The sequence below is a fragment of the Scytonema hofmannii PCC 7110 genome (assembly GCF_000346485.2).
GTDB classification, from domain to species: Bacteria; Cyanobacteriota; Cyanobacteriia; order Cyanobacteriales; family Nostocaceae; genus Scytonema; species Scytonema hofmannii.
Map to the genome: position 1 here is coordinate 6,351,266 of NZ_KQ976354.1, position 91,606 is coordinate 6,442,871.

81 protein-coding genes, 4 pseudogenes and 2 CRISPR repeat arrays are annotated in these 91,606 nt (G+C 41.6%); of the genes and pseudogenes, 34 read left to right on the forward strand and 51 right to left on the reverse strand.

What is annotated here, in order from left to right:
* The 8 genes from WA1_RS60285 to WA1_RS26460 form a co-directional block, all read left to right on the forward strand.
* Positions 1-4,236 (forward strand): type I polyketide synthase (locus WA1_RS60285; RefSeq protein WP_272819234.1); only part of this gene is annotated, 4,236 nt, incomplete at its 5' end.
* 354 nt (positions 4,237-4,590) lie between these two features.
* The gene (locus tag WA1_RS26430) at positions 4,591-9,585 is read left to right on the forward strand and encodes a type I polyketide synthase (protein WP_017746870.1); all 4,995 of its coding nucleotides are present in this window, start codon (positions 4,591-4,593) and stop codon (positions 9,583-9,585) included.
* Between the two features lie 182 nt (positions 9,586-9,767).
* The gene (locus WA1_RS26435) at positions 9,768-14,609 is read left to right on the forward strand and encodes a type I polyketide synthase (protein WP_017746869.1); all 4,842 of its coding nucleotides are present in this window, start codon (positions 9,768-9,770) and stop codon (positions 14,607-14,609) included.
* A 283-nt stretch (positions 14,610-14,892) separates the two neighbouring features.
* On the forward strand, positions 14,893-17,835 hold the full coding sequence (locus tag WA1_RS26440; RefSeq protein ID WP_017746868.1) for an amino acid adenylation domain-containing protein: 2,943 nt from the start codon (positions 14,893-14,895) through the stop codon (positions 17,833-17,835).
* Between the two features lie 559 nt (positions 17,836-18,394).
* Positions 18,395-21,118, forward strand: a complete 2,724-nt coding sequence (locus WA1_RS53285; RefSeq protein WP_017746867.1) for an MFS transporter — start codon at positions 18,395-18,397, stop codon at positions 21,116-21,118.
* Positions 21,119-21,587: 469 nt separating this feature from the next.
* The gene (locus WA1_RS26450) at positions 21,588-22,331 is read left to right on the forward strand and encodes a PEP-CTERM sorting domain-containing protein (RefSeq protein ID WP_017746866.1); all 744 of its coding nucleotides are present in this window, start codon (positions 21,588-21,590) and stop codon (positions 22,329-22,331) included.
* A gap of 146 nt (positions 22,332-22,477) precedes the next feature.
* A complete protein-coding gene (locus tag WA1_RS26455; protein WP_017746865.1) occupies positions 22,478-23,440 on the forward strand; it encodes a PEP-CTERM sorting domain-containing protein in 963 nt (320 codons plus the stop codon).
* Between the two features lie 124 nt (positions 23,441-23,564).
* The gene (locus tag WA1_RS26460; protein ID WP_017746864.1) at positions 23,565-24,533 is read left to right on the forward strand and encodes a hypothetical protein; all 969 of its coding nucleotides are present in this window, start codon (positions 23,565-23,567) and stop codon (positions 24,531-24,533) included.
* A gap of 247 nt (positions 24,534-24,780) precedes the next feature.
* Here WA1_RS26460 and WA1_RS26465 read toward each other — a convergent pair whose 3' ends face one another.
* Both WA1_RS26465 and WA1_RS26470 read right to left on the reverse strand, forming a co-directional pair.
* Positions 24,781-25,572 (reverse strand): response regulator transcription factor, encoded by a 792-nt coding sequence (locus tag WA1_RS26465; protein WP_017746863.1) that lies wholly within the window; start codon positions 25,570-25,572, stop codon positions 24,781-24,783.
* Positions 25,573-25,619: 47 nt separating this feature from the next.
* Positions 25,620-27,770: a sensor histidine kinase gene (locus tag WA1_RS26470; RefSeq protein ID WP_017746862.1), complete on the reverse strand. Its 2,151-nt coding sequence runs from the start codon at positions 27,768-27,770 to the stop codon at positions 25,620-25,622.
* Positions 27,771-29,285: 1,515 nt separating this feature from the next.
* On the opposite strand from WA1_RS26470, the gene WA1_RS26475 reads away from it, so the two are divergent.
* Positions 29,286-30,662, forward strand: coding sequence for an efflux RND transporter periplasmic adaptor subunit (locus WA1_RS26475; protein ID WP_017746861.1), 1,377 nt, complete (start codon positions 29,286-29,288; stop codon positions 30,660-30,662).
* A 382-nt stretch (positions 30,663-31,044) separates the two neighbouring features.
* Positions 31,045-34,161, forward strand: coding sequence for an efflux RND transporter permease subunit (locus WA1_RS26480; RefSeq protein WP_017746858.1), 3,117 nt, complete (start codon positions 31,045-31,047; stop codon positions 34,159-34,161).
* A 410-nt stretch (positions 34,162-34,571) separates the two neighbouring features.
* Here the strand turns inward: WA1_RS26480 and WA1_RS26485 are convergent, their stop codons facing one another.
* Positions 34,572-35,414 carry a 3'(2'),5'-bisphosphate nucleotidase CysQ family protein gene (locus tag WA1_RS26485; protein WP_017746857.1) on the reverse strand — a complete coding sequence of 281 codons (843 nt, stop codon included), beginning with the start codon at positions 35,412-35,414 and terminating at the stop codon, positions 34,572-34,574.
* Positions 35,415-35,632: 218 nt separating this feature from the next.
* Here WA1_RS26485 and WA1_RS26490 point away from each other — a divergent pair, with 218 nt between their 5' ends.
* The 5 genes from WA1_RS26490 (at position 35,633) to cas2 (ending at position 40,319) form a co-directional block, all read left to right on the forward strand.
* The gene (locus WA1_RS26490) at positions 35,633-37,156 is read left to right on the forward strand and encodes a TIGR03985 family CRISPR-associated protein (RefSeq protein WP_017746856.1); all 1,524 of its coding nucleotides are present in this window, start codon (positions 35,633-35,635) and stop codon (positions 37,154-37,156) included.
* 16 nt (positions 37,157-37,172) lie between these two features.
* Complete coding sequence (locus tag WA1_RS26495; protein WP_017746855.1) at positions 37,173-37,763, forward strand: HD domain-containing protein; 591 nt, start codon at positions 37,173-37,175, stop codon at positions 37,761-37,763.
* A gap of 82 nt (positions 37,764-37,845) precedes the next feature.
* A complete protein-coding gene (locus tag WA1_RS26500) occupies positions 37,846-38,814 on the forward strand; it encodes a reverse transcriptase domain-containing protein (protein WP_017746854.1) in 969 nt (322 codons plus the stop codon).
* 110 nt (positions 38,815-38,924) lie between these two features.
* A complete protein-coding gene (gene cas1, locus WA1_RS26505; protein WP_017746853.1) occupies positions 38,925-40,043 on the forward strand; it encodes a CRISPR-associated endonuclease Cas1 in 1,119 nt (372 codons plus the stop codon).
* Positions 40,044-40,319 (forward strand): CRISPR-associated endonuclease Cas2, encoded by a 276-nt coding sequence (gene cas2, locus WA1_RS26510; RefSeq protein ID WP_017746852.1) that lies wholly within the window; start codon positions 40,044-40,046, stop codon positions 40,317-40,319.
* Between the two features lie 218 nt (positions 40,320-40,537).
* A CRISPR array of direct repeats spans positions 40,538-41,082; the repeat unit is 36 nt; unit sequence CCCCACCGATTGGGTCAATTCGGATTAGTTGGAAAC.
* 776 nt (positions 41,083-41,858) lie between these two features.
* Here the strand turns inward: cas2 and tumA are convergent.
* Positions 41,859-42,089: an antitoxin TumA gene (gene tumA, locus WA1_RS26515; protein ID WP_017746851.1), complete on the reverse strand. Its 231-nt coding sequence runs from the start codon at positions 42,087-42,089 to the stop codon at positions 41,859-41,861.
* A 467-nt stretch (positions 42,090-42,556) separates the two neighbouring features.
* Between tumA and WA1_RS26520 the strand changes: the two genes are divergently transcribed.
* Positions 42,557-43,033 (forward strand): hypothetical protein, encoded by a 477-nt coding sequence (locus tag WA1_RS26520; RefSeq protein ID WP_026135047.1) that lies wholly within the window; start codon positions 42,557-42,559, stop codon positions 43,031-43,033.
* Between the two features lie 35 nt (positions 43,034-43,068).
* On the opposite strand, the gene WA1_RS26525 is transcribed toward WA1_RS26520, so the two are convergent.
* From WA1_RS26525 to WA1_RS26570, 10 genes are all read right to left on the reverse strand, one after another.
* Positions 43,069-43,299 (reverse strand): hypothetical protein, encoded by a 231-nt coding sequence (locus tag WA1_RS26525; RefSeq protein ID WP_017746849.1) that lies wholly within the window; start codon positions 43,297-43,299, stop codon positions 43,069-43,071.
* A gap of 33 nt (positions 43,300-43,332) precedes the next feature.
* Entirely contained in the window at positions 43,333-43,830 is a 498-nt protein-coding gene (locus WA1_RS26530) for a PH domain-containing protein (RefSeq protein ID WP_017746848.1), read from the reverse strand.
* Positions 43,831-44,098: 268 nt separating this feature from the next.
* Positions 44,099-44,482, reverse strand: coding sequence for a hypothetical protein (locus WA1_RS26535; RefSeq protein WP_017746847.1), 384 nt, complete (start codon positions 44,480-44,482; stop codon positions 44,099-44,101).
* Positions 44,473-44,790, reverse strand: a complete 318-nt coding sequence (locus tag WA1_RS53290) for a hypothetical protein (protein ID WP_081402947.1) — start codon at positions 44,788-44,790, stop codon at positions 44,473-44,475. The genes WA1_RS26535 and WA1_RS53290 overlap by 10 nt, the downstream gene beginning before the upstream one ends.
* Before the next feature lie 64 nt (positions 44,791-44,854).
* On the reverse strand, positions 44,855-46,750 hold the full coding sequence (locus tag WA1_RS26545; protein ID WP_017746845.1) for a hypothetical protein: 1,896 nt from the start codon (positions 46,748-46,750) through the stop codon (positions 44,855-44,857).
* Positions 46,751-46,788: 38 nt separating this feature from the next.
* Positions 46,789-47,190 carry a hypothetical protein gene (locus WA1_RS26550; protein WP_017746844.1) on the reverse strand — a complete coding sequence of 134 codons (402 nt, stop codon included), beginning with the start codon at positions 47,188-47,190 and terminating at the stop codon, positions 46,789-46,791.
* Between the two features lie 6 nt (positions 47,191-47,196).
* A complete protein-coding gene (locus tag WA1_RS26555; RefSeq protein WP_017746843.1) occupies positions 47,197-48,048 on the reverse strand; it encodes an RAMP superfamily CRISPR-associated protein in 852 nt (283 codons plus the stop codon).
* 244 nt (positions 48,049-48,292) lie between these two features.
* Positions 48,293-49,450: a type III-B CRISPR module-associated Cmr3 family protein gene (locus WA1_RS26560; protein ID WP_017746842.1), complete on the reverse strand. Its 1,158-nt coding sequence runs from the start codon at positions 49,448-49,450 to the stop codon at positions 48,293-48,295.
* Complete coding sequence (locus WA1_RS26565) at positions 49,438-51,105, reverse strand: type III-B CRISPR-associated protein Cas10/Cmr2 (RefSeq protein ID WP_017746841.1); 1,668 nt, start codon at positions 51,103-51,105, stop codon at positions 49,438-49,440. Before WA1_RS26565 ends, WA1_RS26560 begins: the two co-directional genes overlap by 13 nt.
* Positions 51,106-51,323: 218 nt before the next feature.
* Positions 51,324-52,310, reverse strand: a complete 987-nt coding sequence (locus tag WA1_RS26570; RefSeq protein WP_017746840.1) for a P-loop NTPase family protein — start codon at positions 52,308-52,310, stop codon at positions 51,324-51,326.
* A gap of 231 nt (positions 52,311-52,541) precedes the next feature.
* On the opposite strand from WA1_RS26570, the gene WA1_RS26575 reads away from it, so the two are divergent.
* Positions 52,542-53,249, forward strand: a complete 708-nt coding sequence (locus WA1_RS26575; protein WP_017746839.1) for a hypothetical protein — start codon at positions 52,542-52,544, stop codon at positions 53,247-53,249.
* Here the strand turns inward: WA1_RS26575 and WA1_RS58790 are convergent.
* From WA1_RS58790 to WA1_RS26625, 13 genes and pseudogenes are all read right to left on the reverse strand, one after another.
* The gene (locus WA1_RS58790) at positions 53,242-53,406 is read right to left on the reverse strand and encodes a hypothetical protein (protein ID WP_017746838.1); all 165 of its coding nucleotides are present in this window, start codon (positions 53,404-53,406) and stop codon (positions 53,242-53,244) included. The genes WA1_RS26575 and WA1_RS58790 overlap by 8 nt on opposite strands.
* A pseudogene (locus WA1_RS55405) lies at positions 53,401-53,493 on the reverse strand (type III-B CRISPR module RAMP protein Cmr4); the annotation flags it as partial. The pseudogene WA1_RS55405 and the gene WA1_RS58790, both read right to left, overlap by 6 nt.
* The gene (locus WA1_RS26580) at positions 53,484-53,810 is read right to left on the reverse strand and encodes a hypothetical protein (protein ID WP_017746837.1); all 327 of its coding nucleotides are present in this window, start codon (positions 53,808-53,810) and stop codon (positions 53,484-53,486) included. The gene WA1_RS26580 and the pseudogene WA1_RS55405, both read right to left, overlap by 10 nt.
* 36 nt (positions 53,811-53,846) lie before the next feature.
* The gene (locus WA1_RS61825; RefSeq protein WP_148662992.1) at positions 53,847-53,990 is read right to left on the reverse strand and encodes a papain fold toxin domain-containing protein; all 144 of its coding nucleotides are present in this window, start codon (positions 53,988-53,990) and stop codon (positions 53,847-53,849) included.
* Positions 53,991-55,381: 1,391 nt separating this feature from the next.
* A complete protein-coding gene (locus WA1_RS26585; protein WP_017746835.1) occupies positions 55,382-56,107 on the reverse strand; it encodes a HEAT repeat domain-containing protein in 726 nt (241 codons plus the stop codon).
* A gap of 45 nt (positions 56,108-56,152) precedes the next feature.
* Positions 56,153-57,076 (reverse strand): MFS transporter, encoded by a 924-nt coding sequence (locus WA1_RS26590; RefSeq protein ID WP_017746834.1) that lies wholly within the window; start codon positions 57,074-57,076, stop codon positions 56,153-56,155.
* A gap of 36 nt (positions 57,077-57,112) precedes the next feature.
* Positions 57,113-58,453: a HesA/MoeB/ThiF family protein gene (locus WA1_RS26595; RefSeq protein ID WP_017746833.1), complete on the reverse strand. Its 1,341-nt coding sequence runs from the start codon at positions 58,451-58,453 to the stop codon at positions 57,113-57,115.
* Between the two features lie 223 nt (positions 58,454-58,676).
* Positions 58,677-59,162: an E2/UBC family protein gene (locus tag WA1_RS26600; RefSeq protein WP_017746832.1), complete on the reverse strand. Its 486-nt coding sequence runs from the start codon at positions 59,160-59,162 to the stop codon at positions 58,677-58,679.
* A gap of 37 nt (positions 59,163-59,199) precedes the next feature.
* Positions 59,200-59,397 carry a hypothetical protein gene (locus WA1_RS26605; protein WP_017746831.1) on the reverse strand — a complete coding sequence of 66 codons (198 nt, stop codon included), beginning with the start codon at positions 59,395-59,397 and terminating at the stop codon, positions 59,200-59,202.
* Between the two features lie 103 nt (positions 59,398-59,500).
* The gene (locus WA1_RS26610; RefSeq protein WP_017746830.1) at positions 59,501-59,893 is read right to left on the reverse strand and encodes a hypothetical protein; all 393 of its coding nucleotides are present in this window, start codon (positions 59,891-59,893) and stop codon (positions 59,501-59,503) included.
* 42 nt (positions 59,894-59,935) lie between these two features.
* Positions 59,936-60,511 carry a LabA-like NYN domain-containing protein gene (locus tag WA1_RS26615; protein ID WP_017746829.1) on the reverse strand — a complete coding sequence of 192 codons (576 nt, stop codon included), beginning with the start codon at positions 60,509-60,511 and terminating at the stop codon, positions 59,936-59,938.
* 168 nt (positions 60,512-60,679) lie between these two features.
* Positions 60,680-61,039: a four helix bundle protein gene (locus WA1_RS26620; RefSeq protein WP_017750197.1), complete on the reverse strand. Its 360-nt coding sequence runs from the start codon at positions 61,037-61,039 to the stop codon at positions 60,680-60,682.
* Between the two features lie 38 nt (positions 61,040-61,077).
* Positions 61,078-62,326 (reverse strand): annotated as a pseudogene (locus tag WA1_RS26625) (ISL3 family transposase).
* A 348-nt stretch (positions 62,327-62,674) separates the two neighbouring features.
* Here WA1_RS26625 and WA1_RS26630 point away from each other — a divergent pair.
* Positions 62,675-62,881, forward strand: coding sequence for a hypothetical protein (locus WA1_RS26630; protein ID WP_066613033.1), 207 nt, complete (start codon positions 62,675-62,677; stop codon positions 62,879-62,881).
* Positions 62,882-63,071: 190 nt separating this feature from the next.
* On the opposite strand, the gene WA1_RS26635 is transcribed toward WA1_RS26630, so the two are convergent.
* A complete protein-coding gene (locus WA1_RS26635) occupies positions 63,072-64,472 on the reverse strand; it encodes an IS4 family transposase (RefSeq protein ID WP_026135398.1) in 1,401 nt (466 codons plus the stop codon).
* A gap of 105 nt (positions 64,473-64,577) precedes the next feature.
* Here WA1_RS26635 and WA1_RS26640 point away from each other — a divergent pair, with 105 nt between their 5' ends.
* Positions 64,578-64,958 (forward strand): hypothetical protein, encoded by a 381-nt coding sequence (locus WA1_RS26640; RefSeq protein WP_017750188.1) that lies wholly within the window; start codon positions 64,578-64,580, stop codon positions 64,956-64,958.
* A 143-nt stretch (positions 64,959-65,101) separates the two neighbouring features.
* Positions 65,102-65,873: a CRISPR direct-repeat array (repeat unit 36 nt; unit sequence GTTTCCAACTAATCCGAATTGACCCAATCGGTGGGG).
* 238 nt (positions 65,874-66,111) lie between these two features.
* Here WA1_RS26640 and WA1_RS26645 read toward each other — a convergent pair.
* The 4 genes from WA1_RS26645 to WA1_RS26655 all read right to left on the reverse strand — a co-directional run bounded on the left by WA1_RS26645 (position 66,112) and on the right by WA1_RS26655 (position 68,333).
* Positions 66,112-66,669, reverse strand: a complete 558-nt coding sequence (locus WA1_RS26645; RefSeq protein WP_148662774.1) for a hypothetical protein — start codon at positions 66,667-66,669, stop codon at positions 66,112-66,114.
* Positions 66,653-66,838: a hypothetical protein gene (locus WA1_RS57290; protein ID WP_158516701.1), complete on the reverse strand. Its 186-nt coding sequence runs from the start codon at positions 66,836-66,838 to the stop codon at positions 66,653-66,655. Before WA1_RS57290 ends, WA1_RS26645 begins: the two co-directional genes overlap by 17 nt.
* A 148-nt stretch (positions 66,839-66,986) precedes the next feature.
* A complete protein-coding gene (locus tag WA1_RS26650; protein ID WP_017749529.1) occupies positions 66,987-67,424 on the reverse strand; it encodes a hypothetical protein in 438 nt (145 codons plus the stop codon).
* A 177-nt stretch (positions 67,425-67,601) separates the two neighbouring features.
* Positions 67,602-68,333 carry a hypothetical protein gene (locus WA1_RS26655; protein WP_017749530.1) on the reverse strand — a complete coding sequence of 244 codons (732 nt, stop codon included), beginning with the start codon at positions 68,331-68,333 and terminating at the stop codon, positions 67,602-67,604.
* Between the two features lie 280 nt (positions 68,334-68,613).
* Here WA1_RS26655 and WA1_RS26660 point away from each other — a divergent pair, with 280 nt between their 5' ends.
* On the forward strand, positions 68,614-69,768 hold the full coding sequence (locus WA1_RS26660) for a site-2 protease family protein (RefSeq protein WP_017749531.1): 1,155 nt from the start codon (positions 68,614-68,616) through the stop codon (positions 69,766-69,768).
* A gap of 207 nt (positions 69,769-69,975) precedes the next feature.
* Here WA1_RS26660 and WA1_RS26665 read toward each other — a convergent pair whose 3' ends face one another.
* Positions 69,976-70,203 (reverse strand): hypothetical protein, encoded by a 228-nt coding sequence (locus tag WA1_RS26665; RefSeq protein WP_051077147.1) that lies wholly within the window; start codon positions 70,201-70,203, stop codon positions 69,976-69,978.
* A 296-nt stretch (positions 70,204-70,499) separates the two neighbouring features.
* Here WA1_RS26665 and WA1_RS26675 point away from each other — a divergent pair, with 296 nt between their 5' ends.
* On the forward strand, positions 70,500-70,718 hold the full coding sequence (locus tag WA1_RS26675) for a hypothetical protein (RefSeq protein ID WP_017749534.1): 219 nt from the start codon (positions 70,500-70,502) through the stop codon (positions 70,716-70,718).
* 49 nt (positions 70,719-70,767) lie between these two features.
* Here the strand turns inward: WA1_RS26675 and WA1_RS26680 are convergent, their stop codons facing one another.
* Both WA1_RS26680 and WA1_RS26685 read right to left on the reverse strand, forming a co-directional pair.
* On the reverse strand, positions 70,768-71,187 hold the full coding sequence (locus WA1_RS26680; protein ID WP_017749535.1) for a type II toxin-antitoxin system VapC family toxin: 420 nt from the start codon (positions 71,185-71,187) through the stop codon (positions 70,768-70,770).
* Positions 71,184-71,438 carry a FitA-like ribbon-helix-helix domain-containing protein gene (locus WA1_RS26685; protein WP_017749536.1) on the reverse strand — a complete coding sequence of 85 codons (255 nt, stop codon included), beginning with the start codon at positions 71,436-71,438 and terminating at the stop codon, positions 71,184-71,186. Before WA1_RS26685 ends, WA1_RS26680 begins: the two co-directional genes overlap by 4 nt.
* A gap of 41 nt (positions 71,439-71,479) precedes the next feature.
* Between WA1_RS26685 and WA1_RS58240 the strand changes: the two genes are divergently transcribed.
* Together WA1_RS58240 and WA1_RS53300 are read left to right on the forward strand one after the other, a co-directional pair.
* Positions 71,480-71,776 (forward strand): hypothetical protein, encoded by a 297-nt coding sequence (locus tag WA1_RS58240; protein WP_017749537.1) that lies wholly within the window; start codon positions 71,480-71,482, stop codon positions 71,774-71,776.
* On the forward strand, positions 71,692-71,907 hold the full coding sequence (locus tag WA1_RS53300) for a papain fold toxin domain-containing protein (RefSeq protein ID WP_081402949.1): 216 nt from the start codon (positions 71,692-71,694) through the stop codon (positions 71,905-71,907). The genes WA1_RS58240 and WA1_RS53300 overlap by 85 nt, the downstream gene beginning before the upstream one ends.
* A 436-nt stretch (positions 71,908-72,343) precedes the next feature.
* Here WA1_RS53300 and WA1_RS26695 read toward each other — a convergent pair whose 3' ends face one another.
* Together WA1_RS26695 and WA1_RS26700 are read right to left on the reverse strand one after the other, a co-directional pair.
* Positions 72,344-72,556, reverse strand: a complete 213-nt coding sequence (locus WA1_RS26695) for a hypothetical protein (RefSeq protein ID WP_017749539.1) — start codon at positions 72,554-72,556, stop codon at positions 72,344-72,346.
* Between the two features lie 15 nt (positions 72,557-72,571).
* Positions 72,572-73,012, reverse strand: coding sequence for a PIN domain-containing protein (locus WA1_RS26700; protein ID WP_026135326.1), 441 nt, complete (start codon positions 73,010-73,012; stop codon positions 72,572-72,574).
* Between the two features lie 15 nt (positions 73,013-73,027).
* Between WA1_RS26700 and WA1_RS26705 the strand changes: the two are divergent.
* A pseudogene (locus WA1_RS26705) lies at positions 73,028-73,564 on the forward strand (CBS domain-containing protein); the annotation flags it as partial.
* A gap of 89 nt (positions 73,565-73,653) precedes the next feature.
* On the opposite strand, the gene WA1_RS26710 reads toward WA1_RS26705, so the two are convergent.
* From WA1_RS26710 to WA1_RS26745, 9 genes are all read right to left on the reverse strand, one after another.
* Positions 73,654-74,136, reverse strand: a complete 483-nt coding sequence (locus WA1_RS26710; protein ID WP_017749542.1) for a cupin domain-containing protein — start codon at positions 74,134-74,136, stop codon at positions 73,654-73,656.
* Between the two features lie 110 nt (positions 74,137-74,246).
* Positions 74,247-74,741, reverse strand: a complete 495-nt coding sequence (locus WA1_RS26715; protein ID WP_017749543.1) for a cupin domain-containing protein — start codon at positions 74,739-74,741, stop codon at positions 74,247-74,249.
* A 284-nt stretch (positions 74,742-75,025) separates the two neighbouring features.
* Positions 75,026-75,346: a thioredoxin gene (gene trxA / locus WA1_RS26720; RefSeq protein ID WP_017749544.1), complete on the reverse strand. Its 321-nt coding sequence runs from the start codon at positions 75,344-75,346 to the stop codon at positions 75,026-75,028.
* Positions 75,347-75,807: 461 nt separating this feature from the next.
* The gene (locus tag WA1_RS26725) at positions 75,808-76,074 is read right to left on the reverse strand and encodes a type II toxin-antitoxin system RelE family toxin (RefSeq protein WP_026135327.1); all 267 of its coding nucleotides are present in this window, start codon (positions 76,072-76,074) and stop codon (positions 75,808-75,810) included.
* 3 nt (positions 76,075-76,077) lie between these two features.
* A complete protein-coding gene (locus WA1_RS26730; RefSeq protein ID WP_017749546.1) occupies positions 76,078-76,317 on the reverse strand; it encodes a hypothetical protein in 240 nt (79 codons plus the stop codon).
* A gap of 61 nt (positions 76,318-76,378) precedes the next feature.
* Complete coding sequence (locus tag WA1_RS26735) at positions 76,379-76,846, reverse strand: VOC family protein (protein ID WP_017749547.1); 468 nt, start codon at positions 76,844-76,846, stop codon at positions 76,379-76,381.
* 248 nt (positions 76,847-77,094) lie between these two features.
* Positions 77,095-77,241, reverse strand: coding sequence for a PIN domain-containing protein (locus WA1_RS55420; RefSeq protein ID WP_017749548.1), 147 nt, complete (start codon positions 77,239-77,241; stop codon positions 77,095-77,097).
* Positions 77,222-77,347 (reverse strand): hypothetical protein, encoded by a 126-nt coding sequence (locus WA1_RS60290; protein WP_272819235.1) that lies wholly within the window; start codon positions 77,345-77,347, stop codon positions 77,222-77,224. The genes WA1_RS55420 and WA1_RS60290 overlap by 20 nt, the downstream gene beginning before the upstream one ends.
* 658 nt (positions 77,348-78,005) lie before the next feature.
* Positions 78,006-78,605 (reverse strand): hypothetical protein, encoded by a 600-nt coding sequence (locus WA1_RS26745; RefSeq protein ID WP_017749549.1) that lies wholly within the window; start codon positions 78,603-78,605, stop codon positions 78,006-78,008.
* A gap of 352 nt (positions 78,606-78,957) precedes the next feature.
* Here WA1_RS26745 and WA1_RS26750 point away from each other — a divergent pair, with 352 nt between their 5' ends.
* The 5 genes from WA1_RS26750 (at position 78,958) to WA1_RS26770 (ending at position 84,189) form a co-directional block, all read left to right on the forward strand.
* On the forward strand, positions 78,958-80,031 hold the full coding sequence (locus WA1_RS26750; RefSeq protein WP_017749550.1) for a gluconate 2-dehydrogenase subunit 3 family protein: 1,074 nt from the start codon (positions 78,958-78,960) through the stop codon (positions 80,029-80,031).
* Positions 80,032-80,046: 15 nt separating this feature from the next.
* Entirely contained in the window at positions 80,047-80,931 is an 885-nt protein-coding gene (locus WA1_RS26755) for a GMC oxidoreductase (RefSeq protein ID WP_017749551.1), read from the forward strand.
* Between the two features lie 4 nt (positions 80,932-80,935).
* Entirely contained in the window at positions 80,936-82,072 is a 1,137-nt protein-coding gene (locus WA1_RS26760) for a cupin domain-containing protein (protein ID WP_017749552.1), read from the forward strand.
* Between the two features lie 18 nt (positions 82,073-82,090).
* On the forward strand, positions 82,091-83,377 hold the full coding sequence (locus WA1_RS26765; RefSeq protein WP_017749553.1) for a cupin domain-containing protein: 1,287 nt from the start codon (positions 82,091-82,093) through the stop codon (positions 83,375-83,377).
* A gap of 206 nt (positions 83,378-83,583) precedes the next feature.
* Complete coding sequence (locus WA1_RS26770; protein WP_026135328.1) at positions 83,584-84,189, forward strand: vWA domain-containing protein; 606 nt, start codon at positions 83,584-83,586, stop codon at positions 84,187-84,189.
* 149 nt (positions 84,190-84,338) lie between these two features.
* On the opposite strand, the gene WA1_RS26775 is transcribed toward WA1_RS26770, so the two are convergent.
* Complete coding sequence (locus WA1_RS26775) at positions 84,339-84,860, reverse strand: Spy/CpxP family protein refolding chaperone (protein ID WP_033336742.1); 522 nt, start codon at positions 84,858-84,860, stop codon at positions 84,339-84,341.
* 959 nt (positions 84,861-85,819) lie between these two features.
* On the opposite strand from WA1_RS26775, the gene WA1_RS26780 reads away from it, so the two are divergent.
* The 3 genes from WA1_RS26780 to WA1_RS60295 all read left to right on the forward strand — a co-directional run bounded on the left by WA1_RS26780 (position 85,820) and on the right by WA1_RS60295 (position 87,244).
* The gene (locus WA1_RS26780) at positions 85,820-86,425 is read left to right on the forward strand and encodes a vWA domain-containing protein (protein WP_026135329.1); all 606 of its coding nucleotides are present in this window, start codon (positions 85,820-85,822) and stop codon (positions 86,423-86,425) included.
* 218 nt (positions 86,426-86,643) lie between these two features.
* Positions 86,644-87,024, forward strand: coding sequence for a salt stress protein, Slr1339 family (locus WA1_RS26785; RefSeq protein ID WP_017749557.1), 381 nt, complete (start codon positions 86,644-86,646; stop codon positions 87,022-87,024).
* A 97-nt stretch (positions 87,025-87,121) separates the two neighbouring features.
* On the forward strand, positions 87,122-87,244 hold the full coding sequence (locus WA1_RS60295) for a hypothetical protein (protein WP_272819236.1): 123 nt from the start codon (positions 87,122-87,124) through the stop codon (positions 87,242-87,244).
* A 2-nt stretch (positions 87,245-87,246) separates the two neighbouring features.
* Here WA1_RS60295 and WA1_RS26790 read toward each other — a convergent pair whose 3' ends face one another.
* Positions 87,247-87,594, reverse strand: coding sequence for a winged helix-turn-helix transcriptional regulator (locus WA1_RS26790; protein ID WP_017749559.1), 348 nt, complete (start codon positions 87,592-87,594; stop codon positions 87,247-87,249).
* A gap of 122 nt (positions 87,595-87,716) precedes the next feature.
* Here WA1_RS26790 and WA1_RS26795 point away from each other — a divergent pair, with 122 nt between their 5' ends.
* Positions 87,717-88,340: an FMN-dependent NADH-azoreductase gene (locus WA1_RS26795; protein ID WP_017749560.1), complete on the forward strand. Its 624-nt coding sequence runs from the start codon at positions 87,717-87,719 to the stop codon at positions 88,338-88,340.
* A 35-nt stretch (positions 88,341-88,375) separates the two neighbouring features.
* Here the strand turns inward: WA1_RS26795 and WA1_RS26800 are convergent, their stop codons facing one another.
* The 3 genes from WA1_RS26800 to WA1_RS26810 form a co-directional block, all read right to left on the reverse strand.
* Complete coding sequence (locus WA1_RS26800; protein WP_017749561.1) at positions 88,376-88,879, reverse strand: 2TM domain-containing protein; 504 nt, start codon at positions 88,877-88,879, stop codon at positions 88,376-88,378.
* 171 nt (positions 88,880-89,050) lie between these two features.
* On the reverse strand, positions 89,051-89,995 hold the full coding sequence (locus WA1_RS26805; protein WP_017749562.1) for a hypothetical protein: 945 nt from the start codon (positions 89,993-89,995) through the stop codon (positions 89,051-89,053).
* Between the two features lie 105 nt (positions 89,996-90,100).
* Positions 90,101-90,583, reverse strand: coding sequence for a hypothetical protein (locus tag WA1_RS26810; RefSeq protein WP_017749563.1), 483 nt, complete (start codon positions 90,581-90,583; stop codon positions 90,101-90,103).
* Between the two features lie 405 nt (positions 90,584-90,988).
* Here WA1_RS26810 and WA1_RS26815 point away from each other — a divergent pair.
* Positions 90,989-91,237: pseudogene (locus WA1_RS26815) on the forward strand (con-10 family general stress protein); the annotation flags it as partial.
* Positions 91,238-91,606 lie beyond the last annotated feature (369 nt).

The window sequence follows — 91,606 nt, forward strand, 5'->3', positions numbered from 1 at the left end:
CCCCTCCCCCTCTCTCCCACTCTCCCCCTCCTACTCCCCCTATCCGCCCATAGCCCGGAAGCTGTCAAATCTCTAGCGCAAGCCTATCAGAACTTTTTGGGTTCTCAAGAATTTGATGTTGCTGCATTGCAAGATATTTGTTACACAGCTAGTGTTCGGCGCACTCACCACGAACACCGTTTAGCGGTTGTTGTTAACTCTCCGGCACAAGTCAAGGAAAGTTTACAAAACTTTGTACAAGGCAATGCAGATGTTAACGTATCTTTTGGTCGCAAAAATCGCCGTCGTCGCCCAAAGGTAGCTTTCGTTTTTTCCGGTCAAGGTCCTCAGTGGTGGGCTATGGGACGGGAGTTACTAGAACAGGAACCCGTGTTTCGCTCGGCTATGGAGCAGTGCGATGAACTCATCAAATCTCATACGGGTTGGTCTGTGTTGGAAGAATTGACCAAGGACGATGCTTCCCAATCTCGCTTGCAAGAAACAGAGTTTGCTCAACCAGCTATTTTTGCACTACAAGTAGCACTTGCTCAAGTGTGGCGTTCTTGGGGTATTGACCCAGATGCGGTTGTGGGTCACAGTTTGGGAGAAGTAGCAGCAGCTCGCATCTCTGGTGCTCTGACTTTAGAAGAGGCGGTGTACTTGATTTGTCACCGGGGACGCTTGATGCAACAAGCAACTGGTCATGGTAAGATGGCTGCGATTGAACTGTCGGCAAAAGAGACAGAGCGTTTGTTGTCTGGATATGAAGACCGTCTCACGATCGCAGCGATAAACAGTCCCACTTCTACAGTAATCTCAGGAGAACCATTCGCTGTAGAATCAGTCCTCAAGTTACTCCAGCAAGAACAACCAGAAGTTTTCTGCAAACTGCTACCTGTAAATTATGCATTTCACAGCCCGCAGATGGCTCACTTTGCTGTAGAACTGGTACAACATCTGCACCAACTTCAGCCACACTCAGGAACGATTCCTTTCTTCTCTACTGTCACGGGTCAGATGAGTCACAGTGTAGATTTAGATGCGACTTACTGGGGTCGAAATTTAGAGCAATCCGTCCGTTTTGCAGACGCAATTGAGGAATTGGCAAACGCAGGTCAAACCATCTTTATAGAAGTTAGCCCGCACCCAGTGCTTTCAGGTTATATTTCCCAGTGCCTCAATCATCTTAATAAAGAAGGTACAGTTTTGCCCTCTCTGCGGCGCGGTCAGCCGGAACGCACTACATTACTCAGTTCTTTAGGAAACATTTACACTCAGGGATATCCAGTAAACTGGCAGTTGCTGTATCCATCTGCCAACTCAGTTGTTAGCTTACCTTCCTACCCTTGGCAACGTCAAAGATATTGGTTTGAACGGAAACATCAGAAGCCAGTTTTGCCAACTAGGGATACATCGTTACATCCCTTACTCGGTCAACGCCTGCGATCGCCACTCAAGGAAACTTTATTCGAGTCTGAGTTGAGCGTCGATTTGCAACCTTTCCTGGTCGGTCATCAAATTTATGGTATGGTAGTTCTTCCAGGAGCGGGCTATTTAGAAATAGCTTTAGCTGGAGCAGCTGCGGTTGGATTAGAACCGTGTTGCTTGCAAGCGGTATCCATTCAAGAACCACTCATCTTGCCAGAAAATAGCAGTCGCGTTGTACAGTTAATCCTAACACCCTTAGGTGATGGGCAAACTTCTTTCCGGATAGTGAGCGTTGAAGGCGATCGCGCAGATGATGCCAATAATTGGGTACAGCATACTGCGGGAAAAGTCAATGTTGGGCAATCAAATCCAGTGCAAACATCCGTTTCTTTAAAAGACCTCCAAGCACGTATTCAAGAACAGGTATCAATTATAACCTACTATCAACAGTTGCAAGAGCGAGGACTGGAGTATGGATCGAGCTTTCAGGGAATTGAACAACTCTGGCGGTATGATGGAGAGGTTCTGGGGCGAATTCGACTTCCTGAAGCACTAGTATCAGAAGCAACAGCCTATCATCTGCACCCAGTGTTAATGGATTCTGGTTTCCAGCTTTTGTTTGCAGCTTTGGCTAGTGAAAGCGAAGACGATACTTATCTACCTGTAGGTTTGGACAATTTGCGGCTCTATCGTCGCGCTGATACTCAATTGTGGATTCACGGTCAGATACGACGCAAAGATAACTTAAACCAAGAAGCTCTCACAGGCGATTTGCGGTTGTTTGATGATGCGGGAAAAATTGTAGCAGAGATTGAGGGTTTCCACGTCAAGCGTGCAAAACGCGAGATGCTTTTGCAATTTGCTCAAAAGAACCAAAACCTGAATCATTGGCTTTACGAAGTAGAATGGCGATCGCAAGCGCGTGAGACCAACTTGCAGCACCAAGTAAATTCAGGTAGCTGGTTGCTATTTGCTGACAGAGAAGGGATAGCAGCAGAGGTCGCAAAACTCCTGAAGAACCAAGGCGACAATTGTTTCATGGTCTTTCCCGGTGAAGCCTATGAGGTTTCAGAAGAAGGACATTACAAAATAAATCCAGAATCTACACAAGATTTTCAGAAACTGTTCAACGAGGTCTTGAAGATAAATAAAACCCCGTTACGTGGAGTAGCTCACTTATGGGGGTTGGATAGTTCTTCAGAAGAAGCGATGACAGTAGATTCTCTCAAAGTTGCTCAAACCTTAGGCTCTCAAAGCGTACTGCATCTAGTACAGGAGCTAGCCAAAGTTGATGAATCAGTGTCTCCTCGGCTTTGGTTAGTCACAAGAGGGACTCAACCAGTCGAATCGCAAACAACTTCAGAGGGAGTAGCTCACTCTACCCTGTGGGGACTTGGTCGCGTTATCTCCCTAGAACACCCTGAGATTTGGGGAGGAATGGTAGATTTGGAAACTGGTACCTCTGAAGGCGCAGCTTCGTTGCTGTTTGCAGAAATTTCACAGCCCAATAAAGAAGACCATATAGTTTTTCGAGGCGAGCAGCGTTATGTCGCCCGTCTCGTTCCAAGTAGCCATACCAAGAAAGCAGCAGAACCATTGTCTTTGCGTAAAGACGCTACTTACCTCATTACTGGTGGTTTAGGTAGTCTCGGACTTCAACTAGCTGGGTGGATGGTACAGCAAGGCGCACGGTACTTAGTACTGGTAGGACGCAGTGGTGCTTCAGAAACTACCCGCGAGGTTTTGAAAGAGTTAGAACGTTCGGGTGTCAAAGTTTTGGTTGCAAAGGGAGATGTCTCTCAACAGAAAGATGTTGCGAGAATCCTTGGAGAAATCAGTGAATCAATGCCAGTACTGCGAGGAGTTATTCACGCAGCTGGTATCCTTGATGATGGTGTGCTGCTCCAACAAGAGTGGGAACGCTTCAACAAGGTGATGGCTCCGAAGGTTGAAGGCGCTTGGAACCTACACCTTCTGACACAAAACTTGTCTTTAGACTACTTTGTGATGTTCTCGTCAGTCGCCTCATTGCTCGGCTCACCAGGACAAGGAAATTATGCAGCAGCCAATGCCTTTTTGGATGCACTTGCTCATTATCGCCGAGCGCAGGGGCTACCAGGGTTGAGTATTAATTGGAGCTTTTGGGCAAATATGGGGATGGCGGCTGGCTTAGATGGTATAAATCAAAACCGTTTAGCTGCAATGGGGATGGAGACGATTGCACCAACGCAAGGATTACAAGTGCTGGAGCAGTTACTCCAAGAATCTTCTACTCAAGTTGGGGTGATACCTGTTAACTGGATGCAGTTCATGCAACAATTTACACTTGATACTGCTCCACCACTTCTCACCGAGTTCACTCGCGGGCTAGTACAGGTAAATACCGAGCAACTTACAGTCCCAAAACTTGAGTTTTTGCTGAAATTAAAGCAAGTTCTCGCTCGCGATCGCCAAGAGCTTTTACTTGCTCACATTCAAGACCAAGTGACTAAGGTTTTAGGTTTGACTTCATCCCATCGCATAGAGGCTCATCAAGGTTTCTTTGACCTTGGTATGGATTCTCTGACTTCTATGGAGTTAAGGAATCGTCTTCAAGCTTCTTTGGGTCACGCTCTTTCTTCTACTTTAATTTTTGATTATCCGACTCTTAATGCTCTTGCTACGTATCTTGCTGGTGAGATGTTTTCTGAGGAATCTCATGAGGAGGATTTACAAGTTGTTTTGGAGAAGAATCATCAGCAAGCTATGAGTGTAGCGGAAATTGAACAGCTTTCAGAGGAAGATGCAGAGGCTTTACTGCTCAAGGAGCTGGAAAGTATTAAGTTTTAAGAGCTTTCTTTCCTGAAGACTACTTATTTAATTGAACCGCAAAGACGCAAGGAGAGCGAAGAAAGAGAAAGGTTAAGGAATCTTTGAAATTCTTCTCCTCTTCCTCTGCGCCCTCTGCGCCTCTGCGGTTTTTTTATTTATCGCAACACTACCTATCCCAATACTACAAGGGCTCTCGAATTTTTGTGGGTTGCGATCGCCCTGGAGAAACTTAACAAATGCTTGTAAATGTTGGGTTTCGTTCCTCAACCCAACCTACCTACCTTAACAAATGCTTGTAAATGTTGGGTTTCGTTCCTCAACCCAACCTACTTTATGCTTTCTTCGGTTAAATTGTAATATCAGGAATTAAATATGACTTTATCTCCTACGAAACGTGCGCTTTTAGCATTAAAAGAAATGCAAGCCAAGCTCGAAGCAAATGAGCAAGCTAAGACAGAGCCGATCGCTATTATTGGAATGAGCTGTCGATTCCCAGGAGCAAACGATCCAGAAGCATATTGGCAAATGCTGCGTAACGGGGTGGATGCAATGACAGAAGTTCCATCAGATAGATGGGACATTAATACCTACTATGACCCCAATCCGGATGCTCCTGAGAAAATGTATGTCCGGAAAGCTGGGTTTCTAGATCGTGTAGACCAGTTCGATCCTCAGTTTTTTGGAATTTCCCCTCGGGAAGCTGTCAATATGGACCCCCAGCAACGGTTGCTGTTAGAAGTTAGCTGGGAAGCCCTTGAAAATGCAGGTATCGCACCTGACAAGATACTGGGTAGCCAAACTGGTGTTTTTGTTGGAATTATGAATTTGGATTATTTTCAGTTGGCGAGCACTCCAAATCGCGTTGATGCTCATACTGCTACGGGTAATGCTTTTAGCGTGACTTCTGGTCGATTGTCTTATAACTTGGGTCTACAGGGACCAAGTATGGCGATCGATACAGCTTGCTCGTCTTCTTTAGTTTCTGTCCACACTGCTTGTCAAAGCTTACGCAGCAAAGAGTGCAATTTGGCTCTCGCTGCTGGTGTGAACCTGATTATAACACCAACGGTGATGATTAATGAGTGTCGGGCTAAGATGCTAGCCCCTGATGGTCACTGCAAAACCTTTGATGCTTCTGCTGATGGCTACGCACGGGGAGAGGGATGTGGTATCTTGGTTCTCAAGCGTCTTAGTGATGCAATTGCTGACGGTGACAACATTTTAGCTCTGATTCGGGGTTCGGCTGTCAATCAGGACGGTCGCAGTGGGGGTCTTACAGTTCCCAATGGTCCAGCCCAGCAAGCTGTTATCCGCTCGGCTCTTGCTAATGCAGGAGTAGAGCCAGGACAGGTGAGCTATGTGGAAGCCCACGGTACGGGGACATCTCTGGGAGACCCGATTGAATTACGAGCTTTAGGAGCAGTTCTGGGAAAGGGGCGATCGCAAGACCAACCCCTACAGGTTGGTTCGGTGAAGACCAACATGGGACATTTGGAAGCCGCAGCTGGGGTTGCGGGTTTAATTAAGCTGGTGCTAGCACTGCAACATAAAGAAATACCTCCCCATCTGCACTTGAAAAATCCGAATCCTCATATTCCTTGGGGAGAACTTCCTATCAAAATTACTACAGAACTTACCCCTTGGACTCCTATTAATGGTAAGCGGATTGCGGGACTTAGTTCCTTTGGCTTTAGTGGAACCAATGCTCACATAGTTGTTGAGGAAGCTCCCTCTAGGGAGATGGGGAGAAAAGATGACTCCATCTCGGAAGAGCGTTCCTTGCATCTACTCAGCCTTTCGGCGAAAAGTGAAGAAGCATTAAAGCAGCTTGCAAACCGTTTTTCCGCAGCATTTAAAGCTAATCCTAACCTTAACTTTGCTGATGTCTGCTTTACTTCTAACACTGGTCGCTCTGTCTTTGACCACAAACTGGCACTGGTAGCTGAAAATACAATTCAGGCATGCGAGCAACTTACAGACTTTAGCGCTGGGAAAGAAGCATCCGGGGTATTTGCAGGGTTACCTCAAGAAACTCGTAGACCAAAAGTAGCATTCTTGTTTACCGGACAAGGTTCTCAGTACGTAGGGATGGGACGCCAGCTTTACGAACAAGCGCCTACTTTCCGCCAAGCCCTCGATCGCTGCGATGCGATCCTGCGTCCTTATTTACAACAACCCTTATTGTCTGTACTCTATCCAAAGGACGGATCTAACTCCCCCATTGACCAGACTGCTTACACCCAACCTGCTCTGTTTGCCCTAGAATATGCTTTGTATGAATTATGGCGCTCTTGGGGTATTACTCCAAATGTCGTTATGGGTCACAGCGTTGGTGAATACGTAGCAGCTTGCGTTGCAGGGGTATTCAGTTTGGAAGACGGTCTAAAACTCATAGCAGAGCGATCGCGTCTGATGCAAGCTCTACCACCTGGTGGCGAAATGGCTGCAGTGCTTGCAGATGAAGCAACTGTGCGGACGGCAATTTCTCCCTACGGACAAAAAGTTGCCATCGCAGCCATCAATGGACCGCAAAACGTCGTTATTTCTGGTGAAGGAGAGAGCGTACAAGCTGCGATCGCTGAACTACAAGCGAAAGGAATTGAGTCCCGACGCTTGAGCGTATCCCACGCGTTTCACTCACCCTTGATGGAACCAATGTTAGATGCTTTTGAAAAGCAAGCAGTAACGGTTACCTATAGCGAACCCAAGATCGACTTGATTTCCAATCTCACAGGTCAACTAGTACGCGGAGTCGAAGTGAGTCAAGCCAGTTACTGGCGGCGTCACGTGAGGGAAGCGGTGCGATTTGCTGATGGAATGAAGACTTTGCAAGCACAGGCGATCGACATCTTTGTAGAAATCGGACCGCATACAGTTTTGAGCGGGATGGGGCGACAGTGTTTGCCAGAAGGATCTGAAGTATGGTTACCTTCCTTACGCCGAGGACAGAATGATTGGCAACAACTTCTCCAAAGTTTGGGAACCTTGTATGCAAACGGCTTGAATGTGGACTGGTCGGGCTTTGACCGGGATTACCAGCGTGCAAAAGTTTCCTTACCAACCTATCCCTTCCAAGGTCAGCGGTACTGGGTTAAAGTGGATTCACCTAAACAACAGTCTTCTATCATATCTCTCGAAAAACCAGAATCTCAATCCATTCACAATTTTTTACAATCTAACGATACAAAAGAACTGACTCGCACGTTAGAACTCGTTGAACAACTTCCTACAGAGCAAGTCGTATCATTACTGGAAAATCTGCGTTTAGCAAGCCTGTCCGAACGTATTACCAAACTATCGCCAGAAAGACACGAGCTACTGACACAGTTGCTCCAGCAAGATCGACAGCAACAGACTTTAGCGAAAGGTCGTAATTCATTATACCAAATTCAATGGCAACCCCAAAACCGTAAAGCTTTACCCCAGCAAATTCAAACAACGCAACGTGGTAAGTGGGTGATCTTTAGCGATCGCACAGGAGTAGGACAAGCATTAGCAGAACTTCTGCAAGAGCTTGGCGAGAAATGTTTGATGATTTACCCAGGCGAAGCTTACGAAACTTTAGAAGACGGACATCGAAAAATCAACCCTGAAAACCTGAGTGACTTTCAAAGGCTATTCCAAGAACTTACCGCAACCAATGGACTGCCATTTCGTGGAATCGTGCATCTGTGGAGTTTAGAAACACGTTCTCACCAAATCACACCATCCTCCCTAGAAGTTGCTCAAGTCTTAGGCAGTGGTAGCGTGCTGCATCTAGTTCAAGCGTTACTCAATTTTACCAATTCCATCTCACCCAAATTGTGGTTAGCAACCTGCGGAACCCAAGCAGTGGAAGCAAAACCCGTTCCCCTTGCAGTCGCTAATGCACCTTTGTGGGGTTTAGGTCGGGTCATTGCGTTAGAACACTCAGAAATTTGGGGAGGGCTAGTCGATTTAGACCCCAATACCTCAGGAAAAGAAGGAACCACATCACAAGCTAAGTCCTTACTTGCAGAAATTTGGCAACCAGATGACGAAGACCAAATAGCTATTCGTGGCAAACAACGCTATGTTCCTCGTTTAGTACGTAGCAGCAATCTTAAACCACAACCTCTGCATTTGCAAGCGAATGCAACTTACCTAATTACTGGTGGCTTAGGTAGTTTAGGGCTTCAAACTGCTCAGTGGATGGTAGAGCAAGGTGCGCGAAACCTGGTATTGCTAGGGCGCAAAGGACTTCCCGATCGCAACCAATGGTCTACCATACCACATGAGACTGACACTTGGGAACGGGTTAAGGCAATTCAATCCTTAGAAGACATGGGAGCCAAGATTATCGTAGCTCAAGCTGATGTCAGTAACTCAGAGCAGATGACAGCAGTCTTTGAGCAGTTGCGAGATCCTCAAATTCCCCTCAAAGGAATCGTCCATGCAGCCGGAGTTACAGATTACAAAGTGTTACAAGATATTGACTTTAGCACACTTCAATATACACTAAAATCTAAAGTAGTAGGTACATGGCTCCTGCATCATCTCAGCCAAGAGATGAACCTAGACTTTTTCGTTTGCTTCTCCTCAATTGCCTCAGTATGGGGGTCTAGAGGACAAGCCCACTACGCTGCAGGTAATCACTTCCTCGATGCGATCGCCCATCATCGCCTAGCTTTAGGACTACCAGCGTTAAGCATCAACTGGGGACCTTGGACTGGTGGCGGGATGGCGTCTGCTGAAACCCAGACATTATTAAAACGCATGGGAGTCGAAGCATGGCTACCAGAAGATGGAATTGCAGTACTAGCAGAAGTTTTGGGTACAAACATTGCTCAAATAACAGCAGCCCAAATTGAGTGGAGTGTCTTTAAACCGATTTACGAAGTTAAGGGACAGAAACCACTACTCGAACTCATTAACAAACAGCCTCAGGAGAAAATTGAATCTCCTCAAGCAAAACGCCCAGAAGTCATACAACAGTTAGAAGATCTTCCCGCAAACAAACGTTATAGTTTCCTAGTTTCACATCTTCAAACAACAGTCGCTAAGGTACTGGGATTAGAACAATCTCAACTACCACAAATAAGACAAGGATTTGTCGAACTAGGAATGGATTCGTTAATGGCTGTTGAATTGAAGACACGACTCGAAACTAGCTTGGGACAGACCTTAAGTTCGACATTGGCTTTTAACTATCCCAATATAGAGACTCTTGCTCAATACTTAGCTACTGAAGTTCTAGCTCTAGAACAAGCAGTAGAAACTGTTTCTAACTTGCCAAAAGATAGCCAGGAAGCAACTCGATTGTCAGCAGATCTAGAACAACTTTCTTCTTCCGAATTAGCATCATTGCTTGATGAAGAATTAAATAGTTGGTCAATGGTTAATGGCTAATTTTTCTTCTTCTCTTTCTTTGCGCTCTTTGCGTCTTTGCGGTTAATAAACTTAATTAAATGAACCGCAAAGACGCGAAGGACACGAAGAAAAGAGAAATTAAGAGGTCATTTATAAAATGAAATGTTGGGTTTCGTTCCTCAACCCAACCTACTAACTAACAATTTTTGAAAATTCCGAAAATGAACAATCCCTCAGACACTATCGACTATCAATCCCGCTTAAAAAATGCACTTGTTGCACTCCGAGAAATGCGAGCCAAGCTTGATGCAATGCAGTATTCTAAGACAGAACCGATCGCAATTATTGGGATGGGTTGTCGATTCCCAGGTGCAAAAAACCTACAAGCTTTCTGGTCTCTGCTGCGTGATGGAGTTGATGCTATTACAGAAGTTCCTCCCGACCGATGGGATATCAATGAATTTTATGACCCGAATCCTGATACACCAGGGAAAATGTATGTCCGAAGTGCTGGATTTATAGACCAGGTAGACCAGTTTGAACCGCAATTTTTTGGTATCACTCCACGGGAAGCTATTAGCATGGACCCCCAACAGCGACTCCTGTTAGAGGTCAGTTGGGAAGCGATCGAGCACTCTGGGACTGCTCCAGAAGGACTCAGAAACAGCCAGACTGGGGTTTTTGTTGGGATTACAACTAATGATTATTTGCAACTTCAGGTAGAATCTGGCGATCGCACCAACATTGACGCCTACAGTACCACAGGAAATTGTTTGAACGCTGTGGCTGGTCGTTTGTCATATACCCTGGGTCTTGTGGGTCCGAGTATGATCGTCGATACAGCGTGCTCGTCGTCATTGGTAGCGATCCATCTTGCTTGTCAAAGTTTACGCAATCAAGAGTGTAATTTAGCTCTTGCTGGTGGGGTTAACCTCATTCTGTCACCAATTTCAACCATTGCGACTTGTAGAGCCAGGATGCTAGCTCCTGACGGTCGCTGCAAAACCTTTGATGATTCAGCTGACGGTTTTGCTCGCGGAGAGGGTTGCGGGGTTGTGGTTCTTAAGCGTTTAAGTGATGCGATCGCCGATGAAGACAACATTTTGGCTGTGATTCGGGGTTCAGCAGTCAATCAAGATGGACCTAGTAGTGGTCTGACAGTTCCTAATGGAGTCGCTCAACAAGCACTGCTTCGCAAAGCCTTGGCTAACGCTGGGGTAGAACCAACACAAGTAAGCTACATTGAAGCTCATGGTACGGGTACATCTTTAGGAGACCCAATTGAGGTAGAGTCTTTGGGAGTTGTACTGGGTCAAGGACGCTCGAAGGAACAACCTTTAGTTATTGGCTCGGCGAAGACTAATATTGGTCACTTGGAATCAGCAGCTGGGGTGGCTGGGTTAATTAAAGTCGTGCTGTCATTGCAAAATAAAGAAATACCTCCCCATTTGCACTTCAACAATCCCAATCCTCACATCCGATGGACAGAACTTCCAGTGGTAGTTCCAACTCAAAGAATGTCTTGGAGAGCAGAAAATGGACTCCGCATTGCAGGGGTGAGTGGGTTTGGCGTTAGTGGAACCAACGCTCACTTAGTGCTTGAGGAAGCCCCTCTTAGGGAGATGGGGAGAAAACGTGACTCCAGCTCGGAAGAGCGCCCCTTGCATTTGCTTAGCCTTTCAGCAAAAAGTGAAGAAGCATTACAGCAATTAGTCAGCGACTTTTACACAACCATCAAAGCTAATCCCAACCTCAACCTCGCTGATGTTTGCTTTACAGCCAATACGGGTCGTTCTGTCTTTGACCATCGATTGGCGCTGGTTGCGAAAAACTTACCCCAGGTGTGTGAACAACTCGCAGCCTTTAGTGTTAAGCTCAACCCAGATAACGTGTTCGCAGGGTTCTTTAAAAACACCCATAAGCCCAGGATCGCATTTTTGTTTACCGGACAAGGCTCCCAGTTTGCAGGGATGGGACGCCAACTTTACGAACAAGCGCCCGCCTTCCGTGAAGCACTTGATCGCTGCGATACTATCTTGCGTCCCTACTTACAACAACCCCTGTTGTCTGTACTTTATCCAGCAGCAACTTCGGACTCTCCTATCAACCAGACTGCTTACACCCAACCAGCTTTGTTTGCCCTAGAATATGCTTTATTTGAATTATGGCGCTCTTGGGGAATTACTCCAGATGTGGTCATGGGTCATAGTGTCGGTGAATACGTGGCGGGTGTCAGTGCAGGAGTGTTCAGTTTAGAAGATGGTCTGAAACTCATAGCAGAGCGATCTCGTCTGATGCAAGCCCTACCACTAGGAGGTGAAATGGCTGCAGTGTTTGCAGATGAAGCCACTGTACGGGCTGCGGTCTCTCCCTATGGACGAAAAATTGCGATCGCAGCCCTCAATGGACCGCAAAACGTAGTGATTTCCGGTGAAGGAGAGAGTGTACGAGCAGTCGTTGTGGAATTGCAAGCTTGTGGAATTTGGTCTCGGCGCTTGAACGTGTCCCACGCATTTCACTCGCCCTTGATAGAACCAATGTTAGATGCTTTTGAGCAGCAAGCAGCAACTGTTACCTACAGCGAACCTAACATAGACCTCATCTCCAATGTCACAGGTCAACTGGTGCGCCCATCAGAAATGAGTCAAGCCAGCTATTGGCGGAATCATGTACGCAAAACCGTGCGATTTGCTGATGGAATACAAACGCTACACGCACAGGCGATCGATATTGTTGTGGAAATCGGACCAAATCCAGTACTGATTGACATCGGGCGACAGTGTTTCCCAGAAGGAACAGAGGTATGGTTACCTTCACTGCGTCGAGAACATGATGATTGGGAGCAGCTCCTCCAAAGTTTGGGACAGTTATACGTCAACGGCGTGAAAGTTAACTGGTCGGGTTTTGACCGGGATTACCAACGTGCAAAAGTGTCTTTACCTACCTATCCTTTCCAACGCCAACGTTATTGGTTGGACATCAAAGCCGTCGAAGTACCTTCCAAAAAAGAGCAAACACAACTCAAAAACCAAGAGACTTTCTCAACAAGCATTCCAGAAACAAACTTTCAAGACCGCATCTTTGCTATAATTGCTAAGACAAGCGGACGAAAACAAGACCAACTGACTCCGGATATGTCCCTAGAGGGAGACCTTGGTCTAGATTCTCTCATGATGACCCAACTCATGAGCGACTTAGTAAAACTTATTCCAGACGACCAAAAGACAGCATTTAGCAATTACTTTTCCTTACGTGACCTGATGCAGTCGCAAACCGTAAGGCAAGTCATTCAAAGATTTGAAGAATGGCAACCCTCTAGTGAAAAAGATACAAACAGCACAGAAGAAACCAAAGTTGTCAATCTAGACCCACATGAGCAGCGATCGCACCCACAACCAGCGAACGAAAATGTCTTACCCCCACTCCCTACTCCCTACTCCCCACTCCCCATACTACATGGTCAGTATTTTCACTTAGTAGGACACTGGGTTGTTAGTTCCAACAGTCTGTTCTCTTCCTTGCGTTTACAAGGGTCTTTTGATACAGACGTTGCGTGGCAAAGCTGGAAACACCTGATATCTCGCCATCCCATGTTGCGCGCTCGCTTCCACGTACCAGAAGGAGCAACTCGCTTTAGAGACTATCAGATGGAAGTTCTCGAAGAAGCGATTCCCCCTGAAATCCCAGTCACCGATCTCAGACATCTTGACACTGATGCTCAAGAACAGGCAATACAAGAAGAGTTACAGCGATGGCTGAATTACCAATGGTCAATGATTGAATGGCCACTGCATCGATTTTCCGTACTCCAGTTAGGAGATAACGATTATCAACTGTTTCTAGGTAACGAACATTTGATATCAGATGCGTTGGGAAATCATATCATACTGCGCGAATTTATGGAAATTTACCGCGCACTTATCAGCAACGATGAACCCAATCTGCTTCCAGCCACCACATTACAAGAGTACTCCGAAGTCGTGGGAGCCATGAATGCTTGGTATGACCCAGAGGAAGACCGTTTACTAACAGAGTATACTAGCAAACAGGGTAAAGATTCTTACTTCTGGAATCCACAAGGTGGTACTGTTAATTACACGCATCCTGAATTTCACACCCAGAGATACCGTCTTGGACGCGAAATCACTGCTAAGCTAATTGCCCAAACCCGTGAATGGCGATTACCTATCAATTCCCTCTTAATGGGAGCATTCCTGCGAGCAGTTGTGAAGTTTCAGCAGTCCTCTCAACCTGCGATCGTGCAAGTCCCCACTGGTGGTAGAATCTATCCAGGGGTAGATGCTTCTCATATAGTCAGCAGTTTCGCACAGAATCTCGCACTCAGCTTCGCACCGCCGCAACCAAACGAAGATTGGTCAACTCTGTTAAACCGTCTTCATCAGGAAATTCAAAATGGAATAGCCAGTGGACTTGACAGATCTCAAACTCGTCAGATTGGCACAATTTTCCGAAACAATATAGCGTTAGAAGACGGCAAAATACCCGACCATAGTGTAGCTGTATTCCGGAGTGCGTTAAAATCCAATCTCTATTTCCCTTACACCGGACACACCCACATTGACACTCAATACGGTTCTATAGCGGTAACTAGTTATCAAGCAGGTGGTATAAACGCTGCAGGAACGATAGATATCTTACAAGAGATATTTGACGACAGCCTGCATCTGTTTGCAAGTTACGATCGCAAATTCTTCAACCTGTCCGTAATTGACAGCTTAATGAAGGAATACATTTCTCAGATAGAAGAATTAACCTCACTGACAATTCAACACCAAGAAATAACACAACCGCTTCCAGCGTCCCAAAAAGAGACTAATACTAATATCGAGTCTCTACTTAGACAGGTAGCAGAGGAAATTTGTCACTACCCAATTACCTCTGAAGAGATGGATCAAGATTTAGAAGCGGACTTAGGTATGGATTCACTAGAACGCATACGTATCGTTACCCGTCTGGAAAAATTGCACGGAAAAGTCGATCGTCAAGCCTTGTTCAGTTGCAGAAGTTTGCAGGAAATGGCAACTGTATTGAACAGGGAGTAGGGAGTAGGGAGTAGGGGAGGAGCGTCTCGCCCGTTCCACAAGATACACAAACTTGCCAGCCTCAATTGTACTCCCGTCCCGGTACAAGATTACCAATTTTCTTCTTCTCTTTCTTCGTGTCCTTTGCGTCTTTGCGGTTCATTCAAATAAGTAATCTTCGGACGAGACAGGAGTAGTGGATAAAACCTTCTTCACCTCGATATTACCAACGGGCGAGACGCCCGTCCCACAAGATACACAAACTCAATCCAAAATCTAAAATCTAAAATCCAAAATAATGAAAATGAACAAGACTGTGGAAATTCCTTACCTAAAAATTGTCGAACAGATTCAGCAAACACCTGATGCTGTAGCAGTATTGCATAAAGAAACCAAATTGACTTACGCCGAATTACATCGCCTTTCCAATCAAGTTGCGAATTATTTGCGGACTTTAGGTGTAGGACCAAACACCTTGGTAGGTATTATGACCCAGCGCGGTCCTCTCATGGTAGTAGGAATTTTAGGTATCCTTAAAGCTGGTGGTGCTTATGTTCCCCTCGATCCTTCTTACCCAGCAGAACGGATACGCTATATTTTAGACCATGCCAAAATTGACACTTTGCTTGCTGAGTCCCAAGTGACTTCCAAACTTGAAGAGTGCTTGGATGAGAAGTCGCTGTTGCATACCCTGATGTTTTTGGACAATGAAGAAACTTTCCCAGCAAGAAAAGAACTAAGCTTAGTTGATAAAAATATTTGGTCTGCTGTCTCAGATAAGGATGTAAATTATACTAATTCTCCAGATGATTTGATGACAGTTCTGTATACTTCTGGGTCTACAGGTCGCCCTAAAGGAGTCATGCTTAACCATCGTGGCTATATGAACCGCCTAGAGTGGATGCAAAATACCTTTCAGTTAAAACCCGGAGATCGAGTAGCACAGAAAACTTCTTTCTGTTTTGATATATCGGTTTGGGAACTCTTTTGGACGCTGATGGAGGGAGCTACAATTTGCCCTGTAGAGAGGGAAACAGTCATCAATCCTTGGGATTTTGCACAGTGGATCGAGGACACCCAAATTAATATTATGCACTTTGTCCCTTCGCTGTTTGGAGAGTTTATCAGTGCTTTGGAAGATGAAACTTGGTCATTTCCTCACCTACGTTGGTTAGTCTTTAGTGGTGAAGCTTTACCATTATCTTTTATACAACGTTGGATTGATAAGTATGGTACAGAGACTGGGTTAGCAAATTTGTACGGACCGACTGAGGCGTCTATTGACGTGACTGCTCATATTATCACTCAGCGACCTGATGAGAATATTCCTATCGGTAAAGCGATTGATAACGTCTACATCAAGATACTAAATGAGCAAATGCAGCCAGTTGCGCCAGGAGAGTTAGGAGAACTTTGGATAGGAGGTATACAACTGGCTAAGGGTTATCTTAACGATGTGGAACGAACATCAGCAGCTTTTCGCTCCAATCCCTTTTCTGAGATTCCTGGAGAACATCTCTATCGTACTGGCGATTTGGCAAAAGAATTGCCAGATGGTAGTTTTGAATACCACGGGCGTATCGATCATCAAGTTAAGATACGTGGTTTTCGTGTAGAATTGGGAGAAATCGAAAGCGTTCTCAATACTCACCCATCAGTACGTGAAGCAGCAGTCTTAGCAGTAGATTATGGAGCTGGACAGAAAAGGTTGGTCGCTTGGATGTCAGGACAGAAGGTTAACAACCGACAAATTAAGGAACATCTCTCCAAGCAACTACCAGATTACATGATTCCTCAACGATTGGAATGGCTCCCCAGTTTGCCCAAGAATCATAATGGTAAGTTGGATCGCAAAGCTTTGCTGGCTTTACTACCTGAGAACCGTTCAACAACTGAAAAAGCTGTCACTGCAACTGATTCATTTGATGAATATTTACCCCTTGGTCCTGGTCAGCGTTGGCTGACATCATACTTCCAGCCTCCTTACCAGTGGACGGGGTACTCGCGGTTTCTATACCACAAACCCTTAAATCTGGAGCTTTTCAACAAAGCTCTTAACCTTATGGTGATACGCCATCCCGCCTTGCGTACTGTGTTTGTCTCACACCAAGGTCAATGGCAACAGCGAGTGCTCGGTCAACCTCAGCCACTTACGGTTAGCTTTCACGATCGCAGTCACCTTACAGACGAACAGCGCGATGAACAAATCCACACCATGATACAACAAAGCAGCCAAAAACTCCAGATTAATGAGTGGCCTTTGATGTCAACAATTGTGGTTAAGGTGAGTGAATCTTGCTACGATATTGCAATTGTTGCACACCATATCATTGCTGATATGTTAAGTACCAGTGTATTATTTAAGGAACTCTGGTACGCATATGACCAGATGTTGGCGGGTGGAAATGTCAGCTTTGAAAACTCCTCTCCACCTTCTTACACAGATTACGTGCGTTTGCTTGTGGAACAAGACAAAGGTGGTGCTTTGGCGAGCCACGTTGATTATTGGAATTCTCAGTTTCCTTCTAGGGAATACACGTTCGTAGTTCCTTTTGACCATCTTAATGGCTCGAATGATGAGGCTTCCGCTTGCAGTCAAAAATTTATCTTGACTAAAGAACAAACTGATACACTGGTACGCAAAGCTAAACAGCACTATGGTTGTAATGTGTATACTCTTTTACTGGCTCCTCTGTATCAGCTGATGGCAAATTGGTCTGACAAATCTTGGGTCGTGGTTAGCCATCGTACCAACGGTAGAGATTTGGGTGCAAATCATCTGTTTTGGGAAAGCGTCGGTAATTATGCTGTCAATTTTCCTGTGGGAATCAACGTAGAACATCAGGAAAAGTGGGAACAGATTATTAAGAATATTAAAGATGGATTTGATGGGTTGCCAATGAATGGTAATACGTTTGATTGGATATGCGATCGCTTGCCCAGCCATATCTATCCTGATGCTAATTTGACACCTATACGGGCGAATTACCTGGGGAACCGCACTCTCCCGGTATCTGAGGTGTTTGAGTTCTTGGCGGAAGATCGCGATCGCCGATTGTCTCCTCCCGAACAAAAACGCACAACCTTGCTGGAGTTTTTCTTTTTCACCATCAATGGAAGCTTACACTTAGAAATCGAATACTCTCGCAATTTTCATCTGAGCGAAACTATCAATGAGCTGGGTAAGCAGTACTTAAAGCTTATGGATGATATGCTTGCAGCGATGTATGTGGAAATAACTGGTTAAATCCGTAAGATTTGCCCTCACCCTAGCCCTCTCCCTTTGGGAGAGGGGACAGGAAACATCCCAATTTTACAATCTTGCTATTCTGCCCTCACTCCCAACCCCAGACCGTCCTACTAGTCTGTCAAGCCAAAATTGACGGGTGAAGACAGACGCGGAGACGCGGTGACACGGGGACGCGGAGAATTTTATGACCCAGCAAAGTTGATGTGACGGACTACTCTCTTATTCCCCTTCTCCCCAGGGGAGAAGGGGTTAGGGGATGAGGGCAATTCATTTTGAGAAGAGTTCTAGTTCCCATAAAAGTGCATTTTTTAAATAATTCCGTAATCTTTGAGTTTGGACTTGATGAATTAATAGAAGTCCATAAATTGCAGCACAGTATTTAGTAGGATTTAATTTTTATAACCTGAACTCTGGAATGCAAATTAATTCCAGTGATGTTGATGTGGCTTTGAGAACAAGTTAAGCAGGAGTACTCACCCAAGTTTATCAAGGCATATATTCATTCTCTTTTGTTTTACCAGAGTCAACAAGGTCCCTAAATAAGGAAATTTAGGAAATGCTAAAAATCAAAGTTTTTAATTATCAAACAGGTGAGATCCATCCAATAGATCTAACACCAGAAACAACCAGTAAAGGTCAGTGTACTATTGGGCGAGCCTTGAACTGTGACTTAGTTCTGGTTAGCCCTGAGGTAAGTCGCATACACGGCAGAATTATCTACCAAAATGGGGATTATTATTTTACCGATCTGTGTAGTCGGATTGGTTCCCGAATCAACAACGAAGACGTTCAAGCTAACCAGAGCTACATCTTGTCAAAGAATGATGTCATCCGCATCGGGGGATTTGTCATCCTTGTTGAATCGGTGGAAGCATCTTCGATAAGAGACGCCTCCCTTGGTAGGAGACAAGGTAGCGATCGCCATTGGACAAAGGATGAGTTGCTTGTTCGATGTGTGGGGGTGGTTGATGAAACTGCAGACATCAAGACATTTTCCTTTGCGGCTGAGTCATCGCTGCCGTTTACTTATAAGCCCGGACAGTTTGTTACCCTAGAGTTGGACATTGATGGAGACCCGGTTTTAGGCTCTTACTTCATCTCCTCTACCCCTTCAAGACCCCACAGCTTGGAAATTACTGTCAAGCGCGTCGGACATGCTACTGATTCCCGCAATAGACAACTGGCTCTGGTTTCTAATTGGTTGCACGATCGCATCACTATCGGCAGTACGGTAAAATTAGTTGGCGGTGCGATGGGGGACTTTACCTGTTGTGATAAACCGTCGCAAAAACTGTTAATGATTTCATCTGGGAACGGTATCATCCCAATCATGTCGATGACGCGGTGGGTTAGCGATACATTCTCAGCTGAGTCCGATCTTCTCTTTTTCCATAGCGCCCGCAGTCCCCGTGATATCATCTTCCGGCGGGAATTAGAGTTAATGGCAGCACGTATGCCCAAATTCCGTCTGGCAATGACCATGACTCATCCAGAACCTGGTGAAGTTTGGATGGGCTTGACTGGTAGAGTTACCGAAGCAATGCTGCAAACGATTGCTCCAGACTTTCAAGAACGTACAGTTTATATTTGCGGACCAGATAGTTTTCTGCAAGCGGTGAAAGCCATGCTAGAGTCTCTCGCTTTCCCCATGGAGAACTACTACGAGGAAAAACTAGCAGCACCAAAAAAGGGGCAAAACGCCCTGAAATCCTCAGAAAAGAAACCACTATTGCTGCCGCCTAGCGATCGGTTTCAGCATGGGTTTCAGGGCAGTGAAGAACCTACGGTGATTAGATTTCCCTATCAGGGGACGCCACAAGACGATGCTACAGTTGTTCCCTTCAATCGAGGGATGTCACAAGATGAGGCTACAGTTGTTCCCTTCAATCGGGGAACGCCACAAGACGACGCTACAGTTGTTCCTCTCAATCGAGGGACACCACATGATTCTGCTAGAGCACATCAATCGGCTAAGCCAGTTACAGCAACATACGAGAAAAGCGTTGAAGCGAGAGTCCAGGATAAAAACGGCGCACAAACCGCAGTAGAGGAGCTATCAATTCCATTGAATGAGTTGTTCCCTGAAGCAAGTGGTTATGCACCCAAATTAGTTTCAAATTCTCCATTTTCCACTGGATTACCAGCCTTATACATCATCGGATTCCTGTCTGGTCTATCGATGGGGCTTTTTAGTCCCTTTATTTCAACAATCATGTCTCAACATAAAGTTTCTGAAATTTTGATAGGTGCAAATTCTACATTGTACTATCTTGCCATTACTTTGGGAACCCCCGTTGTAGCAAAGATGTTGCCCCGAATAGGGCTGCGTCGAACGATGATGTTTGGCTTGGCACTCATGGGTTTGACTGCTCCTCTGTTTACCATGACCACAGAAGTATCATTGTGGTTTATTATACGTGCTGTTATGGGTATTGCTTGCAGTTTGTACTTCGTTAGTGGACAAACAGGATTAAACCACTTTTGCCGTGAAAGCAATCGGGCGATAGCTAATGGTTTGTATGCTCTTACCTTTAGCTTAGGATTCGGCATTGGTCCTGCGATCGCTTCGGTCTTCTATAAATTTTCACCAACACTTGCTTTTTCTTTGGGTAGTCTTTTAATTTTCAGTGGCATACTAGTCGTCTTGATAGGTATACCTGAAACGGTTGTTGTTTTTCAACCGTCATCACGTACCGGAATTTTCAAAAAGCTGTCAGTTCCTCTTTTCGGTGCATTTGCTTTTGGTTTTGCTGAAGCAGTTCTAGTCTCTCTATACCCGGTGTATCTTCTTCAAGAAAATTACAATGTGGATCAGATAGGCTATACCTTTTCTGTTTTCGTCATTGGAGGACTGCTTGCCATTATTCCCATAACACATTTTGCAGATAGATTTGGCAAAATCAAGATTCTTTTAATAAATGTGTGCATCGTCATATTATCTATTTTGTCGCTTTCACTAACCCAGAACTTTGTTGCTGTCCAGATATTGACCTTTATCGCTGGAGCTAGCTTGACTCCTATTTTTCCACTAGCATTAGCACTGATTGGAGAAAAACTTTCCAGAGATGAATTATCTTCTGGAAGCGCCTTGTTTACAGCCGTTTACAGTTTTGGATGTACAGTCGGACCTATACTCTCTTCCGTAGTTATGCAAATTTTGGATAGAAATTTCATATTTAGCCTGGTGCTAATGCTATTTTCACTCTTTACGATCCAATTAATGACAAAATTAATGACAAAACAGCAAACAATGAAGCCCATAGCTGATGGCGTATTTTAAGAAGGCAGGCGGAACAGAGGGTATTACTTATCACCTTCAATACTTATTCCTCCCTCTGCCTCCTGCCTTTCCCCGATAAAATATACAAATTCAACAATAATCTTTTTTGATTGGTTGAAGAATATAAAAGCGCTTATGACTTCCTTGACAATACAACATTTGCTACAGTTTATAGTATTATTGATAGTTAGATATGTTGGATGCAGCAATAACCTATTGACTTTGATGATGTAGTCAACTTTGCCGAAAACCTTTCTGAGAAAGATGAGGTTTTGTTGATAACATAATTATTGACAATTAGGGAACGGAAGTAAGTGCGTGCATGCATGCGGTAACGCAAGTACCTATATCAAAATTGACTATTTATTGTGGTTGTGTTAATTCAAGGATATTGCAACTGTGTTTTGGGTTACCCAAACATCCTCTAAGATTTGAACACGATTTCTATCATTTTGTGAGAACTTTAATTATGCGTAATCGCTTCCTTTGTGTACTTTTCGGGGTGGCTGCTACCGTTGCAGTGCATGCACCTCTAAATGTTCGGGCTGAAGCCAAAATCTATGAAGAAATCTCTGGTAAAGAGAATCTCAACCTCGATGCAGGGACACTCAATATACTAGAGTCTATAGGTCTATCTTTAGATTCAGTTGAGAGTACAGCGATACCAGATCCGGGTTACACTTACGCCTTTGCCCTGCTTCCTCCTAGCTCCAATCCTAATATTCGAGGTACTAGTTTTACCTTTAGCTACGACGATGTGACAAAGGCATACATTCCTCTAAGAGGATCGGAAGAGTTTGCTGGCACGATAAAATTCAATGTAGATACAAATAAGCTTGCGCTGCCTCCTCAATTCACAATCGGAGGTCTCTCCACCACCTTCACTCCTGATTTTAGATTTTTTGCTACAGATCCAGTGACTACAGGTTTACGTCTTTTCGATGTAGTATCATCAGGGAGTCCAAATATCAATCTTAATAGCCAAACTTGGACGCTTGATGGCTTAAAGCTAAACATATCTCAAGAGTTTAACGATTTTCTTGTAGCGGCTGGGGCAGACAGGCAAGTTACAGGTTTAAATTTTGCTGATGCACAAGGGCAAAGAGCTTTTAGAGAGGTTAGTACGACTAAGGTTCCAGAACCTAGCAGTGTGGTAGCAATCTTAATGGTTGGTGCGGCGATCGCTGCACGCAAGTTGCGTCAATCGGCTTAAGTGAGATGTTCTGTCGCAAAATTTTTAGAGTCGTAACACCCCTGAGAACGCTCATTTTTGCAACAGAACTTTATATCTGAAGCAGCAATTTTTACATATAGTCAGAAAAAAACGATCGTATTTCTTTTAGCCTTGTTAAAACCTTTATGCGTACATACCACCTGCCAACATTTCTAGGATTAACTGTCACTATCGCAGTGTCTGCTCCTCTATCTGCTCGAGCTGCAACTTTTAACTTTGACCTACTGCAAAATATCTCATCACGACCAATCGACTCTGCTTATACACTAACCTTAGATGGACGTCCTTCTGAGAACCAGGGGTATTCAGCTTTCTCCAGCATAGATCCTAATTCCCTAGAGTTTGGTCATAGAGATATCAGCTTAAATGCGTCAGGCAATGGAGCTCCCTATTACACAACAGGTCGGCAAGGAAGCCCTGAAGAGCCTCCGAGCAATGCTACCAGAACATCAAGTGTCACTGAAATTGCTGGTTTCCCAACTCTTAGCAACTATCTGACAAATAACGGAGCCACTCTAAGTAATCTTGGTTTTAGTTTTGGACAAAAAAGTGACCGTAGTTTTACCACTACGTGGAATTTAGGTGAAGATAAGCTCGGTCAAGATTGGTTCGCCAGTCCAACTTCACGTATTGAAGAAAGAATTTATACAGCTAATCCAGATGATGTTGAACTATTCCTCTCATATGGAACAGATAAATTAGTCAGTTTTGGATATTCTAAGATTTACTCAGTACTCGATTACGGTGCAACAACTCAAGTTTCAGATGATATTGACGTTGGTTTTACAGATCCAGTGAAGGCAACGAAAGTGACTGGGCTAAATCCATTTGCGGACGCATTAGCTAACGCTTTTTTACAAGATGTTGCGACTGTAGGTGGTGGAGTCCAAGTCTTTATTGAAGATAACAATGTTGACGATAGTAATTTTGCTCGGGGTAACGGATTCAATATATTCAATCTTCGATTTGTGGGATCTCTTAAAGCAGTACCAATACCCGAACCCTCTTCAGCATTAGCATTATTGATGTTTGGGGCTTTGGGTGCAATTTCTCATCTAAAAAAACAGAATAAAAAGCAGAATTCTTAAATTGAGATTGACTTTATCTACTAGGATTTAAGTAAAGTCACTACTCATTTATCGAGCAACTTTAACAGCACTGTTGCCAAAGCCAAACTAGTCCCAACGTTATTCATAGGAATTTGTTCAAAATATGCGTAAGTCTTGTCTTTCTCTATTTCTAGGACTGACTGCTACTGCCACAGTCTTGACACCCATAAATGTCCAAGCGGCAACTTTTGACTACAGCAAAATTAAAAATCTCCCGCTGACACCTATTGACTCTAATTACGTACTCGACTTTTTTGGAGATATTTCTCAAAATGAGGGATATGCACTTGTAAATAATCTAGATCCTAATGCCCCTGACGCAGGTCATGAAAGCACAGCCTTGAATGCACTGCCAGGTAGCGCAGGCTATTATACAATGGGACGCAATGTCAGTCCTATTCCAAACGGTGCTACCCGCTCGGCAACTTTACAAAGCATCAAGGGCTTCCCTAATCTTTCTAACTACCTAAACAGTAACAATATTCCGCTTAGTAGTATTGGCTATAGCTATGGTCAAAAAAGCGCTCGAGATTTTACAAAAGCGTTGAATTTAGGTGAAGATAAGCTCGGTCAAGATTGGTTTGCCAGTCCGGATTCACCTATTGAAGAAAGAATTTATCGAGCTAATCCAGAGGATGTGGAGGTATATTTAACCTATGGAACTACTAAGTTCCTTACTTTAGGTTATACACCCATTTACTTTGCTGTAGACAACGGTCCTACACCAGGCGTCACCGATAATTTTAATGTTTTTTGGGACAACCCAAGTCCAGCGTTCAAAGTTGCTGGTTTAGATCCCTTAGCGTCAGGATTGGCTGATGCTTTTCTACTCGATTTGGCTGCTGCTGGTGGAAGTATTCAGTCGGTTTCTGAAGACCCCGCAGTTCAAGCAGACTTTGCTGAGTTCAACGAATATGATGTAACCTTTGTTAACTTTCCATTACAACTGAGGGCAGTCAGTAGCAGAAATGTACCTGAACCCTTGTCAGTCTTAGGATTGTTAATGTTTGGCGCTTTAGGTGCAGTAACTCGTGTTGCAAAACTTCGCTCATCTCATCAAAAAATGTCGTAATACTTAACGTGAGTTGGACAGACCTCACACTCACTCCTCTCTCTCCTTCTAGGAGAGGGAGGAGCAACGTTAGAATCATGGTTTGAAGCCCCTCTCCTTGTAGGAGAGGGGTTTGGGGTGAGGTCTGCTTTGGCTAGTTGTCGAGTGGGCATTGCCCACCCTACACCTTTTTCACGATTGGTGATGAAATTTTTCATTGGGGCTGCTCGCGCTCTAGCTGAAGGAGGCACTTGCGGTAAGCCTATAGCTACTTACGGTGCGTGTTTCTCCACTGTTTTGGAGATATGGAGTAGATCTGGCGAAATCGACGGATGAAATGACCTGCATCTGGATAACCTACCTGAGCAGCAATTTGATTGACGGGTTCATCAGTCTTTAAAAGCAACATACGCGCTTCTACCATCTGGCGCTCGACAATCCAGTTGTATACTGTCTTATCAGTTTGACGTTTGACTAAATTGGTTAAATAAGCAGTAGAATAACCAACAGCCTCAGCGACATCACTGAGGCTTATTTGTTTGTCGTAATTTTCTTCGATAAATTGGAAGACTGGATTGAGTTGCGGAAAGTTGTCAGGAAAAATTGATTGAGGGTCTGGTACGATCGCCGTATTAATAGACTGTGACTCTCGAATGGTTTGACTTTCAGTAGAATACCACTGCTTGATAACTGTCTGTTTTTCCAGTTGAATGGCGATCGCTCGCAATAACTCCTCGACTTTACAGGGCTTAGTCAGATAATCATCTGCTCCGAGTTCCATTCCCTGACGCAGTTCGGCTTTGGCAATTTTAGCAGTGAGAAAAATGAAGGGAATCACTGCTGTGAGAGGTTCTTGTCTAAGTGTCTTCAGCACTCCATAACCATCAAGTTCGGGCATTTGAATGTCGCAAATCACCAAATCCGGTAAATGCTCTTTTGCCAACTGAACACCAACAAGACCATTTTCAGCACCAATGACGTTGTAACCATCAGTTTTAAGACTATTTAAAAAGAGATTGCGAGTTCGTGTCTCATTTTCAATTATCAGAATCTTTTTCATAATCTTCTCTGTTATCCGCCGAGCTAGTGAAATTAAGAGGGAGAGCGCTACTGAGTCTTCATTGGTTCACTCCGTAGTGGCAAGGTAACAATAAACGTAGTGCCTACTCCAACAGTACTGTTTACACAAATTTGACCCCCATGTAAATCGACAAATTTTTTGACAACTGATAGCCCCAGCCCTGTACCTTGTATCTCGCCAACATTACTAGCCCGATGAAATGGCTCAAATAATTGTTGTCGATCTGCTAATGGAATACCAATTCCTTTGTCGCTAATCTGAAAAACCAAGTTCTCATTTTGACAAAACAATTGCAAATCAATTTGACTGTTTGACGGGGAATATTTCATAGCATTTGAGAGCAAATTTGTCAGAATGGGCTGTAGCAGGTTCTTATCTACGCAAGCTGTTAAACACTCACCTTGACTCACAAAAGAAAAGACGTGCTGACCGCTGTCTTGCATTTGCATTTCTACTAGTAAGTGACGACACAATTGCGCTACATCAAGTCGTTGTGGAGCGAATTTTCGTTTTCCTGCTTCCGCCCCACCAATAAATAAAGCCTGATCTAACAATGAATTTAGCTGTTCAACGTCTGTTTCAATACCGTAGAGATACTCAAGTTTTTCCTCCTCAGTCCATTTGTGACCATAGCGTCTCAGCGAACTGGTAGAAAAAGAAATGTTGTTCAAGGGAGTGCGAAATTCATGGGAAACTATCGAGATAAAACGTGCTCGAAGTTCGCTAAGTTCTTTTTCTTGTTCTAGAGCCTGTCTAATGTCTACTTCCGCTTGTTTGTGCTTGGTAATATCGATAGCTGTTCCTAATACAGCTAACTTTCCTTCAAACTCAATTGAACCAATACAGCAATTCAACCAACGCTCTTCACCATTTTTGGTCAGAATCTTAATCTCCTCCTCACAGTGCTTGATTTCTTCAGATTGGACCAAATCTGATTGATTCTGTTGATGTAATTGTTTGCGCTCTTTTATTAATTCCCAAATATCAGGGTGAGCTAATAACTCTTCTCTTTTGTAGCCTGTTATATATTCCGCAGCTGGATTGACATAACAAAACTGTGTCCCTTGTTGAATAAATATGATGACGTTAGTCATTTCTGCCAAAGTGCGAAATCTAGCTTCGCTTTGGCATAGTGCTTCTTCAATTCGCTTGCGTTCTGTAATATCTTCAGTCACAACATGAAAATATTTTGCAGATCCGTCAGGGTTTCGGATGAGAGAAACAGTTGTATGAATCCAAACATAAGAAGAATCTTTGCAAATGTATCGCTTCTCCATTGAGTAAGTCTGAATTTCATTTGCTAATACTTGACAAACATACTCTAATTCAGTTTTAAGGTCGTCAGGATGGGTAATAGCTGGACAAGTTCGATCGAGCAACTCTTTTGATGTATAACCCACAATCTCACAAAACTTTTGGTTAACTAGTATAAAGTGTCCATCTGTTCCCACATGGGCTAAGCCGACAGCCGCCTGATTGAACGCGGCGCGAAACCGTTCTTCACTTTCTTGCAGTGCTGACTCTACCTGTTTGCGATCGCTAATCTCGTAACACAATAGCTCGTTAACATTCTTTAATTCAGCAGTACATTTTTGAACTTTGAACTCTAATGGTTCAGCAGCCATGTTTCCAGAGTAGGTCAAATCTACAAGATCGGGGCTAAAAAACTCAGTTTCTTCAGGTGTACTTAACGAAGTTTTGGTCTTTTTTCCAAACCAAACTGGGTTTTTGAGGTGATTTGAGTGATACTCTGGGACTGTTTCTATCTGCTGGTCTTTAGTGATATTGCTAACCATTAGACAAGCACACTCCCTATCGTAGTATTTCAAATAGGTCACGGAGATCTCCACCGGAAAACTCCAGCCTTCTTTAGTTTGATGCAGAGCTTTTAAGGTCAAAAAGCGTTGTTGTTTGATTTTTTTCCAGTAATTAGACCAACCTTTTCCGCAAAAGAGGGGATTAAGGTTATCTACTCTCATGGAGAGGAATTCTTCACGGGAATAGCCAGTCGTGACACAAGCTGAATTGTTTACGTAAAGAAATCGTGCTTCTGGATCTACCCAGAAAACAGCAACTGCGGTACGATCTAAAAATAATTTAGCCAACTGCAATTCTTCTTCTGGCTGTAGTATGCATCCAATCTGACTTTGCTCTAAAACAAAATTATTAAAAACCATAATACCAGTTGTGAAACTCTGTTTTCTTTACTGAAGAAAGCACCCAGGGCAGAGGGTATTTATGAAAGATTCTAAGATTTTATAGAATAACGTCCTCACTACCATTGGCTCATACGATCCAAAGCCCCTAAATTTATTTATGTCTAAAAAAATAGAGTGCAAACCTTACTAAATCCCCGTGCTGCGCGTAGAGATGGATAGCTGCCTTCTACCTTCTTAAGTGACAGTGAAACTAATACAGCCTGGTGTAAATATACATGAAAATATAAGATATTTTCTCATGCTTCCCCAACCCAAAGCTAATGTTTCATTTGTACTTCTTAAGTAAAGACTCACAATAGATCTTGCTAATTACGCTCGTCTTTACAAAACTTTACAATGTCTGGTAATTAATAGAACAGGTGATGGGGGGATTTGTTTGGGTATGAAGATGGCATTTTTGTCAAATATCCGTAGAAACAAGAATGTTTTTGTTTTCTTAGTGAGTTAGGATATATACTTAAGCAAATATTTAGCCTAGTCTCTGAAGTATCTTTACAATATTCCAAGAGATCCCCGACTTCTTTGAGAACTCGGGGATCTTAGAGGATGTTTGAAAAGTCTCAATTAATACAGCCTTGGCGATTGGAAATCGCGGCTATACAAGCAAAACCCACCTACGTGGGTTTTAATATCCTGATTTCCCGTTACTGTACGTTCGCTTATTTTGAGATCCAAAGGGGAATTAAAGCCTTAATGTAAAAGGAAAAAGGGGATTTTTACGTGAGCCATTATTTTTATGTAAAATTTCTGACCATTCCAAAAGGCTAAGAGAGGCGGTTATTTAAGCCGTAGGCATAGGAGAAATCATAAAATGACCAAAAGCTCCTATGGGACTAAAAATGCCTGAATCCATTCCACACCCGGAATGACAACCCCTGTAAGGCGTAAATTAAATCTTGCGGTTAAAAATGAGCGAACGTACAGCCGTTAGTCCGCGCAGGCGGACGAGCGTTTGTATAGTAGCTCATTATATGAGGCCAAAACTTTTCAAACATCTTCTTAAGGGGATCTTGCAGCTCCTCACAATCAATGCGATCGAGTACTAGTTAAAAAACTTTTTCTCAAAAATCGGTTTCAGTTTCCGAAATTTGCATAAGATTGTTTGTTTTCAGAAAAAGGATTTCCTTGTTTGCGTAGAGCAGTAGTCTATTAATCTCAAGGTCGTCCAAATAAAAAATCTCTCAAAATTTCTTGTGGTGCAGGCTTCTAGCCCGCCACCAATACAGGACAGGCGAGGACGTCCGTCCCACAAGATGGAGAATTGATTTCTTGAAAATCCTTAATCTCAAAATTGCTGTAAATACTAGACTGAGGCTCTAGATCTACATAAAGTATTCTCTTTCATTTTTGTCTCACATACTTATTCGTTGCAGCTCGTTAATACTCAATAGGAATACGTGGGGAAAGCTCAACAAATACTTAACGAAACCCCAGCAAATCCGATTCTCAAAATTTATTATTTAGGTAAATTTTATGAAAAATGACTCAAATAAAGGACAAGATACGATATTGCAGTTAAATGATGGCACTTTAGTTGAGGTCATACCAAGTTTCAAGTTGAAACAAAGTCGATTCATCCCCGTAAGTGCGATCGCTCTGTTGGTAGTATCTGTATCAAGTCTTGCTTTAGTAGGGCTAAACTCCACCAGTGCGAAAAAAAATGTCGCAATTACACCCCATAAACACGTTATTCCAGTGAAAACCCAACGGGTAAAGGCAGTCACGTCGTATCAATTGTTGCAGGCTTATACGGGAGAAGTTGCAGCGATGCGAGTCAGCGAGTTGGGCTTTGAGCGTTCTGGAAAGGTCGTTGGGCTAAAAGTGGATCGGGGCGATCGCGTGACTGTAGGAACTCCCTTAGCGCAACTCGATAGCAGTTACCTAGAGACACAACTTCAAGAATTACTAGCCCGCAAAGCTCAGAATATCGCAATTTTAGAAGAACTCAAAGCCGGACCGCGATCAGAGAAAATCGCCGTTGCTCGCGCCCAAGTCAAACAAATAGAACAACAGTTAAAACTAGAAGAAATCAAGCATGCTCGAAGAAAAGATTTATACAATCAAGGAGCCATTTCTAGAGAGCAGTACGAAGAAGTAGCCTCCAATACAAATGTTTTATTAGAGAGGTTAGCAGCTTCTCGCAGTGAATTAAACGAGCTACTAGCAGGTACGCGCAAAGAACAGATAGCAGCACAACAGGCAGTTGTCAAACAATTAGATGCTAGCATTGCTCAGATGAAAATTAACATTGCCAAGAGTACAATCAAAGCTCCTTTCTCCGGGACAATTGCTGCACGTCGTCTAGATGAAGGGACTGTTGTCAATGCAGGTCAAGCAGTGGTGCGCTTGGTAGAAAACACTCAACCAGAAATAGAGATTGGTGTCCCCGTACAGTTGATACCACAGATTCAGATAGGAAGCACACAGAAAGTGCAAATAGGACAAAACATATACCAAAGTAAAGTTTCATCAATTTTGCCAGAAGTTAACCTCACAACTCGGACTCGCACCGTGGTGTTGACATTAGAGGGAGCAAGAGCGCAGTCAGTAGCTCCCGGACAAATCGCACGCTTGACGATTCCACAAACAGTCAGAGAAAACGGTTACTGGGTACCAATTACAGCATTAGTACGTGGAGAGCGTGGTTTGTGGTCTTGTTACGCCTTAAGAGAAACAGAAAACTCATCAGATAGAACAAAGTCTTATCGTGTTGAACAGCAAAATGTCGAAGTATTGCACACGCAAGGAAGCCGTGTTCTCGTGAGGGGTACACTTCAGTCCAGTGACACAGTGATTGCAGATGGTACTCAACGGATTGTACCCGGTCAGTTAGTGCGTCCGACGCTGTGAGTGGGGATTTTGGATTTTGGATTTTGGATTTTGGATTTTGGATTTTGGATTTTAGATTTTGGATTTTAGATTGGTTATTTGACACTGACTATGGTTATTCTTGACCTCCAATCCCCAATCCCCAATCCTCATTCTCCAATCTCCAATCCAAAATCTAAAATCCAAAATTCCCAATCTCCAATCCTTAATCCTTAATCCTCAATCCAAAATCCAAAATCCAAAATCTAAAATCCAAAATCCAAAATTCCCAATCTCCAATCCTTAATCCTTAATCCTCAATCCAAAATCCTTAATCCTCAATCCAAAATCCAAAATCCAAAATCCAAAATCCAAAATCCAAAATCCAAAATCCAAAATCCAAAATCCAAAATCCAAAATCGCAATGTTTACTCTTTTTTATCGCAACCGCCAACTTCTATTTCTCACCTTGACACTCATTGTTGTCTGGGGGCTGTCTTCTTTCTTTTCGCTTCCCCGTTTAGAAGATCCGGAAATTACTCAACGCTTTGCGACTGTCACAACTTTTTTTCCTGGAGCGAGTGCTGAACGGGTTGAAACGTTAGTGACAGAGCCAATAGAGCAGGAGTTATCTGAGATTGAAGAGGTAAATACCTTAGAATCTCGATCCGATACTGGAATTTCCAGCATTACCATCAACATTAAAGAAACAATCAAAGATGTTGATAAAGTTTGGGCAAAAATTCGCAGTCAGATTAATGATGTGGTTCCGCAATTACCACCAGGAGCATCACAGCCGAAGTATGAAGACTTGGAAGTCAAGGCAAATGCTTTAATTGTTGGCTTGACTTGGGAGAAAAATCTCCCTGCTAATTATGCAGTTTTACGCAGATGGGCAAAAACTTTAGAAGATAGAGTGCGATCGCTTAACGGTACTGACAAAGTGATACTATCTGGCGAGCCAAACGAAGAAGTCAGGGTCGAAATCAAGACTGCTGATTTGGCTAGGATAGGATTAACCGCCGAACAATTATCTCAGCAGATTCAGGCGAGTGATGCTAAGGTTAGCGCCGGACAACTTCGCAGTAAAACTGATGAACTGTTGTTTGAAGTTGCGGGAGAATTGGACTCTCTCGATCGCATTCGCAATATTCCTATTCGTACAAGTACTTCAGGACAAGTCACGCGTTTGAGCGATATTGCTCAAGTCAGTAAAGGTATTGTTGAACCAGCAAATAGTTTGGCATTTGTGTCTGGAAAACCAGGCGTTGTTGTTTCGGCTACGGTTGAGTCAGCAATGCGAGTGGATCTTTGGGCAAAATCAGCACATCAAGTTCTCAAAAAATTCCAATCCGAACTCCCTAGCGGTATTGATGTTAAGACCGTTCTCGACCAAAGTCGTTATGTACAAACTCGTATTGGCGGGGTTATTCAGGAATTGGTCACAGGTTCGTTATTAGCACTGCTTGTGATTCTCTTTCTCATGGGTTGGCGGTCTGCTTTAGTTGTGAGTGCAACTTTGCCAGTGACTACCCTGTTTGTGTTTGGAGGTATGAGTGTCTTTGGCGTTCCCTTGCATCAGATATCGATGACGGGATTGATTATCGCCATTGGATTATTAATTGATAATGCGATTTGCATGACAGATGAAATGCAAACTCGACTGCATCAAGGCATGAAAATAGAGGAAGCGATTGTTGACAGTGTGAGTCACATGGGTATTCCCCTGTTGAGTTCAACCGTAACAACAGCGTTAATTTTTTTACCAATTGCTTTGGCTCCTGGTGGTACGGGGGAATTTACAAGTACCATCGGAGTGAATGCAATTCTGGGACTCATCGGTTCGCTTTTGATTTCACTCACGATTCTTCCTGTATTGTTAGGTTTACTACATCAGTGGAGACACAACCTCAGAATCCCAAATTGGCTGGAAGAAGGTTTTTCCCATCCTCAATTGACCCAAATTTACCAATGGACATTGCGGAAAACATTCAGCAGACCCATGCTTGCGGTGAGTCTGGCTCTCATTTTGCCAATCACTGGGTTTACTCTCAGTTCCGATCTCAAGCAGCAATTCTTTCCTTCTGCAGGTCGAGACCAGTTTTATGTAGAATTTGAATTTCCCAATCAAACTGCTTTAAGCCAGACACAAGCGCAAGTCCTACAGGCACGGGATTTAATCCTCAAGCATTCTGAGATTGCTGATGTTCATATGCTTGTAGGAGAAAGCGCTCCAACTTTTTACTACAATGTTATTGGTAAACGGGAAAATGCCGCCAACTATGCCCAAGCATTAGTGCAACTGCAACCGAATGCTCTACCTGGTTCAATTATTGATACATTGCAGGACGAGTTGGATCGAGCATTGCCTAACGCCCAAGTCCTTGTCCGACAACTCGAGCAAGGACCTGGGGTTGATGCACCCGTTGAAATTCGTTTATACGGACCGGATTTAGAAAAACTTCGGGAACTTGGTAACCAAATCCGAGGAGAACTAGCCCAGATTCCAGATGTGATTCATACCCGTGCGAGCTTAACAGAAGCTCAACCCAAGTTGGAAGTTCGAGTTGATGAAGAACAAGCAAGATTAGCGGGACTTGACCGGAGTGCGATCGCCCGCCAATTAGACACAAACCTTGAAGGGGTCACTGGAGGTTCTGTACTGGAAGCGACGGAAGAATTACCTGTGCGAGTGCGGGTTTCTGACTCTCATCGCGGTAACTTAGACCAAATTGCTACCCTCGATTTATTGCCTAACAGAGCATCATCTGCAGAAAACAACCAGACTATTCCCCTTGCATCTGTTGGTGAAATTCAACTCGTTCCAGATTTAGCGATGATTCCTCGACGCAATGGACAACGCGTGAATATTGTCCAAGGCTTTATCAAAGCAGGAACGCTTCCTTCAGTGGTTGTATCTGAGTTTCAAAAGCGGTTGCGATCGGGAGTGATAAAGTTTCCTCCTGGTTACTCCTTCGAGTTTGGTGGAGAAGCCGAAGAGCGCGGTACTGCGGTCGTGAATTTGTTATCCACAGTCGGAGTATTGGGAGTGCTGATGACAGCCACGCTGGTTCTCACTTTCAACTCGTTTGCTCTAGCTGGAAGTATCGGTATCATCGCGGTGCTTTCGGTTGGGTTAGGGCTGTTAGCTCTATGGATATCTGGCTACCCCTTTGGTTTTACAGCAATTCTTGGTACCGTTGGACTTATCGGTATTGCGGTTAATGAAGCGACTGTTGTTTTAGCAGCTTTGCAGGCTGACCCTCAAGCAAGTTTGGGAGACCCCAGAGCCGTACAAGAAGTTGTTCTTCACTCTACTCGCCACATGATTGCTACAACCATCACTGATACGGCTGGTTTTACACCTCTTTTGTTTGACCCAACAGGTTTTTGGAATCCTCTAGCAATTGTTATTGCTGGTGGTTTGTTCGGTGTAACTGTCCTATCGCTTTACTTTGTTCCCTCAGTATACCTGCTATTGGGTCGCAGAAAGCGATATGCCCATTCTCGCAAAGTCATCAATTTAAAAACAGCACATTAAGGGATTTCCAAGAAATAAATTACCTAATCTTGTGGGACGGGCGTCCCCGCCCGTTCTCTACTAGTAGTCTGTCACACCAACGCCTGCTAGGTTATTAAAAAACCACAAAGACGCAAAGAGCACAAAGGAAGAGGGACATATGATGAGTTTGAATGTTGTTTTACCTAGCAAACTTAGTGGGCGAAGTACTAGTAGTCCGCCACATCAACTTTGATGGGTTGAGCAATCTTTAAATTCTTCTTCTCTTCCTCTTACTTTGCGCTCTTTGCGTCTTCGCGGTTTTTTTCACTCGTCAATTGTGAGTTGACAGACTACTAGTGACGGGCGAGACGCCCGTACCACAAGAGATCCGCCCGTAATTTATTTAACCGCACCAGACGCAGAGTACGCAGAGGTAAGAGGTGAGGGAGCTATATTCTCTCGGATAAGATTTTCTCTGCATCTTGACAAAGCAACTCGTGATATTGACCGTTGCTAGCGAGCAACCCTCCCCACTGATTGATATCACCAGTGTTGTACTGCAGTGGGGAACCGTCAAAATGAGTGTATTTTCCACCCGCTTCTGTTAAAATCAGTTCTGGAGCAGCTATATCCCAATCTTTTGGTGCGGACTTTCCTGATAGGGAAATGTAAACATCTGCCCGTTGTTCTACAATTGTGGCAATTTTACATCCTACACTCCCTACGGCTTTTTGGTTTTGACAGGGGAGTTGTTGTAGCAGGTAATCAAGTCTTTCATTGCGGTGAGAGCGACTGACAACGACTGTTAAATCCTCAAGGCGTTCCCGTGATGATACCTGTAAGGGGAAAGTTTGTCTATCGCGAGTTTCTGCAAATGCACCATTGCCTTTTGTGGCATAATACAATTTTTCTAACTCCGGTACAGCTACCACAGCTAGCACTGGGCGCGTTTCTTTCACTAGGGCTATGTGAATGGCATACTCCCCAGTTTTTTCAATAAAGTCTCGCGTCCCATCTAAAGGATCGATAATCCACGCCCATTCTTGTTTTGCTTGTTCGGTTGTGTATGTTTCTTCACTGATGTAAGCAAAATCTTCAGTGCCTAAAGCTGCTTGTAGCTTCTCTAATATATATTGATTGACAGCGACATCTGCTACTGTTACGGGTTCATTCTGCTTGTACTGTACTTCTAAATTGCGATCGCCTGTTTGGTGGTAGTAAGACCGCAGTATATTTGCTGCTTCCCAACCGACAGAACGAGCGACAGTGAGTATTTCTTGTAAGTCTTTCATTTATTTATAACAGATGTAATTATGCATACCGTGAAAAATATCTCCAGTCCTCAGTGTATCAACAGCCCGAACATTTGGCACATTTTTTGCCATCAATACGGTATTGAATTGGGTTTTCTCCATGAGTTAGCGATATCGCACATAGAGCTTTCAATCTGGAAATAGCATTTTCCACCTGCTGCTAATCTATAAACATACACCCACAAGCAACAGACACCATGAAGAGAGAAGTTTTTAACTATCCTCCCAGTGTGGAAGTCTTAAAATTGTTAACGCCCGGTTCCTTAAAACAACATTTAGCAAAAGCAGTCAGACTATGGGTTATTTTACGTTCTATCTATGGAGATGATGTTGATGAAGTTAAATTGGATTTAGGAGAAGAATTCACTTTTCTTCAATGGCGCGATTTATTTTTTCTAGATGCAGCAAAGCAACATATGCGTGATAGAATTCCAGGTTTACATAATGAAGAATGTCGCTGTGCTACAAAATTAACTGAGTGGTTGTTTGCATCAAGTCTATCAAGTTTACGTATCGAGGAAAATCAATGGTCTCAGTCATTTCAAAAATACTATTCCATTAAACCTGATGAATTGCAAAATTTATTGTTGGAGGGAATGATTAATAATTCCACAGAAAAGAGCCAACAGAACGAAGATTCAGTGACTACTAGCAACAGTCAAAAATCTCAGCGGTTTTCTAAGTTTTTATCTGATGGGCGTTTATTTGCTGTCACCAGTCGAAATTTAAAAGCAAATGATTTTCAATCATTAGTCAAACTGGGGTGGTTAAGAAAAGCAAATGATAAAGGAATAGAAAGTCAAGATAAATACTTGAAAGTAGAGAATTTTCCTGAGGGTTTCTTAAGCCGTCTAGAAAAGACAGAAATTAGTTATAACCAGTTTACAAATGAAGAGCTATCTGCTTTCAATAATTCATTAGCTCAACCAATTAACGGTGTTCAAAGATTTTTTATCCATGCAGAATACATAGTCCATGCCAAACGAACTGATGATATAGAATCGCTGCAGGAGCGGTTAAAAAAACTTTGGCAGCAAGATAATATTCCATTGGTTAAGTTGACATATCAGAGTGTCAAGCTATATCAGAAGACGGTCGATTGTATTGTTTATCCAGTTTGCATTTACTATTATCAACGCGCACCTTATCTATTTGCTTACGGTCAAATTCCCAAACAAGAGCAGGAAAATAGTTGGAGTAAAATCGATTGGTATGATTATCGCCTTGACCGAATTCTTAAATTAGATGAATTATCAAAAAGTTTAGAGGATGCAAATATTCCCAAACATTTTGTAGATAAGTGTCAAGGCAAATATCCACCAACTCCTGATGAGATTAAAGAAAAAATGTCAGATGCTTGGGGATTTGATATCTACCAACCACAAGAGTTACTAGTCTTGAAATTCGATCGGTATTTTTATGCAAATAACATCAAGGGAACGGAACGTGAGGAAATGTTCGCCAAAATTTCCTACCAACAGGTTGAGAAATTTGTGAAGACTCACACTGCTTCAGCATCAGCAGAACAGAGATATCTGCTTTCAACCTTACAATCTCGTTCGGATAAAAATATTTACTGCAAAGTCTATTATCGTGCCAATGATAACAATATTGTCATGCGTTTGCGAGCATGGGGACCGAATGTAGAGGTAATTTTACCTTGGGATTTACGACAACGCATGACAAAAGAAATTGAAGCAACTTACAAACTTTATAAATAATCGCGATCGTAACACTATGAACTTAAACGCCACGGACACATCGAAATTAACCCATCGTTTTGAACAAGCTTTAGTTTACGCTACCAGACTCCACGCCAAACAAACTAGAAAGGGAGGTAACGTACCCTATATTAGTCATCTTTTAAGCGTAGCCGCGCTGGTATTGGAAGATGGCGGGGATGAAGATGAAGCGATCTCAGCATTATTACATGATGCTGTCGAAGACCAAGGAGGGAACGCAACCCGCGAAGCTATTTTACATATGTTTGGTGAAAGAGTCATCGCAATAGTTGATGGTTGTACCGATGCAGATACTATACCAAAACCGCCTTGGAAAGAACGCAAAGAGCAATATATTGAAAAATTGCGTTATGCTTCAGCTTCAGTTCGTAAAGTAGCGCTAGCAGATAAATTGCATAATGCGTGTAGTATCTTAAAAAATTTGGATAGGGAAGGGGAAGCAACTTGGGAAAAGTTTAAAGGTGGGAAGGAAGGAACGTTATGGTATTACCGCACTCTCGCAAAGTTGTTTTTAACCACCGATCCTGATTCTTGGTTAGTCAGGGAATTAAACCGTGTTGTTAGCAAGTTTAACAGTGACCAGTAATCAGTGACCAGTGACCAGTGACCAGTGACCAGTGAGGCATTTTTAATCCAAAATCCAAAATCCAAAATCCAAAATGGTAAATATGAGTGATATTGCAAGCCAATTTCTTGATATCAAGAATTTTCAGCGTGCTTGGGAAAAGGTAGCTGAAAATCGCGGTTGTGCTGGGGTAGATGGAGAAACAATTGATAGCTTTGCTCGCAATCAAACTGTTAATCTTTATCAATTACTCAATGATGTGGCTAATAGTCATTACCAACCTCTTCCTTGCAAGCAGGTGATTATTCCTAAAAAAAATGGCACTCAAAGAGAGTTGAAAATACCTAGCGTTCGCGATCGCATCGTACAACAAGCTTTATTGAATGTGCTTTATCCGTTGATGGAGGAGAAATTTTCACCTGTCAGTTTTGCCTATCGCCCTAATTTATCTTATATCAATGCAGTGGAGAAAATTGCTGATTGGCGAGATATGGGTTATCTTTGGGTGTTGGATGCGGATATAGTTAAATTTTTTGATAACATTGACCATCACAGGTTATTAAAAGAGGTTAGGCTACATATAGATAATCTGGGAATCTTATGTTTGATAAAATCTTGGATATCAGTTGGAGTGTTAACGCAGGAAGGATTAATTTTACCTCAAAAAGGTATACCTCAGGGTGCAGTTATTTCTCCAATATTGGCTAATATTTATCTCCATGAATTTGATGAGTTAGTGAGTGCAACTGATTTAAAAATCGTTCGTTATGCCGATGATTTTCTGGTATTATCACGCACTCAAGAGCGCATTATGCAGGCTAAATTAGAAATTATCAATCTGCTGGATTCAATGGGATTGACGATCAATACTGAGAAAACGCAAGTTACTAGTTTTGAGCGTGGGTTTCGGTTTTTAGGTCATGGTTTTTTAGAAAATGCGATTTTCCCTGTAGATAGTCATAAAGTTACGTTAAAGTCGGGGATAGAGGATAAGCAAGATAAAAAACAAAGTAAGAATACTGGTAAGAATACTAGTAAAAAAAAAGCCCTGAAGAATCTCTCTCCCAGATAAATTCTCGTTCTCATACAGAAGATAAAAACCCAATTTGGGAAGTTCAACTTTCTGAAAGAGAAGAGAGTCTCTCAGCGATCGCTCCTGGGTTGGAGGCTGGGAACGAGAATATGGCAGATATTGCGACTTTACATCAACCTTTTCTTGCGGAAATAGAAACAGAATTACCTCTTCAAAGCGAAGAGGATAACAGCCCTTTTCAAAAAAATATTTGGAATCGAGAAATGGCGGCTATTTATCTCATCGAACAAGGGACAAGTATCTATAAAGACTATCAGCGCTTTGTTATTCATGTGTCGGAAAAACCTAAATTAGAAGTTCCTGTTCGAGAAGTTCAGCAAATTCTGGTTTTTGGGAATATTCAACTATCAACTCCCGTTATTCAAGCCTGCTTGCAAGAACAAATTCCTGTCTTATTTCTCAGTCAAAGCGGTCAATATCACGGTCATTTATGGAGTGAAGAATCAACTCATTTAGATAATCAGCTTATTCAAGTTGAGAGACGCAATGATGATTATTTTCAGTATAGCGTGTCTAAAGCGATCGTCTACGGTAAATTGATGAATTCCAAACAACTCTTGTTGCGACTTAACCGCAAGCGCAAGATAGCGGAAGTGGAAAAAGCTATCTTTGGAATTAGTCAAGATATTGATTCGCTGGATTCAGTAGATAATTTAGATACTTTACGCGGTTATGAAGGTATAGCTGCTGCAAGATATTTTCCGGCTTTTGGGAAGTTAATTACTAATCCCAATTTTGAATTTTCTCTGCGTAATCGTCAGCCACCAACTGACCCGGTAAATTCTTTGTTGAGTTTTGGTTACACGCTTTTGTTTAATAATGTCTTGAGTTTTATTATTGTTGAGGAGCTTTCTCCTTATTTGGGGAATTTTCACTATGGGGAAAGGCAAAAACCTTATCTAGCTTTTGATTTGATGGAGGAAATGAGGTCAGTGATTGTCGATAGCTTGGTTTTAAAGATTATCAATAAATCTTTGCTTAAACCACAAGATTTTGATATAGCTCCTAGCACCGGAGGAGTGTACTTAAATCAATCAGCAAGACGAGTCTTCCTCAAACAATTTGAAGCTCGGATGAATGAAGAAACAACTCATCCTGATTTACAATCTGTTGTCACCTATCGTCATGCGATTCAATTACAAGTCAGGCGATATAAACGAAGTTTATTATCTGGGGTTCTCTATGAACCTTTTTTAAGAGCAGTGTAAATGCTAGTGCTTGTAGTGTATGATATTCCTAATGATAAAAGACGCACAAAATTGTCCAATTTCCTAGAAGGATATGGGCGAAGAGTTCAATTTTCTGTCTTTGAATGTTTTTTAAGTTTGGAGGAAATGCGAGAACTTTATGAAAAAGTGAAAAAGTTAGTTAAGCCTGTGGAGGATAATGTCCGGTTTTATTGGATATCTCAGGAAGCGGTTTCGAGGGTATTGACTATTGGTGGGGAAACACCCCAACCACCGCCAAAGTATTATGTTATCTAAGTTTGAGGGTTCTTTGAGGGTTACTTTCAGATGTTCATCGACACCACTCGCTGAATCGCTGAAACCCTATATTTTCCGTTGAGTGGTGTCGATAGCTTACTAGGCAAGGGTTTGAGGTATGTGTTTTGCTAAATTTTTGGGAGGATATACTATAATTCTATCAGTGGTGTCGATTTGGCGGCTGAAACCCTTACTGGGTAAGGTCTCCTAGACGAACTCCCCACCGATTGGGTCAATTCGGATTAGTTGGAAACAAAAGGCTTTCGCCCTCATCATGGAAAATAGATGAGGGTGCCCCACCGATTGGGTCAATTCGGATTAGTTGGAAACTCTTCAATGAAATTCCGAGCCGCATCACCAGAACCACCCCACCGATTGGGTCAATTCGGATTAGTTGGAAACCATGGAAGCTGCGGCACCGGCGCCGATCACACCAACACCCCACCGATTGGGTCAATTCGGATTAGTTGGAAACATTGCTATATCTCCTTCTAGCAAAGCTACTTTTATTACTGCCCCACCGATTGGGTCAATTCGGATTAGTTGGAAACTTCGAGAACTGCGTTTGGGACTAAGTCGCCAACTCCCCCACCGATTGGGTCAATTCGGATTAGTTGGAAACTCTGGATACCGCACCCATTACAAAATCTGCAATGGCCCCACCGATTGGGTCAATTCGGATTAGTTGGAAACACCAGCAGCAAAAACGGAAGCAACAACTGTTGAGCCCCACCGATTGGGTCAATTCGGATTAGTTGGAAACGAGCTCCTTGAATGAAAACGAATCCGCTTTGTTACTTGACCCATAAATCTGCACAGACTGTCAGGATAAATTTGCACTGTGCTGTACTTTAAAGAATAAGATGGCCGTTTTTAAAGGATAAAATGGCCGAGCCAGGGGGCTAGAATGCTTAATTTTCCGTAGAAGCACTCTGTATGCGATCGCAATCAATTCTCTCGAATACGCTTCCACCTTAGATTTTGGGCTGCGGCCACTTTATGCTTTAATTTCGGCCACTTTATCCTTTAAGTAACACAATTTTTAGTTATAAGTTAAAAAATTTTGCCAATTTATGCTTCAAGTAACAAATTGCACTACCGTCTCCACTAACAATGTGGAGGCGCATAATTGGAAACATAGTTAACAAAGCTTTTTATGATATAGAGTTGGTCTCCACTAACAATGTGGAGGCGCATAATTGGAAACTCAAGTTACCTGCTTGCACCATGTTTTTGCTCTCCCGTCTCCACTAACAATGTGGAGGCGCATAATTGGAAACTGAACAACATAAATTGAGTGACGCTATTTTACTAATGTCTCCACTAACAATGTGGAGGCGCATAATTGGAAACGATGCTTCAATTGCATTTTCACGAGCCCAAAAAGAGTCTCCACTAACAATGTGGAGGCGCATAATTGGAAACATCGCCACTCATTCGATGAGCAGCATCACGCAAGTCTCCACTAACAATGTGGAGGCGCATAATTGGAAACTGAGACTTGCTTGCGCGATTTTCTCAAAGTCATCAGATAAAATATTAGGCAGCATAATTGAGTCGTTGCTCTAGTTCCTGATGCAAAGCCAGGTAATGACGGTAATCATTTGCCCATTCTATAAATAGAGCATCATCTGACAATAATCCTTGATTATATTGGTTAAAGAATTCTTCAGAGTTCATTTTTTGTTGGTTCTCATACAAGCTCAATCGCTTGGCAACGGCAACTAAGGCATCTAATGGTGATGTATACTGAATAGTCTGTTTACGCATTGGCTCTTGACCCTTGTAATAGATTTATCTCTAAAACTTCTAACTGCTTTAATCTTAGTGTAACTAGAGCGCCGGTACAGAAATCACAAAAACCCGGTAACTTCATCGTTGAGCATACGAGATATCAAGCTTTCCAACAGAGAGAAACCGGGTTTTTTGCCTTCTTTTTGAATACTGTACCGATGCTCTAGTACTTCGCCACACTAAGTTTGCTAGGTAAAACAACATTCAAACTCATCATATGTCCCTCTTACTTTGTGCTATGAGCGTCTTTGTGGTTTTTTAATAACCTAGCAGGCGTTGGTGTGGTGGACTACTAGCTATCCATTTCTGCTATTTTTACATTCATTAACTTTTAAGTGTAAAACTTAACAAAAACTGTTCGTATTGACATAGTTTTTGTAGTACGTATAATAATACGTATAGGATACCCGTTAGATTTTTTGCGTTTTAAAACGCAACAGCATATGAGTTCTACTATGTTGAGCTATATCTACTCAGATGCACTGTTTACAGCGACTGAGTTAAACCGTCAACCTGGAAAAATACTAGACCATGCTTTAGAGCATCCAGTAACAATTACTCGTAACGATGAGCATTTTGCTTTGCTGCGTCGTGAAAAGGTTTCTTCTCTTGCCAAAGCGGCTCAAAATGGTGAATACCTTATCGAGCTTTTAAGTGCTGCTTTTCGTTTACGTCTAGATGAAAAGCTTGGTACTGAACATCCACATAGCTGGCTTAAAGTATTTGACAAAGATGAGCTTCAAGACTTTATTAATGAGGTAACAGAAGCTTATCGTTCAGCATTTTTTTCTGAACAAGCTTGGGATGAACTGGAAGCTATTATTCATGAATGGCACGAAAGCGCATTAGCGATCGCCAACCCCGATATTGCCCATGCATTCAGTGATGAGGATGCACCATTAGCAGCCGAAAAACAGTAACAAGCGCTACTGTTCTTATCCCTAACTCTTATTACTCAATCATCAATGTCAACATCATCTTGTTCAGAATTGTCTTGAGAATCCTCATCAAATTCTTCATTCTTACTCTGCGGTTCGGGACAATCTGTTTTTTCAGATTTATAAAATCCCCAAAGAATATCTTTAGTTTCGCGATCGCATTGTTGTTCAATGCGTTCTAGAGTTTCTTCTTTTTCAGATTCATACTTAAAATTGAAGTCAAAATCAAAACTTTGTTCACCAGACATAACTTTTCTCCTGGTTATATAATATATCCCAACTTAATCTCGACGCAAAACTCTTTTGAAATCTTTCTCGTCATTTGTAGCTTGTCTAACTTTTTCAGCTACTCCTAAAGAATTAGGAATTGTATCGAGAAAGATTCTTGAATGGGAATAATCAGTGCTAAATATCCAAATATCTCCTAACAAAAGAGGTTTTTGATGCAAGCAGCTTCTGAATATATCAACAATTTGATATAGCAGCCCCCTTTGCACTTGGATATCAGAAACTCGGTAAAGCTCAAGAAAATTTATTTGCTTCCAGAAAATACCAGTTTTGAGAATTAGCCTCTGGTTAGTTAAAATATACTTGCTAGTTTTAACTTGCAGGTATTTCCACAAGAAGTAGAGAATAGGGAGAAATGTCCAAATTCCAAGAATGAGTAAGAGATTTAAAGGGAAATTAGTGGCAAGAATTTTGAATAAAGAAGAACGGAATTCAATAATTCCATATTCTGCTGTTTTGATGATACTTCTGTTGTCTGTTTTCTTGTTCATCTCTATTTACCATTGCAATGACTTAGGTTGTGATACCAATTTGAACAAAGAATGCGACAGATAATTGGACTAAATCAAATCTAGATAAGGCTTTTTCAATCCAAAATCTAAAATCCAAAATGGTATGATCTTTAGTAATTTGAGTATCGCATGGCCATGGAAATAGAGATTTCCACTTGTAATATTATGATTACTTAAAAACCCTCTGCATCTTAAATGAGAGGGTTTTTTATTAGAAAAATAATCAATAATACCTACTAACCTATTTTCAAGGAGATTCAATAAATTCCAAGGTTAATATGCCTTCTGGTTTGTTGACCACTAATTTCATGATGTCGAACCATGCCGATCCGATCGCAGTTTCCGGGACACCGCGTCCAATATGCACGGGGATAACCACCTCAATGCCATTGATAATAACTCTACCTTTATAAATGTAAAAGTCCCCTTCCCCGCGTGCTGTCCGCATTTCAACTTGCCCCAAAATTTCCGTCCATGCCAACGCTTCCAAGTTCTGCGTATCCATCACAAGCCAACCATCAGTAAATCCAGTATCAAGCAGCGCTGGAATCAAAAATGGCGCACCGTTCGCTGGAACAAGTTGAAGCTCGAAGAACAACTCGCCGTCTTCGCCAAATGTCCCTACACCCATAGTCTGCCACAGGTTCCCGTATCATTGAGGCGGAAAATCATCCTAATTTTGTTTCCACTGTGTACTTTGCTGATTTGCTCGGTAAGACCACGCAAGGTTGGGTCGAGGATATAGTCTTCAGTATCAGGGTCTATAGCAATAAACCAGTTCGGATGAGTTTCGATCAGGGCGGGGCGAAGACGCTCGAACACGGGACGGCATCGTTCGCGCAGGGCGCGTTGTGTATCCCGTTCGCGTTGGACTACCTCTGGATCGGCTGGGGATGGGGGTACTATGCGTGTGCGATGTGGCTGTGATAACGGGGTCATAGCAATTAAGATGAAAATTTAGGGATGACTGGCTGCATTCTTCTCTATCGCCTCTTTGCTCATCCTAACCAATACACCAAACTTGCTTCCATTCTTTCTGATTTTTCTGATTCTTCAAAGAAGAAAGCCAGTTGATAAACGCTTCCGCTTCAGCACATCCTTTTGGGAAAATAGTCACAAGTTCTAAGTATTTACCATCTTTCAAAGGATACATTCGATGCCAAAGTCTACCTATCCGTGTTGGATCGTTTGACTTCCTGTCGTCTTTGACACAACCAGTTAAACAGGTGCGATAAATAGAAGGCGGAGAAGTTTGGCTATTTGGTTTCGGTGCTTTCTGCAATGCCAAAGGTATACTTTGGTTTTGTGTTGGTTGATTATAATTACCCCTTCGTTGGTTTTGAGGTTGCTGATTTCTCGATTGTTGAGGAGAATGCAATAAAGGAATTATCTTAGAATCTGCTGCATTCTCAGCAATTCTTCCCCACACTTGTACGTTATGACGATGCCATTTTTCACGCCATTCTGCTTCCTGTGTTGTTGGATTTTGCTTTTTAACAAGTCGGGGTATTGGTTTTTTAAGTTGCGAATTTTGAGTGTTATTCTGATTCGGTGTAGGTGAGGAAGTTGATGATTCTTGATTGGATGTATGTTCTGTGACTTCAAAATCTCTTTTTTGCATCCATTCTTTAGCTACATTCAGCGTTTCTTCAATCAATTTTGTTGCATCATCTAAACTCTTCACTGGATTATTATCCTCTTCCACCCAAGACCAATGACAGCCAATTAAATGCTTTGTGTATCTTGGGTGAAATATGCGATGGTCAGCACGTCGCCAAGACTTACCAAATCCACCCACCAACATGCCAAACTGAGTTAATTTTTCTACTAAATTTTCTAAACAAGGACGGTGTTCGGTATTATCAAGTTTACCTGATAGTTGCCAAATTAAATCACCTGTCACGTCGTAAGCTTCATTTCCATCAGCAGAAAGCCATTCTGGACTCTCTGGATGAAACTTCATTCCCAACAACCCTACTTTTTCCTTACCAGAACGGATTCCTCCAAATAATTCATCGACAATATCTTCTGCTAAAGTTGGATTCAGACCGCTAAATAGTCGCAATGCATGACCTCGCAAGGCTGCTCTAAAAATATTTGTTCGAAATTCTGCTTTATTATTGAGAAGTTTTGATGCTCCACCCACTCCATGCAACTTGACTTGGTAGAGCACATTACCTGTAGTCTCGTTTGCGAGTCCATAACCCGTGCTGACCCTACATCCTATCCCAGAACCCAAAGCTCTTTCCCAAATCTCCCAAATTTCATTCCAGTTTGTTTCGGGTAATAGACTAGAAATACCGAATTTGAGAGTTGGTTGATACAAAGAAATTAAAGTAAAAGCGCTTTCACCTTCTGGTTTTTTAGTGGTGTCTGTCACTTTCATCTGCCATTTCCATTGAGGATGTACAATATCTACTAATTGCTTTGTCCAGTCATTTATGGGATATCCACCATGAAAACGCAGTAAACTAGGTCGATCGCTATTTTTAGTAAGTCCGTAGCGCTGCTTTTGTTCCTCCGTACAAGCTTGACAAAAAGCTCCCTTCATGCTGCTACCGGGATAAAATGGCAAACCAAAGACACCAATGACCGGACGAATAACGTCATCATCTTGACCGCCGTTAGTGACAAATCGCCAAGATATTGTATATTCTTCAGCTTGAAAATGAGTGCCATCTTTAGGATAATTCTTAAATGAGAAACTCAAGGGATTTTCTGTTTCTGATTGAGATTCTAACCACTGATTTACCCAACGCACGGAATATTGGTCTACTCGATCGACCTGTTCTTGTTGAGCAATTTCGTGGAGGTGTTGGCTTTTGTAAATTCGATGCAGTTGACAGCGACCTTCTACTTGCGATCGAAACATAAGAGGAACATCATTTTTATCGGGCATAATTTTATCTGTTCTGATTTTTTAGATGTAGGTAGGGATTATTTGGCATCGTTTTTATATCGTTGCGTCCACCACACCATGCAATCGCAAAGTTGAGTTAAAACCGCTAGTGCGATTTGCTGGTCTTCACGCGGTAACTTCCATAATTCATCTGCCATTGCTGCAACGTTATTATGTTTAGGTAACTTCACCTCTGCTTTTTCCAAAGTTTCGACTAAAACATCCCAAGTCGCTTTCCAATATTTAGCTAAAGCTGGTGAGTCTTCGTGGCGTTTTGCTTCACCCCAAAACCGTTCCAACCCATAGGCGACTGTTGCACGCATTTTGTAGGCTTCTTTGAAAGCTTGTTTGCTAGGTTCCCTAATGTTCTTATCTCCATTAAGAGCATCTTTAACGAGTTTTCTCGCTTTTTCATCTAGAGCATAAGCTTGCCAAGGCATAATTTTTTACTCCCTGAATGTTAGTGTAACGTAACAACGACCAAACCCTATTGATTCCAAACCACCAAAGTAAAGTTCTTGAGATGTTCGATCGCCAAATGGTTTCCAACCTGTTTCCTTAAGAGCAATAGGAAATATCAAAATACTTCCTTCAGGTAAAGCTTCAACCCCAAAGAAGTTTTCAACTTTCTTGACATCATCCTCTAACTTAGTACGAGTTTGACGGTATAGTGCCATGTCATGGATAATACCGATTTCGCTGTCATCTACCACAACTAAATGACTGAGTTCATGCCCATCGGGAACCCATTCCGATAAACTGGGAGTTGGGGTTAAGTCATCCAAAAAGCCTAAATTGAAGAAAAGAAATTTGCGATCGCTTCTGAGTTTTGCATTTCCCGCTTTGGGTAGTGGTGCAAGTTTTGTTTCGCCTCGGTCATCTGTAACAGTTGGTTTTCCGGTAATTTGTTGATAGCGCTTGAGCAACCAAGGACAAGTCACCCAAACAATGGGTTGACCGGGACAGAATACAGGAAGCCATACTAAAGAAGCATATTCAAATTTAACTAAAGCCTCGGTTGTTCCACTATCTTCTCCACTTGTAACAGTTCTATCTGTAACTGCTTCATGTCCGTACCATTTTCTTTCCTTCTCCTTTTTCTTTTCTGTATTGTTATCCTTTTCCTGCGATCGCATATCGGCGCGAAACCTACCTCGAATCGAACTCCCTGGGATGATTCCCGTCTGAGTAAACTGGTCGCGGAAAATCAAGTTTAAGTTACCTGTTTCTTCTCCCGCACTTGCTCCGATATGCAAAGGTGCTAGGGTTTCAATAATGCCATAAGCCTTGTGGTACATTTATGTTTCTCCAAATGAATTTTTGAGTTTACTCCCTTCGGTGCTCTTAAATTACCGATTCCTTCTCACTTTTTTCTCTGTGTCCTCTGCGCCTCTGTGGTTCATTAAATTAGGTAATATAGCTGGCGGTTCGGGAGTAGTCAGATCAAATCCGGCAGCATCTGAATGATTAAAAAAACCGCAGAGACGCAGAGGGCGCAGAGGGAAGAAAGGAGAAATAATTCCGATACAAACGGATTTGATGTCACACCGAACAAGCATTTGGTAAAGGGAGCGCTAACCCGCATCCCCAACGTTTGAAGGAGGGACCCTCTTTTGGGAACCATTTCTCATCCCAATATTGCCAAGATTTATCTGTCAGTCCTTCAAGTTCTTCCACAACGTAAACGGTACCCGCAGGAATTGCATAACGTCCGCGAGAGAGGAGTTTTGGCAGTTTTTGGTGTTGTTCGCTTTGAGGTTGGCGCTCGTGATGATTTCCCAAGCGGTAACGAAAGGGTATGGGACGTTCTGTTAATAAAGCTTCTACTGTCCAAACTTTTTGCGCGTTGCTTTCTGGGTTTTCTTGTGGGTATTTTTTAGAATCGCCTTTTTGCAGAAACATGGGTTCTCGGTATGACAGACGATTGGAACCCCAAACTGCAGGTGTAATTAGGGCAAAACTCTTTCCAACTTCGGCATTCAATATCTCTGCAAGAAATGGTGAAATCTTTTCACAACGCACATCCACCATGTGTCCCTCACCACCGAAGCGATACCAACCAGGCTTCAGTTTCGTGTTGGAAAGATAAACCAAGCAAGTACCGGGTTCCATCTGGACGGAGTTTTCGAGAAATAAGCTACCCTCCGGTGCTTCTTGACTATCTTTCTTCATAATGACACGTCGTTCATTGAGTTCTAGGCGAGGGTGTAAATGGGGTAAAAACTTCCAAGGTGCTTTTTTGACTTCGTTCGGGTTATCCCATTGAGCGATCGCTAGCCAAGTATTACTTTCATATTTATCATTGGGAGCTTGGTCTTTTTCATCACGCCATAGATTATTTTTCCAGGTGAGTATGTGCTTAATTTCGCCATCTTTAATCAAATAATTACGTGGAGTGGGTACATAAAAGTTTTGTGTTTGCGGCGTTAACTCATCTGCTTGTCCCCAAAATGGTCCAGCTAGCAATAAATCCTGGATGTCTGTATCATTGTAAGTAGCTGCAAATAAACCCGACAAAGTCGCTGCACTGGGAGGAAAATAACTACCGGAGCGTCCTACTAAATTTTCTGGTGACAAAAATTTTCCCGCACTTCCGTAAAGTAAACCCAGAGGTTCAATGATGATAACATATTCAAATGGAGGGCGAGGAGAAACTGGTGATTTTGCAGAGGTGTTTTCCGAGGTTTCTATTGGTAACATAGGTGAAATCCCACTTTGGCAAGATTGATAATCCAGTCGTTGAGCGATTTGTTGAGTTTAGTCTCATCTATTTCTTGAGTGTTCTTTTTGTAGTAATTCTGGCGATCGCCTAAAATTCCTCCGACGAGTCTTCCTTCTTCATCATTATGGTTCCACCAGTTTTTTTCTTGTTTTATCGTCTCCGACTGGTTGCGAAAATATATCTCTAACAAGCCAAAAGCAATATGTCTACTTTCGTCGTTAAAAGCATGACGCGATTCTAAAACAGCGACATCATTATATATATGCGTCCAATTTTTTCCTTTGTCGCGATCTTGGTAACTCGTAAGTAAATCCTGTTCCAACAGCCACCAAGGACATATCCATTCTAAGTGATTGCCGTTGTTAAACAAAACGCGGAATGCTATTCTATCTCTGCCATTGCTTTTTGCTGATTTCTCTGCTAAGCGACAGTGTTGGAGGACATCCCGTTGAGGAACACCAGGAGCCGCCCAGATAAAACCGACACTTGCGGAAATAGGCTTTTTCTCTGGCTGATCCCAAATCTCTGTTTTGAATTTCGAGAACTGATTAATACAGTAGTTGGGTTTTAATTCTCGTCCTTCTTTGGCATCATGAAAAACACCTAAGAAATCATCTCCTCCTGCATAAATGACCCGACAAAACAGAGGTGATTTTTGTTGAAAGTTTTTCCCCCATTCTCGCATCTTCTGACTAAATTCATGTGTTTTATCGGGATATTGTCTTAGGTAATCACCTGCTTTATCGCCATCTCCCTGAAACCAACCAGTCCAATATTTCTTTTGTGGTGTTTGGTTGTCAGTTCCGTTTTTATCATTTTGTCGGCTTAAGTCTTTGAAAGACTTAGGGCTAAGCTCTTGAGATAGTTTTCTGATTTGCGTCTTCAGTTCTTCAATATTTACACCATTATCCTTTAAAGATGGCTCAAGTCGTTGAATCAATTTTTCTGCAATGACTTCATGGGTAATCATTCGCTTGATTAATTCGGGGACGCTCAGTTCTTCACTGGTGTCAATAAATGCTTCTCCTAGTTGCTTTTGGAGTTGTTCGTAAAAATTCCTGATTTCTGTTTTTTCTTGTTGGTAATTGTATGCACGAGGATCGCAAATTTTGCCGAGTCCGGGGTAGGCGATCGCATCTGCACCAGAGAGGGTGGAACTTTCACCTTGCCAATTTATCCCAGTCCAACCGCGCCAATATTTTTTATCATTTAAGCTTTGGCGAACATCGCTGATACTTTCACCAGGTTTTCCTTGAACCCAAAAAAATTCCCATGAATGTTTTGTCCAGAGTCCCCAAATTCTTCGCCAGGATTGATACTCTCCTGGAATCTTTTGTTCAATCCATTCTCGACAGCTTTCTGTTACACATTGCCAAGCTGTATTCAAGGCTGCTTTGGCATCTTCTTTTTGAAAGTCTCCTTCTACAATAATTTGATTGGGTGTTCCCTGGGCTACATCGATAAGAGCTGGAGAAACAACTTTATAACCATTGCTCTTAGCTGTTGCACAAATAACCCAAGATAAATAAGAAAGCAGAAACGAACTCCCATACAAATCTCGCAATTTCCGCGATTTCTCGATAAATCCCTGCACAGGAGAAAAAGTTATGACTGTGTAAATTTTGCTAGTCATATGCAATGAAAAAGAGATCCCTTTTCCTTACTGAATTTTTTAGGACGGTAAAATTTATGATACTGACTTATAGAGTATGCAAATCTTCTTTGCATCTCAAAGCACCCCATAGCAAGCATCAACTTAAAAAGTAAGATAGAGAACCATCCTTACAGTAGTTCTTTAAATTACATAAAGATGCTATCTAAAGAATTTTTTCAGCTTTAACGATGAAGCCCTTAACATTTCGTCAAATGTATCAGCACTTCAGCGAGTGCTTTTACCATTGGACGGGTTGATAAATCTTGTCCTCGTTCTAAGCGATGTACGCTACCTGTGAGTAAAGGTGCTGTTTCTAGCAAGTTGTTGGTGTTGAGCTTCCATTCTTCGGTGAGAAACACTTCATCCTGAGTCGCGTCTAAAATACTGTGAATCTTTGCAACGATTTTGAGATTCGATTTTTGACAAAATTCTTCCCACTCTGCAAACTTGCTAGTATCGTTTGCAAGAATAACTGCATGGGTTGCTGGTTCCACAATTGTCTCGTTTTCTGTGGTGATTCTCCCGCCAATATCAACAATATTAATTAATTGGTTAGCACTCCTGACCCATTGTGCAGCCTGTTTTGCAAATTCTGGGGTAAGTTCAGATTTCAGGCGAGGTTTGCTATCGTTGGCTAATCCCTGATTCTGTTGGTAAGTTTTGTGATACCAAGAGCCTTCCCCATCGGGACAAGCGGTGATTACATAGGGATAAGGTGCGTTCAAAGTCCCTAAAATCGCCTGTTTTAAACCTTCCCGCAAACAGGATTTTCCAGAATGTGGGGGACCGCACAAGACGACTTTGAGAATATTGCGCTCTTGTTGCTTTTCTTCTGTTGCAATCACATCGCCGACTTTGTGGGATATTCCATGAGCAACCGTAACTATGTAGTTTTTATATCTCATTGAGCCAGTGGATGTACTAATTTTATTACCCAATTTGGGGTCAAGAACGGCGACGACTTCGTACAAATGAGCAAGTTTATGGGAAATTACATAACCTACCGCAACAGATTGCGCCCCGTCAATGAGAAGCCGATGTCCTCCAGCAATTTCTCCAGAATCAATCATTTGGTTTAATAATTCTAGGGTATCTTTGACAATGCGATCGCCCTGGGCTGGTAAAGTGCGATTAAACCCGACTCGCAATACCTCGCCTTCTAGTTGAATTTGATAGCTATACATATCCGTGTTTTTTTGCAACAGCTTTACTATCGCATGGAGATGGAATACGCATTTTCCACTAATGTAGGACGGGTGAGGACGCCTATCGAATGGCACGCTCGAAGTGCGACGCATTAGAACGAGTTGTCAAGCAATTAGAAGCTTTTTCGGATATCTCCGGATAAATGCTGAGAGTTTAAGTAATATCTTATAGTCTCAGCCCAAATAGTACTGCTGTCACATCAAAAGGCTATGCGAAACAACTTTGCTCAAACAGCCAAAATATTTTTTAACCCTGAAACTCTCATTCCTTTCTTTATCGGCAGTATTTTTCTATCCGTTTTGGGTAATGCTATCACCCAAATATTGGGGAATTTATTTGGCAATACCACGACAGCTGCCTTGGGGATTATTCTAGGATCTATATTGGTTCTAATCTTCTCAGTGTGGTTGGTAACGAAATCATTAACCAAAGTGCGATCGCCCCAAATCGATTTAGGCAAGTTACCTCCCATAAAACATAAAGGACTTATGTTGTTAGTTAGCCGAGAAGAACCTTGTCGAAAAGCAATAGAATATCATCTCCCAGAATTAGAAGGTTGTTGGTTTATTTGTTCTTCTCAAACTCTTGATTTAGCAAAAAAGTTAACACAGGATTTTCCCAAGCTCAAGGTTCCAGAACCAATAGTTATCAACGATATTTACGATCCTCTAGAGTTTTATCAAGAAGTCAGAAAAATCTACAAATATCTACCCCAGGGATGGATAGTAGAGGATGTAATCGCAGATTTTACAGGAATGACTGCCCAGGCTAGTGTAGGAATGGTAATTGCTTCTTTGTTTGAAAAAAGTTCATTACAATACACGCCAGCCGAGTTAAAAGATAGAAAGCCCACAGGATGTTCTCTAAACCCGATTGAAATTACTTTTAAGGAACAGTTCCGCAAACAAACTAATTAGTTAAATTCTTTCCCAAGTCCATTTTAATCTTTGAGAGGTTTAAGTTTTCTTCGTGCTTTCCTCTACCCAATTGAGTGACTTCATTACTAGGTGTTTCTTGAGTTTCTTCCTCATGCTTTTGTTTAGATTTATCATTAGTTTTTTCTTCTAGACGCATATCCGCACGAAATCGACCGCGAATAGAACTACCGGGAATAATCCCCGTCTGGGTAAACTAGTCGCGAAAAATCAGGTTTAAGTTACCTCTAAACTTTTATCTCGGTTTTTAAACTCATCTAACAACTTATAGAAATTATCAAAACCCTCTTTCTCATGATGGCAATACAGCATGATTATCTTCGCCCAAGAGTTAGAAGTCCGTAAATGATGCTTTCTTTCGACAAATTCATGAAAATGCTCACAAAAATCAGCATCCTCATCAGTCAGTTCAATACCTAATTCTCTTCTAGCAGTTTTATAACCCACTAAAAAATCAAACAGGACAGTGACAGAAGCTTTACCAATATACATCCCAGGTCTAACTCTAATTTTTTCCAAAATTTTATATAGTCCACCACTCATATCAATTTTCTATCCAATAGTTTCAACTCTATCGCACTACAAAAATTCTAAATATTTAATATCAAATTGTTCGCTTTGACAGTGGAAATCATTTACCAAATCATCTTTTATCATTCCTGTTGTTGAGAGATGATCAAAGACTTTACCTCGCACTTCCACGCCGTAGTGTTTCCCATTAATTGTAACTGAATCATAATTGGCAACCTGACAAACAGGTGAAAAAGTTAGTTAAGCCAGTGAAGGATAATGTCCAGTTTGATTGGATATCTCACGGAAGCGGTTTCGAGGGTGTGGACTATTGGTGGGGAAGCACCCCAACCACCGCCAAAGTATTATGTTATCTATGTTTGAGGGTTCTTTGAGGGTCACTTTCAGATGTTCATCGACACCACTCGCTGAATTGCTGAAACCCTATATTTTTCGTTGAGTGGTGTCGATTGCTTACTAGACAAAGGTTTGAGCTATGTGTTTTGCTAAATTTTTGGGAGGATATACTATAATTCCATCAGTGGTGTCGATTTGGGGGCTGGAACCTTTACTGGGTAAGGTCTCCTAGACGAACTCCCCACCGATTGGGTCAATTCGGATTAGTTGGAAACTCTTAGCTGTACATTCTTGTTGCGGCAAGCCGTGCAAGCTCAACCCCACCGATTGGGTCAATTCGGATTAGTTGGAAACGATATTCTACTACTTCTTCACGAGCTTTTTGCTCTGTTACTTTACCTATAAATTTGCACAGGGTAGAAGGATAAATTTGCACAACTATGTTACTTAAAGGATAAAGTGGCCGTTCTTAAAGCATAAAGTGGCCGCAGCTGTTGCTTAAAACAAAAAGTGGCTGTGACTTAAAGGAATTTTTTGCCGCAGTGGCATGCTTTTACTTTAATTTGAGGGAGGCAACTTTATACTTTAACGAGTTTCCTCTAAGTCTGTAGAATGAAAAGGCTGCAACTCTTATGAAATTCATCATTCTAAGCCTATTTACTTGGGGAAGTGTTAAGAGACTTTCGGCAAACTTTTACCTTGGATTTGAACTCATGGCAAGATTACAGTTGAAACTGGAGTATAATGGTAGCGATCGCTATCTTATAAAGTACCTTTGTTTAAACTAAAATTCTGCCAGTAGTTCAAATGCAAAGCAAAAACTTGCCGTTTATCCTTATACACTTAGAGAGCGTTAATATATTTGACCTAACCAAATTGTAGGAGAATGGCTCTGTTTTTACCCTAGAGACTAACAAGCAACTATTTAAAGTATAAAGTTGCCGGACTTAAATTAAAGTAAAAGCATGCCATTGCGGCAAAAAATTCCTTTAAGTCACAGTGGCAGTTTTAAAACCAAAAAGTGGCAGCAGTCAAAAACCTATAGTGTTCGTGTATTTGAGAGATTTTAATGCGATCGCTTGCAAATCATGTATAACGGGAAAATAAGCGTTCTAGCTCCCCTGGCTCTGCCACTTTATACTTTAAAAACTGCCACTTTATCTTTTAAGTAACACCTTGGGTTGATATTCAGCCAGTAAATTGGCATAAATTTCTGGATTAATAGTAAGGGTCGGTTTGCTCATGCTTTATATAGGCTTTGTTGAAACGAACGAATCTAAATGAGCAAGTGCTTCCCTAGCTATCTCCGTCACATAATAACTTTCATCATCCATTGCCTTTTCCCAAACCTCACGCAATCTAGGACGATTTAGTTCTTTGAGCGAATCTACTGTAGGAATTCTCACGTAAACGTCCTCATCTTGAAGTAATATTATTAATGCATCCACAGATGACTCAGTATCGTAGTGCTTCAGTTGCCTTGCAACTTCTTGTCTGGGTCGTCTCGAACGTTTTTCGCGGTACACTTCATCGACTAAACAATTAAGTATTTCAGAACTTCGATACTCAGCCAGCGCTAATAAAGCGTCTGCACGAACTTCTTCGGTGGAATCAACTCTTGCTACATTAATGAGGTATGGTACAGCACGGCGATCGCGAATTTCTCCTAAGTTACAAGCCGCAGTACCACGTACTTCAGGGTCTGCATCTGATAAAAAATGTTGGATAATATCTAGGGCATTACTTGGCTTAAGTGTACCTATTTTGTCCAACGCATTCTCGCGTATCTCTGGATCTGAGTTTTTTAGCTTTTGCACAATAGCTGACAACTCTTCTGACATAAGGACAATTTCAACTACTCCCCATCTCAAAAATTCCTTATTTGAATTAACCGCAAAGACAACAAGGTCACCAATTGCTTCGTACAGTTTTGCAACGGCTGGGTCGTCTGGACGATCTGTCAGACTAGGCACCTCCTGCGAAAAAAGTTGGTTTTATTATATCTTACGTTGCTCGTTTTAACCAGAAAACTTTAAAAGTCCTATTAACAGAGCGACAGGTGCTGCAAGTAACAACCACATGGTATTTTGTAAACCATAATGTTGAGCAAACAAACCCAATGCTAGCGGCATTAAACCACCCACAAAACCAAATAAGTTACTCAATGTCATGACTGTACCACTCTGTCCCGGCATTGCTGTATACAATTGTCCTTGGAGAATTGAGTACCAACCTGCATTAAACAAACCCAGCAAACCGAGAATTAATAACTTGATATTGATGTTTGGTACGAGCAAAAAAGCCGGGTACAGAAACAAAACAATTATGGCGCTTAATTTTAAGTAAGCAATTCCCCTCACTCTTTCTAGCAAAGGAATGAGCAAAAAATCCCCTAGCAAGCCAAACCCTAACCAGATAGTCATAGCAAAACTAGCCTGCGTATTGCTTGCACCAATAACATCAACAAAATACAGTGCCAAAAAGCCACGCAAAATATCCAGCATTAAATCGGAAAATTGCAACAAAGTTAACCAAAGCAGCACTTTACGCCGTTTTAAAGCTGCGATCGCATTACCTATAGCCTCTCTAAAACCCTGTATTGGTTCATCAATTTTGTCAGGTGCAGTTGGAATTGCTTTTCGATACTTCCACACCATTCCCAACAGCAATACTGTTAGAACAGCCAAGATAAAAAATGCACTCCGCCAACTTTGATGTAATCCCACAGCAACCGCTAACACCACTGGACCAATGACATTTCCCACAGACCCAGCTAAAGCCCAACGTGCCATATTTTGCTCATGGCGTTTCGGTTCAATGTCCATGAGAGTAGCTTGGGAAAGACTGACAAAGCAACCGGAAGCAGGATAAAACAGGATAAAGGCTGCCAAGAATAATGGAAAGAATTTATATGTATCGCAATTAATGCGAAATGGTATCATTCGTTGAAAAATCAAACGTTGAGGCGATCGCTTTTCTCAACAGCAAAAGAAACAATCATCAGACCGCAAATACTCAGTATTCGTCTTGCGCCAATCACTACTGGGAAACTCATAAACCCAGTCAATCCCGGAATCTACATTCAAAAAACCGCTCACCATCCCGTGAATCACACCCACACCCGTACTTGCACAGATACTATTCAACCAAAATACTGCTGGGTCATTTACACCTTCTATGTAACCTGCACCCGCAGCCATTTGATGAATTTCAGAAGGTGCAGACTCTAAAGCAGCCCTTTGCAGGCTAATAATATTACCGCACATCAAACACCAACCACCACCCACAGGAGGAACGGTCACTCTACAATACATTCGCGGTGTATGGTCTTGTTTCATATCTATGTGAGTTCCCAAACAGACCAGAGGACGCATATATTCCAACGCTAATTCTTGAGCAATTTTGCGAGAAAGGTGGTTGTCTGTTGCTACCACAATTAAATCGCAAGTTGCTATTTCTTGCTTGGCTAACTCACTTTCAATTGAAGTTGGTATTGTTTTAACACAAGAACCTTCACTGTAAATTCTTTTGATAAGATGCTTGACATAATACACTTTATGCCATCTTTGTTCTACCATTTCTTGTGTAGCACCAGGCATTCGATTGAGATTCAGAGTCTCTAATTTATCGGGGTCAATTAAGACCCAATTTTTTACACCCAAACGTCCCAACAATTCTGCAAAAATTGAACCAATACCGCCACAACCAATTAATGCTACTTTGAGTTCGTTGAGCAGCCTTTGATTAGCTTCTCCAAATATTTTTTGTCGAGCAAACATCAAATCTGGATTGTTCATCTCATCTTCATTAGTCGCGACTTCAAACAATGAATTACAGAATTTAACCTTCTCAAACTTCCGTCCTTTCCTATCCCACATCCGAAATTGACAAGACTGAAAATCTTCATCAAATACCCCAGAAATCAAACGAGGTTTTTGGGGAAACCCAGATGAGATAAATTGAGCATATTCCGACTCATAGCGATCGTCAATATAGGAAAAATCAGGCATTCCTCGACCTGCATGAGTATGAATGTGAACTACATCTAACCCAGGTTGAAGATAATTTTCCAATAGATAGGAATGAAAAGGCTGTTTTAATATCAATCCAGTTGCAGATTGATGTTCGTAGCAGTCAGACGAAGGAACAACCCAAGTTTTAGGGATATACCGGATTTTACGTTTTGAAACTTGATGGCGCTGACAAAAGAAAAAACCAATGACTTCTTCATTAAACATTCTAGATTTGAGCATAGATTCCTGAAATTCAGACCACATTTTTGGTGGTACATGAAAAGAAATGGCAACAGGTTTGTTCATGGTTAGTTGTTAGTTGTTAGTGGTTGGTAGGGGCGCAAGGCATTGCGCCCGTACAGTGGTTAGTAGTTGGTAGGGGCGCAAGGCATTGCGCCCGTACAGTGGTTAGTGGTTGGTAGGGGCGCAAGGCATTGCGCCCGTACAGTGGTTAGTGGTTGGTGGGAAAAAACAGAAGTCTCTAAAGGTATGTAAACACGCTAAAACCTTTACAAATGACAAATGACAATCAATCATCGCTATTAATTGCGTGACGTGCTGTAACAAACAAAGTCGCAAGATTGTGACCCTTCTCAGGATTCTGACTGGGTCTCCAAGAATTCAACCAGACATCATGGTTAAATCCTCCCCCCAAACCCACGCAATACCAATACCATCCTTCTTCACTCAAAAATGGCGCACCATAGTAACTTTGACGGGTAAAGTGATGGTCTCCCTCTCCTAGCGTATTCCAGGGATAATTTAGATAGCAGCCAATGGGAGGAAGGCGCGGGTAATCTGGTGGTAATAAAAACAAAACATCTGTGTTAGAAACAGTAAATTTTTTGGAAGATAAAGGCATACCCTTAATGAGAACCGCCGTATATCTAATATCGCCGACTGTCTTGCTACCAACAATGACATTTTTTGCAACTTTTTCTAACAATTTGAGTTCTTCTAGAGTTCGCGAACTCGGTTTAAATCCAGATTTTTCTTGACTTATTGTAACTGCCATACTTCACCTGCACAATATTTCACAATCCACAACTTGATTACCCCTTCACAATTTTAGGTACACTCCAAACCTTAGAACCTTCCTTGAGTGCTTCATTATTTTTTAAAGGACGAGTTCCGCTAAAGCCTTCTTCCATCACATCATCCTGACCAATTTCCGGCAGTTTTTTTCTTAATTCTTCAACAGTTGTCCCTTGGGGTAAATCGACCAATTTGCCGTTAACAATTGCTCTCATCTGATTTCCTCACTTTGTTCTAATTCTTAACCCACGTTCGGGTAAATTCTTTGTAATTGGTTCGTAGTAGCGCTTTAGCGTATGCACTGCTACTACGAACTACTTACTTAAATTCTTGTTGAATGAATTCCACAGACTGCGTTCGTTTTTGAGATCGATCGCGCTCGTATTCAGGCAAATGATTTATGAAAAATATCAACAATAAACCTACCAAGCCAATAACATTACTAATCTTGAAAAACAACAACTGTTTAGCTTGGTTGGATGTTACCTCCTCTAAAAAGCCAATTCTTTTATCAAGCTTTTGCAAAAAGGATTTGACATGATTCACCTCATAACTTACCTTTTGCAAATATTGTGGATAATCTTGTTTGGTAATAGCAGAAACTTGAGATTCCAAAGATTCACAACGTCGAATGATTTTCTCAGTTCTTTGTGTCAGTTCATCTAACTGATTGCGTTCTTGAGTAATTAATTTGCCATTCACTGTCCCCATGAATCACTCCTTTCTTTTTTTGTTTACTCCAGCCTTCTGCATTTATGAATCAAAGACATTAGAACTACCAATCCGGTGATAATTTTGGTTAGTATCATGTTGGTCAAATTTATCAAACACCTCTGTTAAATCCACTACGCTATTAGCTGAATTTTTTAATTCACTTCCTAGCGATTGTTCGACTGAAGCTACCTCAACCCGTATTCCTCGTCTTCTCAGTTTTTCTGCTAAATAGGCAAAATCAGAATCACCCGTCACTAAAACAACAATATCTGGTTTAACTTCTAACGCTAACTCAATAGCATCGATTGCCATGACAACGTCAACATTATTCTCGTAATCATCTCCTTTAGCTTTTCCTTCTTTCGCTACAACTAAAAAACCATTACTCCTTGCCCAGTATATAAATTTTTCTTTGCTTTTTCGCTGTTCTTCAAATCTTTCTCTTGCAGGAGGTAGACCAAGATAAATTACCATTTCAATGAGTTCTCTACCCTCTTTTGGATCTGCTAAGTAATCACGCACTTTATGCCAGTTTATTTTACGATTAAAGTTTTGCGCTGCCATAAAAGCATTATCGCCGTCTGCAATAATCATCACTCGATGAAGATTTACCATACACTTTCACCACGCTTTTGGGGTTTGTGTTTTCTTATTTCTCATTAAAACTCAGGTTCTTCAGTACTTGTTATGCTAAAATAACAAGTACTGAAGAGGGAACAGGGAACAGGGAACAGGGAACAGTGAAGAAAGGAAAAAGGAAAAAGGAAAAAAGGGAAGAGAGCGTTATTCTAGCTTCTTAATGAGGGCAATAATCATTCGACTCTCTTCTCGTAGCAAAGAAATAATTGGTTCTATATCTTCTTGTTTAGATAGACCTACCCGATGCGATAGAATAACGTGTGTTTCTAATTCATTAACCGAGCCTTGAGCAATATTCAGAAATCTAATGTATTCAAGTGTCGATCTTCTTCCATATCCCTCGGCTATATTGGCTGGAATAGAGACAGCGGATTTCCTAATTTGTTGTACCATGCCATATAACTCGTCTTTGGGAAAAGGTTTAGTCAAAAAATAGCACTTTTCGGCTATATCCATACCTTTTTGCCAGATTTTTAAGTCTTTAAAATCATTAATCTCTGCCATGAAAACCCTCAAGATTATCAAAATTCATCAATGTTTAGTTAGCAATTGAAATGCCAAGTTAATAGGCACCGAATTCGAAAGTTGTCAAAATTTCTAAAACCATAAGCAGCGCGTTTGATGAGCTTGAGTTTGTTATTAATACCTTCTACAACTCCGCTTGTTGTCCTATTATCAAAGTAAGCAACGATCTCATCTAGCCAACGAAGTATTGTGTTATAGCTCTTAGGAAAATGTTTTTTCGCTTTAAATAACCATGTTCCTAGTTTAAATAATCCGGCTTCCCAATTACTTATTGTTTCAAAAATTTGTCGAATTTCCTCTTTTAATTCATGCATGATTTTTAGACTAGGAGAAACTTGTTTGACTTCAATTAATTTCTCTTGTTGGACTTGATTTAGATCTTCTTCATTCTTAAGTAAAATATATTTACTTTTTGTAAGTCCTTGTAAAATTTTTTCACTGTCTGCTTTATCTTGAGGAGATTCCGCTTTTTTTATAACTGATTCTATTTGACTTTTTTCTCTCTTTCTTTGTGTATCTAGTTCCTTGTTTATCTGTACCATTACATGAAATCTGTCAGCCACTACTTGTGCATGAGGCATTAATTCTTTCACTAAACTTTTATAACCTTGCCATAAATCTATACTCACTTCTTCTATTTTATCTAAAACATCATTCCCCCATTCAATTAAGATTTCTCTTATGACTTCTTGTGTGCGCCCATGTAAAATTGTAATTGGTTTAGATGTATCCAAATCTGTTAAGACTGCACAGTAATTTCCATGACCTTTCACCAAAGCTATTTCGTCAATTCCCAGTCTTTTTAATCCGTCATGTTTTGATGAAGATAATCCTGTAGATGCATCTTTTAACATTCTTTCTATTTCTTCTGTCGTCACAATTCCTTTGGATGCAACACTGTGAATATCGTTTTCTAAAACGTCTTGTATTATTTTTTGAGCTAATCTTTTTGTATATGTCCTTTTTCGGCTTACGAAATCTAATTCTTCACTAAAAGGTTTTTTACACACCTCACATTTGAATTGTATAAAAGTTTATTTCTAAAAAAACTGGTTTTTCTCCAAATGGTAAGTCTTTTACTATGTATCGATGATTTTGATGTAATCTATGACTTACGGTTCCACAACGTAGGCAAATACTATAATCAGAAATTGATTCGGTTTGTAGTATAAGTCCAATTCCAGCATGAAGCCGATGGGATATGACTTTTACCCCTTCTATATCCAGAATTTCCGTTAAAGCTTTAATACCTTTTTTCCTTACCATAACTGTTAGATTTACAAAAATGTTATCAGGCAAGGCAAACAGAAAACTTCGTTTCTTTCTTCACTGTTCCCCGTTCCCTGTTCCCTGTTCCCTCTTCAGTACTTGTTATTTTAGCATAACAAGTACTGAAGAGCCAAAACTCATAGGTGGAATATGCATTATCCGTGTTAATGAAAAAGGGAGTGGGGAGTAGGGAGTAGGGAGTGGGGGAAGAAAAATTTTCATTTGTTCTGGTATATATGATTCATGACAACTACTTCAAGTGACTGCGATCGCAAATGGAAATATCATTTTCCACCAACTCCTTAAACTAAAGACATCACAGTCAACAATGAGTGAGTAGTAAAAATGAAACTAGCTCAAGTATTTCCGATCGCAATGGCTGCATCAATGGTGTGCATCTTGACTGGAACTATTAGCAAACAACCTCTATTGCGCGGGCTGGGTGAAATAGCTGCATTGGGAGCCATTTCTAGAAAAGTACTAGTCAACCAGTCCCAATCAGATGCGAATAACCAGAAGCAATTACAATACTGCTCGGTTAAGGGAAAGTGAAGCCTAAAATTCCGAAGAAACTGTTCTCGTTTTATTTACGAGAACAAAAATGAGAGAAATTTGTATAAATGAACCCACAAGAGATGAGCAAGTATCTCTCAAGAATGTTTATATTTAATTGAAAAAATCTCTAAACCTTGTCCCTTTTAATTTTCTATCTAGTTCAACTATCTTCTACTACTAGATGATGTCAACTAGCGGTTGTAAAAATTGTAAAAGATAGTTGTTGCCGGGGAGTATAATTATTTCTATGACATCGTTTTTTAGTTTTAAATTTAGAACGAGTTTTCTTGATTACCCTCGGATTAGTTCTGCCTGAGGTTGGTGGTATTTGTAAGTCTAAGATTTCCCAGATTAACCAGCTAAAATATATATTCATATTCTCAAGAGAATGATTAACTTGCTGTTGAAACTGAGGAATAGCACGTCTGACAACTCTTAGAGAACTGGTAAAACTTAAACTTAGGGGAGATATTCCCTTGATTGCTGCACTTTGAAACATTAAATAACGTATACAATAGTGTCCTAGTAACCAACCATAAATTTCTTGGATAACTTCACGAGGATTCTTCGAGCGGATAGGAATTTTACGACCGTTCAGATGGACTTTTAACTCATCCAAGGTGTTCTCAGCTTCCCACCGTTGATGGTATTCTTGGGCTAAGAGCAATGCAGGAAAAGTTGAAATATCCATCAAATCAGTTACTAAACGATACACCTTTTCTACACCCTCAACTTCAATAATATATTCAATGACACGAACAGGTATTTTCGTCGCTCCCTTCTTTCTTGACTTTCCATCAGGAGCAAGCCAACTTAGATAGGAACCATCAGGAAAAGCTTTAACAAACTCAAATTTTACATGAGATGGCACGCGACCAAGAATATGACATTTTTGTTTGATTGCAGCATGAATCATTTTAAATGAGTGCAGTCCTCTGTCCCACATTAACAACATACTCTCCTCAACACTTCTTAATAGCTTTAAAGCTCCTTTTCTCTCTCCAATTCGATATGGACAACAAAATATGTCGATAATTAAATGAGTTCCTGCTTCGACTAAAAAAGTTAACCTAGCTTTGGGAAAAGCCGGATTTGTACCAGGACGAGAACCAGGGTAACCAAATACTTTAGCATTAGTTTCTGTATCAGGAACATCAAAAACTGTGCCATCCAAAGCCATTATTCTCAGTCCACCCAAAAAAGCACCTGGTGTTTTAATTGTTGCTAAAGGTTTTGCAACAATTTCAAATAAACGAGTCATAACAGCAGCACCAATTCGTTGTCTAGCTTCACTTATTGATGAAGATGTTGGTATCTTAAAACGTCTCTTAAAGGGGATTTGCAAAGAATTAAAACCCTGAATGAGATTTTTCAATACATCCACGATTGAATCGGAGGACCAAAAACTCATGGCGATTACTAGAGAGATTACTACGTGTGTAGGAAGTATTCTTTGACGCCGTGCGGTACTACTCGTTGTTGTAATCGCTGCCATAATCGACTCGGTAGGGATGATCTGGTTAAGAGCCAGCAGTAATTGTGCCCGATTTAGGATTTGATTGTTGAATTCAAAGTTAACTAGCATCATTAGCACTCAGTTTTGAAGTGAAATTTCGTATAAGATAATATTGATTAAAACACTTTTTGTTCTCGTAATCTATTCGAGAACTCTATCTTTCCCCAATTCCAATTGATGCCTACGAAAACTGACGATATTATTGCCAGAGCCGAACTCTTACAGCAAGCGATCGCTACTCTACAACTACAAATTCAACAAATTCAAGCTTCAGGAGAAGTTGCACCCGAAGGTTGTTGTGTCCTGCGCTACCAGGCACGCGGTCAAAAAGGAACTTACTGGTACTATAAGTTGCACGCTCAAATGCCGATTTTCCCTACGCAAACTCCTAATAAATTAAGTAAATATAAGCATTTGGGGAAAGCTGGAAGCCCCGCTCATATTGATGCTGTTATGCAAGTTACACGAAGAATGCAAATCGACACCTTAAAAAATACGATTCATTCTCTCAGACAAAACTGGATAGATTTGTACGAAAGTCTCAAAGACAAAAAATAACCTTGCCCATCCGCTTTCAGTTATCGTTTTTAATACGCGAACACATTTGACACTGTTTTACCCTTTATTTCCCTTAACCGAGCAGTATTGCAATCGGTGGGGCTTTATTGTTTGAAGACAGAATCCAGGCTAATCTCTGGATTGTTTCCAACTAATCCGAATTGACCCAATCGGTGGGGGAAAGTACCAACAAGAGACCACTTTTAACCGTTCTAAGTTTCCAACTAATCCGAATTGACCCAATCGGTGGGGGCCAGTAAAGCCTGATATGACAATGGACAAAACAATGATTGTTTCCAACTAATCCGAATTGACCCAATCGGTGGGGTGTAAGGAATATATAAGATTACCAGATAGCCTAATGTTTCCAACTAATCCGAATTGACCCAATCGGTGGGGGATAGCGCTTTCGGTGGGACAGTCGGTTTAATCAGTGTTTCCAACTAATCCGAATTGACCCAATCGGTGGGGACTTCTCAGCTTATATCCACTTATAGATACAAACTCTTATTGTTTCCAACTAATCCGAATTGACCCAATCGGTGGGGAATTCGTCCAGGTGGAAAGTCAAGTTCCATCCTTGGTTTCCAACTAATCCGAATTGACCCAATCGGTGGGGGGCCTTCTTTGCACGGAGAAGTTTTAGACGGCAAAGATAAGTTTCCAACTAATCCGAATTGACCCAATCGGTGGGGGCAGTTGATGTAGATATTACCGGAGCTTTAAAAACAAATGTTTCCAACTAATCCGAATTGACCCAATCGGTGGGGACAACTCGTTGATTTATCTGGCGGCATTCTGATGATGAATGTTTCCAACTAATCCGAATTGACCCAATCGGTGGGGCATCGTTATCCTGAGCTTTGCTCTCAGCTTGATGTTTCCAACTAATCCGAATTGACCCAATCGGTGGGGAGTTCGTCCAGGAGACCTTACCCAGTAAGGGTTTCAGACGCCAAATCGACGCATCTAGAAAAAGTATAGTACATTTTCCCAAAAATTGCTCGCAACACATACCTCAAACCCTCTCCCTGTAAGGCATCGACGCATCTCAACGGAAAATATAGGGTTTCAGCGATTTGGCGAGATGCGTCGATAGGCATTTAAAAGTTCTCCTAGAAATGGCTCAAAGCTATATGCAGAGACACTTTTACTATATATCTTTATTATGTTCTTCTCTCCACAAGCGTAATGCTTCTTGATAATTAGTGCTAGCTTGATGAATTCGCTGGTCGCATTGCTCTTGCAAACGATTATATCTATCAGCAATAATTTGAATATCTTTGTGACATTTCTTTTCTTTCGTGCAGAGTTCTTGCTCCCGCCATTGTTGAATTCTTTCCTTCACTAAATGTTCTGGTCCTATTATCGGTACATCTGATTCCGGTGGCTCTACAGTTTGAATTTGTTGTAATTCCTGTTCATATTGCTGTTTTATATGATGAATATGTCCGTCTCTTTCTCTAACTAATTCTTGTTTGCGAGAGAGAAAAAAATTGATTTCACACTGACAGTCAACCATATAAAAGTTTTTCAAGTGACTGTGAGGGTCATTATCAGAAATCCATTGCAGGCGACTATCAATCAACTGTTCTCTATATTCTTGTTCGTCGGTAATCAAAGCAATCATTTGTAAAGCCTCATCACTAATTTCTACTTGATTGAAGTGTTCTTGAGAAAAATTATCTTGACCATCATTGAACATTGTCATAATATTGCTCCACTAACTTATCGTATACTTCTGGAAGCTCCACCTTTTCTGCGTGGTAATTAGCAATAGCCCACAGTAAAACTATAGGAAATGATGCTACGATCGCGGCAATAAAAACACCTACAGATGCTAACATTGAATAAGCGACTACTGCTTCAATAACGCTCAAACCTATGCTAATGATTAAAGCTTATTTTTCTGGTTTGCCATTATGATAACCCTCCAAGTCATCCAGCATCTGTAGTTGAGTTTTGGTGTAAGTCTCTTGAAGGCTACTTTCTGGTAATTCAAATTCTTCTGAATACATGATTTTTCCTTTATTTGTTCTGGTCAGCAATTGCTTTACGGGTATTTTGAGTCTGATTTTTCAGCTTGATTCCTGTAAGCACTTTAGTAGCATTTGCATGAGCGTAAAAGCTAGCTAAACCACCACCTAATAAACCTGCGGAAATTGCCATTGGTCCTCTTCCTACTTGTTTAGCAAGCAGTTGCGGAGCTACAGAAAATGTTAAAGAACCTGCTAAAATCACGATAAATTGGGTAATTTGACGCCGATCTCGTCCCAAACGAAGAGAGCGAATGGTGTTATATTTAGAAATTTGCGATCTAGCTAAATTCAACTTGGCGTATTTTTCAATTGCTGCTTTCATATCAGCCCGATCGCGATCGGGTAATCTTTGAATAATTTTCAGAGGAAGTTTCAGCCAAGCTTTTAGTCTAGCTTTGCTTTTGGGTGACAGTTCTGGTAACAACATACTTGTCTCCTTTTTCTCCTTAAATATTTAGCATATAGCGTTTCCTAGTCTGTTGAGGTACAAATTTATCAGCGTCCATCCGCGTTCATCTGCGGTTAATTCATTATTCTGTACCTCACGAAAGTGGGAATTGCTATATTTGCCGATAGTTAATATCTAGCAATCACTTGAACAAGATTATTTTCTGGCTATTTCAAACAGCCCTTCAATGCAAGTCTGGCTATCAGCGTAAGTACAAATTTGCGTATTTTTTACCTGCATCAACTGTTGGCTTAATTGGTTTTCCAAATTAACAGATGAACCGATAATTGCTACTGCACCTCCCTTTTGTACAACGCGCTCAATTTTTGATTTAATCAAACTAAAATTCTGTGGTTGCTGGTTCACTAATTCTGCTGAATTAATCGCTACGATCGCTGCGACAGGTTGAGTGTTACCTAGACTTTGCTGGTGCTGAATCTCCGTTTCCATCCGCGAAAGTGCTTCTAGTAAAGAAGTTCCAGGAATTTTACCAACTCCAGAAGGAGGAACCATCACCTGTTGGCATTGCTTTTGTAAAAGTAACCGATCTCGTTCAATAAATTTCTGATTGCCCAATATTGTTGCTACATCTGCAAACTTCCCTTGAATGCGGGTATCGCCCTCAACCAAAGATTCACTGTATTGACGACAAAGCACTTTTAAAGACTCTTTAAAAGGCTGATTTGACTGAGAAACGTCTACCATCAACACTCCAGCCACTCGATGAGTTAACCCATCCAGCAACAAAGGAACGCCAATTAACAACGCACCAGCCGAACCACAAAGCCAGACAAACGGTGATTTCCACAAAGGAACTTCTCGATATATTTCCTCAACAGACTTGCGCTCGTGTCCCACTGATTGCTTGCGACGCTTTGAGTAACTCATAGACATCTCCAAAGAATAGAGTTTTTAAAGTTCTAAATTAATCAACACTCCTAAGTTGTACAGCAAGCATTGGATATGGCTTTTTCCGTGTAAGGGACAACACCCTTCTGTTCTCTGCCTTTCCGCTTGTAAGAAATGCCACAAAGATGTGTGAAAACCGCACCTTGAGGAACGGACACCACGACAGTTGAAAAGATGAGAAACACTTAACATTTCGTTACGATAGGAACATCAAGAAAAAGAAAACAAAACCACCATATTGAAATTAAAGGTGAACGACATGAATGGCACAATTCGCGTTGGCAACCTCTTCGGGATTCCCTTCTACATCCATCCATCTTGGTTTTTTGTCCTAGGCTTAGTGACTCTCAGCTACAGCAGTGGATTAGCAGCGCAATTCCCGCAGTTGGGTGCAGCTTTAGCAGTCATACTGGGATTGGTGACAGCAGTGTTACTCTTTAGCTCTGTTGTCGCGCATGAATTGGGACATAGCTTTGTCGCTCTTCGCCAAGGAATAGATGTCAAATCAATTACACTGTTTATATTTGGTGGATTGGCAAGTTTAGAAAAAGAGTCGAAAACTCCTGCTGAGGCTTTTTGGGTTGCAATTGCAGGTCCTCTGGTGAGCTTATTGTTATTCGGTATACTGACAGGTGTTGGGATTGCGATAAGCTGGGTACAGCTTGCGCCAAGGGCGATCGCACCGAATGGACCGATAGCCGCAATACTTGGTGTTCTGGCTTCTGTAAATTTAGCATTAGCACTGTTTAATCTCATACCAGGTTTACCTCTCGATGGTGGAAATATCTTAAAAGCTCTTGTGTGGAAGCTGACAGGAAATCCTTATCGGGGTATTGTTTTTGCCAGTCGAGTTGGTCAAATCTTTGGTTGGATTGCGATCGCTTCCGGTGTACTCCCACTGTTGTTATCTGGTAGCTTTGCAAACTTCTGGAACTTGTTAGTCGGTTTCTTCTTATTACAAAATGCCGGAAATGCCGCGCAATTTGCTAGAGTACAAGAGAAACTCACAGGTCTAACTGCGGCGGATGCAGTCACTACTGATAGTCCAATTGTCTCTGCTCATCTGACATTACGAGAGTTTGCTGACCAACGGATCTTAGACTGGCAAAACTGGAGTCGTTTCCTCGTGACAGATGACAACGGACAGCTTGTCGGAGCCGTATCGGTGGATAATTTGAGAATCATCCCAACAGCAGCGTGGTCAGAAACTCACATTAAAGAAGTTATGCGACCAATTGAACAGTTGACAACTGTAAAATCCGACGAATCATTAATGGATGTCGTGCAACTGCTAGAACAAAGAAAGCTATCTACACTTGCTGTTATTCGTGACAATGGCGTGCTTGTCGGACTTTTAGAAAAAGCTTCAATTATTAACTTACTTGACAAAAAAGCCCAAGTAAAAGCTGCATGAGCACTCTGGATAATTTCACAGTAAAAGCCTGGTTTTTTAGAAAAACTAGGCTTTTGCTTTCTTGACACTTCTACCTTTTACCAAATGTCAGAACCAATACTGCAAGGGATAGCCGGAACAGAAACCCGGTTTCTCAAAGAAACCGGGTTTCTGGCACTTCAACTGTCATTAACCGAGCAGTATTGGCCTCTAAGTCTATTTTTCCTATTATCTTGTCAGGGTGAAAAGAGAACCACCATGAGGTGTAGGAAGATTGTAAACAACTTGATCCAATTGAGGAGCGGTATCTAAAGTTTTAAAGAATGTCCCCCGTTGTTCAGGAGTTATCAAAAGCGTAGCCGCTCTAGCAGGAGAAGTTGCTGCCAGAAAAACTTCTACATACCCACGTAATTCCAAACCAGCCACTGAAGTCAATAACGCTCCATTGTCCCTCACAATGTCCGGTTGTAAAATGAACTGTATAGTATCGCTAGGAGCGATATTTGGAATATCAAATCTTGCCCTGACTCCACCCGGAATTGTAGGATCTGGGGTAAGGTCTCCTGGTGTATTTGCACCTGAGACATCTAGAAAAGTGAAAGTTTGCTCAATGTTTATATTTGGTGAAACTGCTGTAAAGACAGCAATAGATGAAACAAAGAAATTTAAGTACGCGAGCTTTGACTACCCTTTTACAAAAATAGTATCCATGAGAAAATAGTAAAGTATCCAGTTCTTAATTGTAGATTAATATGAGCATCGCTGACTTATTACCGACCTTGCAAAAGCTGTCTCGCGCAGACAAACTGAAAGTGATGCAGTTTTTAGTTCAAGAAATGGCAACTGTTGAAGAAATATTGTCGCTGCAACCAGGTGAAACTTATCATGTATGGTCGCCATACAACTCTCATAAGGCATCTCAAAAATTAGCAACACTGTTAAAAGAAGACAAACAAACAAGCGATGCTTAATTCTCAAAGATTTCCCTTTGTTGAAGGTCGTGATATATTTAATACAGAATTAAATATCTTCTACCCACAAAATATGAGTTGCAAAAGTGCTGCTTGTGAGAGCATTGTAAAATTTTCTATCGGCTGTAACCATTTGGCATTTTTGCGTTGTCGCTAAAGCTAAATAAAGGCTGTCATAAACAGTTCGCTGCGTTTGTAGTGCGATATCTAAAGTAAGAGACATGAACGCCTTAGAGGGATACACCTCTAAAGGTAGTGCATTTAATACTGTAACTACCCGCCTTGCTTCTTCAGCAGTACCTAAACCAAAACGAACTTCTTTCCAAAGGATACTTCCTACCTCTGTATATAGCAAATCTGGAACCAACAAACTGTGGTCACCTGCAAGCAAACTCCGCGCACTATCAGCGTAAACTTGAGGTAAGAACCATTTGATAGCCACGCTTGCATCTACGACATAGCGGCTCACCGTTCTCTATCCTCACGGATAAGTTCAGCACTATCTCTAAATGTGCGCCCTGCAAACATCTCCTGAATTTGTGCCACCATTTCTCTAGCAGTTGCGATATCGACAGATTGGGTTTGATTGGTGATAGGTTGCGTGGCTTGCTCTAAAATATGTTTCAATTCTTCTTGCAAGGAGCGAGCGTGCTGTCGAGCAAGAGTTTCTAGTTTGTAAATAAGAATGGGATCTATATTGTTGATGACTAATTGAGTCATAGGAAACTTAATCAAAGAAGAATCTAAATTCTAACAAACTGATGGGTAAATTTTCCAAAAAAGCTCGCAATTTGCTTGCACTGCTTCTTGCTGCTGGAACTTGGCAAGCCTCATTTCCTGTTGCACTGCTGCTTACATCTTCATTTGTAACTGCCGATGTTGCATATGCTGCCGTAGAATCGGGCGTCGCGATCGCACCCAGAATTCGTTCGGCAAGTCCCGGCTCTAACGTCACGCCAAGTAGCGCTGCTGGTTGTTCTATTATGATGATAGCCTACCTGCCGGGTCAGATGCTATTTCAACTAATGGTCACCATGAAGGAATTGCGATTAGAATAAATGAAGAAGAAAGGGTTTTTGATAATCATCACGCTGATGGAGTGCCAACGGAACAATGGAAGAATAATTTAGTATTTGACAGGAAGGTGCGTTTCGGAGCAAATTTTAAGGAAGAAAGATATCAATTTTAAATTCAAATGTAGGAAATTAATATGAGACAGTTTTCTAAACTTCTCCAGGATATCAAAGAAAACTCTACCCAATACTTAGGCAAACCATCCATTACTTCTCTTCATTCATTCTTGATTGGGTACTTAAGTAATTTAAGGGACTTGGGCTTTGTTCAAGAAAGCTGCATAATGAATGGGTTTCAATAGTGGATAGAACAAAGAGAAAAAACTACATTATCTCAATCGTGGGCTGGGATAATTCTTTTTACCAGTGGGAGTGAAAGGAGTGGCTTTTATAACACGGTTCCCGTTCGCGCTCACAGTCGCTGTAACCCCGGAATGACTTTCGGTAGCGAACCACCAGCCCACCGATTGGGTCAATATCGGATTAGTTGGAAACCAGCTAACTTTTCATCTAACCCAACTCAGATATCGGTTGCCATCACCTCAACATTATTTAACTCGACTTATTACGTTGAATTTCACTGCAAACGTCCGCAACCGTCATATTCCCAAACAGATGCTCTTTCACATTAAGATAATCGACAGGCTGTGACATCGTTTCTCTAATAAAGAAAGCAGCCTTCCCAATTCCTAAACGTTCAACCAACGCTTGAATCGCTTCACACCTAACCTCATCGCTCTTAGGCACAAACAGTGCTTGAGTCATAGTTCTTTAAAGCTCCTAATTTTCTGAGTTAATTAAAGCCACAGCCAACTCAGTAGGAGTTTTAATCGCTACAGTGCCGGTGTACTTCTTAATGATTCTGTCATCACAGGTAACGAAGCTGTCTGCTCTTGCCACTTCTGCACAGGCAAGGTGTAGCGCGTCTACCCCCTTAATTCTATCGCGAACCTCAATGTCTTGAGCTGTGGTTGTTACGGCGCTAGAAATTTCCTGAAAGTACTTTGCTTTCTGGAGAACTTTCAGAACAAAGGTTTGGCGGTCACTGTAAGGGTTTCTTTGTGTCTCAAATACCAAAGCATCTGAAGATATCAGTTCTACAAATTCATGCTCAACCAACAAAAAAATTAGCTGCATTGAAGTTGCTTCTAGATAGATTCGCGCCTGAGACTGATCGTCAAAAATCCGGTTGAGGGCGCTAGTGTCTAAATATACTTTCAAGAATTCACCTAACACATCGCTTCCGGTTTACTCCCACTGTTGTTATCTGGTAGCTTTGCAAACTTCTGGAACTTGTTAGTCGGTTTCTTCTTATTACAAAATGCCGGAAATGCCGCGCAATTTGCGAGAGTACAAGAGAAACTCACAGGTCTAACGGCATCTGATGCCGTCACTACTGATAGTCCAATTGTCTCTGCTCATCTGACATTACGAGAGTTTGCTGACCAACGGATCTTAGACTGGCAAAACTGGAGTCGTTTCCTCGTGACAGATGACAACGGACAGCTTGTCGGAGCCGTATCGGTGGATAATTTGAGAGTCATCCCAACAGCAGCGTGGTCAGAAACTGAGATCGCAGAAGTTATGCGACCAATTGAACAGTTGACAACTGTAAAATCCGACGAATCATTAATGGATGTCGTGCAACTGCTAGAACAAAGAAAGCTATCTACACTTGCTGTTATTCGTGACAATGGTGTGCTTGTCGGACTTTTAGAAAAAGCTTCAATTATTAACTTACTTGACAAAAAAGCCCAAGTAAAAGCTGCATAAGCAATCTGGATAATTTCACAGTAAAAGCTTAGTTTTGTAGAAAAACTAGGCTTTTGATTATTGAAGGAATTTCCCACAACTTACAGTTACTAACTCCACAGTGGATCTAATTTATCCACATCTACCATTTGTGCTTTGCCACTTTTAAAGAAAACTCGCTTGTTCAACTTGGGGAAGTCTACAATTTCTATATCATGACGTTCGCCACCTGATAGGTAAACCAAGTCTTCATCAAATGGATTTCGCAGGTGATGAGCAACAGAGGGTGTTGGAAATCCCATAAAATCCCCTACACCCACTTCATATTCTTCGCCATCAATTTCGGCAATACCTTGACCGGATAAAATGTAAACAAATTCTTCTTCGCTTTGATGTGAATGGTAAACAAACGATTCCTTGTGTGGTGGAATCCGAATCAAGTGAAAACCGAGGCGTTGAAAACCTACCAAATCGCTTAACGATATGCCATGAATTTCCGAATTTGAATTGAGAGGGTGGTTCATGGACTGCTCTGGGAGTTGACGAATTTGTTCAGCACGAAATAAGGTGAGCTTTTTGGACACTTCACTCATTGCTTTTCTCCAAATCTTGTGACGTCAAAGCAACAGAATTGGCAAATACTCTGTACTTATCATAGAGGTTCTAGTAGTAATCTTACTGAAGAAGTATCAAAAGACTAAACCTAGAGAACAAATTTTACTTTATACTTTGTCGTAGCGATTTCAATAGCTTTTTCAATGTCAGTAGGAGTGGGGGGAGCTAAAAGGCTGGGCTTTTCTTCCTCACTCATGGGTTCTTTCACTGGAAGCCCTACTTCTGCGAAAAACTGTTCGGGTCCTGCTGGTGTAACCCACATCAAGATTTTTGCAGGATTTGACCCAATATTCTTAAAACTGTGACACTGACCTCTAGAAAAGTGAAGGAAGTTACCAGAAGTAGCGACGATAGTTTGCTCCTCTTGCTGGTACTCAATTTCACCTTCTAGAATATAGTGAGCTTCGTCCGCTTCGTCATGAATGTGGGGTGGTATAGTGCTTTGCGGTTGCATCACCATTTCTAATAGCGCATACGCCCCGCTTGTACTTTCCCCAGTTGCCAAAAAGGTGTATAAATCACCCAGCACTAAATATGCGGAACTGCTACTTTGCTGAACTAATCCGGATTTGAAGTTAACCATTTTGATTCTCCTTCTTTGAAAAAAGTTGCTTTTAAACTTTAGTTTCCGCGCATTGTCGTGCGCTCCTCAAGCAAGTGCTCGACTAAATTAACATTAAGCTATCTATTGAAAAAGAACAGTCAGAAAAAGTCTTAAATCATCAGTATTTTGTAGTTCGTGGATTTAGGGGGATCTAAGACGCGTGAAAACAAGCATCAGAGTAATGCACAGATTAGCTACTCTTATTTTTCTACCCAGGGACACTTCTAACTTAATGTCACTGGGTTTATTGGTTTATACTGGCATTAAAGCAGCTTTGTTAAAGCTGTTGTGAATGTTTCATAAGGGGTTACCCCAACAATGGTTTCCATGAGAGTTCCATTTTTGTAAATCATGACTGTGGGGATACTGCGAATGCCCAATCTTTTAGCAAGGCTTTGGTTCTGGTCAAGGTCTACCTTGACTACTTTTGCACGGTCTTCATATTCTTCAGCTAATTTATCTATTAAAGGAGCAATCATCTTACAAGGTCCACACCAAGTTGCCGTAAAATCACACACAACTGGTTCGTTGCCTTTTAAAAGTGAATCAAATTCTGGTTCAGTGATGTATTCAACAGTTGTCATAGATACTCCTTATTTATTAATGCTTGAATATTGTTTGTAGTTCATAAAAGTTAGTATAAAGCAACTTGAAGATAGATTTTAATTTGAACGCTATTTTTTTAATAGACAAGCACCGTACACATGGAATTCCTGACCTGTCTGGTCTAACTTGCTTTTATCAAATCGCGATCGGGTGTGTACAGGCATCAACTCATGATAATCATTTCCCAAGGTCACGCTTGAGATAGAGTTTTTTTGACAAAAATAAGCTGAAGATGAAATTTGACAGTGCGATTACTATGAGTCGATTTGTATTTCGGCTCTTGCGTACTTAACGTGCTAAATGGAGGTTTTTTGAAGTGATTTAGATAATAGTAAGCGCCAAAGGTTCAGGAGAAAAGAAATGTGCCTCTTGCAGTAAATCCGAATCTTCTGTACCTAAATGGACATACTTTTAGTTTTTATTTGCTTGATTTTACTTATCAACTTTTATTTTTATAGACCTCTCCCCGACCAGCCACTTTGATCGCAGTAACTAACAATACATCGTCTTCTATTTCATAAACTACTCGATAACTTCCAATTTTAATTCGGTAGGTATTTTCTTCGCCTTTCAACTTTTTCACCCCACTAGGGCGAGGTTCTGTGGCTAAAGCATCTATTTTTGGTTGTATACGGTCTTGCAAGTCTTGAGGTAATTTCTTAAACATCTTTCTTGCACTAGGAGAGAATTTAACTGTGTAAGTCATCAATTAAGCCACGTCTTGTTTTCTCTCTTCAGCAATTTCTTTTTTAATTTCTTCCCAAGAGAATGTACCGTGTAAGCGGATCTCTTCTCTGGCTTCTTTAACAGATTTTAAATCCTCTTCATCCTCTTCATCTTCAATGTTTTGTAAGAGTGCGAGTATTTCATCTAAGGTACAGTCATAAGCTTGATTTAGCAGTACGTTGATAGCTTTGATTATTTCTTGTCTTTCGTGTTCTGTTTTCATTATTTAACTCTACAATCCCATCCCCATCATGACAGCCGTATAGCACTAGTATAGTTGTCATTTAAAAAGTTTTCTCCACAGTTAACCCAATTTCCTGCCCATAGGATAGTTCAAGAGTATGACCATCTGGATCTCGCAAAAAAGCCCAGTACCCGACAGGATAACCAGAATCTTCTTGCTCCCCAAGTAGCACACCTTCCTGTCGCGCTCTCTCACACAGAGCATCCATGTCCTCACGACTCTTACAACCAACCCCAAGATGTGCAAAAGGTGAAAGAATGGGATGTACTGAATCTGTCTGAATGAGAACGATTACGAATGGACGCGTGCGATAACTTCGTTGCGCTTCGCGATAAGCCGGGTACGGCTTGCGCCAAGGGCGATCGCATATCCACACAACAGCCACGCCTGTTTCTGCATCAATGCGACTATGAAGAACCTCCATTCTCGCATAGGTGGAATAAAATTTGATACTGCGCTCAACATCTGAGACAGGGAGCGCTATATGAGTCAGTCCAATATCACTCATTGTAAAATTCTCTCGTACAATATTAAGGTTTCTTGCTTTGAAAAAAGTTGCTTTTAAACTTTAGTTTCCGCGCATTGTCTTGCGCTCTTCCAGCAAGCGATCGAATAAATCAACATTAAGCTTTTCTTTGAAAAAAAACAGTCTGAAAAAGTCTGAAATTATAAGTATTTTGTAGTTAGCTTCTCTTAATCTGGTTAGATTTAGTCAGAAATATTCCACTGAGGACTGCACCAGAAACTTGGATATCTTTATCCGCTAATTATTTCGTAATAGGTAATGATGCTGATGTTGATTTTGCCATATTCTTTAATATATGCATCAAAGTTTTCAACTACCAGGGGGTGATTGCGAAAAAATAAGGATAAAATGTTGGTATCAACCAGGGCTGGTTTCATCGCTTCTTCTCCCCAAAAAAGCTTGCTGGCGACGTGCAATTATTTCTTCACTGAAGTCAGCAAATGTTTCATCTGACATATCGCTCCAGCAACCAGCGAACTGCATAATTTTTTCGGGTGTATCTGGCTCTTCCGCACTTAGTGGGCCAAATTATCAATAAGCTTCGTATCTGAACCTGATTATATGGGATTTCAAGGCGCTGACTAAGTGCTTTATGGACAAATCTAGCTGAGATAACGCTTGAAAAGCTGAGTACACAAAGCTTTCAAGAAAGTTTTAGATGAAATTAGCCCACTAAGTACGGAAGAGCCAAAATTTCATCTTCGATGATTAGAGAACTTTTAGCTGGACGTTACGAAATCATTAGACCCATCCTAAAACTCGCAAGCCACTATCTGGTGGCAGATCGCACCTCCAAACTGTAGTCAAAATATAAGCCAATACAGTTCAGTTAAGCAGTTATTTAGAAACCCGGTATCTTGAAGATACCGGGTTTGGTGCTCCCCTCGCGACCCTTAACTGAACCGTATTGAAATATAAGCCACACTACAGTAAGCAGTGTGGCGAAGTTTAAATATAGAGCGCACAAAATATAAAGTAAAATTGATAAGCGTTTTTAGTTGTTTGTTGTCCTTGTGGACATCTGTTACTACAAAAGAGCATTGTGGCATTCCAGATGAAGAGCGAATATTTCTAGCAACGGCTCGCCTGCCCTCACGAAGTGTTTGTAATTCAAATAGAAATGCTATATTAATATGAGTTATTAACCACTGCACATCCAAACCAGTTTACCTAACAGGTTAGATACAGGCTCTAAGGAATAATCTTTAAAATCCACTGTTATTTGTTTTTGTTCGAGTTTGAGAAATCGCCATAACAATCCGTTACTAACACAACCGTAAATAAGTAATGATTCTTCTCCTGCTTGCTGATTAAATTGTTGTGCTGCAACCATTTCTGCCATACATTGTCCCATACCACTGTTAATATCTGCTTTTTTCGCTTCTACCAACACAACAACCGGAGACTCAACTTCTAATTGTTCAGGCGACCGACTAATTAGAAAATCACACACTCCCGATAGTCCAACTTCAGGATTAACGGTAAATTCCTGCCCTGAAAATAAGCTGATTTGTCGCTTAAGATACTTTCTAACTTCAACTAAAATTGGGCTAATTAGTAATTCAGATTTTGCTTTTTCACTTGGTAGCGCAACCGCAAGTGGAAGATTTTCTGATAATACCTCCAATAATGTAGAAGTTGGTGCAACTGGAGAAATTTCAGGGAAAAATGTTACACCTTCAATTGTCTGAATTCCAAATGCCTGCTTAACTTTACCAACCGTAAAATCGCTGTATGCCATGAGGTTTCACTTGTTACCTAATAACATTTTAACTCACATTCCGCTAGGGCAAACGCATTAAAATTTGTCAAAAATGAACTTGACAAAAATACGTGTATATGAGTTGTTTGGTGGTCGGAGATTTGGCGGCTAGGCAGCATCTGCCTGATTATGTGATTAATTAACTGCATAAGCTGACTGTACTAACATCCATATATAAACAATGATGTAAAAAATATAGGCAAAGCATAAATCTTTGTACTATATTTTGGTGCATCACACAAAACACATATTGTGAGAGTACCAGGAATTCCAGAATGGTTCTTTGACAATGTTAAACAAAGATAAAATTTAATCAGGGATTTATCAAGTCATGTCTGTTCAAATCTTAGAACTAGATGACCAGTACGTACTCAATCATTGCACTAAGTTTTTAGCTCAGAAAAATGCAGCCCCCCGCCATAACTTCGGTCAGTTTAAGGATGACGACTTGCGAGTGCGTGTCGGTGAATCCTGGCGATTTCCCATCATTGACACCTACAGCGATGGAATAGACGCCACGAAATACTATGACCGAAACCGAGTTACATTTGTTTACCAACAACAGGGGGAAACATCCCCAGATCGAGTTACCGTCATCGGGACATTTGCAAATCTTTACGAACCCATTCCCTTAAAAAATATTAAATTTTTAGGAGAACCTACAAGCTATTATGCTGTATCAGTTCTCGTACCCAAAGGTGAAGTTCATACATATAAATTCATAGTCGATAATCAAGCAATTCCAGACCCAATTAACCCTCAAAGAGTCATTCTCGACAATGGAAAAGAATGGTCTCGCTTTTTCACCGATTTTTGCACTCAACCGCTCAATTTTGATGATTGGGAATACGTCATTTTGCAGCGTTTAGTAGACCATATTTTGCCTTTCCGCACAGAAGAAGGACAAAACTTTGTCAACCGTTATTACAATTCTTTAGACCGTCAACAGGCAGAAACTCAAGTCCCTTATGCCTATAAATTAGACGAATCTGTTGGGGCGACAAATTTCATCGACAACATATTAGCACGAGAAGAAAACCACTATCTCATTGACTACAAAATTTGCCTCGAACAAATAGACCGAGTTCTCCGTCAGCGCAATCCTTTCGTAGACCCGAACGAAATGCCTCGCGAAATGTACGTTGAACTGTACAAAGAGATGTCAACCGACAACGTCAATGGCTGGGACAAAAGCAAATATAGCAGTCCCCTCCACTTCTTGAGATTGTTGCGCCGTCACACCTATACGGGTGCTTTTGCCCATCCCAAGTATGGCGGTAATGTTGGTGCTGCTGGGTGGGCTTATCTGGCGGAAAGATTGCGCGATGAAAATGGAAAAACCCAGTTTGACTGGCGCAGGTCAATTGAAAAACCCCTTGGTGTCAACAGTGATTATCACGGTTAAAAAAGGTATCGGTTTATGCAAACACAATTTGATGTTGTCATTATCGGAAGTGGTGCAGGTGGTGCGCCTATCGCTCATACATTAGTCCAAGCTGGAAAATCGGTACTCATTCTGGAAAAAGGTCCACTGTTAAAACCGCAGTATCAAAACCCTGACGGATTGAGCGATTTCAAACGCGATGAACTGTTTGCTGATGGACCAGCAAAACGTATTAACCATAATGTTGCCAACAGGGGTGAAGCATTTTATTCCAGCCACGTGGAACCTGACATTAATGATGAACCCCATATTTACGAAGACAATGGGAAGCAACTTGCGACTATTGAAGGTTATACGGCTCAAGTCGTTGGTGGTGGGACTCAACTCTATGGTGCTGTATCCTTGAGATTTACCCCTCTAGATTTGCGCTTGCAAAGCTTCAACGCCGGACGCACAGATTTGAAGAACGATCCCAAGGGCGATGTGCAAACAGAAGCGCGGGATTGGGCAATTAGTTATGAGGATTTGGAACCGTACTACGCCAAAGCCGAACATTTGGTAGGTATCAACGGGACTCGACAAAACCAACTCAAACCTTTCAGCAGCGATCGCTATCAGCCACCTCTAGAACCAAACCCTATTAGCAGTTATGCCAAAATCGGTATGGAATGGCTGGGCAAAACCACAGGAAATAAAGAACCAGTTCTACCCTACCGCACTCCATTGGCAGTGATTACTCGCGATCACGAACCTAGCGATCGCAAGGACTCGGTGTTAGACCCAAATTGTCGTGCTTGGGACTTTGACAACTTGTATGTAACGGATGGTTCCTTCATGCCAACATCAGGGAGTGCTAACCCTACCCTCACTATCCAAGCAAATTCCTTCCGCGTAGCTGACGAATTACTTAAGAGGCTTTAATCCGATGGACCCAAAATTTAACGAGATTTTCACTAGCCCGTGGAATGAGGTTTTTAAGGTTGTCTCTTTCCCGGATCGCATTTACCACGCCCAATATCTGAATGCAACTCGTTGTTCGCGATACCGTTATAACGTGCAAGAAGTGCGCTCTTATTTAGATATTATTGTTTTGAAGGGTGAAGTTTACTTGGATGGGCAGTTTTTGTGTAACTTTTTGCGGGTGGAGTACAAGAGCAGTCGTCTGGTAGAACAATCGCGGGAGAAAAAGCGGCTTGTTGAGGATGAATTGATTGGCTGGATTAAGGTGATCCCCGAAAATCGGGAGAATATTGCTGAAGCCAGAGTCAAGTTGCACTATTGCCATTGGACGGATGCTTATCAAGTGGAGATTTGGGAAACTCTTGAACCGCCAGGTAACACCAGCCATGACTACCGAGTTCTCGACCAAATGGGTTACAATCGACCAATTACAAGAGTTCGAGAGTTTAGTCCGGCTTTGCAAGATATCAAAGCAATCAAACAAGTAGAGTTGGCTTTTCGTGAGAGCGATCGCCACTTGCCTATGGGTTATCCCATCAGCGATAATAATGCTGCTTGGGACAACGGCTATGGGAGCACGCACCAAGAACCTCGCAATCCAGAACCTAGTGCTCCAGAAAATACCGTTTTAGATCAAAATTACCTCCTCAATTTCCAACGTGGTTGGTTCTTGCAAACCCAAGACATCGAACCCGTGCGCTACCGTGATGTCATGATGAACCATTACGACCCAGCAAGTCAAAACATTGTTGAAATGCGCTGGGTTGTGCAACGAGAACTGGGCGGTTCCATGGTATTTTTCCATGAAGTCACTGTTCCTCCTGGAGCAGAGCATGGCGCTCATCAACACATCGGTTCTGAAGAACTTTATTACATCACGGAAGGTGAAGGAATTGCCTATCTTCGTGTTGGGGACGATCCAGCAACAGATAAATACCCAACAGTTGAACGTGACGTTATGGGATTGGGTAAAAAAGAATTCAAAGAACTCCCTGTCAAATCCGGGAGTGTCGTCTTCACCAAGAGCGGCGGAATGCACGGTATTCGCAACTCCAGCACTCAACCACTGAAGTTTGTCGCTTTCCTTTATCACACTGTATAAAATCTACCTTTCATCCTCATGTTTATCGTTAACACGGATACTGTTGTCAAAGTTGACCCCAATAATCCACCCAACTATCATCAGGGTAACCCACTTCAGAAACTGCTGAACCTCATGGAACAGACACAATTTGCAGTTGAGCGGGAATTCTACTTGATGGAACACGCTCAATATTTGTTTCCCTTTGAATGGCTTAGTATATACGGTCCTTCTGGTAATCAAGCGGACATCGTTGAACCTGTCCGACAGGATAACAAAGAAGATTTTCAAAAGCAGAACATTAGAGATTTTCGCAGTACAGACACCTTCCTGATTCGCGGTTTGGTCAGAGTGGGAGACTGGGTAGTACCGTTTCTGCGAGTGTCTTATCGAGGTGGTCCCGACTCCAAACTTTCCGTTGCAAGCGATAGCAAGCTGGGTGAAAAAATTAAACTCTGGATTAAGGTAGGAGATGTTGCGACCCCTTCCTTAATAAGCGTACCTTATAACCCAGTGAGCGATCGCTATGAAGTAGAATTGTGGGGTTATCCCGGTAGTGATTTGTCCAATCAATTGGATACCAAAGGACGCAAAGCCATTGAGCGTCTGGAACTCCAAGTCCGCACCGACTTAGTACACGGCGATATGTCAGCATTCGTGCGCCGCAGCGAACTGAACGGGAAACACGTTGAGGACATCGATCCCAAAAACACCATGCACCCAATCTTACCCCTGCATATAGAACTTGCTTGGGCAAATTTTAACGAACAAGCTTGGGATGCTCAAAATGGGGCTAACTATCATTACGAATTCAACATGATTCTACGCGGATGGGACAACTACTTGGAAACTGGTATCAGTTCCAGTCCCCACAGCGGTCCCGGCTTTTTGGAGTACCGCAACCTCTTGTCCAACTATGGTAGAAAATCCCAGAAATTAGGCGATCGCGATCGCAATGGTAACAGAATTAACGAGTTGGGTCGCTTGTTGAACCCGTGGAGTTTCAACGCCTTCGATTCTAAAAATCACGGGAGTGATTCAGAACCATTCTTCGCAGTCAATTACGTTGATCTCAACATTCTCAAACCGGGATGCGGTATTGGTTTACACCGCCATAGAGATAATCAAGAAATCTTTTTCTTAGTCAACGGTCAAGGTTTTATGGTCATGGGCGACTGGTGTAAAATGCCCCGAAGAGAGCGATGTTTTGAAATTCGCACGTTTCGTCCCGGATACCTGACAATGCTCAAACCGGGTAATCTTCACGGGTTGATGAATTCCACAGACCAAGATATGACTCTATTTTCCTTTGGAGGATACGATTAAGAAACAGGGGAGTAGGGAGTAGGGAGTGGGGAGGGGAGTAAAGGTGGTACGGGCGTCCCCGCCCGTACATTCCTCAGAGGGCGGGCGAGGACGCCCGTACCACAAGAAAAAATTTGGAGATTGTTTACTCCCGAACCGTAATTTAGAAGTTCACAAGCAATAATGACTACACTAGAAAAATGATAGAGCAACAATCGAAGGGAAATATGATGAGCGCTCGCGATTACACCCTAATCTTAGATAAAAGTGGCAGTATGTCTACGCCTGACCAAGCAGGTGGTAGAAGCAGATGGGATATAGCTCAAGAATCTACACTAGCATTAGCCAGAAAGTGCGAGCAATTTGACCCTGATGGGATTACTGTTTACGTGTTTTCTGGAAAATTCAAACGTTACGAAGAAGTCACTTCAGCCAAAGTGGCTCAGATCTTTATGGAAAATGACCCAGCTGGTACAACCAATCTAGCGGGTGTCTTGCTGCATGCCACTCAAAATTACTTTCAACGCAAAGCTGCTGGTAAAACAAAGCCAAATGGAGAAACCATTTTAGTGGTTACCGATGGAGAACCAGACGATCGCAAAGCAGTCTTTGAAGTTATCATTGATGCAACTCGTAAGATGGAGCGCGATGAAGAATTAGGAATTTCTATGATTCAAGTAGGTTCCGATCCCCAAGCGACTAAGTTTTTGAAAGCTTTGGATGACCAGTTGCAAAGCGTTGGTGCGAAGTTTGATATCTGCGATACTGTGACTCTAGATGATTTAGAAGATATGAGTCTTGCAGATGTCTTGATGAATGCGATTACTGATTAGTTATTGGTCATTGGGCATTGGGCATTTTTTCTACAGCACTGGAATTTGAGAGTCATACCCTTAGGATGCTCTACAAACCAGAGGAAATGATATTTCGCTCTTAAACAACCTAGTAATAAAGATGGTACAATCGGGTAGAAGGTAAAGATTTAACCTTGCGGTGGAATGCCAATTAAAGCAATACCATTAGGAAATCTAACGAAACTTTCTAGTGGTAAACTCCCTGGACTATTTCTATTGTGTATTTGCTCTATGCGATCGCGTAGTTTTTGTTGTTGTTCGGGGGTAAGAATCTCCAATATTTTTTGCTTTTCTGATTCCATGGCTTCCTGGATTTGTTGTTTTTGATCGTCAGATAGGTCGATCGACTGCATTGCTTCTGGTGGTTTCTTACCTGCTTCAATGGCTTGTTTTAAAGTATTGCGTTGCTCGTTGGTAAAAATTTCGTCGATTTGAGCGCGAGTATCTTCTTGAACTTCTTTTAGTTTATCCTTTTGCTCTTCGCTTAAGTTAAGCTCCTTAAAATCTGGTTGTCCTTGTTCTTTGATGGGAAAATTTTGTCTTCCGGGAAATTGCCCTTGACTTGGTGGAAATTGTGCCTGGATCGCAGATGCAGTTGTAATCATAGCTGCTATCGTGAGGATGAATACTGATATAAACTTGAATTTCATACGAACCCCCGAACATTTTTACGTAGAACCCCTTTCTTGTTGGTTCTATGTTTTCATCGTATAAAACCCCCACTCGAATACACATGGTACTGTATCTCTAATTTCATCCGGTGCTTTAGTCCTAGTTACCTGTTGCAAAAATAGAACTAAAGACTCTGGCTATCAGCATTACTTTAGTGTAGTATAATTTTATACTATTTTATTCCTTCTTCTCCTTGGCTAACCGAACAATTTTTGTCGTTAACTGAGATCGTCACTCACAGAGATTGATTTTTGACCGATGAGAATTTTCTCATTAATTGTTCATCTTCTTTTCATCCGGATATTGAATATTAATAGAAAGAAAGCTTGAGTTCTTATTAGTACTCAGAAATACCTCACCCCCGTTTCTCCACTATAAGGTTCTGTAAAAAACAAAGTCAAACAAAATATACATCAAGAAGACAAAAAGCTGAGAGTCGCTACAATCTCTCTCTTCATGGAAAAGGGTTTTATCTCAAAATACATATATTTGGGTGTGATTAATTATAATCGCACCCTTTTTCTTACCAAGAAATCTAAGACTGTCACTGACAGTGGATGACCCCAGTTTTCTTAAGGTGAAAGAGGGTGAAGAAATCAGCAAAGGTCATGTTTTGACTGACAATAGTTTCGAGCGATCGCGACTACAAACTTGCACAACTTGATATTTCACGAGCCAGTATTGAAGACAAATTAGCTCAAATTCCCATGGTGAAAAGCCCCAGGGATGGCTACATCAAAAGAATCAAACCTTAGGTTGGAAGAGATGTCTAATATACAACGACAATCAATACTGCAGACACGGCTGCTGTTGGCGATTGACTTCCAAGGTAAGATCGGGGACTTAGCATTGCCCACCCAGCTAGTATTTCAAAAATCAAATAGGATTACTATATGTCTAAAATAGATAGATAGAAAATCTTATGGGAAATTACGAAATGTTACAAAATCGAGACTATACCTTGATTATCGACAAAAGTGGCAGTATGGCAACCCCAGACCAAAAAGGGGGAAAAAGTCGATGGGCTACAGCAGAAGAATCTACCTTTGCTTTAGCAACTAAATGCGAGCAATTTGACCCTGACGGTATTACTATTTATCTCTTTTCTGGAAAGTTTAAGCGTTATGAAAATGTGACGGCTAGTAAGGTGACACAAATTTTTCAAGAGAACGATCCCGCAGGTAGTACAGACTTAGCAGGTGTATTGCAACATGCTCTCGATAATTATTTCCAACGCAAAAGTGCCAATCAAACAAAGGAAAATGGAGAGACAATTTTAGTCATTACAGATGGTGAACCGGACGATCGCAAAGCAGTAATGAAGGTCATTATTGAAGCTTCTCGCCGTATGGATCGGGATGAAGAATTAGCTATTTCTTTTATTCAAGTGGGTAAAGATACCCAAGCAACTCGTTTTTTGAAAGTACTTGATGATGAACTGCAAGGAGCGGGTGCAAAATTTGACATTTGCGATACTATTACTATGGATGATATGGAAGATATGAGTCTCGCTGAAGTGTTACTTAATGCTATAAATGATTAACACCTGACCAGTGGCCAGTGACCAGTGACCAGTGACCAGTGACCAGTGACCAGTGACCAGTGACCAGTGACCAGTGACCAGTGACCAGTGAATTTAAGAAATAATGCTTTTGCTGAGAAACCTGGTTTCTCCAAGAAACCGGGTTTCTGAAGTCTCCTCAAAAGAAAATTGACACTTTAAACAGTCATTTATACTTAATAAGTAATAACTAAATATATATGGATTCTATTGAGAAACTACTGGCTGAACTAAAAGCAAATTACGAACAGCCAAAACCAGAACAAAGCCAGCAAGTTATAACAAAATCGATAAGTGTACCGCTATCAAAATCGGCATCTCCTATTGATAACCTTCTAGAACAAGTTAAGACTGAGTTTGAGCAAAAAGATTTAGCCTTAGAATTGCAAAGACAAGAGCAACTAGAACAAGAGCGAATTCGGTTGTTAGAAATCGAAGCTAAAAAAATAGAAGCTTTGAAAAAGCAAGCTCAAGATTGGCTAGATAAACTAGATCCATATTCACCTGAAGGTCTCTGGTTTGAACGATTTGCTGAAACTTACCCCTCAAAATTAGAGGCGGCGATTGACTATTTATCGTAGTACTATCGAGCCGATAATTTACTCCCCTGACGAGCTAGTGTTCTAAAGTCACCATTATCAGCCCATCTCTTAATTGCAGCTTGCAAACTTTGAACGTTTGACACCACACCCCGGAGTCCATCGACATAAACTCAAAGAGATTCAATCAGGAGTAGAACCCATGAAATTAAAGCCTATCAATCAGCAAGTAGTTGTCATCGTTGGTGCTTCTGACCAATAACCTTATTTACGATGATCGATTTGATTTGAAAGATGTTTAACGCCCCATTCATGCATAGCATAAAGAATTGGTTGAAGGCTTTCACCTAAAGGAGTTAAAGAGTATTCTACTTTTGGAGGAATTTGCGGATAAACCTTACGAGCGATAATTCCATCCTCCTCCATTTCCCGGAGTTGCTGAGTCAGCATTTTTTGAGTTATTCCGTCTAAAGCTCGTTGTAATTCGCCAAAACGTTTGATACCTACCATTAATTCTCGAATAATTAATACTTTCCAGCGTCCACCAATGACTTTAAGAGTGGTTTCCACTTCACAAGTTAACCTGCTGTAGTTTTCCGCTTTAGCTTCCATCTATACCTCGCAGTTTCTTTTTGGTAAGTACCTTACTTTTAAGTGCCTACTTTCCATAGTAACTTTACATAGCTTAAAGTTAAGACGGAAAAACTCTTATCCTTCATACTTTATACTTCACTATGGCGCATATCCTACATATTGACTCAAGTCCTCGTGGAGAACGCTCCTTTTCTCGCAAGTTTGCAGATGAGTTTGTCTCAGCTTGGAAAAACGCCAATGCTGGAGTAATGGTGACTTACCGGGATTTAGGTCACAATCCAGTACCTCATGTAGACGAAGCATGGATTGCAGCAGCTTTTACTCCGCCAGATGCTCGCACACCCGAACTTGCCAAAGCCATTGAATTATCTGATAGTTTGGTGGATGAGTTTTTGGCAGCTGACCGTTATGTCTTCGGAGTGCCAATGTATAACTTTAATATTCCCTCTACCTTCAAGGCTTACATCGACCAGATTGTGCGTGCTGGTCGTACCTTCGCTGTTGATGCAAACGGTGGTTTTAAGGGTTTAGTTGAAGGTAAAAAGATGCTGATTGTAACAGCTAGAGGTGGAGACTTTTCACCTGGAAGCCCTGCTGCACCATATGATTATCAGGAACCTTTCCTAAGAGCAATCTTTGGATTTCTTGGAATTACAGATATTACATTTATTCACGTGCAAAACCTTGGTGCGGGTGAAGATGCTCGTCAAGCATCTTTGGCAAAAGCACAGGAAGCTGTTCAGGAAGCTATAGCTAGTTGGTAATACACAAAGACGCGCCATGGCGCGTCTCTACAGCACTAACCACTAACAGTCCTCAACCATCTATTGACAACTGAATTAAAGAATTTTTTCACTTGGTGCTTGCGACGCCACCTTTGGAATGCTTTTTCGTATTCTTCACCTTTGATGAGAAAGGTATTCCAAGTGTCAAGTCCTAAGGCAAGCCCGCAGCCCAGTAAGATATATAAAGACCAAGAAAGGCCTGGAGCGCTTAGCATATCCAAGGATATGAAAAAAATGTTAATGATTGCGTAATTGCCAAAACGCTTTTTAAATCTTCCTTGACGGAGGAGGTTAAAAGCTTGGCGTTGTTGCATTTCCCCTTGGGTGTCCAACCAGTCGCGTTCTGCTTGTTGCAGTGACTCTGGAGAAATTTCTAACTCAGTGGCAATTTCCTGCAGTTGTTCGTAGGAAAATTCTTTCTCTTTGTCATCAGCTTGACGAGCGATCGCTAAATTAAGTATTTTCTGAATATCTTCTTGGCTGTAGGTACGTCTTGCTCTGCTGTCAAAAGTTGTCATAACGCTAGATCTCATATTACTTTTTATACACCAGCCCTGCCAGAGAGATTTTACGTTATTGCGTTCGCGGAGCGCGAGCTGCACCCAGCTTATCGCCACTAGCAGTGCCAAACTATCCATCTCTAGAGTAGCAAATGGGAATTAAGATGATAACATGAGCGATTAAATATTTCATATCCCCGACTTTTTGCAGAAATCGGGGATATGCTTCAACCATTCCTCAGCTTCTTTGTATAACTGAAACTTGCGTTCGCTTGTGCGAAACTCTGATGTGTGAACCATGCGCCTACCGTTAACCAGTTTTGTACCGTGGTACTTGTGCAGCAGTTCGTGATACAAGACGAACTCGACGACAAACTCAGGAATGCGATCGTCATCTAGGGTTATACTCATCACTACCCTATCTCTAGCGGGTTCGTAGTGAGCAAATTTTCTGTAGGTATGAATTTTGCTCCAAGTTAAACGTGGTTTTACAAGCTTTGCAGCAAAATACTCCTCATTGACTTTGTCAAATAATTTATCTAGATTATAGTGTTTACCCGTAGAATTTTCTGCGATCGCTTCTACAATCAAATCTAGCTCCATCAGAATTTCACTGTATTCTTCGGAACTAGCAAAATCCTTCATCACTCGTGTTTTGTCGCGACTATTACCAAATAAAGCCGCTTGCACCAAAACTTGTAAAACTTCATCTGGTGCATTGATAAATCCTTCACTGACAATCAGAGTTGCAAAGTATTCACCTATTTTACTCCTGTACAACCCTGCCAAATTCGTTATCTCAACAATAACTTTAATCGAATCCCGACCATGTGCGCTAAAGGTTTGTTGAGCGATATGCTGCAACCGATGGGTTGCTTGTACGTGGAGTTGTAGGTTTCGTTCATCGGTTAAAAACTTCATCCATGAGTAGATTTGACGGGAAGAACTTGTGAGGTGTGCTGGGGTTGTTTGTTGATTGGAGCAAATCTTTTCTATTGCTGTTACGATTCTCATCAAAGCTTGAAGCAGTTCCTGCATCTGAGCTGCATTTGGCGTTGGGCTTGAGGCTAGGTCAAAAATTTTTTGTAAAACAGCACGTTGCTGCGCTTTGATGTTCTTAAGACCAATCATCATGTGAGGGCTATTGGCAACGCCTAAATCATACCATTGACATCAGTATCCTACCTTCTTACTTCTGCCTTCTTAACTTCTGCCTCATGTGGTTTTACGTCTTAAAACTTACAAATCGCATGCAAATCCGTTGTTGTTGCGGTCTTTCTTTTTAGCCATGTCGCCAAATTGAGCCACGGGAATGCTGCGGATACCATATTGTAGATTTATGCGCGTACATGTCTCGGTAGCTAGCAACTGATGGACGTACTCATCCCTGATTTCTGCTGCTTGGATGCAAAGTTGGGTCACTAACCCTTGGTCTCTGCCCATTTTTACACTTCTGCCAGATGAATCCACTTGCTTGTAGTAAAAATTTGGGTTATTACCGCACTGTACTTTCAATTTAAATTGACTGCCATCGGACTCTGAAGCAGGCACTGACAAAAGAAGAAATTCAGGATTAAATCTAATGTCAGACATTTTAATATTTTTTGTATCCCATCTCCATAGGCGAGAGCCACTGGATATCTGGTAATTGCTGGGGAGCGCAAAAGCCGGGACAACGCTTGTTAACAAAAATACTGTTGCTAAAACACCCAAAGTTTTCATAAGTAAGCTCTCTCAATAACCTACTCTTAGTCTTCCCATGCGATCGCTTTTTTCAGCAGGCTATTGTTAAAGTTTTTGTAATTAAATTGACTTATTTACTCAGTATATATACGAATTAAAAATTAAATGTCCTTTTAATTTTCTTGGAATCTAGTACCGCTTCCTTGGAAGTTAAAAAGGTTTTCACCTTGAAGTGAATGGTAGCTTTATTTCTGTCGCGCTGTACTAGTATTTTTGTCAGTAGTAACTTAAGTTCTATATCTCAAGTTGAATCTAAGCTACCGTAATTTCTACCAATGGGTCATGAATACAACCCATTTACTTAGCTAAATTGATAACGAAGCTAATCAAAATTTCTATTGGCTAAAAAGTCAACAGATCGGCCTAGTTACAAGGAGTAACATTATGTCAGATACAAGTAAGCGTGGCTTTGCTTCTATGGATGAAGATAAGCAACGTGAAATCGCCAGCAAAGGTGGAAAAGCAGCTCATGAAAAAGGAACCGCTCACGAATTCTCCTCTGAAGAAGCGCGTGAAGCTGGACATGAAGGTGGTGAAACTGTAAGCCAAGACAGAGAACACATGGCCGAAATTGGTCGTGAGGGTGGCAAACATTCTCATGGCGGTGGGCGCAAAAAACAAAATAACGAAGATAAGTGAAACATTATCCCTACACCGCCAATAGCAGCAGAAATGCTAGCACCTGTCTTCGCCTAGGTTCTGTAACCAAGCAATACCCCTTCTAGAATAAGCTAGAGCGTCGGTTCAATTATCCCAAAAACCCGGTTTCTTTAAGTTGAGCCTATGAGATATCAAGCTTGACAACAGAGAGAAACCGGGTTCTTTGCCTCCTTTTTGACTACTGGACTGGCGTTCTAGGAGGGGTTTGTTGTGGCAATATCTTCACCATTTCAAGAGTCTGCACAGGAGTAAACTAACCTTTCTTTGGTCGCCGTAAGGTCTTGGAACCAATAGGACTCAAAAGTTGGTTGAGAGCACGCAGTTGTTCGGCTGTACCCATAG

What these genes read in the sequence shown, in the direction of transcription:
- WA1_RS26430 (WP_017746870.1), top strand. Translation starts at nt 4,591, where the DNA reads ATGACTTTATCTCCTACGAAACGTGCGCTTTTAGCATTAAAAGAAATG.
- WA1_RS26435 (WP_017746869.1), top strand. Translation starts at nt 9,768, where the DNA reads ATGAACAATCCCTCAGACACTATCGACTATCAATCCCGCTTAAAAAAT.
- WA1_RS26440 (WP_017746868.1), top strand. Translation starts at nt 14,893, where the DNA reads ATGAACAAGACTGTGGAAATTCCTTACCTAAAAATTGTCGAACAGATT.
- WA1_RS53285 (WP_017746867.1), top strand. Translation starts at nt 18,395, where the DNA reads ATGCTAAAAATCAAAGTTTTTAATTATCAAACAGGTGAGATCCATCCA.
- WA1_RS26450 (WP_017746866.1), top strand. Translation starts at nt 21,588, where the DNA reads ATGCGTAATCGCTTCCTTTGTGTACTTTTCGGGGTGGCTGCTACCGTT.
- WA1_RS26455 (WP_017746865.1), top strand. Translation starts at nt 22,478, where the DNA reads ATGCGTACATACCACCTGCCAACATTTCTAGGATTAACTGTCACTATC.
- WA1_RS26460 (WP_017746864.1), top strand. Translation starts at nt 23,565, where the DNA reads ATGCGTAAGTCTTGTCTTTCTCTATTTCTAGGACTGACTGCTACTGCC.
- WA1_RS26465 (WP_017746863.1), bottom strand. Translation starts at nt 25,572, where the DNA reads ATGAAAAAGATTCTGATAATTGAAAATGAGACACGAACTCGCAATCTC.
- WA1_RS26470 (WP_017746862.1), bottom strand. Translation starts at nt 27,770, where the DNA reads ATGGTTTTTAATAATTTTGTTTTAGAGCAAAGTCAGATTGGATGCATA.
- WA1_RS26475 (WP_017746861.1), top strand. Translation starts at nt 29,286, where the DNA reads ATGAAAAATGACTCAAATAAAGGACAAGATACGATATTGCAGTTAAAT.
- WA1_RS26480 (WP_017746858.1), top strand. Translation starts at nt 31,045, where the DNA reads ATGTTTACTCTTTTTTATCGCAACCGCCAACTTCTATTTCTCACCTTG.
- WA1_RS26485 (WP_017746857.1), bottom strand. Translation starts at nt 35,414, where the DNA reads ATGAAAGACTTACAAGAAATACTCACTGTCGCTCGTTCTGTCGGTTGG.
- WA1_RS26490 (WP_017746856.1), top strand. Translation starts at nt 35,633, where the DNA reads ATGAAGAGAGAAGTTTTTAACTATCCTCCCAGTGTGGAAGTCTTAAAA.
- WA1_RS26495 (WP_017746855.1), top strand. Translation starts at nt 37,173, where the DNA reads ATGAACTTAAACGCCACGGACACATCGAAATTAACCCATCGTTTTGAA.
- WA1_RS26500 (WP_017746854.1), top strand. Translation starts at nt 37,846, where the DNA reads ATGAGTGATATTGCAAGCCAATTTCTTGATATCAAGAATTTTCAGCGT.
- cas1 (WP_017746853.1), top strand. Translation starts at nt 38,925, where the DNA reads ATGGCAGATATTGCGACTTTACATCAACCTTTTCTTGCGGAAATAGAA.
- cas2 (WP_017746852.1), top strand. Translation starts at nt 40,044, where the DNA reads ATGCTAGTGCTTGTAGTGTATGATATTCCTAATGATAAAAGACGCACA.
- tumA (WP_017746851.1), bottom strand. Translation starts at nt 42,089, where the DNA reads ATGCGTAAACAGACTATTCAGTATACATCACCATTAGATGCCTTAGTT.
- WA1_RS26520 (WP_026135047.1), top strand. Translation starts at nt 42,557, where the DNA reads ATGAGTTCTACTATGTTGAGCTATATCTACTCAGATGCACTGTTTACA.
- WA1_RS26525 (WP_017746849.1), bottom strand. Translation starts at nt 43,299, where the DNA reads ATGTCTGGTGAACAAAGTTTTGATTTTGACTTCAATTTTAAGTATGAA.
- WA1_RS26530 (WP_017746848.1), bottom strand. Translation starts at nt 43,830, where the DNA reads ATGAACAAGAAAACAGACAACAGAAGTATCATCAAAACAGCAGAATAT.
- WA1_RS26535 (WP_017746847.1), bottom strand. Translation starts at nt 44,482, where the DNA reads ATGGGTGTAGGGACATTTGGCGAAGACGGCGAGTTGTTCTTCGAGCTT.
- WA1_RS53290 (WP_081402947.1), bottom strand. Translation starts at nt 44,790, where the DNA reads ATGACCCCGTTATCACAGCCACATCGCACACGCATAGTACCCCCATCC.
- WA1_RS26545 (WP_017746845.1), bottom strand. Translation starts at nt 46,750, where the DNA reads ATGCCCGATAAAAATGATGTTCCTCTTATGTTTCGATCGCAAGTAGAA.
- WA1_RS26550 (WP_017746844.1), bottom strand. Translation starts at nt 47,190, where the DNA reads ATGCCTTGGCAAGCTTATGCTCTAGATGAAAAAGCGAGAAAACTCGTT.
- WA1_RS26555 (WP_017746843.1), bottom strand. Translation starts at nt 48,048, where the DNA reads ATGTACCACAAGGCTTATGGCATTATTGAAACCCTAGCACCTTTGCAT.
- WA1_RS26560 (WP_017746842.1), bottom strand. Translation starts at nt 49,450, where the DNA reads ATGTTACCAATAGAAACCTCGGAAAACACCTCTGCAAAATCACCAGTT.
- WA1_RS26565 (WP_017746841.1), bottom strand. Translation starts at nt 51,105, where the DNA reads ATGACTAGCAAAATTTACACAGTCATAACTTTTTCTCCTGTGCAGGGA.
- WA1_RS26570 (WP_017746840.1), bottom strand. Translation starts at nt 52,310, where the DNA reads ATGTATAGCTATCAAATTCAACTAGAAGGCGAGGTATTGCGAGTCGGG.
- WA1_RS26575 (WP_017746839.1), top strand. Translation starts at nt 52,542, where the DNA reads ATGCGAAACAACTTTGCTCAAACAGCCAAAATATTTTTTAACCCTGAA.
- WA1_RS58790 (WP_017746838.1), bottom strand. Translation starts at nt 53,406, where the DNA reads ATGCGTCTAGAAGAAAAAACTAATGATAAATCTAAACAAAAGCATGAG.
- WA1_RS26580 (WP_017746837.1), bottom strand. Translation starts at nt 53,810, where the DNA reads ATGAGTGGTGGACTATATAAAATTTTGGAAAAAATTAGAGTTAGACCT.
- WA1_RS26590 (WP_017746834.1), bottom strand. Translation starts at nt 57,076, where the DNA reads ATGATACCATTTCGCATTAATTGCGATACATATAAATTCTTTCCATTA.
- WA1_RS26595 (WP_017746833.1), bottom strand. Translation starts at nt 58,453, where the DNA reads ATGAACAAACCTGTTGCCATTTCTTTTCATGTACCACCAAAAATGTGG.
- WA1_RS26600 (WP_017746832.1), bottom strand. Translation starts at nt 59,162, where the DNA reads ATGGCAGTTACAATAAGTCAAGAAAAATCTGGATTTAAACCGAGTTCG.
- WA1_RS26605 (WP_017746831.1), bottom strand. Translation starts at nt 59,397, where the DNA reads ATGAGAGCAATTGTTAACGGCAAATTGGTCGATTTACCCCAAGGGACA.
- WA1_RS26610 (WP_017746830.1), bottom strand. Translation starts at nt 59,893, where the DNA reads ATGGGGACAGTGAATGGCAAATTAATTACTCAAGAACGCAATCAGTTA.
- WA1_RS26615 (WP_017746829.1), bottom strand. Translation starts at nt 60,511, where the DNA reads ATGGTAAATCTTCATCGAGTGATGATTATTGCAGACGGCGATAATGCT.
- WA1_RS26620 (WP_017750197.1), bottom strand. Translation starts at nt 61,039, where the DNA reads ATGGCAGAGATTAATGATTTTAAAGACTTAAAAATCTGGCAAAAAGGT.
- WA1_RS26630 (WP_066613033.1), top strand. Translation starts at nt 62,675, where the DNA reads ATGAAACTAGCTCAAGTATTTCCGATCGCAATGGCTGCATCAATGGTG.
- WA1_RS26635 (WP_026135398.1), bottom strand. Translation starts at nt 64,472, where the DNA reads ATGATGCTAGTTAACTTTGAATTCAACAATCAAATCCTAAATCGGGCA.
- WA1_RS26640 (WP_017750188.1), top strand. Translation starts at nt 64,578, where the DNA reads ATGCCTACGAAAACTGACGATATTATTGCCAGAGCCGAACTCTTACAG.
- WA1_RS26645 (WP_148662774.1), bottom strand. Translation starts at nt 66,669, where the DNA reads ATGACAATGTTCAATGATGGTCAAGATAATTTTTCTCAAGAACACTTC.
- WA1_RS26650 (WP_017749529.1), bottom strand. Translation starts at nt 67,424, where the DNA reads ATGTTGTTACCAGAACTGTCACCCAAAAGCAAAGCTAGACTAAAAGCT.
- WA1_RS26655 (WP_017749530.1), bottom strand. Translation starts at nt 68,333, where the DNA reads ATGAGTTACTCAAAGCGTCGCAAGCAATCAGTGGGACACGAGCGCAAG.
- WA1_RS26660 (WP_017749531.1), top strand. Translation starts at nt 68,614, where the DNA reads ATGAATGGCACAATTCGCGTTGGCAACCTCTTCGGGATTCCCTTCTAC.
- WA1_RS26675 (WP_017749534.1), top strand. Translation starts at nt 70,500, where the DNA reads ATGAGCATCGCTGACTTATTACCGACCTTGCAAAAGCTGTCTCGCGCA.
- WA1_RS26685 (WP_017749536.1), bottom strand. Translation starts at nt 71,438, where the DNA reads ATGACTCAATTAGTCATCAACAATATAGATCCCATTCTTATTTACAAA.
- WA1_RS58240 (WP_017749537.1), top strand. Translation starts at nt 71,480, where the DNA reads ATGGGTAAATTTTCCAAAAAAGCTCGCAATTTGCTTGCACTGCTTCTT.
- WA1_RS26695 (WP_017749539.1), bottom strand. Translation starts at nt 72,556, where the DNA reads ATGACTCAAGCACTGTTTGTGCCTAAGAGCGATGAGGTTAGGTGTGAA.
- WA1_RS26710 (WP_017749542.1), bottom strand. Translation starts at nt 74,136, where the DNA reads ATGAGTGAAGTGTCCAAAAAGCTCACCTTATTTCGTGCTGAACAAATT.
- WA1_RS26715 (WP_017749543.1), bottom strand. Translation starts at nt 74,741, where the DNA reads ATGGTTAACTTCAAATCCGGATTAGTTCAGCAAAGTAGCAGTTCCGCA.
- trxA (WP_017749544.1), bottom strand. Translation starts at nt 75,346, where the DNA reads ATGACAACTGTTGAATACATCACTGAACCAGAATTTGATTCACTTTTA.
- WA1_RS26725 (WP_026135327.1), bottom strand. Translation starts at nt 76,074, where the DNA reads ATGACTTACACAGTTAAATTCTCTCCTAGTGCAAGAAAGATGTTTAAG.
- WA1_RS26730 (WP_017749546.1), bottom strand. Translation starts at nt 76,317, where the DNA reads ATGAAAACAGAACACGAAAGACAAGAAATAATCAAAGCTATCAACGTA.
- WA1_RS26735 (WP_017749547.1), bottom strand. Translation starts at nt 76,846, where the DNA reads ATGAGTGATATTGGACTGACTCATATAGCGCTCCCTGTCTCAGATGTT.
- WA1_RS55420 (WP_017749548.1), bottom strand. Translation starts at nt 77,241, where the DNA reads ATGAAACCAGCCCTGGTTGATACCAACATTTTATCCTTATTTTTTCGC.
- WA1_RS60290 (WP_272819235.1), bottom strand. Translation starts at nt 77,347, where the DNA reads ATGCAGTTCGCTGGTTGCTGGAGCGATATGTCAGATGAAACATTTGCT.
- WA1_RS26745 (WP_017749549.1), bottom strand. Translation starts at nt 78,605, where the DNA reads ATGGCATACAGCGATTTTACGGTTGGTAAAGTTAAGCAGGCATTTGGA.
- WA1_RS26750 (WP_017749550.1), top strand. Translation starts at nt 78,958, where the DNA reads ATGTCTGTTCAAATCTTAGAACTAGATGACCAGTACGTACTCAATCAT.
- WA1_RS26755 (WP_017749551.1), top strand. Translation starts at nt 80,047, where the DNA reads ATGCAAACACAATTTGATGTTGTCATTATCGGAAGTGGTGCAGGTGGT.
- WA1_RS26760 (WP_017749552.1), top strand. Translation starts at nt 80,936, where the DNA reads ATGGACCCAAAATTTAACGAGATTTTCACTAGCCCGTGGAATGAGGTT.
- WA1_RS26765 (WP_017749553.1), top strand. Translation starts at nt 82,091, where the DNA reads ATGTTTATCGTTAACACGGATACTGTTGTCAAAGTTGACCCCAATAAT.
- WA1_RS26770 (WP_026135328.1), top strand. Translation starts at nt 83,584, where the DNA reads ATGATGAGCGCTCGCGATTACACCCTAATCTTAGATAAAAGTGGCAGT.
- WA1_RS26775 (WP_033336742.1), bottom strand. Translation starts at nt 84,860, where the DNA reads ATGAAATTCAAGTTTATATCAGTATTCATCCTCACGATAGCAGCTATG.
- WA1_RS26780 (WP_026135329.1), top strand. Translation starts at nt 85,820, where the DNA reads ATGTTACAAAATCGAGACTATACCTTGATTATCGACAAAAGTGGCAGT.
- WA1_RS26785 (WP_017749557.1), top strand. Translation starts at nt 86,644, where the DNA reads ATGGATTCTATTGAGAAACTACTGGCTGAACTAAAAGCAAATTACGAA.
- WA1_RS26790 (WP_017749559.1), bottom strand. Translation starts at nt 87,594, where the DNA reads ATGGAAGCTAAAGCGGAAAACTACAGCAGGTTAACTTGTGAAGTGGAA.
- WA1_RS26795 (WP_017749560.1), top strand. Translation starts at nt 87,717, where the DNA reads ATGGCGCATATCCTACATATTGACTCAAGTCCTCGTGGAGAACGCTCC.
- WA1_RS26800 (WP_017749561.1), bottom strand. Translation starts at nt 88,879, where the DNA reads ATGACAACTTTTGACAGCAGAGCAAGACGTACCTACAGCCAAGAAGAT.
- WA1_RS26805 (WP_017749562.1), bottom strand. Translation starts at nt 89,995, where the DNA reads ATGATGATTGGTCTTAAGAACATCAAAGCGCAGCAACGTGCTGTTTTA.
- WA1_RS26810 (WP_017749563.1), bottom strand. Translation starts at nt 90,583, where the DNA reads ATGAAAACTTTGGGTGTTTTAGCAACAGTATTTTTGTTAACAAGCGTT.